This is a genomic window from Dyadobacter sp. CY327, assembly GCF_021390415.1.
In the GTDB taxonomy this organism is placed as follows: domain Bacteria; phylum Bacteroidota; class Bacteroidia; order Cytophagales; family Spirosomataceae; genus Dyadobacter; species Dyadobacter chenhuakuii.
This window is the reverse complement of the sequence record NZ_JAJUXJ010000001.1, coordinates 807400-922742: the sequence shown is the minus strand read 5'-3', so window position 1 is coordinate 922742 and position 115343 is coordinate 807400. Positions and strand designations below refer to the sequence as shown.

Sequence of the window (115343 nt, the reverse complement as noted above, 5' to 3'; positions counted from 1 at the left end):
CCAGCCTTCCGCGATGATTTGGGAGAGAGCTAGTCAAGGCATGGCTTCTACCATTTCTTAGTCTGTGTTACTAGAAGGAATTATCCATTATCATAAAAATGTTGAATCAAGTCGACGTTTTTATGATAATGGATTTTTTTTTGATAATTGGTTTGTTGCGGAAAAGGGCTTAAAGTCTCGCACTGATAGTTACTATTCCTTTTTTATGGGTTACCAGGATGAAGTCAAGTCGGATTTTGTCACAAACTCAGCTGCACCTTCTGCAAACTCTTACAACGATAACATCCGCAGTCTTTCTGACTCTCAGGTTGCAATTGCAGCATGGTTTGATGAATCCACCAAAAGCTTTTCATTGTTTAGGGAGCTATTTGGAAAAATCCCCCTGTTCTACATTCACATCCCGGATACGTTTTTTGCATTTTCAACCAGCCTTACGCGCTTAATTGCGTTAAAAGACGTTCAACCACATCTCGTGGTTGATCAAAGCAGAATCCCTGCTTACATCTCTTTAAACGGTCATGATTACACATCCAACGCATCTTCAACATTTTTCGCCAAGATTAAAAGTGTACTGCCTGGTCACTTATTAACGGTGAACAGCCAAAATGTGAGCACGAGGCCACATGTACAGCTCAACCCCGGTAAATGGGCGCACCTTACGTCAACGGAGTATAACGAAGAACTGGCTCGACTGTTCAAGGGTTCGGTTTCCTATGCTTCGAAAGATTGCTCCATTTTAGGTTCTCACCTGAGTGGCGGACTGGATTCTTCCTCTGTTAGCTCGGCGCTGAGATATCTATATCCGGATAAGGCAATTCACACTTTTCACATTCCCTCAACGAGCAAAGAGGCTGACGAACGGGAGTATGCCGAGGCCGTCGCAAATCATATCAGTTCAAAGCAACATTTTATCGATCCGGCCAATGACAATTTAGCATCATTACAACTTGCTACTGAGCTATATGGCCAGCCAGAGAATGGATTTCTTTCGCCGGCAACGAATCACAAAACGCTTAAAACGGCGCAAAGCTTAGGCTGCGACGTTCTGCTTAATGGCTTTGGAGGGGATTCGGTCATTGGGGATGGATCAGAGTTGGTTATTCAGTCATTCCATCAAAAAGATTACGAACTATTCCAGGAACTACTTAAAAAGAGAGTCAATTATTTTTCACGGCAGCGCTTGCATCCGTCCTGGGATGAATATGATTTTGACAAAAAGTATCATCTGGTTCTACAGAACGCCCTATACAGAAGGTTTTCTGCTTCGTCCGGCTCGGTTTCGAAACTGCTGCAATTATATCGGGAAGTGTCCCCTCATTTAAATATTTCATTAAGTTACTTCTTCGGCAGGGCGCTGAAAAGTCTGCTGCTTCGCACGGCTGACATGAATACAAAGCGCCCGGGCTCTATTATCCGAAGCGATCTCCGCGCTGATCCTGGTTCAGTGGAACCAAACTTTCCGCAATCCCTGCGAGGCGATCTTCCAGCGAATTTTCAGGAATTGCTGAATGATGTATTCCATCCACAAGTCATCAGGACGCAAGAACAAGACTTCGTTTTGAGTTGCCACTATGGCGTAAGCAACAGGGCGCCTTTCATGGACAAAGAGCTTTTTGAGCTCAATATGGCCATCCCCAATATTCTCAAATTCGGAGATGGCATCGGCCGTGCTCATTTCAGGGAATCAATGAAAGGAATCCTGATCGATAAGGTCAGGACCCGGGGCAGTAAAGCCACTGTCAGTTCGAGTGAGGGAGAAAAAATGGCGCTGGACCTGTACCGTGAATCACAAGATTACCTTGATGATTCGCAGGAAGTATGGATGTATGTAGACAAAGCTAAGTTTCAGGAGCAAGTTAAAATTGCACAAAACAGCAAAATCCCGTTCGCACAAAAAACCACTACATACGCTCTCATTACGCGCACCATATCGCTGTCTATCTGGCTAAATTGGCTAAAAAGCAAAGGATACAATAGCTAGTGCCTCATTTGATGATCACAACCTTCCCCGTTACAGTCTTATCTTCCTCTGAGTTAAGATATTTAAATATGACCTGGTAAATGTAAAGTCCATCGGAAACGTAATTTGGCCTCCAGTACCATTCGTTTGTACCGGATAACGGCGCTGTGCGTTCCCCTTCATCCATAAGCTTGCCCGCAAGGTTAAAGACTTTCCAATGAATACTCGCTGCTGGTTGCTTGGAATTCAATTGTGTTTCAAACCGAATGTAATCAACGGCTGGATTAGGACTTGCAATCACCTTCACATTTTCATTATTGTCGCCTATTAAAAACTGAATTGTGAAAGGCGATGCAATGCTATTTCCAGCATCATCACTTGAAATCACGAGCATTTCGTAATTTCCGTCTTCGGCAAGCAGATCCGGGTCTAAGTTTAATTGTATAACGCGATCTGAAATATTTTTCAGATCCATCTTCCACTTGTCCGAAAAATTAACCCGCTCAAATTCACAGCTATTGTCTTCACAGGTTTTTAAGAAAATACTGATCCGGGCGGTATCAGCTGTCAAAACCCGGTCATCCTGTAAAGTCAGTGTTACTTGTGGTTTAGGGCTGATCTGCTCACCATTTTTGATCGTCCGATCATTGAATGTAACATCCAGCAACGGCGCGATAATGTCTTTACCACTCGTTAGTGGGTAATAACTTTCATTTTTAGCAATTTCCCAATCAACCAGCAGTTCAGCCGTGTTGTTCTGCTTGTTCAATTCCTTTAATGTATTCTGGGGATCAATTTTGACAACGATGCTTTGCAATTCCTTTTGATTCTGTACATCCAGGATCAATGTGTCGCTGTAAGCAAACCCTTGCAAAGTTTGCGCAGACTTGGTTTGTGAATCCTTATAAATGTAGGTAATCTCCACAGGGACTTTTTCAGTCTTGACAAATCGGCCCAGATTGCGAATGAGCAGGTTGACCTTTAATTTGGAAGAACTGGCTATCGTCTTGTCCGGACTTTCAGAAAATATCTTTATTCCATTATCCGCATTAATGGCATAGTCGGAACTTGCCACAGAAACCAGCTTTAACGCAGGGTCACCTTGTAAAATAGACTGATGTATATTAGCCACGCTGTACATTCCTGAATCTTCCGCAAGAATTTTCCTGGCAACAATCCGCTGAATGTCACCAATGGGAAGATTATAGCTGGTTGAATCCGTGAACATGGATGTGTACAACTGACTTAAATATTTCGAGGAAGGTCCGACGAAGCTTTCAAAAGAATTGGCAATGACGGCAATGGCCCCACCATTCGGAGCAAGTAACCAGTCCATTGATAAGGTGTATCTGTCCGTAGCTGCTGGATTTGGATTAAATCGTCCAGCGAAGATATTTCCAACCCCACATCCATTAAAATACATCATCGGATACATTCCCTTGTTGTTATAACCGCGGTTTGCATCTGTAATGTAACCCATATTGAGGTCGGTTACGGTTGTTGACCCGTGTCCGAAATAGGTTATTAGCCCAACTCCGTTATTAACCTCAGGCGTAATGTTCACATATTCAACCTCGCCGATTGCCTGCTGCTTCACAAATGGGATTACTTTCCCACCAACCACACCATTCACAACTTTCGGCTCCAATGCCGCTAACAGATTTTTCAATTGAGTTATTTCCCCAACTGTTTTGCCACCATTCAAATGCAAAACATCCTTCTTCCAGCCAAAATCGCTGGTTGCACCTTGCTCGTAGTCTTTCACCTTTTGCAGGTAATCCAGAACATTCTGATTCGTCACCGCGCTTAACCGGCCTATGGAAACAGCGGGCACGTCTTTCGGTACTCCGCCCAGGCCTTCTACCAAAAGTATATCTGAACCAGGATAACCCACAGAAGGCACCTCGTTGGGAAGTTCCCGTATCATCCTTTCGTTGAACGTAATACTCCTTCCGATCAGATGTAAATATTTCCCACTGGTGCCGCTCGATACCATGTAATCCACAAATCTGCGAATTGCAACCGGGCTTGGCTCGCCATAGTTGAACTGATTGTAAACATCCTTAATGCTCACTACGATAGGAACAAACCCACCGCCCGCAGCCGAAGCACGGTATGCCGCATATTTATTGGCTCCATCCAGTAAATTTTCACTGGTCAGGATAATATAGTTTGGATTGGTAGGATATTTAGCTGAGAATTTAACTTCCGTAACCTTCGCCTTTTCAATAGTTTTAGCCTCACTCGTCACAAGCAGGTTAAGCGTCCGCGCAGAAGAATGCGGAACCATTAAGTTGCCAGGCTGTCCGTTGATTACTTTTGGCTTGTTAACATTAGATATATCAAGAATAGTAGCACCGCCAGGTGCATTCGCTATATTCAGCCTGTTTATTGGTTGAGCTGATTTCGCAAGAGAAAATTCAAAACTCTTCTTGTCCTTCATATCCGTGAGCTGCGGATAAGAAAGTAAATAGTAAGTCAGCGAATAACCGTCTGCTGAGTTGCTGCCTACTGCCTTTAAATTCAGTATTATTTTATTATCAGCCGTCAGATCTTCCGGTTCCAGGTCAAAGGAAAATTCTGATCCTGTAAAGCCGTTGTTATTCAGTGCACGCACAAGCCGCAGTGACTGAGCCGTTTTCCCTACCCGAATTTCAATATTCTTATTGCCGGGTGTCCGGCCATGCAAGAGCAGCTTTAATCTGGGTTTGATGCCGCTTTCTTTATAGTAATTTGTTAGCTGTAGTGTATAGTCTGTTGCTTTGCCTTCCATGGAAGACTTTCCAGTCTTGCTGGCTCCTATCTCAAAATAACTGTTAAAAAAGGCTGGTCTGTAAAAGGGAATAGTTCCTAGTGAGTATTCATCTTTATACAAGCTTAAATTGGTGCCCGTATGAAATGTTGTAACCGGAACATTGGTGTCAACATTCCTGGTAATCTGCTCAGCCCTGATTCCCGCCTTATCGCCAACTGTAAGAAAGTAGGCGCTTTCATCGGAATACAAGCTGTAATAAGGATTGATCCGCGAACTCATCGGGCGATACAATAAGGAGTCGCTTGCCCCGTCATTAGGCACCGCGTAAAAGACAATTTCTTTATTGTCGGTACTGATGATTGCGACCTCTTCTCCTCTATGCCATAGTTGCAGTTTTCCGGCGTCGCCCACCGGGAAACTAGTCGGTAAAAGTGAAAACGGCAATTTGTGAATCCCTTTTTGGGTTACCCCGATCTTTACATAGGGCTTGCCATACACAATCCAATTGTTAGTATATGGTGCACCCCATTGAGCGTGGACGGTTTGTAACATTCCGGATGTTACAAATAAGAATGTGTATAGAAAAATTTTCCCTAATCTCATATGGATATAAGCGAAACGGCTAAGAAAGTACCTGATAAGCACTTCCTTAGCCGCGAATTTAATTGATTATTTCTTAACTACTTTTTTGTGATACAAGTCGCCGTTCTCAGTCAGTATTTCAACAATATATTCTCCCGAAGCAATATTCGAAACATCGATTTTCAGGCCGGTTTGGTTGGACTTGATTGCTCTTCCCTTCACATCTATCAGGTTCCAGCTTTTGATTGCTACCGGTGCATCCAATGCTATCTCGGCTACATCTGAAACAGGATTTGGAGAAATGACCAGGAATTTGCTGACTTCCCTTGAAACAGACACCAATCTTGATTGTGTCACTTTTCCTTTCACCAACTTACCGTTGATCGTTACATCACCATCAACTTGTTTAAGTCTGTAATAACTTGTTCCGCTCAAAGGTTTCAGGTCATCGAAAGTGTAGTCAGACACAGCTTCTGTGGTTCCTTTACCCTCAACCATTCCAATGTTTTCGAAGTTTTTCCCATTGTAGCTTCTTTCCACCAGGAAATGGCTGTTATTACTTTCTGATGCAGTTTTCCAGGTTACCTTAACCTGATCCTGCTCAGCATGCGCGTTGAAAGAAATAAGGTTAACCGGCAGCGCGCCCTCAGTGATTAGCACGCGTAATGATGGGTCTCCTTGCAGGATCACCTGATGCACGTTGGCGCGATCGGCATCGTAATAAGACATTGTCCGCCCATTCTGAGCTGGATTATATGAATAGTTTTTCTCTAGCTTCGTCTGCAGCGCTACATTTTTAAGAATATTTCCAATGGCTGGTCTCGTTCCGTCTGCTGTTGAAAATATCTGCTCGTAAAGTTTATCAAGATATTGGTTGGATGTAGACGCATAGGCATCCCAGGTATTTCCAAAAACAATTACCGCGCCTTTGTTAGGCGCCAGCAGCCAGTCCAGGGACATAGGACGGACAAGAATCGTAGGAAGTGAGCCAAATTCGCCATTACGCCCACTGAACAGGTTATTTACTCCACACCCATTGTAGAAAAGGATTGGAAACTTGTTTGTGTCCTTGTAGCCCTTGCTCGGATTTGAAACATAGCCAGCATTGTAATCTGTTTTATCTACACCGCCGTGTCCGAAATAAGTGATCATTCCCACTCCTTCTACACCCGGAACCTCACCATTCAGCTCGGGGGCCAATGTCATTTCGATAACATTATTGGAAGCAACCGTCTTTAATCTGGGAAGAACCGCTCCTGAAAAAGGTGCAGACGATACTACATTTGAAATACCATTTAAATAATTAGAAAACTGAGTGATTTCATTGTTAGTCTTCCCGCCATTCATATGAACCACGTTTTTCCGCCAAGCCACATCCAGTTGGCTTTCGTAGGTCACAACCTTTTCCAAATAATCATAAACCTGTTGATTTACCGTAGCCGATATTCTACCTACCGGAATAGCGGGAACATCATCCTGCACGCCGCCCAGGCCGTCTACAAGCAAAAGGTCTGATCCCGGATAACCAACAGTCGGCACCTCGTCAGGAATTTCTCTTATGGAACGCTCGAAGTAAGTGATTGATCGGCCTATCAGCAACAGATATTTGTCCAATTGTCCGTCAGAGACCATAAAATCAACAAATCTTCTTATAGCAACCGGGCTTGGCTCTCCATAATTGAATTGGTTATAAACGTCGTCAATGTTAATGACCAAAGGTTTGAACTTCCTGCCTGGCGTCGTTGTGCTACGATACTTTGCATAATCGGTTGCGGATGTGTTCAGAGAATTGCTGCAAATAATCAGGTAATCATTGGCAGCGGGAGATAAGCTTGTAAACTTAACCGTTGAAATTTTTGAGGTGGGAACTGTTGTTACAGTACTGGCCGCCAACAATTTCAAGGCCTTATCGTCACGATTAATGACCAGCGCCGAAGGTGTTCCCGACACGATCTGCGGTGCACTCGGATTCGAAATGTTATAAACTTTGGTTCCTGCTGGTGCATTTGCTATGGAAAGTGTTGACTGGGATCCTGCTACAACGGCTGGGAAGGTAAGCTCATAAGAGGTTAAGCCTTGCATGTTAATCGCTTGCTCGTATTCAACTGTAAAATATGAGATCGAAAAACCACTGCCATCGCTTCCGATTTTGGTAGACTTGAAACCCAATGTTCCGTTCCCGCTCGCATCAAAGTCTGTCGGTTCGAGATTAAATGTGTAATCGTAATCATTCAACTCATTGACGTTCAATGTCCCGACAGATCTCAAAGTGCCGGGCGTTTTACCGACGTAGATACCTGCGATCGTAGTTCCGGTCCTGGATTTGATATGGATCGTAATTTTTTTGGCCAAAGCGCCAACAGGCGATTTTAATTGAAAAGAGAACGGAACCGGCACATAAGAGTTGGTATATGCTACTGGCTTTGGATTAGAAGTTTGAATCGCAGTTCCCACAAACTCGTCCATGATGGATGACCCGGTGGTTTGCTTACCTTCTTCAAAATAGCTGTTCAGTGCACTTGGTCTGTAAAAAGGTATCGTTGAGTGCGTGTGCTCATTCTGATATAGTTTCAAATCTGTCTGAACCTGAGCTGTTAATGCAACAGCGCCAGGATTTGATGCCACGGCCGGTGCAGCCGCCCGAAGGCCGTTATCACCAGAGCTAACTGTCAAAAAGTAAGTACTTTGGTCAGAATAAATGCTGTAATAGGGATTTTTTCTGGTTGTGCTGAATCGATAAAGAAGCGCATCGGAAGCCCCGTCGTTCGGAACACCGTAAAACAAAATCTCCGATGCATCTGCTTTGATGATCGCAATCTGCTGACCGCGATACCACATCTGAATTTTGTCCTTATTTGCATTTTTAAAAGCGTCCGGCAAGTCGCTCACATTGATTTTGTGTATGCCTTTCGCAGTGACACCAATTTTAACCCAGGGCTGGCTATACTTTCCTGCCAACCACTCATTCCCGTTCACCCCGCTCCACTTCTGAGCATTGGCCCCACCGATAGTAAGAAAGAGGAAAAAGACTATTTTGGAGAAATTCAACAAGCGAAGTGTGTAAAAAGTAAAGTTTGCTTTCATACCAATTGTTAGATGAATTAATTGTTACAACCAATTTGTGTTCAAATAGTGACTCAAAATGCGTTTCAAGGACTTGATAACAACACTCTTACGACCGACTTGTAACACCAATGCGACATAAATTTACGACAAGTTTTGAGGTTGACAAATATTGGCGGTTACAAGTTTGGGTTGATTATGCTCTTTGCCAGCGAGATACTCTCCCACGTTGTATTTTGAATGGAACGGTTGTTTTAGCCACACGGCCATCATTATAGCATCTCGTGTACGTTCAAGGCACACTGTGTCGAGTTTTAAACGATTGCAATCAATAAAGTTTTAATTGCCCTCATCCAAGAACTTGTAACCCGTCATAACTTTTATTTTTTTAATTAAACTATTTTCGGGGCAGGATGTGTTAATTACATTGTAGCAGATTATTTTTTGTACTATTCCGGGCTTTACCGCCCTGTAACATACCATTTTTTCTCCGATGATTACCAAAAAATCTTCAAAGACGATCGCCCCCGACGTCGTTTTGATAGGGGCCGGTATCATGAGTGCAACTCTTGGAGTTTTACTTAAAAAATTAAATCCAGCGATCACCATTGCGATCTTTGAAAGACTGGATCGGGTTACCGCCGAAAGTTCTGACCCATGGAATAACGCAGGAACGGGACACTCCGCCTTCTGCGAGCTCAATTACACACCGCAGCTGGAAGATGGCACGGTAGACACCAAAAAAGCGATTAAGATCGCTGAATCCTTCGAAGTCTCTAAGGAATTCTGGGCCTATCTGGTTGAGAATGACATTATTGATTCGCCTGACGCATTTATTCACAACATTCCACACCTCAGCTTCGTGTGGGGCCATGATAATGTAGAATATCTTAAAAAGCGTTACGACGGTCTCACAAAACACCACTTGTTCCACGGAATGGAATATACGGAGGACAAAAGCGAGATCAATTCGTGGATTCCTCTGGTCATGGAAGGAAGGGATCCTGACATAAAAGTGGCAGCAACTAAAATGGATCTGGGCACGGACGTCAACTTTGGAACGCTCACCAAATTCATGTTTGAATATCTGGAAAAGCAAGAGGGCGTTGCGCTCTATCTGAATCATGAAGTGGATGATTTTGATAAGAAAAAAGATGGTTCCTGGGTCATTGAAGTGAAAGACCGCGCAACCAGAAAAACTTCAAAAGTCCAGACAAAATTCGTTTTCATTGGCGCAGGCGGCGGCTCTTTGCCGCTTCTTGAAAAATCCAACATTCCGGAAGGAAAAGGCTTTGGCGGTTTCCCTGTGAGCGGCCAGTGGCTGGTTTGCAACAATCAGGAAATCATTGAAAAGCATCAGGCCAAAGTTTATGGAAAGGCGTCTGTGGGCTCTCCTCCTATGTCGGTTCCGCATTTGGACACACGAATGATTGATGGCAAGAAAGCGCTCCTGTTTGGCCCATATGCCGGTTTTTCAACCAAATTCCTGAAAAACGGATCATTTCTGGATTTGCCATTGTCCATTAAGCTTGACAACATCCGCCCTATGCTCGCCGCGGGGATCCATAACATTCCGTTGACCAAATATTTGATTGATCAGGTTAGACAGTCGCCGCAAGACAGGTTGGAAGCATTGAAAGATTACCTGCCCGAGGCGAAACTGGAAGACTGGGATCTTGAAATGGCCGGACAGCGTGTACAAGTCATTAAGAAAGACAAGAAAGTAGGCGGTGTCCTGGAATTCGGAACGGAAATGGTAACCGCTGCCGACGGTTCGCTTGCAGCATTATTGGGAGCATCCCCGGGTGCATCAACGGCTGTCTCGATCATGCTGGAACTCATTCAGAAGTGTTTCAAAGAAGCCAAGTCGGACGAATGGCAGGCTGAATTTAAAAAGATCATCCCATCATTCGGAGAATCCCTTTCCAAAAACGCCGAACTGGCAGCCAAAACACGCGCCAGAACAACTGAAATCCTGGAACTGGGCGCTTCACATTATTCTGAGGAGTTTACTGCCTAAAATTTCGGTTCATATTATACTAATGTAAAGTCCCGGCATCGCGTCGGGACTTTTTCATTTCCGTTTAATCACCCTACTTCACCGCCGGCTCATCGCTTTCGCTATTCCTCGCTGCTCCTGACAATATTGGCTTTTATAAATTTCACATATCCGCCAATAACATGAGAACATTCGATTTACAACTATTTAGCAACCAAAAGCTCAAACTGACTTTCGGCAAACTTGCATTATCAGCAATGCTACTTTCATGCGGTCCCAGCATCTTCGCACAGAACGTCGGCATCAACACCCAGCAACCCGATCCCAGCTCCGCTCTGGATATTGTAGGAACAGACAAAGGCCTACTAATCCCAAGAGTTTCCCTTCAATCCCTGACGGACAATGTTACAATCCCAAATCCGGCGACAGCGCTATTGGTGTATAATACGAATGCAGGATTGGGGAAAGTAGGATTTTACTATAATTCCGGAACGGCGGCGAGTCCGGTATGGAGCGCAGTTGGTGGAGACGCAAGTTTGACGCTCCCGTTTTCACAACTTGGCACAAATAATGGTCCGCTGTTTCTGATTAATAATAACGACGGGAATGGCACATCAGTTGGTATTAGTGGGATTGCCGCAAACGCAATTGGAGTGAGAGGAGCTACATTATCAGGCAAAGGAGTTGTCGGCCATGCAGCCTCAACAGGCACGGGAGTTTTTGCATCCGTTGCTGATACGGATGGCAAGGCGCTGGAAGTAAGCGGACCAATGCGGATTGCGGGACCGGGTCAGTCTCCGGGAAAGGGCAAGGTGCTTACTTCTGATGGGAATGGGAACGCTAGTTGGCAAGAGACAGTAGCCTTCAAGGCCGCCGGAATCCCACCAAATGGAAGCCAAAGCATTCCCCCTGGTGCAAAAGTCAAGATTGCCTTTGCGAATCAGGAGTATGATTTGAATTCTAATTATAATGATGTCAATGGATCACCGCATAGCACATTTATAGCACCATTCGATGGAATTTATCATTTTGATTTAAAGCTGGCCTGGAATCCATATGGTGTAGCCGAATACAAAACTTATACAAAACTAATAAGAACGAGAGCGGGAAACCCCGTTGATGTGTCATTTGAATCTTTTGAGAGTACGTTCAGTGGATCGTCCAAGACTTCTGGTGGATTTGCAATTACTCCAGGGAGATTTGGTACATGTTGAGGTAGAAAACGCAGGTTCTGAGAATGTACAAATTTTTATCGGCAATGAATCAAGCAATTTCAGTGGGCGCCTCTTATTTAAACAGTAAGCGATCCATTTTCGGTTACTATACTTTGTTGATTTAGAATAAAAATTTTATCAACAGTAAGTACTGAACTTAGTTAATCGCCGTCCCCGCGCAAAAACTGTTATCCATCAACCCCAATCGCCTCCTTCGAAGGCCCGACCTGCGTCCATATTGAAGCCGCTTTGGCGATGATTTTTACGTACGAGGTGAAGGATTCTGAACAATGTCGCCCTGGTAGTTGATGTTGTTCCCATGCGGCGAAAGATGCAGTCCCAATTGATTTGGTCGCTGCCGGATGCGTGGAGAAGAGCGAATTTTGTTGCCAGCCATAGTCATTGCCAGGGCCGCAAGACAGGTTGGAAGCATTGAAAGATTACCTGCCCGAGACGAAACTGGAAGACTGGGATCTTGAAATGGCCGGACAGCGTGTACAAGTCATTATGAAAGACAAGAAAGTAGGCGGCGTTCTGGAATTCGGAACGAAAATGGTAACCACTGCCGACGGCTCGCTTGCAGCATCTCATTCGGAGAATCCCTTTCTAGGAACGCTGAACTGGCAGCTCAGAACACACGCCAGAACAACTGAAATTCTGGAACTAGGCGCTTCACATTGTTCCGAGGAGTTTACTGCTTACCCTAGCAACTACATTAATTAGCTGCTGACATTATATTTATTTTTGCCAAAGCGCGGGATTTAAATCCAGCGCTTTGCTTGTTTTTGACCGTACACTCATCCTACTGCACCGCAGGCTCATCGGTTTCATTGTTCTTATTCTTTCTTGTGAATATTGGACTTTCAAATGTTTCATACTATTCACTCAAAAAAACGATGAGAAAACTAATTACTCCTCTCGCGATCTCAGCTGCACTCTTTTTTGCCAGCCAAAGCTCATTCGCACAAGGTGTCGGCATCAACACCACCCAACCCGACGCAAGTGCCGCGCTCGACATTACAGGAACGGACAAAGGCTTGCTTATTCCCCGTGTTTCGCTGCAATCGTTGACAGACAATACAACAGTCTCTAATCCCGCCACCGCATTGCTGGTCTATAATACAAATGCAGGATTGGGAAAGGTTGGGTTTTATTATAATTCCGGAACGCCTGCAAATCCTGCTTGGAGTCTGATAAACGGAGGAGGAAGTTTGACACTTCCATTTTCGCAGCTCGGAACAAATAATGGACCATTGTTTCTGATCAATAATAATGATGCGAATGGCACGTCAGTTGGTATTAGTGGGATTGCCGCAAACGCAATCGGAGTAAGAGGTGCTACATTATCTGGCAAAGGTGTTGTTGGACATTCAGCCTCCGGAGGCACAGGGGTTTTCGCTTCCGCTGCAAACGTTAATGGAAAAGCACTGGAGGTAAGTGGCCCAATTACAATCGCCGGTCCCGGGCAGTCACCCGGCAGTGGCAAAGTGCTTACTTCTGATGATAATGGGAATGCAACCTGGCAGACTATTTCGGGAGACGTTGCTTTCAGGGCTAATGGTGTATTGGGTGGTGGAAACCAAAACATAGCACTTGGGGCTACCGCAAAAGTCGTTTTTGAAAATGAAGTCTATGACCTTAATCAAAATTACAATAACGCTAATAGCGCTCCTAACAGCACTTTCATTGCACCAGTTAATGGTGTATATCATTTTGATTTAAACGTTGCTTGGAAAAAGCCACTAGATGTCCCCTCCTTTTACGCGGAGACTCATTTGGTCCGAACACGAGGTGGAGTAAAGGTTGTAATAGCCAGTGACTTTGTGCATAGCGAAGTGGACAATTCATCCAAGTTGTCCACCGAGGTTAATCTTTTGGCAGGAGACATGATGCACGTCGAAGTTAAAAATCCCATCACCGAGGGCGGCATTCAACTCTTTACAACAGCAGAGCATAGCTTCTTCAACGGGCGACTGGTTATTAAACAATAGAGACTGGCTAAGATTTTCAAATTCAATCCCTGATTGGTTTTGTCTCAATGCAGTTTTCATTTCAAAGTCCCGGAGCGATGCCGGGACTTTTTTATTTTCCGATCAATCATCCAAGCCTACCGTCTGCTCAACGCTTTTGCTCTGCTTGTCTATTCTGGCGAATCTTGGGCTTTTATAAATTTCACACATCCGCCAATAACATGAGCACATTCCATCTACCATCATTCAGCAACCAAAAGCTAAAACTGACTTTTGGCAAACTTGCACTATCAGCGATCCTATTTTCATACGGGCCAGGCATCTTCGCACAAAACGTCGGTATCAACACCCAACAACCCGATCCCAGTTCAGCCCTGGACATTGTAGGAACAGACAAAGGACTACTAATCCCAAGAGTTTCCCTCCAATCCCTAACAGACAATGCCACCATTCCAAATCCTGCAACAGCGCTATTGGTGTATAATACGAATGCGGGACTTGGCAAAGTGGGATTTTACTATAATTCCGGAACGGCGGCCAGTCCGGTTTGGAGCCTGGTCGGTGGAGGCGCAAGTTTGGCGCTCCCGTTTTCGCAACTTGGCACAAATAATGGCCCGCTGTTTCTGATTAATAATAACGACGGGAATGGCACGTCAGTTGGTATTAGTGGGATTGCTGCAAACGCAATCGGAGTAAGGGGTGCAACATTATCCGGGAAAGGTGTTGTTGGACATTCAGCATCCGAGGGCACGGGGGTTTTAGCATCCGCTGCAGACGAGACTGGAAAAGCCCTGGAAGTAAGCGGCCCAATGAAAATCGCAGGCCCCGGGCAGTCGCCTGGAAATGGGAAGGTGCTCATGTCGGATGCGGTTGGGAATGCTACTTGGGAGAATGTTTCAAGGGATGTGGCTTTTCGGGCGAGTGGGATACTTGGAAACGGCAATCAAAACGTACTGCCTAATGACAACATTAAAATACCCTTTGCCAATGAAAATTATGATTTAGGAAATAATTATAATGATATTAGTGGCTCACCTCACAGCACGTTTATTGTACCGATAAATGGAATTTATCAATTCGACGTTTCTGTAGGATGGACATGTAGTGACTGTTCCTTCGCAACAGGTTTACAACTGGGTTTGATTCGTAATGGACAAACGTCGTTTATTGACTTTGACAATGATTCTGGAGAAGGACAAGGACATTGCTCCATTTCCACTACTATCCAGTTGGAGCAGAATGATCAAATATTTGCTCAAATAACCTCAGATTCCTACTATACGTCGGAAACTTTGGTTATGACCGTAGGCTGTTTTACTGGGAGATTTCTCTTTAAACAATAACTCAAAAATAAGTCATATCGCCAACCCTCGCAAAAACCGCAACCCATCCACAGCAATCGCCTCCTTCGAAGGCTCGACCTGCCTCCATATCGAAGCGGCCTTGGCAATCACTTTAACATCCGGCGTAAAAGATTCAATAACAATGTCGCCCTGGTAGTTGATGTTGTCCAGGGCGGCGAAGATTCGGTCCCAGTTGATCTGGTCGCCGCCGGGGGTGCCGCGGTCGCTGCCGGATGCGTGGAGAAGGGCTAGTTTGGATCCGGCCATTTTTATGGCTAGGGCTGGATCCTTTTCTTCCAGGTTCATGTGGAAGGAATCGAGGTGCACCATTAGCGCGTCGCTTCCTACGTCGGCGATTAATTTAAGCACCTGTTCGCAGGTGTTAATGAAATCGGTTTCGTAGCGGTTCAAAGGCTCTAACGCCAGCTTAACATTTCGCTCACCAGCATAATCAGCGAGGATTCTGAGATTTTTTACAACTGTTTTCCATTGCTTTTCCTTTTTATCGTCAGGAACAAGATCCGCCCTGCCGACAGAAGAATAAACAGGCCCGGCAACCAGCTGACTTCCCAGGATCGGGGCAATGTCAATCAATGTTTGAACATATTCCAATGAGGTAACCTGCTCTTTTCGGGTGCCGCGCAGGTCGCGCCCCGGGCCGGTTGCTGCGCATACGGAACGGCATTCCAGTTCATTGTCATCCAGCACCGTTCTGACATATTTGGCATCAATGTTCGATGGCTCCTCAACGGCGATTTCTACGAAATCGAAACCCCATTCCTTGAACTTTGGAAAGAAGGAAACGCTTTCATTCGTGAACGGCGAAGAGAACAAATAGGTGTTGATACCGAATTTCATGTTACTGGCTTTGAGTAAAAATGCGGACGCCCTTTTTGTTTCCTGTTACAATGTCCAGCAGTCCATCCTTATTCAGATCTTCCACGGTGACATGCAGACCCGCACCTGAGTCATTGTCAATTTCGTGCCTGGTCCAGCTTGGGACTTTTCCCGGTTTATATTCAAACCAATAAATAACAGCAGGCTCAAATTCACCCGGATCGTTTCCGTGGTGGGCGAAGTATCTTTTTCCCGTTACAAAATCAATATTGCCATCGCCATTGATGTCTGCCAAAGCGAGGCCGTGTGTCTGAGAGAATGTATTGTCGATGGTATGATGGCGCCATGTGGCGTTTCCTTGTTCGTCTTTGCCTTGCTCATGCCACCAAATGCCATAATCATGCGCGGATGCACTTAAAACATCGTTCAAGCCGTCGCCGTTGAGGTCCATAACGTACATTTGAGAGCAATCCTTTCCTAAATCAGCGGGATGAAATTTCCAGTCTGCATCTTTTTCAACCTTAGCCGGCCCTTCTGCGGGACCTTCCCACCAGCCGTTTTTGACTATAACATCCTTACGGCCATCGCCATTGACGTCCCCGTAACCGATGCCATGCGTGTACATATGTGTGGCAATGTTCGGATCATTGCTGATCGTGAATTTTTCCCATTCTGTTTTGCCTTTTTCAGCAGGACAACGCAGCCAGATCACTTTCTTTGCCGTCGGATCATTACATAGCAAGTCCAGACGACCGTCTCCGTCCATATCCACCAGCATGGGCGACTCGTTTCCTACCGAAGAATGGATCACATGGGTGGGCCAGTGGCCGGGCTTGCCCTTCGGATTTTCATGCCAGACGGCAGCCTTGCCCGGCCAGTCAATTCTGATCAGATCGATCCAGCTGTCCTGGTTCACGTCCATGGCGAAATCCAGAAAAGAATTGCTATAACCCCCATTGACGATAAATGAATCCGGCTTGGCCAATTCGTGCGCTTTCCAGCTGGGCGCTTCGAACCAATATGCACCGGCGAGTATATCTTTCTTGCCGTCCTTGTTCACATCCCCCATCGCTGCTCCTTCGGCAATGAATTTGTTGACTAAAACCTGTTTTTTAAATGAGACAGTCTTGCCGAGTTTCGCTTTGGTTTGCGCTTGCGACGCATAGCCCGATAGCATTAAAACCGGGATCAGGAAAAGCCATTTTAGCTGTTTTGCAATTGTTCTCATTTATCAAGGATTTAGATTTCTTATTATAAAAAAGAAAAGCAAGTCAATTTTACTGCCATTTACTGAAATGCCGTCGAAACTACTCCCTCAAATAATTACCATATCCAACTATCAAAACAGACAACACAATCACCAAAATGCCCGAAATGATCATTGTAAGCGTCTTTTTGCTAATTCCTTTCCATTCTTTCAGGATTAACCCCCAGGAATTGGCAACCAGGATGATGAATGCCATGTGCAGGATCCACGAGCTTGGACCGTTGCCCAGCTTGCTTTCGCCCATGCCGTAAAAGAAGAATTGCAGGAACCAGGTCGTGCCGGCTAGGGCGGAGAAAATGTAGTTGGATAGCAATGGCGTGCGGGAATCGGTGTAATTGCCGAATGTTTTGTTGCGCGCATTGAGCAGCATGCACCAGATAAAATTGGTGGTAAGCCCGCCCAAAAGGATTACGACATAAGTCACATTGTTTTGAAATAAAAACTCGCCCTGATCCGGGTTCAGCGCTTTCCAGGCTGCGTTGGCTTCCTCAGCCATTACTTTTCCTGCATCTATCCCGAATGCGAAACAAGCGCTTAATACGCCGGAAATGATGGAAACGGTAAGCCCTAGGCCGATTTTAAATTCCGTTTTATCATCGGCTACATATCCTGATTTTTTGAGGTCGCTGTCCTTCATCGCGCCTGCTTTGCCACAAATGACAATGCCAATCACACACACCAGCAAACCCAGCAAGACCATTTGCCCCCAGCTGTTTGTCAGCAAGTCGGAAATCGTATCTTTTCCCGGTCTGGGTGAAAATTGGTAGTAAACGGAAGGGATTAAGGCACCGAAAACGGAGCAAAGCCCGAGAATGATGGAACTTCCGAGCGAAACACCGAGATAGCGGACGCCCAACCCGTAAGTCAGCCCACCTATTCCCCACAAAACACCAAAAATGTAGGTGATTAGTAAAATTCCTCCATCGGTTGCGGCAATGATATCTGTGAAGCCCGGAATGGTCAGATAAGCGGCGAGCGGAGGAACAATGAGCCAGGAAAAAAGTCCGCCTACGATCCAATAGGATTCCCAGGCCCAGCCTTTGACTTGTTTGTATGGAATGTAAAAACTGCCGGAAGCAAAACCGCCAATAAAATGGAAAATTACGCCGAGAAGAGCTTGCATGAAATTGAATTTTATCTTGTAAGAGCTTTCCTGCGGCTATCTACTTGCTAATTTGCCACCATCACCTTCCTCACTACACGGCTGTTTCCCGATTTTATTTCAATCAAATACAACCCCGCAGACCAGTGTTGCGTGACGATTTCCTGTTCGACATTTGCATTCAGCTTTTGATCCTGGACGACTTTCCTGCCGCTTACACTGACAATGTCAAACGTGGCGGGCTTTGAGGATTTAATCTTCAAATAGTTGGCTGCCGGATTTGGAAAAACGTTCACCAATGGCCCTGCGCCCGGTTCGTTGCCCGTAATGGTCACAGGAACAATGTTGGTTAACAGCCGGAGCCCGCCTGCGTTGCTGCCAATAGCGATATCGGGCTTTTTATCACCATTATAGTCCCCAATGGCCACTGACAGATAAGTGCCGAATGCTGGTGCGGCAACTTTTCCGTTTTGCTCAACGAGCAATGTTTCGCGCGCTGTCCATTTACCCCATTCAGCGCCGTGAAAAAGGCGAATGTTGCCGGTATGATCCGCAGTAATCAGGTCTGCACGGCCGTCGAGGTCGAAATCTGCTACGGCCAGTTGCGGTGAGCGGCCTTCGAAACTGATGCTAACACCCGCAAAAGCATCACTTTCCAGCTTGAAAGTGAACTGCTTGCTGGTTCCCGTGTTGGCATAATAATATAAATTTCCCTGCGTCTTGCCTACCAGCAAATCCAGGTCGCCGTCGCCGTCCACATCGTAAAAATGTGGCGAATCGCCCGTTTGCGATTCGGTCGGCAAGGCAATAGTTACGGCATCGGCCAGGTTCAATTGCGCTGGCGCGCCAGCTGGCGCTTTGTTAGGAATGTAGCGGTATTCGGGTTTTAATGTTGTAGTCGATGTGGCTGCAAAACCGAGGTCTATCATCCCATCTCCATTGAAATCAGCCCATTGCGGCTTAATGTTGTAAACTGCAAATACCGAAGCCAGATTCAGATAATTTTCCGACTCGACTTCGTAAGCAGGCGTTGTGTTATTCCCGGTGTTTTTCAAAAGCCAGAAACTGCCCTTAAAACCGCTTTGACCCGGAACGCCGCCGGTGCCGACCAGCAAATCCAGATCGCCGTCCCCATCGATATCAAAAAACGAGGGCGCTGCATTTTCACCGACATCCAACATTTGATCTTGCAGGAAATTCTTTTTCGAAAGCTTGAAATCCGGCTTGCTATCCGTTCCGGCATTGTGATAAAGCCAGCCGGAAGATTTGAAATCAGTAAGATTACCATCATTGGAAGCCACATTGGGCGCAATAAGCAGGTCTTTTTTTCCATCAAAATCTACATCCTCCATATACGCAGCCGGAAAAATATGCAATTGCACAGGATTGACGGCCGGAAATGTGTTGGTATAAGCAGTGAAATTTCCGATCAATCCGCTTGCTGCATTGGTAAGGAAAGAGACGTGCGTGTTGCTGACGTGCCCTACCAAAAGGTCCTTTTTGCCATCCCCATTCAAGTCCTGCAACAGAATAGAATTTCCGGCATGCATTTCGCGGTTACCCGATTTGATAGTGACGCCACAATCTAATCCAAAATCAAAGCCCTCATTTGTGCCTTTATGGAAATTGCCCCAGCAATCACCATTACGCTGAAAAACGGGATTTTGAGCATTACCCAGACTGTCCGGCTTGCCAAATTTTTCCATGCTCAGATTCTGGTGCAGCTCAATGTAATTTCCCGAAAAATCAAAAAGCAACAAGTCAAGATCACCGTCGTCGTCCACATCCACAATGCCCGGAATGTCCGTTCCGGAAACCTGTAAATTGATATTTCCTGAAAAACCTTTGGTATAAAGCACTTCCTGCATTTGCCTGAATGTCCAGGATTGCGCGGTTTTTACCTGTCTGTACACGCTGATTCCCAGCGAAGTGCTGGTAAACAGATCTTTATGACCGTCGCCGTCATAATCGGCCAGGATCATCCAGTTATCTGCTTTTGGAAAAAGCGATTCGTAATAAGGTGCATGAATGAATGTCTTTTTGCCCGGGTTCAGCGGGTCGGCAGCGGTCAGGAATGTGGTGATCTTGCTGTTTGTACGATCATAGACGACCAGATCCTCGTCTGCATCATTGTTCAAATGCATTTTCAAAAACTGCGAGGCATTAAGACCACCGGCCCAGGGATTGGTCAGTTTCACGCCTTTGGATGTTACGCTGGTCAGGGTGTCAATTTTAAACCATGACTTTTGTGAAAAAGCATTCGTAAGCGTTATAATGTAAAAAAGGAAGAGAAAAAAGGAGGTAAATTTCGTTCGCATCGTTGAGGAATAATCTGTTAGTTTTGCAGGTTAAAGGGCTTACTGATCGGGCTTTTAAACCTAACGAAATAAGCGCTTATTACTTTATATTGATTCCAGATTTCATGTATACTTCAACCGAAACGCTCTATAACCACTTCCAAAACGGCGCTGTGATCTCAACCGACACCCGCAAAATCAGCGAGGGATGTCTGTTTTTCGCATTAAAAGGTGACAATTTCGACGGCAATCAATATTCGGCCGAGGCATTGGGCAAAGGCGCCGCTTATGCCGTGGTGGACGATCCGGAAGTTGTGATTAACGAGCAATTTTTGTTGGTTGAAAACGTGCTGGAAGCATTACAGGACCTGGCAAGACATCATCGGAAAACATTCACTTTCCCGGTGATCGCATTAACCGGCTCGAACGGAAAAACTACAACGAAAGAGCTGATTGCGAAGGTGTTATCCATGAAATACAACACGTACGCAACCAAGGGAAACCTGAACAACCACATTGGCGTGCCGCTGACCATCCTATCGATTGATCCGCAGAAACACGAGATGGCGGTTGTGGAAATGGGCGCAAACCATCAGCAGGAAATTGCCTTGTTAAGCACCATTGCCATTCCCACGCACGGCCTGATCACCAACATTGGCAAGGCGCACCTGGAAGGTTTTGGCGGAATAGCGGGCATTATGAAAGGAAAAGGAGAGCTTTTCGATTTTCTTTCCAAAAAGAAGGGCGCCGTTTTCGTCAACACCAAGGACGACGTAATCATGGAAATGGCGAGCAAGCGCCGGGCTTTTGGAGAAATTGTGTTTTACTGCTCGGAGAATGCTGCGGTTAATCCTGTTTTGGTGCAGGAAAGTCCTTTTGTAATTTATCAAAACAATGGAAAAACTGTTTCTACGCAGCTGACGGGCGAGTATAACTTCGACAATATGTGCGCCGCGCTGGCCATTGGAAAATATTTTGGTGTGGAAGATAGCGATGCCAATGAAGCCGTGGCAACGTATAAACCCGACAATAACCGTTCGCAAATTGTAAAAAAAGGAAGTAACACGGTGATAATGGACGCCTATAATGCCAACCCATCCTCCATGTCGGCTGCTGTTGCCAACTTTGCCACGATTGATGCGCCAAGGAAAATGCTAATCCTGGGCGACATGTTTGAGCTTGGCGAGGCTGCTCCGGCAGAACATTTGGCACTGGGCGAACAGATCGCGAAGCACAAATTTGACATTGTGATTCTGGCCGGCTCCTTAATGCAGCATGCATTGCCTGCACTGCCGAAAGCCTATTATTTTCCCGACAAATTTTCCCTGCATAATTGGGTTATGGACAACCCGCAAGAAAATACATACATGCTCATAAAAGGCTCGCGCGGGATGGCGCTGGAAACGGTACTGAACCTGATGCCTGAATGAGTTTTATAATTTAAGTAATTATTAGTTAAATTATATTGGCTGAATCTATCCTATTATTGACAAAATTGATAAATATTAGTTTCTAATCAATAAAATCAAATTCATTTGATTCTAACAACTCTTTCCTGATATAGTACCAGGCGAAAAGTTGCCTTCTGAGAGCGGCGGTTGTAGTTTTGTAACACTAAAAAGTACAAATTATATAATCAACGCATATCATGTCAAATAGGATTTTATCCGTGGGATCTACCTTCCCTGCATTTAAAAAAACATCTGTTGTTTCTCTTGAGAAAGGAAACGAATTCTACGATATTACCTCAGAGGATCACAAAAACGCTGAAAAGTGGATGGTAATGTTCTGGTGGCCAAAGGATTTCACATTTGTATGCCCTACTGAAATTGCTGAGTTTGGCAAACACGTTGAAGACTTCGCGGATCGCGATACAATGCTGATCGGTGCTTCTACGGACAGCGAATTTGTTCACCTGGCCTGGAGAAAAAACCACGATGATCTTCGCGACCTGCAATTCCCGATGCTGGCTGATACTTCCAAGTCATTGGCAGAAGAACTGGGCATTCTTGAAGCAAACGAAAAAATCGCTTACCGTGTAACTTACATCGTTGATCCACAAGGAATTATTCGTTGGGTGAGTGTAAACGACCTTTCTGTTGGCCGTAATGTTGGTGAAGTAATCCGCGTTCTGGATGCTTTGCAAACAGACGAACTTTGCCCTTGCAACTGGGTTAAAGGAGAAGCAACATTAGCTTAATCAAAAACCAAATGTATCCATTCGCAACAACAGGAAATACGAAAGATTCCCTGTATAAAGAAGTGAATTTGCCAGCTGAATTCGAAAGCGTGCTGATCAACAAGCTGGCGGCATTGGACCATCGTTATCTTAAAGATTTGAAGATTAATGTTGGTAATGTGTTGAAATCTCAGACATTGAACCGTAAAGAAGCATTGCTGATTGCGCTTTCAGTGGCTGTGAATGAGAAAAATGCAGCGTTGATCACAGCTCTTGAAGAATTGGCGAAAGCAGAAGGCGCAGACGAGAAGGAGATTGCAGAAGTTACAGCCTGCGTTTCTTTAATGAATGCCAACAACGTTTTCTATCGTTTCAGGCACTTCATGCACAAGGAATTTTACGACAATGCTCCTGCCGGAATTAAAATGAGCATTATGGTAAACCCGGTTCTGGGTAAAGAATTCTTTGAACTGCTGAGCCTTGTGGTTTCTGCATTGAACGGCTGCGAAATGTGCGTGACTTCACATGAACAGTCGGTGCTGAACCATGGCGGAACACCTGCGCGTATTTTCGACGCGGTTAGGGTTGGCGCTATTTTTAAAAGCTTTTCAGTATTGGTGTAAAATAAAACTTCCCGTCCCATAAAAGGGTCGGGAAGTCTGCACTACTACTCTTTACTCCGTAACTTTTACAATCCCAAGTCCTGGCGATCCTGTCTCCACGACTTGGGATTTTTTCTTCTATTCTGAATAGCTGATGAAAGCAATGTTATTCCCCCACATTGTCGAAGGCTCAAGATCAATGGTGATCTCGCTCTCATATGCATCCTCAGAAAAGTGCTTTCTAAGTTTCAATGGCATTTTGCCAGCCTCGCCGTTGTAATAGGCGGTCATCGTGTATCGCCCAAGCGGGATGTCAACCAGTTTCCCGTATTCATCAGTGAACGGCTTACCATGCTTTAATTTTAAGGTTTTACCTTTCGAACCGTCAATCAGGTTGCCGACCGGAATGAGCGTGAACTCAATGTTTTCTGAGTCATAAATGCTGCTCATCACGTCTTTATTGACCTCGATCGTGACACCATAATAACCTTGTGCTTCTACCGGCCGCCTGCCCGTAAGTTTCCATTGAAAATTCCTGACCGCGCCGTCAATGCTAAATTCCTCATACACATCGGGGTGCAGGTCCATTTCATATTCCTTGCCGTTGTACTTTTTCACAATATGAGCGGACGCCATAAATGTGCCCACTTTCGGCAACTGGATTTTATAATTCCCATTCTCATCCGACGAGCCGATTGAGTAGGAAGCATAGAACATTGTGTTATCGACCACCACTTTCACCCCTGGCATGGGCGAACCGTCCGTACTCGTGATTTTTCCGGTGGTATACCCTTCTTCCGGGCTCGATCCATCCGGCGAGGGGCTTCCGGAATCTTTGCAGGCCACCGCAATGAGCACCAAAAGCGCCCATTGAAATAGGAATGAAATCTGTTTCATTACTTGGTGATTTTCTGCAATTCTGTGGTAGAAACGTCGTCATCGGATGTTTCGACGGTTTTCACAATGCCGATGCCGGGCGCTGTCCACAGCTCAACGTTGTACACAAATTCCTTCTCTTCAACCGGGATGAAAAGGCTCGATAATTTCAGATACATCTCATATTTATACTCCCATTTCGTACAATTGAATGTTCCTGCGGGGGTTGTGATCGTTTCTTGCTTGGTCGCCTTTCCATCCAGATAGGTGATTTTGGTTTCCAAATCTGCTTCTATGGAGTCGTTTTCGTCAATCGGGATCAACAATTCCAGACCGATTTCCATGGGTTCCTTGCTGAAAGTAATGTTGCTGCCCACAGTGCCCTTGTTTTCCATAACCTGCTTCTGCGGAAAACCTTTCATCGTAACTTTCTCAATCGTAGCGAATTCCTCCGTGTTAGCATAAAGAGAATTGATTGCATCTTCGTAAAACAACTCATAAGTCGTCACACCATCTTTGCTGAATGCGCGGTTTCTGGTGGTAACATAAACATTTCCTTCTTTGATTTCATTTTCAATGTTATAAACCGAAATGCCCGAGGAATCTTTTACACTGACCACTTTCATTGTGGAGCTGCTTTTTGAGCCGTCACTGTCGGAGATCCTGTATGTGTAAACCTCGTCTTTGTTTGGCAGAAATGCTTTGTCTTCCGTCGCCGGGTTGCCGTCGTCTGGCTTAATGTTGCCTTTGTCGTCCTTGCAGGATGCGAATGAGAGCGCCGAGATGGCCAGTGCGAAAAATGCCTGCCTTGCCTGACGGGCGTTTCTAATAGAAGGTTGAATTTTATTTAACATGGCTTTTTTGTAAAAAAATGAAACATGGAAACGGATAATGTTATACGTATTAAAATTGCATTACCTGACTTTGAAAACGAGATGGATCAGGAGCAAGAAAAACCCTGCAATGGACAAATAGCCCCTGATCATGATGAATTTCAGCCATTCAGATCTTACAGTTGAAAATTCTGCTGTGCTTAGCGTATCGCTGTTAATCGATGCATTAACTGGTTCGCTAACTTTGACGATCAGCGCCATATCAGCCACTAACAGCAGGAAGGCCAGCAAAACGGGCGCATAGGAAAGGAATCCCGCACTTTTATCACTCATCAGAAACCAGATGAACATGATCGCCAATGCCGAGAGATAAAGCACTTTGAATCTGCCCCTTACGATCGGATCGACGGCTTTACGCAGCACGATAAAGTCCTCGGACGGAATGTTATACAATGCTTTGCCAAAACCAAAATGGTAAAATGCGCCTTGTGCAGCAATGAAAAAGTAAAGCACAATGCCAACGATCCGCACCACGGAAATTAACTCAATTGGTTTCATACAGTTTGTGAATTGAGGCTTTTGTCGTATCTCTTGACAGCTCTCCGGCAAGTTTTTTGTTCAAATATCTCCTAACCGAAAGTTTGGTAATATCCAGGTTTGCAGGTTCCGCGACTGTCGAAACAAGGTGATTGCTGTTTGCATAATACCGCACGATCGTGCCGGTTTTCCCGGGCTTGCTTTCGGTCACCCAAAAACCGGTTGCGGGATAAGGTTGCCGCAATGGTCTTTTTGGAGACTTCATCGTGTATTGCATGCCCGCGACCATGAGCGTGGCCGCGAGCATTACATTGAGCTTCATCATTATTATTCTTTCAGGACTTTGCCTTCAACATTGTCCGCAAATGTGTTCGCGGTCTCAATATCTTCATTCACGTTAGCCTGATAATTCACATAAACACCATATCCGCCGCTGCCCGAGATTTTCGAGTTTTTGATCTGGAAACTGGCCTGACTTCCGTAAACGGCAATGTTCACTTTCTTACCCGAAACCAGCGCTGTGCTGCCGCCGCCGGATATTTCCACATATTCGAATACATTCATTGCACTGGTCGAGAAGCAGATCAGCCCTCTCCAGTAAGCAGGCTTATTCTCGGCGCCTCTGATAATGATCTTCGAAGCCTGGGTTCCTTTTGCGTTGATATAACCGTTGTCAACGGACATTCTGGCGCCTGCTGACATTTCAATGATTACACCTGGCAATAATTTCCAGTTTGCATCCACCGTAAGGCTTTCCAGGACGCGGTAAGGTGTTTTGTCTTTGAAACCCTGCCAAACAATTTCCCCGGCAGAACTCTTGGGAAGCTGCGATGCAGATATTTCCACCACATTCCGTCCGTTTCCACCCGTAAAAACGGAGTTAGGATCCAGTTTCGCAACGTTTCTGGCAGTCAGCAAAATGCCCGCTTCCGTGTTGTCCTTGAACACATTGAAAGCAAATGCGGACAAAATAACAGCATCTTCAACCCACAAACCATAACCGTCATTCTTTTCAAAAAGGCAGTCTTTGATTGACAATTCTGCCTTGGAACTGCCCGTAACGGCCATACCAGCTTTTATTCCGCTGTAAAGCACCTTACTGCCCGCATGCAGCACATGCACATTTTCCAATGTATTGGCACTGCTTGCAGAACGGAAAATCACGCCAGCCCAAAAGCCCTTCTTCGCTTCCTGGCCTATCAGGCGGATCGGTTTGTTAGGCTCGCCGGATGCAAGCAATATCCCACCTTTATCATTCACTTCGAAACGCGCGTCCCTTGCAAATGCAATGACCACGCCGGGTTTCACTGTCAGTTCGGCATTCACTGCTACATTGCCGTTAGCAATGTAGTCGGGAAGGTCAGGATTATCAATGCGGTCTTCCAATGTGGTTTTTGCATTAATGTTCGCATCCAGCACAATCGGCTGAATAGCAGCTGCTGTGATCAGGACTTTGTCTTTGCTTTCGCCGTTCGCATTGCTGGTCGTCAGCTCAACTTCGTATTCACCGGGGAGGTCCGTTTTGAATGTTGGCTTATTAACCGTTGCTGAACTCAGCGCTACCGTGCTCCCGGCAGGTTTTTTGGTAAACGTCCACCGGAAATCGAATGGTTTGTTCTCGCTGTCTGTCGAAGCACTTCCGTCGAGGGTTACGATGTCACCGACCTTCACATTCTGGTCCGCACCGGCGCGGGCGGCAAGCGTGTTGCCTGGTTTTACGTCTTCATCTTCCTTACAGCTTGCTACGAAAAGGGCAAGCGAAAAGAGGGCAAGCAGAATTCTTTTACTTTTTAACATGGCTATTTTGAATTAACTGGACACTGATTTTCGCCATCGGCTCAATGGCGGTGCAATGGTAAGTCGAAATAGCGACGTGAGAAATTACTGTCGATTAACAGCAGGTTTTATCGACAAAAGGCGTCAGTAGACGCTAATTTTTACCGTTTGCTAAAAAGTCAGCTTGAAGCGTCGCTGACAATCATTCCTGAAATTACGGCCGATGGGAAGTTCTTTCCCGGCAATTTCGATTTTGTGAGCATGGTAACTTTCCACTTTATCCACCGCCACAATAAACGACCGGTGCACGCGGATGAAGCTGTCTTCGGGAAGCAACTCTTCCAGCAGGCTGATTTTTTGTTTTGTAATCAAAACTTTGTCCTTCAAAACCACCTTAATGTAATCACGAAGGCTTTCTACCCAAAAGATATCATTCACATTGACCTTCACCATTTTCCTATCCACTTTGAGATACAAAAATACGTCCTGGTTACTTACAGTGGCTTTTTGCGCGATGGAAACGGACTGATTGGTGACATTCAAGCTTGTGAAAACTTTGTCCATAGCCCTCAAAAATCGCTCGAACGGGATAGGTTTCAGCAAATAATCGACTGCATTCAAATCGAAACCTTCCACAGCATAATCCTGGTAAGCCGTTGTAAAAACCACTTTTGGGGGCGTTTTGAGGCTTCTTAACAGTTCAGTCCCGGTTAACCCAGGCATTTTCACATCCAAAAACATCAGATCCACTTCCCGCTGCCGCAGCACCTGAAAAGCCTGAATGGCATCCTGGCATCGCGCAACGATCTCAATTTCACTGAAATTCCGGAGATAGTTGTCCAGCACTTCAATGGCATGCGGCTCATCGTCGACCAAAATTGCTTTGATTTTAATCATCAGGCTATCTCCATTTTCTTATCCAATTCCAATTCCAGAATCACTGCGAAAACCTCATCTTCTTCCAGGATTTTGAGCTGATATGCAGACGGATACAAGATATCCAGGCGCTTCCGGACATTGGCTAAGCCGATGCTTGCATGATGGCTTCGGTTGTCTTTCAAATCTGATCGTTCGGGTTTGCTGTTTGATATTTTAAATTTAAGAAAATTGTTTTTGACCCGCAGATCCATATTAATCCACGCCTGCCCTACCTGCTCGCTGGCGCCATGTTTGAATGCATTTTCAACTAATGGAAGGATCAGGAGCGGCGCAATTTTGTATTCGCCGGAAAGACCATTGATGCTGAAATTAATATCCAAGCGTTCTTCATAACGGATTTTTTCCAGCTCGATATAGCGCTCGACAATGCTTATATCACGCTCTAAATCAACCACATCCGTATTGGCCTCATAAAGCATATAACGCAATATTTCTGCCAGCCCAATCACTACCGAAGGGGATTGCGGTGATTGGTTCAATGTTAATGCGTAGAGATTATTGAGTGTGTTAAACAGGAAATGCGGGTGTAACTGACCTTTCAAAAAGTTCAGCTCAGCCTCTATCGCCGCCTGTCTTCTTTCAAACCACATTTTAAAAAATTTAACCGATAAGGCGATCCACACAAAAATATTGGTCTGCTCGAATGCGCTGATCAGATACACCGGTTTCGAAAGCTGCCGCCATAAATCCCCTTCCAGTTTTTTCCAGACAAATGTCGGGTCCGTTTTTCTAACTGCGCCGTAAATGATGGGATCAGCAACAAAAATTTCCATTAACCGGAACGCCAGCGTGGATAGCAGCACGGCGGCAATGAGCAGGACAAAAAATTCGATCCGCTTTCTCCTGTTGAAAAATTTCGGAATGATAACATACCCGATCGAATAAAAATAGGCAATGTGTATAGGCAAAAACAAGGCAACAACCCCAATCGCAATCCAATAATCCGGCATTCCCGCTCCGTAAATCAGTGTCAGGATAACCAGGACTGCGATCCAGAATGCGGCATGCTGCAAAACCCTAAGTCGGGTCTGATGAGTAGGGTAAACGTTTGGGCGCATAGGCAAATATAAATAATTCAGCGCCTATTTTTCGAGCCGGAAAACATTGTCGACAAAGATCACCGTAAGATCGACAAACAGCATAAAAGCCATAGTTTCAGCCCTGTTAAGACAAAATATCTGCCAGGCATGTGGATTGAGCCGATACTCACTTACAAATTGAGCAATAGGGCACGATAGGAAGATAAAACATCCAAATTCACGCACAAAATCACAATTTGTATCTAAAATTCTTCCCGTCCGTGGTTTTTCTACTTAGTTTTGTATTAAAATAAAGATATTAACTAAACTGTCAAATAATGGCAACGTCAACAGAAACGTACATTCCTTATAAGGTAAAAGACATCACTTTGGCCGAATGGGGCCGTAAAGAAATTACACTTGCAGAAGCTGAAATGCCAGGTTTAATGGCAATCCGCGCTGAATACGGTCCATCACAGCCCCTTGCAGGTGCACGTGTTGCCGGTTGCTTGCACATGACGATCCAGACTGCGGTCTTGATCGAAACATTGACAGCATTAGGAGCTGAGGTTACCTGGTCTTCATGTAACATTTTCTCAACGCAGGATCACGCAGCAGCGGCAATCGCAGCAGCGGGCATCCCGGTTTACGCTTGGAAAGGCATGAACGAAGAGGAATTCAACTGGTGTATCGAGCAAACATTGTTCTTCGGTGAAGACCGCAAGCCATTGAATATGATCCTGGACGACGGCGGTGACCTTACGAACATGGTTTTCGACGAATATCCTGAATTGATCGAAGACATCAAAGGACTTTCAGAAGAAACAACAACCGGCGTTCTTCGTCTGTACGACCGTTTGAAAAACGGAACGCTTCATTTGCCTGCAATCAATGTAAATGACTCGGTTACAAAATCTAAATTCGACAACAAATACGGCTGCCGCGAATCGCTTGTAGATTCGATCCGTCGCGCAACTGACTTGATGCTTGCTGGTAAAGTGGCAGTTGTAGCAGGTTACGGTGACGTTGGTAAAGGTTCAGCAGAATCGCTTCGTGGCGCAGGATGCCGCGTATTGGTTACTGAAATCGACCCAATTTGCGCGCTTCAAGCTGCAATGGACGGTTTTGAAGTGGTTACAATGGACGAAGCTGCAACGCGTGCGAACATTTTTGTAACAGCAACAGGAAACTATAAGATCATTACAGATCGTCACTTCCTGGCAATGCGTGACAAAGCGGTAGTATGTAACATCGGTCACTTCGACAACGAAATCGACATGGCTTGGTTGAACTCCACTTATGGCGATTCAAAAGTACAGATCAAACCACAGGTTGACATTTATTCTGTTGCCGGCAAAGACATTATCATTCTTGCAGAAGGCCGTTTGGTAAACCTTGGCTGCGCAATGGGCCACCCATCATTCGTAATGTCCTGCTCGTTCTCGAACCAGACATTGGCTCAAATCGAACTTTGGACCAACACTGCAGCTTACGAGAAAAAAGTATACGTACTTCCAAAAGCATTGGACGAAAAAGTAGCAGCCTTCCACTTAGCGCACGTAGGTGCGAAACTGGAAACGCTTTCAGACGAGCAGGCGGCTTACATTGGTGTTAGCACCGAGGGGCCGTTCAAGTCGGAGACTTATCGGTATTGATATTGGATTTGGCCTTATGGTCAGACACTGTTAAAAGGACTTCCCAGGTTATCTTGGGAAGTCCTTTTTTGTGAAGATTACTAATTATTCAATTGCATTTCTCTTCCGACCGCCAGCTTTTGCGAATAATGCTCTTTGCCTTTCGTAAATTTCACAATGTAGATTCCAGCTTGCAGTCTGGATACATCAAGTTTCTCGCCTGTCCATCGCTCCTTCTTTACACAACTTATTCCACTTTTATCAAACACTTCGACATTAAATCCCGCGAGAGGCCTTACTGATTTGAAGGACACAAAAGATGCCACTGGATTTGGATAAACGGTTATCAGGTTTGATGTTGTTTTTACGGGATAAACTGTTAAACCGTATTTGCTTCTGATAATTTTGTCCTGGGCATGCGTCTCAACTGCACTGAAAACCAGTAATAATAAAGTATATAATATGATCCTTTTCATGTTCAAGGTTTTTTAGTGGTGTAAATATATTCATAGTCAAAGTTGATGCTAGACCCAACCCATCGGCCACCAAATGCACCAGAAAGCGGTATCTTTTCAATAAGGGGCATTTTAAGGCCCTGAGTAGCCGGCAGCCCATCATATAAGTACAGCCAAAATTGATACGATGGCGTTGCAGCATAATCATCGTCAAAGCCGTTGAGGTCAGTAATTTCAATATCAAAATTATACATAGCCGTTTCCTCTGACAAATCACCGTTAGCGCTTGATCCCGTCAAGTCTTCTGGAACAAATGGGATTCCTACACCATTTACATAGCCAGTCCACTGCCTGTGATAACCTTTGTTACTCGTAACGGTCAAAGTATAGCTGTAACTGTTAGGTGTGGCGGCTGTTTCACTGTCTGTAACGTCAACAGTGAAGCCCAGTACCGGTAAAAAGTTTTTGTCAGAATCCTGATTTGGATCATTCGGTTCTGGTTCTGCCTGAACCTCATTAGGATCATACTCCTTGATGTTTTCTCCATCCTCCTTTTCTTCTTCTGCATTTGCAGTTCTAAAATGTCCAAAAGTGTAGGTTTCGGGAAAGTGGGTTGCCGTTGGGGTTTGGGTCATAGCCGGGGCATCCCAGGTGTAATCAGTGTTTACGTTTAGGTTTGAAAGTGTAATACTTGTGCCAAAAACGACTTGCTCAAATATCTTCTGGTTGCCTTTATACAATCGGAATAAATGCCCTGCCGGGGCCCATTGTTCATACCAGGAGAATTCAGCTTTATCGTTGTCTACAGTTTGAGCACCTTCGGATGGATATTTAAGATTTGTCGTTGGCGGCCTCAACCAGTAAAATGACATTGGTGAATATGGCCCTACGATCCAATCACCATTCTCATCTTTCGCTTTTGCCCTTACACGCCATTTGTGCCCGCCCTTTGTGCCGGTAGGATCACCACCTACTTCCTTGGGCATACTTGTCTCAGACGTAGAATTATAATTATCATGGACTTCATCTTCAACAAAATCAGAATAAACATCATATTCCTCTGCGCCTGCAACGGGCGACCATGAAAAGACTTCCGTTGCTTTATCATATTTGAAAACTGCGTCGTTAAAAGGCAGCAGCAACTTTGGTGCCGGAATCAGCGCATAGTCAACCACAAAAGTCGAAAAGTACTTTTTGCCGAACTCTTTTTCAGTAATAAATGGAGACGTGACATCCCTATATGGCTCAAATGCCCAAGTATATACTTTACCATCCGAGACATCAGGAAGCCTTAGATTTTCGTGATCATAAAGCACCTGCGGCAGGTTCCTGTCATCCGTTTTGTCCTGGATATGGTAACGGTAACCGGTGGCACCGGGTGCTTGCTTGGCCGAAAGCAGAATATCTTCTCCGAAGGGGGCAACGTGCTCCTGGTCAGCAGGACCGGGTGGAACCAGCAACGGCGATTCCGGCAGGTCGGTTTGGAAGGACATTGGATCAGTCCAGGTGCCGAAAATGTCCGTATCAGTCAGCCCAGTTTGTACGAATTTTTTCAACCCCTTATCCCAGGTAACACCCTCTTCTGAACCGAGTTTGTGTGTGGCTGTGATTTGCCAGCTATAATCACGTTCCTTAGCCAACGCAAGCTCCTTGGCTTCTGCCTCATCACCGGTTGCTTCCAACGGAACATCCTGCACAGGCACTTTGCCTGTCAAATCGGTCACTCTCAGAATATAACCGGCAGCACCAGGTGTCGCCTGCCACTCAAAGACGCTTTTCCAGGCTGTGAGCTTATCTAGTTCCAATGGGCTGATTGGTTTTGTAATAATCGGAGCAGCTGTTACTTGTAACACCGGGCTCCAATTGTTCACCATCTTTTCAAGGGCACGACATTCCAGATTTCCACCCAACGAGCTCGCACAACCCGGCCCGCCAGCGGCATAAAGCCTGGTTCTGACGTAGTATGTCCCTTCTTCTAAGAAAAACTTGGCAGTATTTGTACGCTTACCCGGGTCTTTTTCATCAATGTAAGGAAGCAACACCTCGGTTGTATGCTGAAAGGCGCGGTAAACCGGTGATACCAAATCGTTGAATGCTACATCTTTGGAAACTTCGAACAGGCGATATTCGATCTTGTCCGGGAAATATTCGTCTGAGCGAAATTGTGCATTAAATGGATCCACCACTTTAACTTCGTTACCATCCGCATCAACCGCCCATAATTTAGGTTGAGGAACAAATTCTTTGCCAATTACGCAGGTGAGTGCATCATTGCATTTCTTCCAGGTTCCTGATGTTTCCTTGTAGCCATGGAACAAAATTGAAGATTGAATAGCGGTGACTACATCGTCAAAAGTTGGGTTTGAGGGAAGAAAATATAGGAAAGCAGCAAACATGATCTTTTCCGGAACACCTTCTTCAAGCCCGGTAAAAACGCGGGTCTGACCCTTTTCATTAGCAAAGCCGCCCAACGGGGTCCCCTTGGAGATTAAATAATAAAATTGTGTCCAAACTCCCGCCATCTGATCAGGGTTTGCAACGTCCCAGTTTTTTCCGTTGTAAAAATTTAATTGCCCTTTTGCTTTTGGGTCGGAAAAACTGCGCAAGTAATTGCCGTCCGCAAATAGCTCTGACCCGATCGTCCACAACGCTTCGTCACCTTTCGATAATCGATATTCATTGCTGATTTCTAAGCCAAAAATGTCTATCAACGCCTTGCGAATGGCAATTGACTCTTTGGATTCGGGAAGCTGTATACTTTTTACCGTGTTATAAATTCCCGCGAAGTAATTTCCTGCAATTTGATCCAAGGTCATTTTTGCAGGATCTGAATCAGATTTGATTTGAGCAAGATATGCTCCTGGGATAAAGTCAGGACTCGGAGAGCCAATAAGGTGTTCAATAAATTTACTTGTGCCCTTAAGCCCTATAAAATTGAACTTTTTAGCAAAATGGTCCACACTTGCTCTTATACCATGATTGAGACTAACAATCGATTTAGACAGAGATACATTATTATCAATAGTATAAATGCCATCGTTATCCAGATCAATTGGATAATAGGGAGCGTTGGGACTTATTGGGTTAAAAATTTCCGTAAGTATTAAAACATCAACATCCTGACAATCTCCAATCCATTGGGCTTTTTTACCTTGGGGGTCATTGTCCAGACCTGTAACCTGTACGTTAATTGGGACTGATCCATTCCAACCTTGCGCAAGCGTCTTTGGACCTGAAACACAATTTGGATTAGCGAAACCCCATCCGTCGCCAATTCCAGCTGCCTTGAAAGCATTTTTAATTTGTTGGTAAACATGCGAGCCATCCCCATATCCCATTTCCTCTGCCACTTCCAGCATTTTGACGCGGACATCAGGGAATGTCGATGACCATGAGAGTTTCTCCGTAAATGTCTTAAAAAAGAGTTTTAATGACAGTTCATAAGTTGCCGCTGGATTGTTTGGAATAAGCGGCAATACAATGAAAGTTCCGTTTGCGGGGTTCTGATCAATATAACCTGTCTCCCCAACGTTCATCCGAAATAAGATCTTGCTGAGAACCATACCATTGCCATGTGAATCGAATCCAGGTTCATCTGGGTTTTTCCAAAACAATCCTTTGTAACACTCAGGCAATGACCAAAAATGAGGTGAAATTGAAAAATTTCTCTTGCTATCCAGCCCCATTTCTTGTATCAGAAATCCCCAGTCAGGATTTGCAAAACCTGCTCCTGGTGTGTTCTGAACGGCAAAATAGTTTTTCAGGGCACTACCAATTACGTCTGCAAAACCTTCCCCTAGCGAACTGCTTTCCTTGTTATACTGACCTGGTCCCCAAGCTGACAGCCAAATAAGGTGTGTAAGCTCGTGACCTATCACATCCCTGGTCAAACATGGATTGGATAATCCCTGCCCTACATTATAAGCAACTATGGCTGGGTCAAACTGAGTTACAGCTGTCGGCTGAGAGTTTGTAATGACGCTTGTAACCGTTTTTAAGCCACCAATATCGACTCCTTTCCAACCAAAAAGATCATATGTCATACGATGGAATTCCTGAGTATGAGCCAAAGCACTGATTCCATGTACCGTAGGATACGGATGTGTAAAGTCGGCTGATAAGGAATTTAAAAATTCCATTGTGTTGAATGGCCCATTTTGCCCCTTTGCACTTAAGGGCGATGCAAAAAGTAAGGCAACTTTATCCACGCCGTTAACCGGATCGATACCCTCACCGATAACTTCTGTATTACTATACAACCCTTTTAATTCATCCTTAAACGAGCATAGTGCAACCGAGGTTGATGTTGGATCATTTGGATCTCGCAGATATTTGGTCGCATACAAAGGGACCTTGTCATGATAGTAAGTTTTTCCAGCTGGAATTTTATAGTGCTGCGGAGCATACATTGTTCCAAACGGACCCGGCTTTTCATTAGGTAAATAATAGAGCTGCGAATAGCATAAGAAAGATAAAATGGACAAGGCCAGCGTTAACAAGGATTTTCGAAACAGGGCATGTCTCACTTTTTCCTTCCAAGTCATTGGATAGAATTCTTGCATAAAAAGTCGGGTTAAAATGTGCTAAATAAAAGATAGCTTGTGCTATCCTTTGTACTGAAATGCAAAGGATAGCACAAGCCATTTAAGAGCACGAATGCAATTAGCCTCCGGTGAATGTGAGCTATCCAGAGGGTGTAAGAAAATTACGGTTAACGCTAATCCTTCGTCAGCGAAGGCAACAGCTCCACCGGCCGCGCCGGCGTCGGGAACGCAATGTTATTTTCATCAAAAACCTTTTTAATGCCCTTCATAGCGACACTTTTTGCAGGACCAGGGCCGATTTTTGATTGGTCGATCCAAAACAGGATTTCAAAGTCGATGCTTTTTTCGCTGAACCGGATGAAGTTGAGTTCGACTGGCTTTTTTTTGTCTAAAAAAGGGAGGAGTTTGATGGCTGAGAGCGCGACATCTTCTACAACAAACAGGTCGTCTTTGTAGCTGATGCTGCATTCGAGCTGCACTCTGCGATCGCCTGAATTGGTAAAGTTTACAATGGGTTTTTGAAAAATATCCTTGCTTGGAAGTTCAACAAGCTGGCCGGCGAAATTATCCAGCTTAACAGACCGCAAACCTATGGAAAGCACTTTGCCCGTAAATCCATTGGTTTCAATAACGTCACCAACTTTGATAGGACGCTGAATGGCGATGAATGCGCCGGAAATAAAATTGGTGGTAAGATCCTGAAAAGCAAACCCAAGTGCCAGAGCAAGCACCCCCGCTCCTGCCAGCAACGACGTCACTGTTTTATCCAACCCCAAAACACCAAGTGCGAAAAACAAGCCAGTCATCACAATGGCAATACGCGTTATTGCAGAAATAAGACTTACCAGCGCGATATTTTGAGAAGCCCTGGCAAGGCCTTTTTCCATGAACCGACTTCCGTAACGCGCCAGGAAACGGAAAACGACTAGGATGAGGATCGCAATGACAAGGTTAGGAACAAACCGAATGCTCTCGTCAAACCATTTGTCCAGCTTCACGACAATGGGGTCCGTTATTTTTGAAATCTGCGCGAATAACATGGGTGCAATTTTCACGCAAATAACGCGAATAACAATCATCACGCAAAAGGGCCAGGAAATTGACTTTCCCGGCCCTTCAATATTATCTTAACGAAGCGAACTTACAACCTCGAAAGCAGCTCTTGCTTTTTGGCTTTAAACTCCTCCTCTGTAATCTGTCCTTTCTCAAACAAAACATTTATCTTTTCAATAGTAGCAATGATAATGTCCTGCGGGCTGCGATCAGCCGCCTTTCGGTCAGCAGCACTCAGATCAACCGTTTCAGCGTTCAAATCGGCATTAGACGTAACGTCATACGCAATTTCCGGTGTAGGCTGTATCTGTTCGCCCGGTTCGGATATCAGGGCCAAGCTTCGCAAGTCGACCGAACCATCCTGGCTCGTAAATGTATACGAATTCCCACCTCCCTGCTGCTGCGCAATGCCGGTAATGTGGTGATGTTTCGTGTCATAAATAGTCCGTTTACCATTATCTTCAATAACCAGCCTTCTCACTGGCGCAAAATAGGCGTAACGAAAATTATTCTGGGAACCGCTCGCAGTAGGAGTTCCGAAAACTGAAGGCCAGGAACCATCCCTGCTAGACGATGCGCCGATTTCCTGGCGCTGCACATTCGAGCAATCTTCAATTTGTTCATCAGCCGACTCCTCGTATAAAACCCTCGTCGAGATCTGCTCCGACAGCTCGCTGCAAAGCTTATCAACTGTGCTCTTGAGGGAATTGTTAAACATATCCCCTATCATGGTCATCCCTCCCTTCATCCACTGTCCCGAACCACCCAATTCGGCAATGTTAAATTGGGCCATTGTCCCGTTCCTACTGATCACAGCACGCAAAAGTGCCTCAACACTCTCGGTCTTAAGATTATATTTCGCAGCAATGTCTTCAACATATTGCCTGCCTGAACCTGTAAGTGCTTTCATAATTTTTTCTTTCTTTTCCTATATGTATTAAAAAATGGTGCCATTGAGCGATTGTAAGCAACTCATCCTATAAATACCAGCGTCTGTTTTCAATCCGTAGCCCACTAATTACTACTACTAATAACCTGTCAAATTACTATTTGGGCAATCTAATTTGGATGATCCATTCTGCCGCAGGCTCATCCAACCGTACCATTCAACCAACGCATTTCTTTCCATAGCAAGCTTGCGATAAGTTTGATGCAGTAAAATTTTTTAACAAAACACAAACATTATGAAATTACTTCACAATGCCCCAGCAATCACAAAAGCGATCGTTCTAGCCGCCATGATGAGCGCTTGCCAAAATGAGAAAGATGCTGTTGTATCTCCTGCAACATCGGTCGAGCAGGAAAAGGATGCAAATGCAAAAACAGCTATTACATATCTAATTAAAGACGGCGGAACCAAGCTTACTTATTCCGGAATCAGAAACCAATTGGTGAAAGAACTGGATGGCGCCGGATGGCTCAAAGAGTACACTTACAGCGGCAACAATATTACTTGTGCCCTCAAAACGAATGGGATTACGGTATACAAAAACTTCATTACTTATACTTTGAATGCGAAAGGGCAATGTGTTGAAAGTGTACATACTGCCACTGACAAAGTTATTGGAGGAACTTACATTTATGTATACAATGAACTGAACCAACTTACCTTGGTGTATCACAAATCCCTTCCTAAGCTGCGCCAGGTATTTGAATACGAACAAGATGCCGACAATAGCCTGCAGGGAAAATCTCTAAGCAAGATCACTTTCTATGATCAATATGACAAAAAAGAGAAGGAAATTATTTTTAAACACGCCAACGGCAAGTTCGTAGCGCAAAGCAATAGTAGTGGTAACGTATACGAAACTTCGCTTGAAGCTAATCCTTTAAATCCAGTAGGACTTGCGGAAGCAAATAGCGCATACCTACCAATATTTGGCAAATTCAGCAGATATGTCTTAAAACAAACGGTTCATAAAGCATTTGTTGGGCAGATCATTTATCCATACCCAGTTTTCAATTACAATTTATCAGCAAAAAGCTTGGGAGGAGAAATTACAACATATGATTTTATAACAAAAGATGATTTTGGGAAGATATTGTCAAAAGTTGAGCGAAAATACTCAACTACACCACAGGCTGTAATGATAGGCCAGTAGTTTGATTTTTTAAATAAAGTGGTCTGTCAGCAAACGTTTACAGACCACTTCACTTTTCGCCGAAGATTAAATGAAGCTAACCACTCAGCCATTTATTCTTGCTTAGGCATAATCAAGCGATAACTTGTCCCGGTTAAAATAAATTTCCAAAACACAACTATGAACAGTATGAAACTACTTCAAAATCTATCCGCAATTACAAAGGCAATTGTTGTTGCTGGTATGCTTGGCGCTTGCCAGAATGAGAAAGAAGCAAATGTAAGCCCAGTTACTAAACAAGCGAATGAATTAAATAATGAAAAGGCGAACTTCGCACTCTTTTATAAACGGTTACTCGTTGACGGAGCGACAAATCTCAGTTATTCAGGGCTTAATAAATTAATCAGCTATGAATCCGTCACAGGCTCAGGCGTACACACCGATTATGACTACAATAATATTAGTATAATATACGCAAGAACTCGCAAATCTTCTAATTATGAACTAATCGAGACATCGGCCTACAAGTTGAATTCAGATGGAAAGTGCGCTGAAAGTCATCACGTTAAGAATGGATCGACAGAAATATATACATATAAATATAATCCAGAAGGGCGCCTAGAAAAAGTCTACAAGGAAAGTAACCCCCAATATTCGTCAGGAATTTTCTTACATGAATAATGGCAGTGGAAAATATAATCTGAGCACGATCAAATTTTTCGACTCAAAAGGCCAATTGACTAAACATACGACTTACACGTACTATAACAATGAAGAAGATCCTTCAAAATTAAATCCAACGATTATAGTATTTGGGCGGGCGAAGTATCTCCCTATTTTTGGTAACTTTAACTTCAATTCTATTAAATCGGTAAATGAAACCAATTACCTAAACCAAGCTGTTTCATCGAATAGCAGCCGTGAATTTAGTTACACTTGGAATGAAGATACATGGATACAGAATGTAGTAGAAAAGAGCAGCATCGGAATAAACTCGTTTAAAAGAAAATACGGTAAACTAGGAATGCTGTAGCAGTAGACAAAATTGTAAGACAATAAGTTAAAAACAGAAGAACCCCAGACACAATCCGGGGTTCTTCTTAATACACAACCTAAACACAACCAGTTGATCATTATTAACGCTGAGTAAATATTATAGCTGATCCTTTACATTCCCTGTAATGCGATCGAGTTCGATTTTTGAGGATAGATAATCGTAGACCGCTTCCAGATAATTGGATTTGGCTGATGTTAATGCGAATTCGGAATCGATTAGTTCGAGCCTGGATGCGACGCCTTTTTCGTATCTGTATTTTGTGATGGAATAGCTGAGCTCGGCAGTTTCCGAGACATTCTGCTGGGTTTTGATCCTTTCGGAGGTTTCGATTAAACTAGCCAGAACCTGTTTTACTTCGGATTTAAGTTGCTCCTGCGCATTGCTGTAAATGACATCGGCTTGCTGTCTTTCAATTTTGCCTAATGCAATTTTGTTAATATTCTGGTTTCCGCTGAAAATAGGAATAGCAAACTGCACCCCGGCATAAAAAACAGGTGGATAAGCAGCGTTTCCTAAGCGAAACTGATTGGTTTGCGTCTGGATCTGATACTGGCTGATAAAGCTCACAACCGGCAATCGCGCAGTTTTGTATAACTCAATTTCTTTGTCACTGATTTCCTTGTTCAATGTCAGAATTTGTAAATCAGGGCGCTGCTGGATGGACAGCTTGTAGGTTTCGTCTTCCGCCGGGACTGATTCACTGGCATTAAGTTCCAGCGAGTCTGAGAGAATGTAGTTTGTTTCCGAAACGTCCCCTAACAAATTTCTCAATTGCTGCTGGCTTATTTGCAATGCATACGTCAGCCTGAGCACGTCCGGTTCCAGATTCTTTACGGATGTATATGCGCGTAATGTGTCCACACGCAATGCGCGGCCTTGCGCGAGCAGCGAGCGTGAATCATTCAAGGCTTTCTGGTTTCTGACAATGCTTTCCTTTTGCAACTTTAATCTTTCATTCAGAACAAGCAGCTGAACGTAATTTTGCTTCACCTGCGCCACCACATCCACTTCTCTCTGGCGAAATGAAAGCTGACTTTGTTTTTCAAGCAGCCTGCGGCGCTCGATCTCGTGCTTAGCACCGGAATTATAAATGGGCTGAACCAGCGAAATTTGTGCTGCACCAATGTCTTCACCACCAAAACGTGCATAACCGATTTTTTCAGAATTCCCGGTATTCCCATTCAAACCAAAGAAAACCGGCTTTTGAAAATAATGCTGGAACTGACCTGTAAGACTGATGTTTGGCATCAACAAACCGCGCGTAATGGCGGTCTGTTGTTTGGCTTTGTGAATGTTGATCGAATCGATCCGGAGATCGCGGTTCCGGCTTTGCGCTAACTCAATGGCTTTTTGCAAAGACAATGTTTGGCTCTGCCCCAAAGACAGTAAGGGACTCAGCAGCAATGCAATAACAAATGCGTGTGCCGATATTTTATATGGATTTAAAACTGACTTTTTCATGATTTCATGTGGTATTATATTCCTGAAAGGATTAATGCGTGTGTAGTAAGGCCTCTTCTGCCACCGACTCGTTTCCGTCTTCCGTTCGCTTTTTGTGTGGTCGGGACAGGTAAGAATAGATGGAAGGAATGACATAAAGAGTGAGCACGCCGGCGAAGATCAAGCCTCCTACAACCACGATACCGAGCGATTGGCGACTTCCCGATGCTGTTCCGAGCGACAATGCGATGGGTAATGTTCCGAAAATCATGGCGAGCGTGGTCATCAGGATCGGGCGGAACCTGGATATCGCTGCTATTTTTGCGGCTTCAAATGTGGAAGCACCTCCTTCTTTGCTCTGATTGGCAAATTCCACGATCAGGATTCCATTCTTGGTGATCAAACCAATGAGCATAATGATCCCGATTTGACTGAAAATATTGACAGTTTGTGCTGTAAACCAAAGACTTAGCAATGACCCGGTTAATGCCATAGGAACTGTCAACAAAATGATAAACGGATCCACAAGGCTTTCAAACTGTGCTGCCAGAACCAGATATATCAACACGATAGCAAAAATGAATGCAAAAATCAGGCTTGAACTACTTTCGGAGTAATCCCGGCTTTGTCCTGCTAATGCGGTGCTGAAACCCTTAGGAAGTTCTTTGGACGTAATTTTATCCAATTCTTGAATGGCTTCCCCCAAACTTACGCCGGCCGCCGGGGTTGCAGAAATGGTTGCGCTGTAAGATTGGTTGTAACGGTAAATGGCGGGAGGGCTGATGCCTTCATTTTGCTTCGTAAGGTTATCCAGGGACACCATTTGACCACTTCCTGACTTTAAATACAACGATTTCAAGTCATAAGGCGCGGATCTGTCTTCCCGATCGAGCTGGCCGATCACTTCGTACTGGCGATCATTGTGAATAAAATAGCCATATCTCCTGCTGCTCAGCGCAAGTTGTAACGTCTGCCCGATGGCTTGAGTGGAAATACCCAGTTGCGCAGCCCGCTGACGGTCAATGCTGATGCTGATTTCGGGGCGGTTTATTTTAAAATCTGCGTCGGCGAAAACGAGTTTTTTATTTGCACTTACCTCTCCCATTAACTTGGGCATAATGTCGATAAGCGCTTTTAAATCAGGGGCCTGAACCACATATTGAACGGGCTGCGTATTTCCGTAACCTCCAATTGTTGGTGTTTGGACTGGAATAATGAGGACATTTCTGAACCGCTGAGAAGCAACAACCAATTTATTGAAAATCTCTCCCTGCGTAAGTCCGCTTTTACGGTCTTTTGGTTCTTCCAGGAAAATCCATTGAAATCCACCATTCACCGGCTGTGTTAATGTTCCACCCGCTGCTGCAACGGCTGTATAAGTGCGCTGCTGGTTCAAATCCGGAATAGAATCGCTGATAAAATTCCCTATCTCCTTCATACTCTGCTCCATACTCTCATAGGAAGTTCCCTCGGGAGCCATTACGGCCAGCCCGATCATGGACCTGTCTTCCAGAGGCGCCAGCTCGGAAGGCAACTTCGGCGCAAGCCAGAAAGCGACTCCAAACGACACCAAAAGCAGCACAATTCCAAGCCATCGCACTTTCATAAATGCGGAAAGCGATCTTCCGTAAGCGTCGTTCATGGCTATAAACCACGGCTCCGTTTTCTTGTAAAGCCAGTTTTGCGAAGTGCCCGATTTGAGCAGATAGGCGCTCATCATGGGGGTTAAAGTAAGTGCTACAAAAGCTGAAACAGTCACCGAACCCGCCACAACAATCGCGAATTCTTTGAACAAACGACCTGTAAGGCCACCCAAAAAGAGGATGGGCAGGAACACGGCAACCAGTGTAATAGTGGTTGAAATTACCGCAAAATAGATCTCATTGGAGCCCTCCCGCGCCGCTTGAATGGGCGACATCCCCTCTTCCACCTTGCTGTATATATTTTCCAAAACAATGATGGCATCATCTACCACCAGCCCGATCGCCAGAACCAGTCCTAAGAGTGTTAAAACATTGATCGAGAAATCGGCCATGTACATGATAAAGAATGCCGAAACGATTGAAACGGGGATGGCCAGCAGCGGGATCAATGTGCTTCGCCAGTCTCTCAAAAAAACGAATATAATGAGTGAAACCAATGCAAATGCAAGCAGCAATGTTTCTTCAACTTCTGATAATGAGTTTCTTACGGGAACTGTAAAGTCTTTACCAAGGGCGATTTCGTATTCTTTTGGAGCTGTTTTTTTAATTTCTTCAAACCGTTTCTTAAACTCATCCACAATAGCCAGCGAGTTGGCGCCACGTTGCGGGCTTACACCCGTTCCAACGCCGTATTCAGCTATTTTACCATTATAAATAATCATCGCCGTGCGCTCATTCTGCGATGACATTACGGCTTGGCCCACATCTTTGAAGCGAACAATAGCGCCGTCACTTTCCCGCAGGATCATGTTGTTAAAATCATCCTCAGTAACGAGCCTTCCCTGCGTCCGCAAGGTGACTTCTGTGTTCTGGCCCTCAATGCGACCGCTTGGTAAATCCACATTTTCACGTTGCAATGCAGTCTGAATATCTGTTGGCGTCAGACCATAAGAGGCCAGTTTCACGGGATCCATTCTCAATCGCATCGCGCGCTTTCTGCCTGCATACGAATCCACCAGCCTTACCCCGGGAATGGATTGGAGCCTTTCCTTAATGTTGATATTAACAAAATCGGTAACGTCTTCCAGTGTTTTGGTCTTACTCTGAACGGTTAGAAAAACCAGGAAATCCGCAGGCCCGGCTTTCTCTACAATGGTTGGTTCAATGTCTGTCGGCAGTTGCTGGCGGGATTTTGAAACCTTATCCCGAACATCATTCGCAGCTGCTTCCAGGTCTGCATTCAATTCAAATTCAACGGTGATAATGCTCACCTGTTCGCGGGAAGTGGATGAAACAGAACGGATTCCGTTCGCTTCGGCAATGGCTTCCTCTAATGGTTTTGTAACCTGCGAAGCGATGATATCGGCGCTCGCACCAGGATAAACCGTTGTTACCATCACAATCGGCGAATCTGTAACGGGATATTCGCGTGTCCCAAGGAAGGTGTAACCCACAATCCCGAAAAGTATAAGCAGTACGGACATCACCCCGGCCAGAACCGGCCGGGAAATACTTACTTGTGAAATAGCACTCATGATTAATAGATTTTTTATTTAACAGAGACCAATTGAATGGCGGAACCGGGTGTCAGACGCAGCATATTGCTTGTAATAATCGTGTCGCCGGGCGCGAGTCCCTTTGTAACGTGCACAGCATAAGCGTTTCGCTCGCCTACTTCAATGGCTTTAAAACCTGCCTTGCCTGCATTGGCCACATACACGCTATAACCTTTTGAAGAAGGGATCAGAGCCTGGTTCGGGACCATTAATGCATTACCGGTGTTGCTTAAACGTAACGTCAGGCGCGCACTTTGCCCGGGTAAAAGTTCACTCCCCTTGTTATCCGTCACCGCACGCATCAGCAATGTTTTGGTTTTTTGATCCAATCCGGCTTCATGCGCTACAATCCTTCCTTTGTAAATTTTGTCGTTGGATTCAACATTATACTGCACTTCATCGCCTGTTTTCAGCGTATTTGCATGTTTTTCGGGAACGGCGAAGTCAATTTTCAGGCGGCTGTTGTCTGTTAGCAAGGCAAGCGGGCTTCCCGGCGTGACGAAAGCACCGGTGTAAACATTCACAATGCCCAGGTAACCGCTGAACGGAGCACGTATGCTCGTTTTCGCGATCATTACTTTCAGCTGTTCAATTTTTGCTTGTAAAACTTTAAGATTTGTAAATGCCTGGTCGTAGTCCTGTTGAATCGCTGCTTCTTTGTCAATCAGGTCTTTAAGTCTTCTTTCGTTAAGCAGAACCAGTTTTTCCTGCTGTTTCAATTGTTCCAATTCGGCCAAAAGGTCCGCATCATCCAATTTGAACAACAATGTTCCTGCGTTTACGAATTTTCCTTCTCTGGCATGCACCGCAACCACTTTGCGGTTGAGTTCGCTTGAAATATTCACCTCCTGATACGCCATCAGCGTTCCTGAAACGGTCATTTCCTCATTTAACGATTCCGCTTTAAGCACCTGCCCGTCGACCGGAGTTCCGGTTGACTGCGTGGCAGCTGCCGGCGTAGCTGGCTTTGGCTTTTCGGATGTGTATCCTTTGAAGAATACGGATAGCAATATCACGCCCGTAATAATGAGGCCTGATATGATTTTGGCTGATTGAATGGTCTTTTCCATATATAGATTAATTTAAATATTTCGATTGATTAGATAATGGTTTATTATTTTTCATGGCTAATAGTGATTTACTTTTCATGGCTAATATTGCTTCGCAGAATTTACTTCATTCCAGAGACAGACGGATCAAGTAAACTTCGGTTACTTATTAATATATCGAAATGTATCGATATATCAGGGTAAAAAAACTCAGATTTTTAATTTGTTCAAAAACTCAACGTATTCATTGAGAACCTCTTTGTTCAATTTGTATTTCACGTTTCTTCCTTCTTTTTCAACCAGGATCAGATCAGCGTCTGCCAGTTGCTTAACATGATGGGAAATCGAGGGTTGGGTTAAGTCGATAAAATCGGAAATCTCGTGACAATACAAACAATCTTCTTTCTGGCGCAACTCCTGTAATATGAGAATACGGCTGGGGTCGCTCAACGCTTTCGATATCCGCTCCACTCTCCTGACCTCCATGATTAACGATATATAGATAAATTTGAATGTATTAATAAACTGCACAGTGCGTACATTACAAAGCAACCTCACAAAAAATTCCCATAAGGCGGAAAACTTTGAAAAATTTTGAAAGAGCACTAAACAAGCTTAAATCAATCTGCATCAGAAAGCATTGACAATCCGGAATGTGCATCTTGCCTCGGCACAGTTATTGTATCCTTGCCTTTTACATTTCTACCAAGCAACAAACGTTTGAAACCATGGATATTTATCAAATAGCTTCTGAATACTGGGACGGGGCTGGCATTGCGAATGACCCTTCTGATCCGCGCGAAACACCGCCTTTTGATCCGCGCCCGGAAGTGCCGTCGCCTGAATCACCGGAAGAAACTCCACCATTTGAGCGGGAACCTGAAACGCCGCCGATTGCCCCGGAACCTGAACTTCCGCCTGTCGAGCCGGTTATTCCCGAGGTTGAACCACTGCGTGAACCAGGCACAGAACCCGGTATCCCTGCTTTTAATTAAGCCGCGGCACCGCCTGAATAAGTCTCATCTACTCCTATTACAGTTCTGTCGATTAAATATCAGTTCGGAGTGAAGTGGCTTAATTTTTAGAATCATGGACAACAATCAGATCGTAACGGCACTTTTTGACGCCGTACAAAACAATAATCTTGACATTGCCGACGCAGATAAGAAATTTTATACGAAGCTTGTTTTGCATGCGGCAGAAATTCGAGACTTATACACACAACTTTATAATGACCATCCGGAATCCAGCGCCAACTTCACAAAGCTGATCGAAGTGCTGATATCCGCTCATCTGAGCAGGCCCCAGGATTTAAAGGAACGTGATAATAGAAAGTCGGAAAATTGGTATCTGAGCAACGAGCTTGCCGGAATGCATATTCAGACGGACCGTTTGAATGATACGCTGAACAATTTAGCAGAAAGGCTTCCCTATTTGCAGGATTTGGGTATCAATGTCCTGCATCTGACACAGGTTAAAGAAAATCTTAACGAAGTAACGAGAGTAATTCACGAGCATAGCATGTATCTGATGCTAGACCTTGCATTGAAAGACAAGGACAGATCGGATCATTCTCAATCTGCGTCGATTGTAAACCTATTGCAAGAAATTTTTCTCTGCGCCAATCATGGTGCAGATATATTGCGGATTAATGCTCCGGATTTCCATGACGCCCAATCGCAAATTCATACCACGCTGCAATTAATCAAACAATGCTTGCAGGTTACGGCGCCTGGCCTGGCTCTGGCTGTAAAAGCAACGACTTCATCAGAAGATGCTTTGAAGTTCTTTGGTGAGGGAAGATATAGTGCCAAAGAATGTGATTTTGTATATAACGATACGCAAATGTCACTGCAATGGGACGCGTTGGCTTCGGGTCAGGTTACCGCCATGATCGAAGCAGAAACTAATTTAACTGAGAAACCTTTTGGCACAACCTGGATTAACTTTGTAACACCAGATGATGACGAAAACAGCGCCACATTAGCTTCGCTATGCGGTCTGGACAAGGCAATTCAGGAGAAAAGTGAAATGCAGATCAGCATGGCTATTCAACGCATTTTGCTGGTGCAGGCAAACAGCTTCTTTCTCGGCGGGCTTCCTTTTCTGTCTTATGGAAATGAGGTCGAAGGCAACATTCAAAACGAAATTTTTTCAGGGATCAAAAGATTGCTGCAGATCAGAAAAAGCCTTGACGTCGTTTCTGATACAAAAAATACCAGATGGCTGCCCAGGCATAATATTCACATTGCCGGTTTTGTACGAAATGGGCGGGAGAAAGTACTTTACTGCATTTTTAATTATAGTAATGAAAGTGCCTACCTTACCTGGCAGGCGTTCAGGCACAACGGCATTGCGCCTGAAAAGCTTTACGACCATTGGCGGGAAATTTGTGTTGAGCCCGGGAATGATGCTGAATTTCTGGTACTGGAACCATACGAATTCTATTTAATGGAAGTAGTGGCAGACAAAGCCTAGAAAAGTTTCTACATATTTTATAAAATACTTTAAACAAATTGTATCTTCCGACGAAAATTATACCCGTCACGAATGAAAAAAATTTTACTCTCCTATTTTCTATTTGCTTCTTTTCTAATTCAGGCACAGTCCTATAAAGCACTTCCCGGAAGAGTAGAAGCAGAAGACTATGCAGCCATGAACTCAGTAGGCACTGAGGCGACCTCAGATGCCGATGGCGGTCAAAATGTGGGATGGATCCAGGATGGCAGCTGGATGGATTATAGCGTTACTGCCACAGTTGCAGGCTACTACACGTTTCGTTTCAGAGTTGCCAACGGATACAGTCCGGAAGCTGCCCTTTCCCTGAAATCTGCTAATGGCGATAAGCTAGGTCAACGTGTTCTGCCACAGACGGGCGGAATGCAAAATTATCACACCGTAAACTTTGTAGTATTCCTTCCGCAAGGCAATCAAACATTAAGAGTATATGCCGAGAAAGGCGGTTTCAACCTAAACTGGTTCGAAGCTGCGGCGTCCCGTAATGTTTCGGGAAGGATTGAAGCGGAAGATTTTGATGCGGTAAGCGATGTCAGAACCGAAACAACGTCCGATACAGACGGAAACCTGAATGTCGGTTATATTGACGACGGCGATTTTTTGGATTACAACATTAATCTTGCAGGCGGCACTTACACGGCCAATTTCCGGATTGCCAATAGTTATGGATCAGGTATAATTGAGATTAAAAACGCAGCCGGAACATTACTAGGGCAACTGAATGTACCTCAAACAGGCGGCTGGCAAAATTGGGCCACCATATCTACACAATTAACTTTACCATCCGGAAGCCAGGTTATTCACCTCGCAACTCCTCAGGGCGCGTTCAACTTTAATTGGTTTGAGCTTGTTCCCCAAGCGGCGGCAGCCAGCGGCACGGCGTTACCAGCAAAAATTGAGGCTGAAAGTTTCGATGCTTCCAATAATGTAGGAACTGAAACAACTGCTGACGATGGCGGCGGTGAAAATGTGGGCTGGATCCAGGAAGACAGCTGGATGGAATACCAGATAAACACTGCTGAATCAGGTATTTACACAATGAGTTACCGCGTATCGAATGGTTACAGCCCCGAAGCTTCCTTTGCCCTTAAAAAAAGTGATGGAACGGAATTGGGCAGAACCACGGTGCCACAAACCGGGGGAATGCAGGTTTACAAAACAGTAAATATGCTGGTTTCACTTCCGGCTGGAAACGAGACATTGAGGGTGCAGGCGCTGAAAACCGGCTGGAATTTCAACTGGTTCGAAGCCAAGGCATCGCGCCCGCTGGCAGGCAAAATGGAAGCAGAAACTTTCGACCTATCCAGCGACGTGCGTCTGGAATCAACAACCGACACGGATGGCGGTACGACCGTTGGCTACATTGACGATGGCGACTGGCTTGATTACAATGTGAAAATCGCAGCAGCCGGTGCTTATACGATCGGGTTTCGGGTTTCCAACAGTTATGGCAATGGCAACATTGAAATCAAAAATGGCGCAGGCACTGTCTTGGGCAGCATTAATGTCCCTCAAACAGGTGGCTGGAACAACTATAACACGATCCGCACAACTGTGAATCTTCCGGCAGGAAGTCAGATCTTGCGCATTCATGCAAATCGCGGCGCGTTCAATCTGAACTGGTTTGAGATTTCGGCTGGCTCGGTTCAGGAACAATCGACGATTACATTCAACGAAATAGGCGATAAAGGCTTGGAGATAGGAACATTTGATCTGGCAGCCAGCAGCAATAATAATGAGTCGCCAATCACGTTCACGTCTTCCAACACTGCAGTAGCAACCGTTTCCAATGCAACGGGTTCCTGGAAAGCAACACTTGTTGGTGCTGGTCAGACTACGATAACAGCTTCGCAATCGGGCAGTGAGCATTTCCTGGCCGCAGAAAATGTAAGCAGGAACTTAACAGTAACCGGACAATCCAATCCAACGAATCCGACTGCCGGGGCGAAAATTACATTAGATCCGAAACGCTGGTACCAGGTAACCAATGCAACGACTGGCCTGGACAAACTGTTTGACGGCGACACGCAAACGGAAGTTTTGACGGGCTGGGGAAAAGTTGTCAACTATTACGATGCATATTATCCGCTTCTGGATGGCGAGCAAATAACACTCGAAGGTGTCAAATTCTTTGACTATGTGGGTTCGACAGTTGATCGCCCAATGATTTTGTCGGTCATAAATGATCAATGGCAGCGGATTCCTGTTGCTACGTTTACCGGAACCGTATATAATGGATGGGTAGGCCCCTATCCTGACCGGGCTTCGAACAACCAATTCAACCTGGATGCACCCGTTTCTAACATTCGTTATCTCGTTTTGACTCTTCCTGACGTCCTTCCTACCGAAATAGAATTTTACGGAAGTCATACGCCCGCAGCACCTTCCAATGGCCCTACCCGCGCCAAGAATATCAGATTGAAAGACATGATGGGTGTTAACGGTTACGAGTGGAACTTTCAGGACGGCGCGCATATTGAATCGCTCGTAGAACCAAAAGTGACGGCAGCGAAAAGTTTTTCAGGATTCCGTCACTATATGGACTGGGAAAAACTGGAAGCCGATGAGGGCGTATTTTCTTTTAACCCTACGCGCAGCGGAAGCTGGAATTATGACCTTATTTATCAAAGGCTGAAACAGGAAAATATCGAAGTGCTCGCTTGCTTGAAAACATTGCCGCCATGGATGCTGCAATCGTATCCGGAAAATGAGAGAGATTCTGAAAATGTGCCTGTACGCTATGGAAAAGACTTTAAAGATCCGCTTTCTTATATTGAGCAGGCCAAAGTTGCATTCCAGTATGTAGCCCGTTATGGCAGCAATTTGAATGTTGATCCAAGCTTGCTGAGTGTATCGACGATTCCACGCTGGACCAATGATCCGCCTAATGAGGTGAAAATCGGCATGAATCTGATCAAATACATTGAATGTGATAACGAACGGGATAAATGGTGGAAAGGCCGCAAAGGTTATCAGACAGCCCGCGAATATGCGGCTAATATGTCCGCATTTTATGATGGCCACAAGAATACGATGGGAACCGCTGTTGGCGTGAAAAATGCTGACCCGAATATGAAAGTGGTCATTGCCGGAATGGTAACGGGGCCTGATTATCTCAGGGGAATGGTGGATTGGTGCAAAGAATTTAGAGGTTACCGTGCGGATGGAAGTGTGAATCTGTGCTGGGATGTTGTGAACTTCCACCTTTATACGGATGATGCCTCATCCAGCCAGGGTGGAAATTCGACCCGCGGAGCTGCGCCGGAGGTGACCAATGCCAATGTTATCCTTGACAATTTTGTAAAGGCATCAAGAGAAGTTTCTCAGGATATGCCCGTCTGGATTACAGAAGCCGGTTATGACCTGCATCAGAGCAGCCCGCTCAAAGCCATCCCGATCGGCAATAAATCAGCGCAGCAAACTCAGGCCGACTGGATTTTGAGGACTTCGCTTTTCTCCGCCAGACACGGAATTGAAAAAGTTTTCTTTTATCAAATGTATGATGACAATCCTGCTTACGACTGGATGTTTGGAACATCGGGCATGATCAACGACGATTTCTCACGCAGACCTGTCACAGATTATTTTATCCAGACCAAAAACCTTTTCGGTGATTATGTTTACAAAGAGACCATTCACGCCGACCCGGTTGTAGACCGTTATGAATTGAATGGCAAGTCACTGTTTATCCTTGCTGTGCCTGATGAAGTGGGCCGCACAGCCGAATACACGCTTAATCTGGGAGAATCCGGGATTGCAAAAGTCTACACGCCGACCGCAGGAAGCGACTATATGGCTGTGCAGGAAAAAGGCATCGTGGATGGAAAAGTGACAGTTACTGTTACCGAAACTCCGATTTTCGTAATCGCTTCAAACGCCCCTAATGCGCGGACCGCCGCAGCGCCTGCTCCTGAATTAACCCCGGAACCGCCCTTGCACGAAGATGTAAATGTTTTCCCAAATCCTGCAACAGACTTTGTAAACGTTGAGTTGGCGAATGAAAGCAGTGCAAATGTTGAAGTGAAGGTTTTTGATGCAAAAACAGGGAGACTATACAAAAATGACGTTGTAAACAAGTCTGCAAACAAGCTATCTCACAAACTGAACCTGACGCATATGCCCATCGGCGCTTATATTATTGAAGTGAAGCAGGGAAACCAAAGCACATTTCGAAAAGTAGCAAAAGTGCATTGAGGAACCATTAGTACATGGAGGCATTCTTGTAACGCGCCTGGGATTCAACATTGAAGTTAATCCCAGGCATTTTTGGTTTAATTCAAATAATGCGCTGTGCCGCGATTTGCCATGCGGCTGCCATCGAGTTTTGAAATGTTGAATTTGTCCCGGTATTCCTTTGGCGTAACGCCCGTGCTTTTTTTAAACAGCTGCCGAAACGATTTCAGGTCATTATAACCTGAGTTCAACATTACTTCCAGGACACTCTGATCCGTTTGCGCCAGCAGTTTTTTGGCAGCTTCTATGCGCGTTCGCTGCAAATATTCGATGGGCGTAACGCCAACCGCCTGCTTGAAACGGCGAACTACATTGCGCCTGCTGGCCGGAATGTCCTGGATAAGGGTTTCAATCGTGCTTCCTTCCTGGTATTCCTTTTCAATTTTTTGCTGCGCCATATTCACCAAACCATCACCATGATCCAATGATGGGGAAAATGTCCCAAAATAGGTCTGCTGCTCACGGTCCATATCAATTGCAAACATTTTTGCCGTACGCAATGTCAGTTCCTTTCCGCAAAACCGCTGGATGAGATACAGCATTAAATGAAAGCTGCTTGTTGCGCCGCCACTTGTGTAAATGCCCTTATCGTCGGTCACAACCGCATCACTTTTCATGATCACGTCCGGGAAGTTAGACGCTAGCGCCATGGCGGAATCAATGTGCGTCGTAGCCTCTTTCCCATTGAGTAACCCCGCAGCGGCCAGTAAAAATGCGCCTGTACAAAAGCTCGCTATCTCGGCCCCGTTTTGATACTGTTCCCAAAGCCATGGGATACAGATTTGATTCTTTGCAATGGACGATTTCAGGTCGCCAGCACCGAATGCAGGCACCAAAATCAGATTTTGCTGCGTGGCGGAAGTGACTGAACTGATCTCATAAGCCCCATAAAACTGAGACGGGGAAGCTTCGGGAGAATAAAGATTAATATTGAAAAACGGAGCTCCGTGCTCGCGTTCATAAAACATGTTTGCCGATTCGAAAACATCCAGAATAGCCGCTACACTTAGCAAACGATGCTTATTGGTAATCAAAAGACCTAACTGTATCATTGTTATAGCGATTTAAAGCAAAATGCCCGACAATATAATATTATTTTGTCTCAAATGCCCCTATTTGCTGATTTTAAAAGTCATAAATTATGAATGATACCCATATTTTTGTCATAAATAATAGCATTAAATTGACATATGATGAAGTGTAATTCGGGATCCAGCGCACATTTGTCGGGTTTAAATGCTATTCGTGTTAATCCGTGCATCCGTGGCTAAAAACAAAAAACAATGAGCAAATCAAAATTTGAAACTTCCCTGGAATCAGGCGTCCATAATCAATTGCAATCCCTGATCGGAACCTGGAAAGGGACCACCAAAACCTGGTTCGAGCCAGGCGTAGTAGCAGATGAGTCGCCCATGGAAGGAACGATCCGCCCTATACTGGGAGGCAGATTTGTCATGCACGAATACAAAGGCTCCTTAACCGACAAGCCCTTCGAAGGCATCGCTATTTACGGTTTCGACATTCAGAACAACAAATTGCAATCGGCCTGGATCGACAGCTTCCATATGGGCACAGGCATCATGTTATCCAGCGGCGCTCCCCAGGCCTCCGACTTTTCAGTCCTCGGCAGTTACGGCGGCCCGGAAATCCCCGAACCATGGGGCTGGCGCACCGTAATCGAGCTCCTCGACAACGATAATCTTATCATCACAGCCTACAACATTTCCCCCGAAGGCCAGGAAGACAAAGCAACAGAGACCGTTTATAAGCGGGTTGGGTAGCTGAATCGAATTGTTGCATGGGTAGAAAAGTTTGTTGAATGAATGATACTGCCGGATAATATAGGGAGGCTGATTTACAACTGGTCAATCCACTTTTCCAATGGCACGAATTTGTTAACTATCGGGAAATAGGTCAATGCCGTTATCCCCATAAGCATGTTTGTTCGCTTTATACTATTTCTGGCTATCATAGCCTTCGCCGTTTCCTGTAAGCCGGTGCCGGTTTCGCATTGGTTTCCTGTAACGCCGCGGGAACATTATGAGAAGGAGCTATATAAGGCCAAAATGGAGAAGACTGCGGCTGGCCAAACGTGGTTCAGCGTTGGTGAAGCTGTGCTGAATGATTCGGTGTTTTCTAATGTGCCCTATCAGGAGCGCTTTTATCTGGGCGATTCTGTCCCGGCGCAGGCAATCCGTTTGAACATTCCGGAGGGAAGGAAATTAGTCATCACGCCTTCGCGGGAGCCTAGCGACACGTCTGCACATTTCTTCATGGAACTTTATAAAATCAAGCGCAACGGCAAACCGCAGCGACTCGACTACATTAGAGACAAGACACAATCATTGACCTATATCAACAACGACTCCGACACTTTACTTCTGCGCTTGCAAACCGGCCTGAACGAGCAAACGGCCGTTTCGCTCTCACTAACCACTGAACCTGCATTAGGCTTCCCGGTTTCCGGGCATAGCATGTCGTCTGTAATCAGTTTCTGGGGAGCCGATCGCGACGGGGGTGTGCGCTCTCATGAGGGGATTGACATCCGGGCCAAACGCGGAACGCCGGTCGTTGCGGCGCAAAATGGCTTCGTAACGCAAACAGGAACCAATAATCTCGGTGGAAAAGTCGTGTTTCTCTCTTCTATGAGCAGCCCATACTCCCTATATTATGCGCATTTGGACAGTCAGCTGGTTTCGGTTGGTGAGCGCGTTGTGGTTGGAGATACACTTGGATTGGTTGGAAACACGGGAAATGCGATTACCACTGCGCCACATTTGCACTTCGGTATTTATGCACGTGGTGCAGGGGCCGTTAATCCGTTACCATTCATAGACAATCGAAAAGAAAAAATTGCCGGTCTGCCCCAGCGCTCGCGCTGGCTTGGCGATACGGTCCGCATTCGGCGTAAAGCCAATTTGTACGCTTCACCGCAGTTTGAAAAGTCCGGTCAGATTGCTTCCCTGTCCGCTAATACATTGGTTAGGATATTGGGTGAAATGGCAAAAGGTTTCAGAGTCGAAACAGAAGACGGAACAAAAGGATATATCCCTAACGTGCCACTGGAAGCCTATCCGAAAGAGATCTCTTCAATTAAATAACAAAATCCGGCACAGATAACTGGTATATCTGTGCCGGATTTTTATTTCATGGCTATACTAAATGAGGGGGGCACTATTGCTTGTCAGCGATCATTTCAATTTCCTGGTTTTCAAAAACTACAAAAATGTTCAGCTTATTGGATTTTACACTGCCCACTTTTTCGGTGCCCTCGTAAATGTCAATTCCCGTGCTTCCCGAATTTTTAAGATTTAATGTTCCCAGATCCTCATCAGGTTCAGAAACGCCGTCAATCTTCGCTTTCATTTTTGCAGTTACCACTTCGGCAGAGAACTTGTCGAGCTGAACCGTTATTACTGCTCCATTCAATGGCGTTTTAACGCCGTCCACATTCAGCTCGGTAACCTTATAAGTGCCCGCAACCTGCGCAGCCAGTTCGGGTGCAGGATCTTTGTCTTTGTCCTTTTCGCAGGCAAAAAACAATGTACTCAGGAATAAAATCAGGAAAATCTTTTTCATGGCTGTTTTAATTAATGTTTGAATAAATAAATGTCATAAAATGTCCTTTTTGACCCGACAAAGGTAGATCGGTTCAAGCCCGCCAATCAATCCTCTGAAAGTAGGATTTTCGAAAAATCATGCTTTTAGAGGATATTATTGAAAGGTTTTATTTAGGAATTTTACACCCGTAATTTTCAAGTCAAAACTCCTCCACGATCGATGAAATTAGTTTTTACGACGGCTTTATTCATTCTTATTTATGCTCATGTAAGCGCGCAAAGCGGCGATGCAAATGCGATTTTAAAGAAGATCAGGGAGAGTAAGGAGGATACAAACCGCGTGCTGGCTTACATTGAATATGGTAATCTGCTCGAAAACCAGAACATCGACAGCGCCGGCAAATATTATCTCAAAGCAGAAGCATTAAGTCAAAAGCTGGATTATAACATTGGAAAATTCAAATTCCGCTCCAACTACACTTATATACTGAACCTGCAAGGCAAGTTTGAGCAAGGACTTAAATTGAATAAGGAGAGCCTGAAAATTGCAACAGACATGAAACACCAGGTGAACATTGGTAAAAGTCTGGCCAATATTGCCACCAGTTACGTCTATATGGGCAATTTTACCGAAGCTATTAAATATTACCAACGCTCAGCGGATCAGTTTGAAAAGCTGGGAATGAAGGAATTTTTGCCCAGACTTTACATCAGCATAGGCTCCGCATTTGAGCACGCCAATCTTTTCAATAAATCATTGGTATACAAACAAAAAGCATTGCAGCTCGCCCGCCCAATGAAGGACAGCCTGCAACTGGCCGACATCCTGACCAACCTTGGCGGCAACTATTTCAATTTGAAGCGCTATAAAGAAGGTTTGGCAGTTTATACTGAGGGACTTGCGGTGGCTCAAAAAATCAAATCGGACATTTTCATTGTACAAGCTTACGGCGGGCTTTGCCGGGTGAACCGGGGGCTGAAAAAGTTGGACATTGCCCGGGAATATGGAGAAAAAGGATTGGCCCTGGCCAGAAAAACTGGCAATGTATTTCTGGAAATGGAGTGCCTGCGAGCGCTAATGTTCGTTGCAGAGGATTATAATGACACTGCCCTATCCGCCAAATACACCCAGGAGGCGCTCAAAATTGCAGAAGCTAATAAAATGACAGATCATTTGGTGGAATTATACGAGGACTACGCAACCGATCTGGCGCGGGAAAACGACTATAAAGGCGCCTATGATTATCTGATGAAATACAACATTATGAATGATTCAATCCAGGGTCTTGACGTGCAAAAACAATTACAGGAACTGGACACAAAGTATCTGACGGCTCAAAAAGAAAAGCAGATCGTAACATTAGAAAAGGAAAAACAAACCCGCAACACACTAATTTACAGCCTTATAGGAGGATTTATCGCATTCATCATTATAGCAGTTTTGATTTACAGGAACATTGCGATCCGCAAGCGGATTGCTGAGCAGGAGGTCTTACAATTACAACAGGAAAAACAGCTGGTAGCCACAAACTCGATTTTGAAGGGCCAGGAAGAGGAACGCACCCGCGTAGCCAGGGACTTGCACGACGGTCTCGGCGGATTATTATCTGGTATTAAATTAACTTTAAATTCCGTGAAAGGAAATGTAATTCTTCCCGAGGAAAGCGCTATGACCTTTACCCGGGCAATCACACAACTGGATGGCGCCATCAGCGAAATGCGCCGCGTAGCACACAGCATGATGCCCGAAACGCTGGTCAGGTTTGGCCTGATCGAAGCCCTCAGCGATTTCTGCGAAGGGATCAGCGCGTCCGGACAGTTAAAAGTAACAATGCAGGACTTCGGCTTCGAAGAGCGTCTCGATTCATCCATCGAAATCGTGCTCTACCGCGTCGTACAGGAGCTTTTGAACAATGTCCTTAAATATGCCGAGGCGACCGAAGCGCAGGTGCAGCTTACCAGGATAGGCAGCAATGTAAACCTTACCGTGGAAGATAATGGTAAAGGTTTTGATGTCAAGAGCCTGGAAACCAGCAAAGGCGCTGGATTCAGGAATGTTCAGGCACGGGTGGATTATCTCAATGGTAAGCTTGACATTCAATCAAAGCCCGAAGAAGGCACGTCGGTGCTGGTAGAAATTGAAGTATAAAGTGCTTTTAGCAAAAAGAACGTAACCCAAATTTGCCTCAACTTATGAGCACCAAAATCCTGATTGTAGATGACCACCCAATGGTGTTGGAAGGCCTGAAATCCCTTTTGTCTGAAAGTGAAGGCATATCAGTCGTAGGCACTGCCTCTAATGCCATCGATGCCATTGCATTTCTAAAATCCAACGAAGTGGATATCGCTTTTCTGGACATTAACCTGCCCGATATCAGCGGTATTGAGCTTTGTAAGAAGGTTAAGGATCAATTCCCGGAAGTGAAGACGCTTGCATTGAGCACATTTAGTGAACGCGCTTACGTGTCGCGCATGATCCAGAATGGGGCTTCGGGATATCTCATTAAAAGTTCCAGCAAAGAAGAGATCCTGGAAGCGATTCAGCAAGTGCAAGCCGGTGGCTATTTTATGAATGTCAATTTCGATCAGGCCGCAGCAACGCCAACACCCAAAACAATCCCATTCCTGACCCGCCGCGAAAAAGAGGTCCTTCTCCTCATCGCCGAAGGTCTCACCAACCCCCAAATCGCCGACAAACTCTTCATCAGCGTAACCACCGTAAACAGCCACCGCCAAAACCTGTTAATGAAATTCGAAGTCTCCAACACAGCCTCGCTTATTAAACTTGCGGCTGGGCTGGGGTTGATTTAAGGAAAAGTCATTTTAGACGTATACTGGCAAGGATTTTTTATTCCTGTTAAGAATATTTATCCTTCCATATGATCAAAACGATTTACTACTTCTTATGTGCATTAACTTTTTCAGCGACGAGTTCTTTTGCGCAGCTTACTATTTTTAATGTTTCCTCGTCTGAGATTACGGAAAAGAATAAGCTTAGTTTTCAGCAGCAATTTGAAATCCAAGACGTTATTAATTCCACAACCACTGCAACTTACGGGCTTGGTAAATTTTGGGAAGTGGGGGTCAATGTGTTTAATGTAAATTATGAACGGGCTTCACATCACTTTGTCCGCAACGATTCCAGTGTAGTTGAACCTTATGCGCCTTTGCTTCTCGTCAATACGCAGAAGTTATTTAAGATCAACAAAGTGCTGGGAATCGGAATTGGGGGATTGATCGGGACAAATCTTGCCCATAAGAAGCATTTGGTTTATTTTACATATACCAATCTTGCGGCATCGCTTGCAGGTGATCATTATAAATTAGCAGCCGGCGGCTATCTGGCAAACAATGGCTACCTGGGTGAAGGCCCGATCGAGGGTGTGCAGCTGGGACTGGACGCCGGCATTTGGTATGAAAAAATACATTTACTCGCCGACTGGCTTTCCGGCACGCATTCCAAGGGCCAGCTTTCCACAGGCGTCGGCATCTATTTTCTGAAACATTTACCCGTATCCGTTGGCTGGCAACGCTCCAACGCCGACGGCTCCCAAGGCTGGGTCCTGCAAGTGACTTACGTTCCCTGAATTTATTTAACGTAATGAAAACGGCATTGAATAATGCTCAGCTTGTCACTCATTCGTCACCAGGCTCCCAAACGGAAACAACGCAGACGAAACGTGTGCTTTGTTCATGATCTGGCCTAGCTCTTTTGCTTTTTCGGGGAATTGAGGGGTTAGGTTTGTGGTTTCACCTGGATCTTTGGAGAGGTCGTAGAGTTCCACCAATGCATCCGGGTTCCCGGCAGCTTTTAACCTGATGGCTTTCCAGTTTCCTTGCCGCACAGCCTGCCTGCCGCCTTGTTCGTGGAATTCCCAATATAAATAATCGTGCTTTTTCTGGGTAGGCTTGCCTTTTAGTGCATCTGTGAAGGAAATGCCGTCAATGTTTCGCGGCGTTTGTGCCTGGGCGAGTTCGGTGAAGGTGGGCAGAATGTCCCAGAATGCGCCTATAAAATCACTTTTCGAACCCGGTTTGATTACGCCCGGCCAGCGTGCGGCGAACGGCTCCCTAACCCCACCCTCGTACAAATCACGCTTTACACCCCGGAAACCGCCACTGCTTCTGAAAAATTTGGGATCAGCACCGCCTTCAACATGCGGACCATTGTCGCTCGTGAATATGACAAGCGTATTCTTATCGAGTCCTTTTTCTTTTAATTTATCCAAAACCTGCCCCACATAAAGATCCAGACGCGTCACCATGGCAGCGAATGTGGCGCGGGGAAATTCCTGAGACGTATACCCGCCACTTTTTGCATTGGAGCCATAATCTGCGCCACGGTGAAATTTCTCTTCAAACTTGCCTTTATATGATTGAAAAATACTGTCGTCAGGCACAATCAGCTCTGCGTGAGGCAGAATATATGGCAGGAACAGGAAAAACGGGTGTTTACCATCCCTGGTATCCATAAAATCCAATGCCTTTTTCTGGATCAGGTCGGGTGCGTATTCCTTGTTATATAGCAGATCTTTGTTTGCCTCAAGAACAACTTTTTTAGCATTGTCCCAAAGATGGTCCGGGTAGTAGCGATGCGCCAGGCTTTGGCAATTGTAGCCGTAGAACTGATTAAAACCCTGTTTGTTAGGATCTCCCTCGGAGCCGACTGGCCCAAGCCCCCATTTACCAAATGCACCGGTGACGTAACCGGCTTTTTGCAAAATTTCGGCAACGGTCAACACGGAATCTGCGATGGGCTGCTGTCCTTCGGGTAAAACGGATTTATTTCCTCTGATATAGGTATGCCCGGTATGCTGACCGGTCAACAAGGAAGATCGGGAAGGTGCGCAGACGGAAGTTCCTGCATAAAATTGATTGAAAATCATCCCTTCTCGGGCCAGCCGGTCAATGTTGGGGGTTCTGATGAGTTTTTGTCCGTTAAACCCGACGTCGCCATAACCTAGGTCATCGGCGAGGATGAAAATGATATTTGGACGAACTGTTTTTGTAGCTGGTGTCTGGGCTTGTAAATGCGCTCCCGGGAATAAAACTAGCAAGCAGTAAAACAGTGCAATAACGTTTTTCATTATTTACTCCTATATTTGATATACTCCAAAAGACATTGCAACCGCTGGAATACTTGAAAATCGGCGGCTATCTTTGCCCTGATACCCTACGACAGCACAGACGACCGGCATGAATTGACAACCACCGAAAATCCCGGCAAGTCGGACCTGAGCTGTCTCATAGGGTATCAGGGTTCAATAACATCTATCCTGAATGCGACCTTGAAAGTATAATCTACTTACTTGATAGACAAAATAAAGATATTAAAATCAAACAAACAACAGGCGAAAGCAATAATACTTAATCAGCAGGTAGATTTTTTGAAATAAAACTTCTTTGCACATCTACCAATAGTTAACTTCCCGGATGGAGAAAGACAATACTTATTTCGGCGTGAAGGAAATCGCGCGGCGGGCCAATGTTTCGATTGCAACAGTAGACAGGGTCATTCACAACCGCACCGGCGTTTCTGAAAAAACCAAAAAGAAGATAAATGAGATCATTAAAGAACTTGATTATCAACCTAATATATTAGCAAGCCGGCTGGCTTCACGGAAAATCATTTCCCTGGCTGTGCTGCTTCCGAAGGTTTCTGCCGAGACAGACTTCTGGGAGGCGCCGCTTAAAGGGATCGTCCGGGCGCAGCAGGAGATCAAGAAATATGGCGTTCAGGTGAGCACATTTCTTTTTGATTTAAATGACCATAATTCTTTCAACGAACAGACGAAATTAATTCTGGCGGGCACTTTTCACGGCGTTTTGCTTGCTCCTTCCTTCGTAGAGGAAGCGCGGGAGTTTGCCGCTGAATGTACCAAACTGAAAATCCCGTTTGCCTTCATCGATTCCGACATTCCGGACCAGGATAACCTGACCTATATCGGCCCTCATTTATTCCAAAGTGGTTATGTAGGGGCCAAATTGCTGACTTACCGCTTAAAAAAAAATCACAAAGTGCTGGTTGTCAATATTTCGAAAGACACGGATACTTACAATTATTTGCAGATCGAAGAGGGTTTCAGGTCTTATTTCAAAGATCATAACTTGCCCGGTGAGATCATTCGGATGGACATTAAGGATACGGATAACCTTTCCGTGACAAGAGACCTGAAACGCATGCTGCACACGCACGAGCATATTGAGGCTATTTTTGTAACCAATTCACGCGTTTCCGCCGTGGCTTCCTTTCTCGAAAAAGACAATCGAAAAGACATTTCTTTAATTGGCTATGATTTCCTTAAAGAGAATATTCGCTTTTTGAATGAAGGGTTGATTGATTTTCTGATCTGCCACAAACCTGAGGAGCAGGGTTACCGGGGGTTAATGGCCTTATATCAAACTTTGGTGCTCGGCGCGCCTGTTGAAAAAATGCATTTTATGCCGATTGACATCATTACAAAAGAGAACCAGGCATTTTATCAGAATTGATCGCTATTCAGCCAAACACAGTATAAAACCTTTTGTTTTCTAACTTGTTCAAAATAATTTATAATCAAATTGCACAGTAAGTTGTTAATAAAAATATGTTTGTATATTTACGGGTACGTGCCCGAAATGACTTTTTCGGACTGACTATTCCTAAACACTTTATAGTAAGTATATGCATTTGAGCAGAAGAAACTTCATTCTCAAATCCGTCGCGACCGGCGTGGGACTCGGATTACTGGAATATTTACCTGCCATTGCCAGGCCTGCTGATGGAAAACGGGTGGGCATTATCGGCCTGGACACCTCTCACAGCATTGCATTTACAAAGGCACTAAATGCTGCCACGCCGGATCCGGTTTATGACGGCTACAAGGTCACAGCAGCCTATCCGCAAGGAAGTAAGGACATTGAATCCAGCACCAAACGCATCCCGGGTTACATTGAAGAAGTGAAAAAGCTCGGTGTCAAAATCACTGGCTCGATCCAGGAATTACTAGCAGAAACGGATGTGATCCTCCTGGAAACCAATGATGGCCGGTTGCACCTGGAACAAGCATTGGAAGTTTTCAAAGCTGGCAAAAGAATGTTCATCGACAAACCAGTAGCAGGCTCATTATCAGACACTATTGCGATTTATAATGCTGCTGAAAAATACAAGACCCCTGTTTTCTCGGCTTCTTCCCTACGTTATATCAAAGGACTTGAAAATATAGACAAAGCCAAGGTTTTGGGCGCTGACACTTACAGCCCTGCGGTTTTGGAAAAAACACACCCTGACTTTTTCTGGTATGGCGTTCATGGTGTCGAAACGCTTTACACCGTCATGGGAACAGGCTGCAAAAGCGTAACCCGCGTAAGCACACCTAACACCGACATTGTGGTAGGCATATGGGGCGATGGCCGCACCGGCACATTCCGGGGAACGCGGACTGGCAAACACGACTACGGCGGGACGGTTTTTACAGAAGACGGCAATAAAGTTTTAGGCCCATATGCAGGTTATGAGCCACTTTTGGTGGACATTATTAAGTATTTCAAAACGGGTGAAATGCCTGTGACACCTCAGGAAACCATTGAAATTTTCGCATTTATGGAAGCTGCGGATGAAAGCAAGCGCCAGGGTGGAAAAAGCATTATGTTGGAAAGTGTGTTGAATAAAGCGCGGAAGTCTGCTAAGTAACTCAGCCAAATCCCTTAATCATCAATACGATATGAAAAATATTCCGAACGAAAGAAGAGATTTCTTGAAGAAAACACTCGCAGGAAGCGCATTACTGACCGTAGGTGGCATTCTGCCGGGTTTCAGCCCAAAAAGTTATGCAAAGATTATCGGCGCTAACGAAAAAGTGCGCGTGGGTGTCATGGGCGTAAATAGTCGTGGATTGGCGCTTGCTTCCAACTATGCATTGCAGCCAAACTGTGAGGTTGTTTCAATTTCGGATGTCGATTCGAGAGCCGCAGAAAAGTGCATTAATACGGTCAACAACATTCAAAAATCAAAGCCTGCGAACACGCCTGATTTTCGGAAAGCACTGGAAAATAAGGATATGGACGCATTGGTGATTGCCGCTCCCGACCATTGGCATGCGCCTGCGGCCATCCTGGCTTCCAAAGCCGGAAAGCATGTTTACCTCGAAAAACCATGCAGCCACAATCCGAATGAAGGCGAAATGCTGATTGCGGCAGCAAAAAAATATAAGAATGTGATTCAAATGGGCAACCAGCGCCGTTCTTGGCCGAATGTGATGGCTGCGATTAAGGAAGTGCATAGCGGTGCGATTGGCCGTCCGTATTTTGTAAAGGGTTGGTATACCAATAACAGAGCGTCCATCGGCGTAGGAAAAGAAACTGCCGTTCCTGCCTGGCTGGACTATGAATTATGGCAAGGTCCCGCACCCCGTCGTGCTTATAAGGACAACTTGATCCATTATAACTGGCACTGGCTTTGGAACTGGGGAACCGGCGAAGCACTCAACAACGGCACGCATATGCTGGACCTGATGCGCTGGGGATTGCAAGTGGAATATCCTAACCGTGTTACTTCCTCAGGCGGACGTTTTCGCTATAAAGATGATTGGGAAACGCCTGATACGCAGGTTATTAATCTGGAATTTGATAACAATACGGCCATGACCTGGGAAGGGCGAAGCTGTAACGGCCGCACGATCGAAGGCAGCAGCGTTGGTGTTGTTTTTTATGGTGAAAATGGCTCATTACAAATCGGTGAAGGCAACACTTACACCATTTACGGGCTGGATAACAAAGTAATTAAGGAAGTTAAAAATGACTTTGTAATTGATCCGAGAAATAAAATGAACCCTTCGCAGGGATTGGATGCATTACATATTCAAAACTTCTTTGACGCGATCAAAAAAGGAACGCCGCTGGCTTCTGAGATTGTAGGCGGGCACCAAAGCACACTGCTGGCGCAACTCGGCAACATCGCCTTCCGCAGCGGCGGGACGTTGAATGTGGATTCTTCTAACGGCCATATTAAGAACAACAAAGAGGCTGAAAAGCTTTGGAAAAGAGAATACCAAAAAGGCTGGGAACCGACTATTTAAGATCCTAGATTGAAATCTGAGATGATTAAGATCCCAGAATAAAATGGGATTATTAAGCCCCCAGATTAAGATGAGATTATTAAGCCCCCAAATTAAATCTGAGATTATTAAGCCCCCAGATTAAAATCTGGGGCAATCAAATAAAATCCCCTGACGGCGATAATGGCAATAATCCCCGTCAGGGGAGAAGCATAACTAGCCCCAGATTTCAATCTGGGGTTTAAAAGATCAAAATCCAGGGAATAAATCAAGGAGAATAGAAAGGGTTCCCATCAGAAGATCAAGATTTTATTACCCCGGACTTCAGTCCAGGGCCTAACGCCAACGAACACATGAGCAGCGCCTCCGTAGCAATAAAGGTAGAGAACCTGACGAAGCGGGAAACGATGATCTCGATCTTTCTGATCGGGCTCATGTTTTTCATCTTTGGGTTTGTTTCCTGGGTGAATTCCATCCTTATTCCGTATTTCAAAATCGCTTGCGAACTGACTAGTTTCCAGGCTTACCTCGTCGCTTTTGCTTTTTACATTGCCTATTTCGTGATGTCAGTCCCTTCTTCCTATCTGCTGAGGGCGGTGGGTTTTAAGAAGGGAATGATGTTTGGATTTTGGGCGATGGCTTTGGGCGCATTCATTTTTGTGCCTGCGGCTATGTCGCGGACTTACGAAATATTTCTGCTGGGATTATTTACGATTGGCATTGGGCTAGCTATTTTGCAAACTGCTGCTAATCCCTACATTACCATTCTCGGAGCAAAAGACCGGGCTGCGCAGCGGATCAGCATCATGGGGATTTGTAACAAAGCGGCCGGGATTTTGTCTCCCATTGTTTTTGCAGCCGTCATCCTCCGTCCTACCGACACGGCGATGTTCCAGCAGCTGAGCTCGATGACCAACATTGAACGAAGTGCCGCATTGGACGAGTTGATCCGGCGCGTGATTAATCCATACATTGGCCTTGGAAGCTTTTTGTTGATTCTTGGTTTTTTAGTTTACAAATCACCTTTGCCGGAAATTGACACCGAGCATGAAAGCGAACATCTGGCCACAGCGAATGCGGGCAAAACGAGTATTTTTCAGTTTCCACACCTCATTCTAGGCGCATTAGCGATCTTTTTGCACGTGGGAACGCAGGTTATCGCCATTGACACCATTATTGGTTATGCCAATTCAATGGGCATTGATCTACTGGAAGCAAAGGTTTTCCCTTCTTACACGCTTTTTTGCACCATTTGCGGATATCTGATCGGGATCACCGTCATTCCGAAATACATTAGTCAGGTTACGGCGCTTCGGATTTGCACATTGCTGGGGACCATTTTTACGCTGCTGATCATTTTTGCCAAAGGTGAATTGGTATTCCTGGGGCATACGGCGGACATTTCCATCTGGTTTGTGGTGCTGCTGGGATTGGCAAATTCACTCGTTTGGGCAGGAATATGGCCGCTGGCGCTGGATGATCTGGGAAGATTTACCAAGCTGGGCGCTTCCATCATGATCATGGGATTGTGCGGAAACGCCATTATGCCCCTTTTCTACGGCTATTTTGCAGATGTGCTGGATGTGCGTCAGGCTTACTGGGTGCTGCTGCCCTGCTATTTGTATCTCGTTTTTTATGCAGTGAAAGGGCATAAATTGAGAACATGGGGGTTTTAAGATCCCTAATTAAGAAGTTAAAACAGAGTATATGAGATTAAAGATAACTAACGGCCACATTATCACGCCATTCCGCTACATCCGGAACGGAACATTGCTGGTTGAAGATGGTGTGATACTAGGCATACACGAAGGAAATGTCGATTTTCCGGATGCGGAGATCGTTGATGCGGGAGGAAATTACATTGCGCCGGGCTTCATTGACCTGCACATTCACGGCGGCGGCGGTTATGATTTTATGGATGGGACCGTGCATGCCTTTTTGCGCATTGCCGAAACTCATGCCAAATACGGAACCACAGCGCTGGTTCCCACTACATTAACCAGTGAAAAAGAAGATCTGCTGCAAACGCTGGACAATTACGAAGAGGCCAATGCGACGAACTTGAAAGGCGCGCAATTTCTCGGAATGCATCTGGAAGGGCCATATTTCGCATTAAGTCAGCGCGGTGCGCAGGACCCGCGTTACATCCGCAATCCCGACCCCAAGGAATATGAAGAAGTGCTGGCTTACTCCTCGTCGATCACGCGTTGGAGCGCTGCGCCGGAGCTTCCCGGAGCCATTGATTTTGGCAAAAGATTAAAACAAAAAGGCATTCTGGCAGCCGTGGCGCATACAGATGCTATTTATGAAGAAGTGCTGGAGGCTTATGAAAACGGTTACACGTTAGCAACCCACTTATATTCAGCCATGTCCGGCGTGACACGCAAGAATGCATTTCGCTATGCCGGCACCATTGAAAGCGCTTTTTTGCTCGATATGGACGTGGAGATCATTGCCGACGGCGTGCATTTGCCGGCACCGCTTTTGAAATTGGTATACAAAATAAAAGGCCCTGACCGCATCGCACTGATCACCGACGCCATGCGCGCAGCCGGAATGCCTGAGGGCGAAAGCACGTTAGGCTCCCTGAAAAACGGCCTGAAAGTGATTGTAGAAGACGGCGTCGCCAAATTACCCGACCGCACCTCGTTCGCAGGAAGCGTATCTACGACGGACCGACTGGTTAGAAATATGGTGCAAATGGCCGATGTTTCGCTCCTCGATTCGGTGCGGATGATGACGGCCACGCCTGCACGAATCATGGGCGTGGATCACAAAAAAGGCACATTGGTGGCTGGCAAAGATGCGGATATCGTGATTTTCGACAGTGATATCAACATCCAAAAGACAATAGTAAGAGGCAGGGTTATATACGACAAGCATTTTAACGAACACAGATTATGAAGGTTGACGATTTGGAAATAAAAATTTTCGACACCAGACAGGAAATGGGACTCAATGCGGCCAAAATGGTGGCTGATAAAATCCGTGAATTGCAAAAAACCAAAGATTCGGTCAATATCATATTTGCTTCTGCACCATCCCAAAATGAGTTTCTGGCAGCATTGAAAGAAGAAAAGGGCATTACTTGGGAGAAAATTAATGCTTTTCACATGGACGAATATGTGGGCCTTCCGGACGATGCTCCTCAGAATTTCGGAAATTTCCTGAAAGTCAAATTATTTGATTTTGTGCCGTTGAAATCGGTTAACTATCTGAATGGCAATGCTGAAAATATAGAAGCCGAGTGCGACCGCTATGCGCAGTTGTTGAAAGAGAATCCAATCGACATTGTTTGCCTGGGCATTGGAGAGAATGGACATTTGGCATTTAATGATCCGCATGTGGCGTTTTTTGATGATCCGCTGATTGTAAAACAGGTGGATCTGGACCAGGCTTGTCGTCAGCAGCAAGTGAATGATGCGTGTTTTGATACATTTGACGAAGTGCCGCAAATGGCATTAACATTAACGATCCCTACATTGATGAACGCCAAATGGGCTTTTGCGATGGTTCCGGGTGAGAAAAAAGCGCAGGCCATTTACCACACGGTTGCCGAAGAAATTCAGGAAGAATATCCATCCACAATTCTCCGCAAGCATCCCAATGCGATTTTGTTTATTGATAAAGCCAGTTCAGGGAAGCTGAAAGAAATTTCGTCTTACAGTCAGGCGTAACATCATTTTTGGGCCTATCTTGCATTATTACCTCAATCCACCAACATGAGAAACAAACTCTTGACAATCGCTTTCATGAGCGCAATGGCATTAAATCAGGGATGTGATACGAAAAAAGAAGAAGCCAAAGACGAAGCAACCAAAAAACCATTAAGCCTGATCGTGGTTGAACCCGGGCACTTTCATGCGGCACTTGTTCAGAAATCCATGTATCCGGATGTCGATTCGGTTGTGCATGTGTATGCGTCCGAAGGCCCGGATGTGAAGGCGTATCTGGATAAAGTGGAGAAATACAATGCAAGCCCCAAGGACCCGACGCACTGGAAAGAGGAAGTGTACACAGGTTCTGATTTTCTTGAAAAAATGCTTTCGGAAAAGAAGGGAAATGTGGTCATACTGGCCGGAAACAACCAAAAAAAGACCGATTACATTAAGCAGTCTGTTGACGCAGGCCTGAATGTGCTTGCCGACAAACCCATGGCCATCGACGCGGCTGGTTTTGAAAAACTAAAAGAAGCATTTGCAAGCGCCGAGAAAAACAAAGTGCTCCTTTACGACATCATGACCGAGCGTTATGAGATCACCAACGCATTACAGCGCGAACTGGCCAATATGCCCGACATTTTCGGAGAATTACAAAAAGGAACTGCAGAAAACCCAGCCGTTGCCAAGGAAAGTGTACACCATTTTTTCAAATACATTTCCGGCGAACCGCTCGTGCGCCCGACCTGGTTTTTCGATGTAAAACAACAGGGCGAAGGAATGGTTGACGTCACCACGCACTTGGTAGATCTCGTACAATGGAGCTGTTTTCCGAACACGGAATTGGATTACAAAAAAGACATTAAACTCCTCTCCGCAAAACGCACCGCGACGAAACTCACCAAATCCCAATTCAAGCTCGTAACCAAAAGCGATAACTTCCCCGACTTCCTGAGCAAAGACGTAAAAGACACAACACTAAGCGTTTACGCCAATGGCGCAATGAATTACACATTGAAAGGTGTGCACGCAAAAGTATCAGTACTCTGGAATTTCCAAGCCCCCGAAGGCACCGGCGACACGCACTACTCAATCATGAAAGGCTCCAAGGCTAACCTCATCGTCCGCCAGGGCAAAGACCAGAAATACAAACCAGTCCTTTACATTGAAACCATCGATAAATCCAAAGCCTACGAAGACGCCGTAGCCGAAAGCTTCAAAAAAGTGCAGGGCAAATATCCCGGTATCGAGCTGAAAAAGAACGCCGCCGGCTGGGAATTGTCCATCCCTGCAAAATATGATAATGGCCACGAAGCGCATTTCGCGCAGGTTGCTAACAAGTATATGGAGTATTTGAAAGCCGGGCAGCTTCCAAGGTGGGAAGTTCCGAACATGATTGCGAAGTATTATTTGACGACGCTTGCTTTGAAGGAGGCTAAGTGATAAATGCTATTAAACACTGTCAAATGCATTCTAGCTGCAATGTTATCTAACCCTGTCAGCCTGATTTCTATGATAAAACCAAGTGATCTTGATAGGTTGCTTGGTTTTTTATTAGGGCAAAGATGATGTGGACGATTTTGTTTCTGACTGCATTGAGAACGGACATTTTATTTTTGCCTTCTGCTACTTTTCTTTGGTAGTAGTCCCTTAGTTTGTTGTCGAACCTGATGGCGCTCATTGCGGCCATATGCAGGATACTCTTTACACTTTTGTCTGCATAAGGCGAGACCCTGGGCTGTCGCCTAACCGATGTTCCAGACTGGTGGTCGAAGGGTACGATTCCACAATAACATGCCATTTTCCTGGGCTCGGTAATAGTTTTAAACCCTTCGGTTTTAGCTATCATTGTCCAGCAAGTTATCAGGCCAACGCCTGGCACAGACTGTATTTGTTTAGCCTGCTCTTTTAACGATTCGTCAGACTTGATAATCTTTTCGATCTCGCATTCCAACGCTTCGATCTGTTGCTGGATAGACTTGACCAAACCCTGGTTCATCTTAGCCAGCTGCTTTTCAAGACCAATCGTATTCATCAGTTTATAGTCAGATTGCTGGGCGAGCAGCTGTCTTTTCATTTTGATCCGGCTGGCCCGTTCAGTGAGCAACACCTTCATTCTCTGAATGTTGGTTGCCACCGGCTTCCAGACCGCACATTCATCCTGGTTCTTTTGGATGAACTTGCAGATCCTCTCAGCATCTATCTTATCATTTTTTCCTCTGATCAGGCCCATGCTTTTTTTCAAATGCAGGGCTGAGATCACATACACCTCAAAATTGAATTTGGGCAAAGCTTCGTACAATTGCCAGTTGTAACGCCCAGTGTTTTCCATGGCTATGACCACTTCTTCCTTTGCCAGCTTTTTGAAAAAGCTATTGATCGCTTTTACATCATTAGCAATCGTAACAAAACTGGATTTACCGTCTTTTTGCAGGCAGATATCAAGAGTTTTACTACTGATATCGATGCCAATAATGATCTTTTTCATAAATTGGTCTTGGAAAAGTGAAATGAGAAATTCATCAATTGACTCAACTCCTTGATAATGGGCTCTTGTCCCTAATTTCTATATGAGTTATTGATGAAGGGGGAAGCCAAGTCTAAATCAGGCTGCGAGTTCGTAGCTCAGAGCGGATGTCATAGTTTACTTAGCTTCCCTTTCTCATTTTAAATTTAACTGCACTCAGCAAGAATTTCCAGATACCTCAAAACTAAAGGAGCGGAGTCGAAGGCACGCTACTCCTTGGTAACGTGCCTTCGACTCCGCTCAGGCTGACAGGGTTAGTTACGATTTGCTAGTTTTCTTTCGGAAGTAGGTAGCTACTAATTACCCGCCCGAAACAACACAAAAGCCACCTTTCCAACAACGCCCCTACCCATTATCCCCGTCCCGGTCCTTGCTCGTTTCGCGGCAGCCACGTCCTGCCGATATTCGGCGGAAACACTCAGCCTTTGCCATTTCGTTCCTATTGAACCGGATGCAACAGGAGAGATTCGATCGTAACCGAAAGCGTCGTGGTTTACAATGTTTCCAAGACTTGCTTCTCGCTGCACCGCGGCGATGAACATATTGGCTCCTACTTTTCCCTCTACAAAAAGCCTTATTTTTGATTTTGGATTAACATACCATCGAATCCCGGCGTCAATTGCTCCTCGGTAATGCATTTCTTTTGTTATCCAACTTGCAGCTGTCCGACTCGCTTCACCATACATATCGACGTACATTTTCTTTTGTTGATAGCTAATTTGCCCCAAAGCAGAAAGTCTTGGATTAATAACACGTTCTGCATAAATACCCGCACTACGTGAGTAATAAGTCGGAAAGTTTTCGATGTAGCCGCTAGGACGTTCTACCCGGTTGTAATATTCTCGATCGTACCAATCTCTTCCGTGTTCTAATTGAATGCCGAATTCCCAACGAGCTTGTGCCCAAGCGTGTAGTGAAGTGCAAATGGTTAAAAGGGAAACAAAGGTTATCGATTTCATAACATTCGAGGGATTGGATTGATTAGGATCGAACAGCTTATGCTATGTAATCCTATTTCCCGAATAAAGGCATCCAGACTTCCCTTCCGGCGTAAGTGAATGAACGAATGGTTTATCACTACATCCCATCCCTAAACAACGCCAAACCAACCTTCCCAAAAACGCCCTTCCCCGAAACCTCACTCATTCCACCAATCCGGTTTGACACCGTCAAATCATCCCGATATTCTGCGGAGACGGTTAGTCGTGACCATTTGATTCCCAATGAAGCCGATGCGACCGGAGCGATCCGTTGGAAGCCGAAGACATTGCCGCGAACGATTCTGCCGAGAGAGCGTTCATGCTGGACAACAGACATAAAAACATTTGCACCCAGCTTTCCATCCACAAACAAGCGGATCTTGGAATGGGGATTTGGATACAGTCGTAAACCAGCGTCAACGGCGCTCCTGTGATGCACTTCGCGTAACAAATATTGCGATGCAGTTTGATTATACATATGAAAAAGCTGCGGATGCACCTTCTTTTGCGCATAACCCACTTGGCCCAGCACAGACCACCGTGGATTCAACAATCGCTCAAAATAGAACCCCGCACCCCAAGAGCGGCTTGAAGAAAAATCAATGTTCGAACCCTCATAAGAGCCCATAGGTGCAGCTTCTTTATGATAATAATCCCGTCCATACTCGGTTTGAATACCAAATTCCCAGCTTGGAGCGTGTGTTTGGGCAAGTGCCGGAAAATAAGTCAGAATCGACCCTAGAAGTAAAATTGCAATTCTCATAACATGTGTTTGGTGTAGTGATAGCAATACGTTACGCATTACTAACCAACAAGTTACTTAAATTTCATTTTTTACAAAGAAAAATTATTCACCCCGCCCCAATCCTCTCCACCTTATCAAAAAATTCCAGCAATTCCTTAAACGAAAAGAATGTATTACTCAAATTCTCCGCACGGCCCATTTCATTTTGGGCGAGCATGAAGCCGCTGAACATGGTCCAGAGTTCGCGGTTCCAGCTTTCGGCGGTGCTGCTGCTGAGGAGGTCGCTTACTAGTTTTCCATAGGCGATCCATTTTGCGTCGGGCGACTCGCTAGCGTGCGTTTTTGTTTCCATTTTTTTGTTTTTAATGTGTGATGAGCGCCGCGCTTTGCGGCTTCCCGTTTGTGTTGTGGCAAATCACGGAATTCCGGCTAACTTAATGCCGTGCATCCAGCCCGTATCGTACGCCGAAATGCTTGTAAAATACTCGGAAACTTCCCGATAGATTTATCTAAATTGCCTTTTTAACCAACCACCTTCCAGCATGACACATACTACACCCAACCCCAAGATCCACGAAGGCCGCAACCTGAAACGCTTCCGCGAAATGCTCGGAATGAAGCAAGACGTCCTCGCCATGGAGCTTGGCACCGATTGGAACCAGCAGAAGGTTTCCTTACTCGAACAAAAAGAAAGGATCGATTCCGACATTTTGGAGCAGGTTTCAGCAATATTAAAAATGCCCGTCGAGGCGATCAGGAATTTTGATGAGGATCAGGCTGTGAATATTATTGCGAATACGTTTAATGTTGAGAACGACGCTTACATTGGCAATCCGAATGGCACCTTCAACATTAATCCGATGGAAAAGCTCATTCAGCTTCATGAGGAGAAGATTGCTTTGTATGAGCGGATGTTGAAGGAGAAGGATGAGATGATGGTGCGGTTGGAGCGGTTGATTGTAGCGAAGTAAACTTATCTCAATAATTGTGCATGCTTCAATAAGATGTTAGAAAAGAATCTATATATCATTGCGGGTTGTAATGGTGCTGGAAAGACAGCAGCCTCATTTGCAATATTACCCGAGATTTTAGACTGTAGTGAATTTGTAAATGCGGATGAAATTGCCAAGGAGCTGTCTCCATTTCAACCTGAAAAAGCTGCATTGGAAGCCGGAAGGATCATGTTGAGCAGGGTTAATGAACTACTGGACGGAAATGACAGTTTTGCATTTGAGACGACATTATCAACACGAAGCTATAAGGTCAAAATTGAAGAAGCGAAGAAAAAAGGCTTCATTGTGACATTGATTTTTTACTGGCTCAATGATGTCAAGTTAGCAAAAGAGCGTGTACAGATGAGGGTTTCGGAAGGAGGGCACAATATTGAGCCAGACGTGATTGAAAGAAGGTATGTAAAAGGAATTAAAAATTTATTTGACATCTACTTACCAATAGTTAATCTTGCCTTCATAATTGACAACTCCTTTGAAAACGAAGAGTTAATTGCAAAAAGATCAAGAGATTACAGTTTAAATATATTTCAAGAAGAGAAATTTAATCAACTTAGGAATTTTTATGAGCGAAATTGAAAAGGAGCTGGTATTACAAGAAAAAATTCTCTTGGGAATTAAAAAAACTCATGAAAAAGTGGTTGAGTTCAAGAAACAAAAAGGAACTCCGCTTGTTGTGATGAGGGGGAATGAAATTGTGAAGATTAGGCCTTGGGAGAAGTAATAGCACCGTTAAATCAATAGATAACCTATTTGCTTAGAAATTAGTTGCGTAGATGGAACAACTTAGAAGACACAAAGCTGAAATAATTAAACTCTGTGAAACGCACAAGGTAAAGAGCTTATATGCATTTGGTTCTGTCCTCACTAAGCAGTTCGACGGAGATAGCGATATTGACCTGATCGTTGACTTCACGTCAATGGAAGTCGAAGATTACGGGGACAATTATTTCGATTTCAAATTTTCTTTACAAGATATCTTTAATCGTCAATTAGATTTGCTTGAAGCGAAAGCGATCAAGAACCCCTATTTTCTGCAAAATGTAAATCAACAGAAGCAGCTTGTCTATGGACAATGAGATTAAAGCGTAGTTATGTGACGGCCTCAATGTAATCGCATTGAAAGAATGTCTTATTACTTAAATGTAGAAGATGAAGTCCCAATCACTTTTTAATATTCTTGATGGCTTTGATTTTGAGCTACTAAGAAACAGTGAATTTCGCGAAGACTCTGTTCGAGAGGAAATCGTTTTGCCAATTATCAAAGGTCTGGGATACAACTCCTCCAAGCCAAATCAAATCATTAGAAGTAGAAAACTTCTTCACCCGTTTGTGTCGATAGGATCAAGGCGAAAGGAGATTTTTTTAATTCCTGACTATCTTTTCGAAGTTAATGAAAAAGCCGCTTGGATACTTGATGCAAAATCGCCTTCTGAGGATATACTTAAATCAAAACACGTTGAACAAGCCTACTCTTACGCGATTCATAGCGAAGTAAGAGCCAATTTTTTCGCACTTTGCAACGGAAAAGAATTTGCATTGTATGATGTACAAAAAGTTAACCCCATTGTCTATTTTGATACAAAAGCAATACCCTTATATTGGGAAAGTTTAAAAAAATACTTAGCTCCTGATAGGGTATTTTCGGCTAGCCATTACAAATTAGCCAAAGACCTAGGATTACATCTCAAAAGGCTTGGTTTCAATAAGATGGAAAGCCTAATTTTCCCCCATGTTCCCCTTACCCATATAGGACAATTAAGCCCATATATGTATTCATATTCCGGTGGAATTGAAACCGATGAGGGAAGTTATGTTATTACTTTTGATTTCGATGAGGGTGTATTTAAGCAGCTTGCTCGAAAAATTCCTGCAGAGGCAATTAGAAAACTGTCAGTACGACAACCCGGTGTGAACCAAGTCGTTCATTTTCCAGGCAAGGTCTATCTTGTCTCCATTGACTGTCGAATTGGAGAAACTCTTGAAGAAAATCAAGATGAGATTTTTCTCCCAATGATAATAAACAAAATCATAGACGACTAGCGAATTCTAACGTTGATAATTCTCACCACCCCAACTCGTCGCCCCCTCCCGAACAACTGGCGGCGCGACGCCCTTCTTCCCACAAACTTCACCAACAACCTCCGCGATGCTCCACGCTACCGGATGTAAACATGACAACTATTAGAAGGCGAGTAGTGCCGATGTTCTTGTTAGCAGGCAGCAGGTTTTCATGCGCACGGCAGCAGTGCGCCTAGCGTAATCTCGCATGGCAGTGAGGCGAAATCGATGTAGTCGTCGCTTCGTTGCTTGGGTGCAGGTCGATGTGGTAGTTGCCTACACTGTCGTGGAACTGGTTGGCGCCTGCTGCTTAGAAAAAGAAAAGAAACCTTCAAAGCCTAAATCTTCATCAAGCTTTTCCCAATGAATTCCGAAAGGAGACAATTCGTAACTTTCCCTTTCATGGCTGGACGCATTTAATAATCTGGGGAACCACTTCAAAGGATGGCTGCGCTCTTCACCAGATGCGGTTTGGATAAAAATATTATCATCCTTGAACCAAACTTTTTTTACTTCAATTTCCATGATACTCCTTCCATTTAGCAATAATGATTTCCTTGTTCTCTTCGATTAGGGATTCTGCTAAACCAATGTCTTTCCTCACCTCCACTCCAACTCAACCCCCTGCCCCTTCAAAAACCCCTGAAACCCACTCAACAACTCCTCCCGCTCCCGCACCACCCGCGGTGCAACACTCTTCTCCCCAGCAAACTTCACCAACAACCCAACAGCCTCCCCGATGCTCCACTCCACCGGATGCAGCCGATAGCAACCATTAGTAATGTGCGTGGTTCCAATGTTCTTGTTAGCCGGAAGCAGGTTTTCCATGCGCACGGGCAGCAGTGCGCCTAGCGGGATTTGGAATGGCAGTGAGGCGAAATCGATGTAGTTGTCACCTTCGTTGCTTGGGTGCAGGTCGATGTGGTAGTAGCCTATTCCGACGCTGTCGGGGAAGTGGGCGGCTTTTTCTTTGGGGCCTGGGGCTCCGTTTTTGATGGCGCCGGTTGCGCCACGTTCCGCGGATAGAGCGCGGTTTTCGGCTCCTACGTGTTCTTCTTTGATGGTGAATAGCGCTTTGATGCGGCGGGATTCGCGGACGTAGGGATATTTGGCGAGGCCATCTTCGGTTCCCATAATGTCTTTGCGGAGGCGTATTTCGGGCCAGCCTTTGCCGCCGTCGGGCCTTGGAGCTTCGGTTTGGAGCCAGTATAGCAGGGATAGGCTGAGCTGTTTGGCTCTGTTGACGTGCTTTTGGAAATCCTTTTCGCTTGCTCCGATGAGATTGCCCAGGAAATAGTCGTTTTGGGGCCAGTTGACAATGGTAATGTCGCCTGCGTAGGTCCCTGGTTTGAAATTGTCTTTGCTGATTATCCGGCGGTAATTCCAGAGATTCAGCATATCGCCCGTTTTGATGCCTGCGGGATGGAATCCCAGCTGTTTCGGTTCCAATGTTTTAGGATTGGAATAAGACAGATCCAGCAGCTTTCCGGACCAGGGTTTTGCCATTTTTGGAATAAAATCCTTCCAGAATGCATAGTCGACAGGTTTCTCGATCACGTGATTTTCTCCCGGCCGGTAATCAATGGCGAAGCAGACTGTGAATGCCTGGTTATTGTCGGGATTGCCTTTTTCGGGTGCGTGGAGCTCGTTGGTTTCGGCTTTGGATTCGGTGCCTGTTACGAATTCGGTTCCGGTTATGGGCAGAAGGTCGCCCAGTTCGGTTGCATCGACAAAGTAGGGTGCCAAGAGTTGGGAGCGGGTTTTTGTTTTGACATTCACCACTTCCAGGGATTGGACTTTATTTCCTTTCACCGCTGCGGTAACGGCCTTATGCTCCATCAACAGCGTCAATTTGCCGGAGCTGATGTAGGGCATGAACATATCGTTCAGAACGGCTACCGCTACACGCGGCTCGTGGCAAAGGCGTGAGACCGCGCCGTCGCCGGGATTCAGATGTTTGCGGTTTTTGGCTTCGTCGGTAAGCGGGTAATGTTTGATATAATATTGGCGGATCGCCGTCCGGAAATCACGGTAGAGCTGTGTGGCGCCGTGCGTTTCGATCCATTGATGCTCATCCGGCGGGACGCCTTGCTGTGAAAGCTGGCCGCCGAGCCAGTCGGTTTCTTCGGTCAGGATTACGGACAAGCCATTTCGCAACGCTGCTAATGCTGCCGCACAACCGCCCAGCCCACCTCCGGCAACGACCATATCGGCCTCAAAAAAAAGATTCTTTGCTGTGTCTTTCGACTGCAAAGAATCCGTGTGTTGTATTTCTGATTTGTTCGTCAGCAAGCTGCCTGTCAGGGCAATGCTTCCGAGGAAGTTTCTACGCTTCATACCATTTAAACGACTTTCCCCATCACATACATTTCCTCCATGGTTGGGGTAGGATTACCGCCTTCTTTTTCCAATGTAATGGCAAAAGCGACTGCACCTGGTTTTGTATTTTTCATTTTAAGCACTCTTCCGGAGAATTCCTGATCGATCATACCATTGTCAACGGGCTTTCCATCCACAATGCTCCAAAGCTGATATTGCTTTCCTGATGGCGGCTTTGGCAAGTTCTGCACGTCCAGCAAAACCTGATTGGTTGCCGTGTGCCAGAATGCTGCTACCGAGCTCTGAGGAGATTTTTCCAGTCCGGCCAGATGCACCGTTTTATACTCCGGATTGCGGTAGAGGCTTGCCAATGATTGTGCATAGCTGAAACCTTTCTCCAACGTTCCCATTTTGGAAGCCATTTCCTCATTGTCCTTTTTGACTTTGGACATTTCGGTTGCCGACCAGCCTGCGAAAATCGCCAGCAAAACAGAAGCTGCAACAGCAAGCCGCGCCCAGAATGGCGTAACCACTTTCGTTTCAACGCTGTTAAAGACATTATCGATCACCCTAGGCTCTTCCTGCGTAACCGGGCGCATGTTGCCGGTTACCGGACCCGCTTCGAAATGTGTACTCTCGGTTTGCTCGTCGGTGTTTGTATCGTCTATCTCCTGTACGGAATCAAAATTCATTTTGGCAAAAAGCGATTCTTTCAAAGAAGCGGGCGGAGGCGTCTGATGTTTCAGTGCATATTCTTCCAATGCGCTTTCAGTCCTCAGCAGCTCTTCTTTTATCTCAGGGTAAATATGAGACATGCACTCCACTTCCTGTTTTTCCTGAGGAGAAACAGTGCCCAATACATATTCCTCTAATATACCGGACTCTATGTAGGCTTGGATATTCATACTGCAAAGTATTGTTTTAACTCTTGTAATGCTGTTCGGATCCTTGATTTAACAGTTCCCAGCGGGATACTCAGCTCCTCCGATATTTCTTCATGCGTGTATCCCTGAAAATAGGCCATGTCAATGAGGATCTTCCTTTCGGGTCTCAGCATATTCACAATGGCTTTCATCTCCGAACTTGATGTCAGCGAATCTTCATATACGTCCCTTTCATTCTGGACTGCCTTGTTGTCGATATCATCCATCGCTGGTTTTCTTCCCTCAACCCTTGCCGCATCGATCGCACCGTTCCGTGCAATGTTCATGATCCATGTAAACAGCCTTCCTTTTTCCGGATTATAAGAAGCTATATTCTTCCAGATTTTTAAAAAAGACTCTTGCAATACATCTGCGGCGCGCTCCTCATCCCTCAACGTTTTTGAAATGATATTAAACAAAGCTCCCGAGTAATGGTCGTACAGGAATTCAAAAGCTGTTCGCTCATTTCTTTTCAGAGCCAACACCAATTCCTCTTCCGAGTATTTTAACTTACTAGTCGCCAAGAGTTGCTTAACATTTAATTGTATGTTACTAAATGGCAATCTAACGAATTTTCGGAAGAACCGGTCACGGCTATTATAAATTATTGTGTCCTGGCTCCAGCCATCAAAAACTGTGGTTAGCTGCGGTAATGAGGGTATCCCGATAGGGGCATAAGTTACATTCATGATAGTGTGTTTTTTCTTGATATACGAACAACACACCGGAAAAGATCAATGAAGGACTAACTCTTGCCGAAACCGCTTTAAAATCGTCTATTTCCTTATCTTTTCGATCCTTATATAGGCAAGAGACAGGAACAAAGCCATGAGGCTGAGGAGATAAATAATGTTTCGCGAATCGACAAGGCCTTTTCCCAACGCAAGATACTGCTGATCCAGTGCTCCCCAATTAAGTAACTCGGAGGCAATTCCTACTCCTGCAAGTTGTGCCAATGCAGTAAAACCTACATACCAGACGAATGCGATAAAGACACATGCAATGAATGCGACGATCTGGTTATCGGTGAGAGAGGATGTCCAGATCCCCATGGAAACCAGCACGCCGCAGAACAGCAGAAGGCCGATATAGGAACCGAAAACGGCAGCAGAATCCACGTTGCCCTCGGGGTTGCCCAGTTTGTAAACGCTGTAATAGTAAATGAGGGTAGGCAAAAGGGTGATGGCCACGAGGACCCAGTTTGCAAAAAACTTGCCCAGTACAAGCTCAATGTTGCGCAATGGCTTGGTTAGCAGCAGTTCCAATGTCCCGTTCCTGGCTTCTTCCGAAATCGAGCGCATCGTAATAGCGGGAATCAGAAAAAGCAGCACATACGGAGCCAGCTGGAAAAATGAGCCCAGATCGGCATAACCGTAATCAAGAATATTGGAATCAGGAAAAACCCAGACAATGAGACCAACCGCGGTCAGGAAAGCGGCCATCACAATGTAGGCGATCAGGGAATTGAAAAAGCTCCCTATTTCCTTTTGAAAAATTGCAAACACATTGAAAAAATTTAAACCGAAACTGCTGCGAATTATTCAAAAACCGGCTTTTCCCTGCGGATAATGGCTGCCACGACCAATGAAATGATCAGTCCCATTACAATATAACCAAACACACCTATCGCAAAAACCACTCCGGGCGACATTACTTTCTGGGAAAGCTCCATAGCCTGGTCAATCTGCGAATCGTCCAGCCCTCTTCGCTCCATATCCTCACGTACCTGGTCCATTCCCTGCGTAAGCAGTGTATTATCAATAAACTGCATGTAAAACATCGAAAAAGCTGAACTCAACAAGCCCATTACGGCTGAGACCAACGTCCCCAGGCCCAACCCCTCGCCGTACGTCATGTAACCACGGTTTTTTTCCCTGAAGTTTTTCATCGCCAGCACAATGGCTACCACCATGAACACGAACGACAAAGAAGACAACATCTTGTTCTGGGACAACCCCGCAATATTGATGATTGTCGAGTAGATCATAATCACCACGGACGCCAGCACGCCATATTTCAGGGCCACACGAGCGGTTGACGCTTGTTCTTCCATTTTTTAAGATTGTTTAGGTAAGGCAAATACTTGGTGATCAAATTTAAGCTTTATTATGAAACACACCGTAATCCTGCTTTCTGAAAATAAGCGAAATAACGAGGATCGGGATGATCGCCATCACGGTTTTCTTGCTTACCTCATCCATAATGATCTCCGAACGCTCCATGCTCCCCACGCCATTGTACATTTTGGTAAATTCAGCTTCGCCAATGTTCTTGACCAACTCCGCTTTGCCTTCGAGCATTAAAGTCTTCATTTCGGCCAGATAATTGGTAAAAACAGATGGATCTGCATAAGTCACAAAAAAGTAGATCAGCCAGCCGGCTATCAGCGCGCCCAGGGTGTTCACTACATAACCGATTGTTAATGCTTCCCACAAATGCAGGAACCCTTTGCCGACATATTTCCGGTAATACCAGCAAGCGCCGGCTATCAGGATAATGTGTATACCAAAATCGAGGATCTTGTTGTTTCCCAATGGCACAATGTCCATGAAGTAAAGTCCCAGAAAGAAAAGGAAAACGAGCACGCCGGTGATCAGCCCAAAGATCAGGGAGACTTTTAAAAGGGGTTTGTTAAAATATTCGATTATTGATTTCATAGATACCATTCCTGTTTTCCGTTATTGACAACGCCTCTCACTTTTCCACGCAGCTCTTGTCCCAGAAATGGTGTATTTTTTGATTTCGAAAAGCTTTTATTAAATGTCCAGTTCGTGTCCTTTTCAAAGAAAGTAAGGTTCGCCAGCGCGCCTTCTTCCAGCAAAGGGTCCTGTAATCTCAAAACCCGGCGCGGTCCCGAAGTGAATTTTTCAATGATGTCCTCCACACCTAATCCGCTGTACATTAATGCAAGCGAAAATGCCGTTTCCAGGCCGGTCATACCGAAATCCGCATGGTCAAATTCAAGATTCTTACTCTCCTCATCATGTGGGTTATGATCCGAAACAATGGCGTCGATGGTCCCGTCAGCAAGCGCTTCCTTAATTGCCTCCACATCTGCCGCGGAACGGAATGGAGGGTTCACTTTCAGGTTTGTATCAAAATTAATCAGATCACCGTCCGTAAAAGCGACCTGGTGCGCGGCGATGTCGCAGGAAACGGGCAAACCATTCTTTTTCGCTTCCCGGATCAGTTCTACGGCTCTTTTTGAAGAGATTAATGAGATGTGTAATGCGGGGGAATCAGATTTATACATGCTTTTTTCAAGCGCGTATTCCAGCAATTTCAGGTCCCGGTTCAGCATCATTTCTTCTGCCAGGGAAGGAATGCCTTTCATGCCGATCAATGTGCTTGTCAGGCCCTCATGCATCTGCCCGTAAAGCGTCAGTTGCCTGTCTTCCGGCCGGTTCATCAGCAACGCATTGAGCGGTTGAAGATATAATATGGTTTTCAAAAACAAATCTGCATTCTGCACCGGATGTTCGCCATCGGTAAACGCTATGGCGCCCGCCTCATGCAGATCGATCATTTCAGTGAAGTCAACGCCCTCGGCCTTCCGTGTTACCGACGCGGCCACATGCAGCTTCACCAGCCCGCCCGAGCCCGATTGGCGAATGTAATTCAATGTATCCTTGCTATGAACGACAGGTTCAGTATTGGGCAGCAGCACAATTTCCGTAAAACCGCCATGCGAAGCCGCAGCGCGTACGGATACGAGATCTTCTTTATGCTCAAACCCCGGATCACGCGAAGCCACGCGCATATCTACCCATCCTGCGGACACATATAGTCCATTACCTTCAACCACCTCCGCACCATCTGCGTCCAGGTGGTCTCCTATCGATTTAATGTTTTTGCCTTCAATCAGAATGTCCTTAATCTGGCCGTTGAACGGAGATTTTTTATCAATGATCTGAACTGAACGGATTAATAATTTCATATATAAGTATTCAAAACAAAAAAAAAGCTCCAAAACGGAGCTTCAACCTTAATATCAGGCACCTATAAACTTTTCGTATTCTTCGGCGGACATTAAACCTTCCTGATCGTCGGGATTGGTCAAACTGATTTTCACCATCCAGCCACGACCGTAAGGGTCCGTATTTACAAGTTCAGGCTCTCCGTCCAATTCTTCATTCACTTCCAGCACTGTTCCTGCAACCGGGATAAACAGGTCAGAAACCGTCTTAACCGCTTCCACTGACCCAAAAACCTCTCCTTTTCCCACTGCATCTCCCACCGTGTTGATGTCGACGTACACAATGTCACCCAATTCATTCTGCGCATGGTCCGTAATGCCAATGGTCGCTGTATCGCCATCGATGCGAATCCATTCGTGATCCTCTGTATACTTAAGTTCTGCCGGGAAATTCATGGTTTAATCAGGTAAGTTGTAAACATCTTTAGTAACGCAAATTACAGGATGTCGGTCGTATTTTCCAAATCAAAAAGTTATTCAGCCAAATTGAATTTCAACTGTACACCGCCGGACGTGCTTGCCCGGTAAAAGGAATTGGAAACCAATGGATCGTTAAATGTCCTGTCGAAATAAAACTGCACGCTTAAACGATTGTTAACCATGTAATTAACCGTGGGGCGGAGCTGGAAGTTGATGTTACCTGCAATGGGGATGTTCTCACCGTCAAACTTCCGTTGTATGGACCTCGTATCGCGGAAAGTAAGTCCCAGCTGCATCGTCATATCATTCTTCAGTTTCTTCTTGACCCCATTGATCTTGAACGGGATGGCCACATTGTTTTTGGTAAAACCAATATTCACCGTTACATCCTGGTTGAACAGTTCCGCCATCTGCGAATTGGACAGGTTCAACGCAATGGTGCGGTCCCGGTTGTATTCGATCCTGGCGGTAACCCTGCTCTGCGTCCTGAATTCAACCCCGACAAGCGGCTGGAACTTCTCCGACAATGTGATTGTGCTCATGGAAAACACCGGAATGTATTGTCCGAGCTCATTCAATCTTTGTGAAAGAGGATAACCCGTTACCGACAGGTTCACATAAAGTGCCTCATAATCCAGCGAAGATGTAAAGTTTCCAACGCTGTACTGCGACATGTATTTATGCCGCAAAGTGAACGAGCTGAAAAGTCGCTTAAAGCCCGCAAGCTGCGAAAGGCCATTGTAACTCAGATCCCAGTTCGGCATCGGGAATTTCAGGAACGGGTTTGTCCGCACGGTCTGCGGATCCTTGCCTGTATAAGCTGCAAAGAATGACGAAATCAAAACGTCCTGTGAAGTTTCATTATACTCTCCGCCACTCTGGTTTTCCGCATTCAGACGATCCCTCAAAATAGCACGGTAAGCTCTGAATTTATCAAAAACAGGAGAAGAATTATCGCGTTTCATTTTGGCAAAAGCCGTTCTGAATGACAAGAACGACATACTGAACTGTCCATTACGCAGCGGGCTTTGGGACACAAAGTTACCTGATGCATCGGGCCGGTAAAATTCCTGGTAAGCATCCTGCCGTGTAAGCCGCGCTTCAACGATCAGCCTGAAATCCTTGAACGGTTCCAATGTGGTGTTGGCGGAGAAGTTCTTTGCAATGGTCTGCTGGAAAGGCATATTCTGCTGCTCACTTTTCGTGATCCAGCCTTTTTCAGCGGCCTTGATCTGGAAATTCCGGTCTTGCTGCCCGAGGACAAATGGCAGTCCGGGTGCATTGGTGTTATCTATTCCAAAATAGCTCGGTGCGCGCAGGTAACCCGGAAGCGCCGTTGTTTCCTGAATCGAATAACTCACATTAATCCCCCGAACGGTCATTAAGGCACGCGTCACGCTTTTCAGAATGTCCGTTGTGCGCATATCGATTTCCTCAATATCACCCGGGCTTCTTGCAAAATTTTTGCGTCCCGCCGAAGGTGTGTTGGCAAATTTCAAATAGCGCAGTTTGTTATAAAGCAGTACAAAATCCACCTTACCGGTAACCCCACGGTCTTTGCTGTTACGGATAATGTCCCCGAATGGCAAGCCTAATGTGTCTTTTAACCCAAATGCATTGGCTTGATATTGATAGGCAACCGAATGTTTGTAATCGGCTGTCATCCAGTCCAGAAGCGGAATTTTATCCAGAGGCAAGCGATAAGTCAGATCAATCTTTTGGTCAAAATTCTTCATCCTGCCCAGTTTCTTGAAATTGGTCCAGAGCGAGTCTTTTTTCTCAGCAGAGTTAATATCGCCCATTGGCTCGTCGATGATCGAGTTGGCCGTTGAGTTGTAGCTCAATGTCATATTCCGGGTCAGGTTCCAGCTCAGGTCATAATAGCGATTGAACCAGAAATATTTTTCATACAAAGGCTGAATGCCGTCCGTCGTCAGATCCGCATTCCGAAGCTGTGTTTTAAGGAACCGGCGGTCAACATCTGTACGGATAGAGACCATGTTAGGCAGTAATGTCAGGTTTACATCCTTGATAATATCCGCCCATCTGCTGGTTGCTTTCCAGTTTTTGAATGGCTCCATAGGCTTCGGCTGACTGCTGTACACGTAAGAAATGCCGCCCCGGTAATTGCGCTGCGCATATTCCTGGGTAAGAATGTTCCTCCGCTTGTCATCACTGAATGCATATGTAAACGAGAAGTTCTCAAAATCATAGAAGTGATTCCGTGCTCCGGGCTTGGTCTTGATTTTCCTGACATTGGAAAAATTAATCCCGCGTTTGATGGCATTTTCCTCCACCATACGCCGGTAACCATCCCGTTCTTCATCCGATTGCAAATTTCCGAGCGAAGTTTCGAGCGGTGTATCCGGGTCGAGCGGATTGAAATGCGGCTTTACATTGCGCCGGTCATAGCTCAGGAAAAGCGGAATGCTGAAACCCCAGCTTGCGGGCAGCAGTTTATCCAATGCCACATTCGTTGAGACACCATATTCGGTCGTAAAATTACGGGAACGCTCGCCTATCCGCTGTTGCACGCTTCCAAAACCGAATGTTTCCAGCCTTCCGGAAGCAGTTAATGTTGCAAAATCTGCGAGTTTCGCATTCAATTGCGCAATGGCCGCAACGCCGCCTGTGTCGTCAAAGCCCTCTACGTGCATTTCATCCACCCAAATACAGAAGCTTTTCGGGCGTTCGTCCTGGGATTTGGGGTTGCGCATCCCGATCATCATGACGCGCACCGAACTTAGATCCGGGTTACCGACCACGGTTAATTTGTATCTGCCGTCGGCTGTCGTGATCGTGTAAGGCACGCTCAGGTTTCTGTCCAACTGGCGGTTACGTTGTGCTTTGGCTTCGATCAGATCGGCCAGGGCAATGTTCAATTCGTTCTCTTCCGGCCAAACTTCCCGATCAGCTGACTGGCCCGGCAATGTTGCTTTCAGGCCGGAAAGGTCTATTTCGTAGTAATTTTGTGTAAGGTCTGTACCAATCCGCATAAATGCGCCCACCATACGGTCTTCACTCAGCTCATTCTGCATGTGCACATACATGCGCAGCCTTTTGCGGAACAATAAATCCAGGTTCACATTTTTGAAAACCGCTCTGGAATCGCCATCGCGCAAATCTGTCACGCATAAGCTCATCGATTGTTCATTCAACAAGAGCGGGGGACGCTGCGTGTTATCCTGATCGCGCTTCCAGTCTGGCGGAATGGCGTAAACGTATTTATTTGTAGCGTCTGTCTGCTCCTGGCCATTCTCTTCAATGCTAACCGTTCCGACAGTGAATTTCGCATCATAAGGCTCGGGAACTTCCTGTAAGCCAGGCGCGTCCAGGTTAGCTGTATATTTTCTGTATTGCTGACCAACCATTTGCAACTGCGCAAAACGCAATACGACAGGCTGCTGGAAATCAGTCAGATACATGCGCATAAAACGGATCGACTTAAAGCCGTTCATATTGCCAATCACTCCTGAAAACTCCTTGATAGGAACCCGGAAGAGATACCAGGTTTGCTGATCGGCTGTATTTACTGTTTTATCAACAATGTATCCGTTTCCAACCGCCAGCTGGTTTGGTTTCAGGTCAATTTCATATTCATAATAAGACTCGTTGTCATTGATCGTGTTATCCACGTTCATATCCTCGCCATCCGGCACATTGGTTGAAGCAGGCGTCACATCGGCGTTTCTGCCAAGGCTTTCGGGAGAGTTGTTCTCCATACCAATGTAATTCTTGTAACGCTGCAGAACTTTTAGATTGGCACTATCCAGACTTGCTCCCAGGAAGAACTGGAAATCGTCCCCGGAAGGGTCACCCAAAATCTGCTCGCGTGCTTGGGCGGTCAGGTTAGCGGGCAAACGATCAATGAATGGTTTGAAAAAACGACGCTCCTCTTCATTATTCAATCCATCCAAACCCACATCCTGCCGCTCACGCGCACCGGATTCGTTACTGAATGCATTAATCAGATATTGCGACTTCGTTACGTAACCCCAGGCCGTAGAATCAACATTCACGCCAACTTGTTTGGGCACAATAGGAAGCCCGTTTTCAAAATTGTAACGCTCGTCAGGAATAACATCTTCTGAAATATCACCCAAGTTGAAAACCAGTTTCCCACCGGTTGTGTTGGGTTTTTCATCTCCGCTCCCATCCCGAACTTTCCCCAGTTCATTGTTAATAAAAGGGTCCAGCATCCAGAATTCGATGCTTTCAATGTTCGCATTATCAAAGTCATTATCCGAAGTGATCGCTCTGCTGATCGCACCAAAATTTTGCCTTGGGTTTTTCAAACGACCATTAGGCAGCAGGTCAACATTGTAGTTGTACATGCCGCGCTCGCTTGGGTAATAAGCAATGTCGAGGACATTTTGCGGATAAGATACCAGTCCGGCAATCGCACGACGCGGGAAAATTTCATTGGGTAAATAAAGTCTCTCGTAGTAGTAGCTGCGATCCTGGTCGTCCAGGTTGCCCGGAGGATCATAGCCGCCGCCCAGCCCTTGCGCACCGCCGAATATGTTATCCACTGTATAAGCAGAGATTTTCGCGCGCCTGTAGGCATAATCCAATGTCTTACCATCCGTTCCCTGCCTGAACTTTGGCGGAACACCTGCCAGCCGCCATTTCTGTGGTTGCCTTGAAAGGTCATAAATGGTTCTGGTCGCTTCAAAATCGTCCACCAGCGAACGGTTATTGACATCTTTAGAAACACCCGGTAGAATCTTGGCAAATTCACCCTTGAACTGAATGCTCGACATTTCTTTAGTCTGGATCAACGGCAATGCATCCAACCATTTGGTCAAGAAAGGCACGTCTTTTCTGAAATTGATATCAAAACCGAGCATTGTATTGTTAACCGGTTCATTTCCGATGGACACCCTCGTTAAGAAACCAGCAGGACGTTCCCTGTATTTCATAATCGTGGCGCCAATGCTCATATCCCGGCTTACGACGTAATCCAGGCGCGTTCCCAGCAAGGACCGGATCTGGTTCTGGAACATATCGGGCCGTTCGTATTCAATAACGATCTCCCTGCCCGAGTTCATCACGCTGCCATTAAGGATACGGACCCGGCCGATTTGCGCTTCAACAATATAATCTGAGCCCGGTGAAAGAGGGACGCCGCCGGAAGTGACGGTAACCGAAGTTTCCAGAACACCGAACGGAAGCTGGACTTCTGCTCCACCGCTGGATTGATACGAACCTTTAATGAAAAATTTATTGCGCTCAGAAACCTGCTGCGCATCGATCATAGTTGTGGAATACAGCTCACCGAACACATATTTGTTTCTGAACTGCTCTTCGCCGGCACCAAATTTCTTGGACAGATTGCTTCCAAACGGCTCCAAAACCGGGAAGATAATGCGGCCCGATTTACTATCCACCGTAATCCCGTCCACAAAATCGAAGTTTCCGTCGGGTTGCAGATCATTAACCGGGTTCAGCCTGTCGAGGCCCATTAAGCGGATCAATGGGATGTTGGCAATGCTGCTTTCCTGCAAGTTTGGGTTATCAATTCCGGTTTGGTCATCCTTATAAATGATCCGTAACTGAAAACCCTGCTTATCCATCTGGCTGGTTCCCAGTGCATAAATGTTTTTCATCATCAGGTTCCACATAGGAAGCTTTGTGTTGTTCCTGATCGTGGATGATTTCAGCAATTTTAATGCAATAACCTCATTATCCCGGCGCGCCTGATAATCCTCGGTAAGCTCACCCACTTTAAATGCTCTTCCATTCAATGTATATTCGTAAGAAACGGCCAGCACTTCGTCGTTTCTCAATGCATTGGTTAAGGAGATGTAACCAAGCTGTGGGTGAAATGTATAGTCACGATCAGCGATCAGCCTTTTGGCTCCTCTCAGCAACTCATAATCGACCGCTTTTTCCAGTCCCAGGCTTGTAATCGCACTATTTGTGTTATCAACTTGCCGGAACGATTCATTAGTTGTCAATGATTTATAAAGCCCATTGGCAGCATTGTCAGCAGGCGAAGTAGAACGGATAGGCTGTAAACTTGGATTAGCCGACTTATAGGGAGCAGGTTCTCCTAAATCCGCGAAACCGACAACGTTTCTGAGCGATTCCGTGGTGGTGGTGCGGTTAGTAACATACACCTCCATACGCGTAACCGTCACGCCCGATGTAATGGTTGGCGTGTTCTTCAACGAGCTCTCATAAATGTTCCGGAAATATTGCGACAGGAAGAAATTTCGGTTTTCGTCGTAAGTATCGGCACGCAACTCAAAATCCCTGCTTTGCGCCCCTCCTCTTAAAACAATTCTCTCTTTACTGGATTTCTGCTGCGAGGCGACAACGGTTGCGCTTAACCGACCGAATTGAAGGTCTGTTTTCAAACCAAAAAGGTTCTGAACACCGGGGATCAGCTGGCTGTTAATGGCCCAGTTGATGTTACCCGCTTCAATTTTCCGGATAAAGCTTTCTTCCGGGTTCTTATAATTCAGCTTAATGGCATTTTCAAAGTTGAAATTAGCCTTCGTATCAAAGTTGGTTTGGAAGCCAAGCTGATCACCCAGCCTTGCATCAAAATTAATGCTGATCTGCTCATTAAAAATGAACTGCGTATTCCTGCGTTGCCGTATCGGGATGGCCGGGTTATCCAGGAACTGGTGCATTAAGCCCAGATCCAGCGACACAAAACCGGTGGGTTTGAAATTGATAAAATCATCTCCCAGCAACTTGGAAAGTCCAGGCGGAATGTCCAGTTTTGGCAATAGCCCCCGCGAACCCATGGCACTTTTTCCATCCTGCCTGCCAGCATATTCACGCAGCAGACTTTTGAATGCACGATCTTCCTGAATCTTGTCATAAGTGGAAAGATCCATCCGTTCCGGCGCCCGGTAATTGAAGTTACCAGTCGGGGTTTGGATGCTTTCAGAAACGGCTACTTTACCAGCGCTGTCCAGTTGAATGGATACATTGGCCGGATCACGGAGATAAAATGGGGAGCGTGGCCTTGGTTCAGCAATGCGGTTGGAATAAAAATCTTTCCAACGCATAATAAGCTGACTACCAGACCTATCTATTTTCTTTTTGGAAGAATCTTCTCTTACAGTATCGGCAATAATTGCCCAGTCCTGCGCCTGCCCGGAATAAGGTTCGTCCATATCAACGGATACATTCGCTAACAGAACAGCGCCTGTTGATATGGTTAATGCCTTAAAAAGAAAGGAGTAAATCGTTGATGACAAGGTATTATACTTATTTAGAGAAGGTTGCAGCTACAATCAAATCCATCAAAACGACTTTACTATCGTAAATTTTTTTACCAAATATCATTACAGTTCGGTTATCGAAGTGCCAACTTAATAAGATTCTCAACGGTGACCGCCTGACCTTCACGCTTGATGATAGCGTCAAGACTTTTTTCTGCGGTGGCTTTGGGAATTCCCAATGTAACCAGTGCAGCAAGCGCCTCACTTTTCACAGTGCCGGAAGGATTGTCTATGGTCCTCGGACCGGTAGACACCAGATCTTCCTTGCGAATTTTATCCCTTAATTCAAGTATTACGCGCTGAGCAGTTTTGGACCCGATGCCTTTAATTGACTGGATCAATCGCAGGTCTTCATCTATTATTCCTTGTCGTATTTCCGATGAAGAAAGCGACGATAACATAACCAGGGCCGTTGATGGCCCTACACCCGAAATGCCTATCAGGTCTAGGAAAAGCTTTTTCTCATCACTTCCCCAAAACCCGTATAGTATGTGGGCGTCTTCCCGTATATTCAGGTACGTTACAAGTTTGCAACGCTCGCCCAGTTCAGGCAGTGAAGTATAGGTTTGTAATGAAATCCGAACTTCATAGCCTAATCCGTTTACATCAATAATGGCATAAGCCGGATCTTTGTAGACTACAGTTCCGTTAACGTAGGCAATCATATAAATAGTATGTGTAATTGACTCTTGTTCACTAGCTGGAAACGATCAGTTTTTGGCCTGGTTTAATCGCATTTCCTCGGATTCTGTTTTTCTTTTTCAATTGTCCTATTTCCAGTCCGTAACGTTGTGAAATAATCCAGAGTGTATCCCCTTTCTGAACTGTATGGTAACGCTTTTTAGTATGCCTGTCATTTCTTACAATTTCCTTTTTAACCGCAGGAGTCGAATTTGCTGCAACTCTCGCAGCGCGAACGGGCTCTTTCACTTCTTTCAGAATCACCAGACGCTGACCCCTGGCAATGTTGGTGCGGCGTAAATGATTCCATTTTTTAAGCTCGGAAACCGACACCCTGTATTTCTTTGAGATTGAGTTTAAACTCTCTCCTCTTCTAACGGTGTGTGTAGCTCTTTTTGTACGTGTCTTTTGTAAAACTATTTCGTCATGCTCTTCATCCAGATCTTCGTCGTACTCCGAAGTTGATTGCTGGCTGACCATTGTGGCATAAGGAAAAGCAGGATTTTTACCCATCGAGTCCAATGCAGTGCTATCCAGCTTTGCAACCATTACATTCGGTTGCAGAAGCAATCTGCGGGTGCAGGAATCCATGATGGAGTTCCGGTTGCTAACCAGGTAAGTATATTGCATACTCGGCACTTTGAGTACGAAATCCCGGGTCTGGTCCGGCAGGGACGTTTTGGTGATTTGCGGGTTTAATTTCTTAATGTCATCAAAATTGATGTTGCTATTCTTGCAGAATGCCAGCAAATCAATATAGCCGTTGATATGAATGGTGTCGTTAGGGATCTGGAACTCGGTTTGGGCCGGGTAAATACCGTGGTCGTTACCATAGTTCATCATATAGTTCATCGCAACGTATTGCGGAACATATGAGCGGGTTTCACGGGGAAGGACATTATAGATGGTCCAGAATGTGGTTCCGCGTGAGCGGCGCATGGCGCGTTTCACATTGCCCGGGCCCGTGTTATAGGAAGCCAATGCAAGCTCCCAGTCACCAAAAATATTGTAAAGTTGTTTCAGATAACGGCAGGCCGCCTCCGTTGCTTTTACAGGCTCGAAGCGTTCGTCAATGTATTTGTCCTGATAAAGACCAAATTCACGGCCGGTCGCCGGCATGAACTGCCACAAACCGCCTGCTCTTGCATGAGAGATCACGGTTGGGTTAAGCCCCGACTCGATCATTGACAGATATTTAAGTTCTGTCGGCAAACCGTGCTTGGCCAGCGTTTTTTCAAAAATGGGGAAGTAGAGCGGCATCTTCTCCATCATTGTCTGAGTGAATTCTGCCTTTTTATAAATAAAATACTCTACAAACTCGTGGGAAGTTTTGTGGTAAGTAAGGGGAATTGATTTTTCCAGTTTGGCAAACCGCTCTTTCAACAGTTCTTCCGGAATTGCCGGTGTATTCCCAAATTCTTCAACAGCGGGCAGGGCGGGGATCGCCATTTCTTCTGCTGCAACTATTTTCTCCAGTGTATCCTGCTCGAATGCTAACTTCTCTTGTGGAATTATTGCCATAGCCGGCACGTATCCAAATCCTACACACATGGCTCCGAGCCACAATACTTTTTTCGAAATCCTCATCAATAAATGTTTTTTGAAGGTTAATCAATTCCCGGTTTTCAATGGCTACTATTTGTAAATCAACTGTTACAAATAAAATTTCCTTGTTAAGATTTTCAACGTTCTGAAAATCTGCCTGATGAACTAGAATAATCTCTAATACATTTTACGCTTTACTCACAAAATTTCGCTTCGGAACAACAAATCTCAAATCGCCTGTTATCCCGGCACGATTATTTACTACTTAACATGGAGGCAGATACAAACACTGCTTAACAAATGTGAGAATAAAAAAAATGCAAAAGCATTTACTTGATTCTCAATGGTTTGTATCTGATATCAATGCCGAATTTTTATTCAAATCGGTTAAATAATTGGCAAAAGCCAGCATTTTCAACTCACCAAAATAAGGAGCCATTATCTGAATTCCAATAGGCATCCCGTTTTCGTCCAGCCCGTTAGGGATTGCAACAGCCGGATTCCCAACCACATTTGCCTGCACTGTAAAAATATCGGCGAGATACATTTGTAACGGATCTTCGGTTTTTTCACCAATAGTAAAAGCGGTGGTTGGCGTTACCGGTGTAATCAGAAAATCAAACTGATCGAAGAACCGGTTCGTTTCCTCCTGCACCAATCTTCTAACGCGTTGCGCTTTGGTATAGTATGCGTCATAATAATTTGCGCTCAGAACAAAAGTACCCAATAGTATCCTTCTCCTCACCTCTTCACCAAAAGCTTCCGTGCGTGTCTTTTTATACAAGCTTTCCAGATCCGTCGCTTCTGCACTTCTGTGACCATAACGGACACCGTCGAAGCGGGATAAATTGGAACTGGCTTCGGCCGTTGTCAATATATAATAAGTAGGCAGCAGGGAATCGAGCAATGGAATTTCTACCGGCGTTACTTCGTGCCCTTCGGCGCGCAGACGGTTCAGCACTTCCAGCGTTTGCTGACGGATTTCCAAGGAAATCGCCTCGCTCTCAACACTCTCCCGGATATAACCGACCCTGGCTTTGCCGGACCATTCCAGATTTTTCGAATATGCAGGCACTTCTTTGTTAGAAACCGTGCTGTCAAAATTATCCGGACCAGCCATGATTTCGATCAGCAACGCGGCGTCTTCAACACTTTTGGTAATGGGGCCAATGCAGTCGAAAGACGATGCATAGGCGATAAGACCATACCTGGAAATCCGGCCGTAAGATGGCTTTACGCCCACAACACCGCAGAAAGCTGCAGGTTGCCTTACAGAACCGCCCGTATCACTTCCGAGAGACGCGTGGCAAAGGCCAGCTTGCACCGCCACCGCAGAACCGCCGGAAGAACCGCCCGGAACTTTGGTGTTATCCGCAGCATTTAAAACCGGCCCGAATGATGAATTTTCATTGGACGAACCCATTGCGAATTCATCGCAGTTTTGCCGGCCGATCACAATAGCGTCTTCATCCAGCAATCGCTGAACCGCCGTTGCAGTATAAGGAGCAATATATGTTTTGAGGATTTGACTGGCGGCTTGTAAACCGTGTCCTTTGTGCGAAAGCACATCTTTGAGTCCGATTACCATTCCGGCTAGCTTTCCGGCAGTTCCGCTGGCCAGTTTTTCATCAACGGCAATGGCTGCTTCCCGGGCTTCATCCGCATAAACTTCAACGAATGCATTCAGGTGTTGATTAGCCTCTATATTCTGCAAATAATGACTCACTAACTCGACGCACGTCAAATTGCCTCCACGCAAATCTTCCTGAATCTCGGCCAGCGTCAGATACTCTTTCAATGTAATTTCTTTGTGGGGTTGTAAATAAAGAATCAGAGCCAATAAGTATACCTTAGAGGCTCTGTGTTATAACTTTCAATAAGATGGAAGCGTTATTTGGGGTCTTCCATGCTTTTTTCAATATTTTCCTTAACGTCTTTAGTAGCGTTCTTGAATTCATTGATACCCTGCCCCAAACCGCGCATCAACTCAGGAATTTTCTTCGCACCGAAGAATAGTAAAACGAACAAGGCAACCAAAAAGATCTCTTGTCCACCTAATCCCATAAATGCCAAAACGGTTACTGATTCCATGTCTGTTTCTTTTTTAATGTTTACAAAAATAAAAATTCTTTTCTACAGAAACTACTAAACGGTTCTGTTTTATCCTATGTTAATCGTTTTTTCACTCTTTTCCCACTGGCTGAATTTTGCAATATCACTGCCCAGTGTCTTGATCAGCCAAGCGATCAATGCGACGTCGTCTGCGATGCCAATTACGGGCAGAAAGTCAGGAATCAGGTCAATAGGTGATACAAAATAGATCAGCACCGCAACCACCGAAATTAGACTTTTCCATGGCAAGCCCTTATATTCTCCGGAAGCATAAGCTCTTACCATCCGGATCAAAACCTGGACACTGCCGGCCACTTCGGCCAGGCCGCCTTTGAACCCAACCTGATTCATTTTGCCCATTACATCCTTCGCCAGTTCAAACAGCCGCGCAGAATTGTGCACATAACGGCCGGCCTTTCCGGTTGCCTTCTTGAAAAAAATTGACTTTAATATCCTAGATATCATTGACTCGTTGCTCATCGTATACAGCAAGAAAAAGTGGTTAATAATGCCGATATAACTATTAAGATACGTAAAAAATTGCATTTCGGATCGAGCCCCGGACTTTTCCGGCAAAAAATTACATTCCGCTTGGTTTAAACAAATTATGTGTCCTACTTTTAGGAGAAAATTTAAAAAGCATTAATTTCTATACAATTAACCATATTTCTTTATGAAGATTACTGTTGTGGGAGCAGGCGCCGTTGGTGCAACTACTGCCGATAATATTATTCGTCGTGAGTTGGCTGAGGAGGTCGTTCTACTGGATATAAAAGAAGGCGTAAGCGAAGGAAAATCACTGGATATGTACCAGACAGCAGCTTTGCTGGGCTTCAATACCAAACCCGTAGGATCAACCAACGACTATGAAAAAACCAAGGGTTCTGATGTCGTTGTAATCACTTCCGGCCTGCCGCGCAAGCCTGGTATGACACGTGAAGAGCTGATCGGAATCAACGCAGGAATCGTAAAAGGAGTTACTGAAAATATTCTTAAATATTCGCCTGATGCCATCATTATCGTTGTTTCCAACCCTATGGATACAATGACTTACCTGGCACTGAAAGAATCGGGCATAGCAAAAGAAAAACTGATCGGAATGGGCGGTGCTCTGGATAGCGCACGTTTCAAAACGTATCTGGCATTAGCCATGAACGTTTCTCCGCTGGATATCCACGGAATGGTGATCGGTGGTCACGGCGATACCACAATGATCCCGTTGACAAGGCTGGCGACTTACAATGGTCTTCCGGTAAGCAATTTCCTTTCTACTGACGAACTGGAAAAAGTGGCAGCTGACACGATGGTAGGCGGCGCAACATTGACCAAACTGATCGGAACTTCGGCGTGGTACGCGCCGGGTGCGGCAACATTGCTTTTGGTTGAAAGCATCGTGCGCGATCAGAAACGCATTGTTCCATGCAGCGTTTATCTGGAAGGCGAATATGGCCAGAATGATATCTGTATGGGCGTGCCTGTTGTTCTAGGTAGAAAAGGCTGGGAAAAGATCATCCCGCTCGAACTAACCGATTCAGAAAAAGCTGCTTTTGAAAAATCAGCAGAGGCAGTTAGATCCATGAACGGAGCATTAAATTTATAATGCCAAAAAATAAATAATATTTTTTGGCATTTCCGTCATCTTAAGATGACGGGTAATTTTTTGGGGATGTCATCGATGCAGAATTTCTTTTTCTGCATCGATGACATTTTTTTATTGGGGACACATTAGATGGAAATCTGATATTGCAGCACGAATGTTCCTCTGCGCGTGTACGCAGCGAGCTCGTTGGCAACCGTGCTGGCTTGGTACACCGGCCGGTTTTCGTAGTTGAGTGAGATTTTGCCGGTATGTCCTTTGATAAGCCAGTTTACACCAACATTATAAACGTTCAAAGCATCCTGCAAACGTTCATAATCAGAACTTTGTAGGGAAGCATATGGCATTAATGTGCCCTGACTTCCCAGTAATCCATCCCTAAATTTATATCCTGCCTGCGCATACACGACGCTCCCTGTCCCAAACATCGGGTAAGCATTGCCATGCGTAGCGCCTACGCCCGGAATGGCCTGTGTTGTGCCCGTTGCAGGGTTCATAATCCCATTGTAACGCAGGTAACCTTTGCCATAATTCGTATTAAAATAGCCCAGATATGCCGAAACCGCCGTTCCTTTATCTTTATTCAAAGGCATATCCATAAATGCGGCCACAGACCACAGCGTCATGTTATTGTAAACTGTATCTGCGTTTTCCCTGCGCCATGTCGCATTCTTTTGAGAAATAATACCCGCTTCAATGTTCAGAACTTTGCGCTTGCCTAGGTATGTCCCGGTCATATATCCCGGTGTAGTGTTGTCCTCTGTATCAAATATGTTATAAATCAATAAACCCTGAAGCTGCTTGTGGTTTTTACGTTGTGCAAAAACGGAATTCAAGCCCGGAGCTGGCGGAACGGCACCATTGGTTTCTATAGGAAACGGATCCGCCACATCTACGCGGTAATTCAACCTGCCGATCTGCCCTCGGCTGTAAACGCTAAGTTTCCTCGCAAACTGATCCGTTTGATCCACTGTTGCCTGCGCGAAAACAGGAACATCCATGGTCAAGATGGTCCCGATGCTTGGCTGGGAAAAACGGGAAAGACCATTCACAACGGTTAGTCCGCCACCGAAACGGATGAAGTTGGCGCCCTTTCGCTGCACTTCATATTCTCCCAAAGCATCGTGGAAGAAAGCGGCAATTTTCCGGTTGCTGGGTGTTCCTGCATTATTATAGGCCGGGAATGCGCTCACTTTATTAAAATTGTTCATTCCAAACTGCGTGTAGAAAAATATCCGGTCGGTGACCTGGCCGAAAAGCTGCACACGCGTCCGGCGCAGGCCGATGTCGAATGTGTTGGATTTGGGATCGCCTAAAACGGTGGTTCCGGGGTTGCTTTCGTCGAACCGGAGCCAGGTTTGGTTGGTGAAAGTGAATTTGACGTAATGTGAGCCGGAATCATTAAGATTGTAGCGGATATCGTTCCTTGTATTGTCGTCGGTTGGCTTTACTTGCGCCATGGTTAAGGACGCGCTGAGCAAGATGAGAGAGAGTACTTTTTTCATTAATTGACGTTATAGTTTCCAATAGCGAATAGCATGTTAAAAAGATGACACACTACCCTTTTTTATATTTAACTAAAAATCATAAGGCTGCATTGTGGACGGCTTTACTCCTTTTTTTTGCAATCATATTCGCCGCAAAGGCCCAGGAAACCCCGCCTCTGATCAACTATTCGTCGGCAATTTACAAGGCGCACAATCAGAATTGGGCCATTGACCAGACTTCCGATCAGATCATTTATGCGGCCAATTCGGATGGCCTTATGGAATACGATGGCGCTGCATGGAAGCTCTATCCGTTGCCCGACAGACAGATAGTGCGGACTGTGCTCTGCGATGAAACCGTTCCGAACATGCTTATGGGCAAAGTTTTCAAACAAAATAGTCCAAATGAACAGCGGATCTATGTCGGTGGCTTTTCAGAGTTTGGTTATTGGAAAAAAGAATTCGATGGCCAGCTGAAATATCACTCCCTCAGCAAGCGCGCCGACTTCGCCAGCCTCAAAACAGAGGAAATCTGGCACATTACCAAAACGCCTACACATATTTACTTCCAATCCTTTTCAAGGATTTACCGGTACGATGGTCAGAACATTACGGAGTTGAGCACGCCGGGAAATTTCATGTTTTTAAGATTTGTACAAAACCGGCTGTTCCTGCCAACAATAGGTAAAGGGATTTATGAGTTGAAAGGCAAGAAATTTGAAAAGCTGGCTGGTACGGAACCACTTTCGGCTGTGATCGTTTCAGCCATATTACCATTCTCGAATGGCCAGATCCTGATCACAACATTCAAACACGGCTTGTTTTTTTGGAAAGATGGCTTGCTTAGTCCCTGGAAAATTCCGCTTTCAGAAGAACTTAAAACGAACATTATCAACAGGGCAGTAATGCTCAGGCAGGACAGCAGCCTGGTTTTCGGCACGATTCAGTCGGGCGTTTATGTGATTGAGAAAAATGGCAAGCTGAAATATCATTTCAACAAAGAGACCGGCCTTCAAAACAACACCGTTCTGGCATTGACGGAGGACCGCCGCAATCAACTTTGGATCGGTCTGGATCAGGGAATTGATATGCTCAAAATGTCGTCACCCGTCATTTCCTACCAGACCAATGATAATCCGCTCGGTTCAACGTATGCTGCTGCCATCTGGCGGGGTAAATTATATGTGGGCTCCAATAAGGGTGTTTTTGTAAAAAAATGGCTTTCTACCGAGCCTTTCCAGCCGGTTCCCGGCCTGGAAGGCCAGACCTGGAACCTGCAAGTTTTTGATGACCAGCTCCTTTGCGGGCATAACGATGCAACTTACCGCATTAATGAACAAGGCATTACGAAGCTTTCCAACATTACAGGAGGTTGGGTGATGCTGCCCATTCAATCCGGTCAGGAAACGCTTTTATTGCAAGGTTCTTACAATGGATTGCATGTTTACAAAAAGAATAGTAGCCAGCAATGGACCTATGCATATCCCGTCAAAGGCATCTCCCCGATTCCCGTCAGGCAGATCGTCCGGGACGAAAAAGGCGCTTTCTGGCTCGGACATGCATACAGAGGTTTATTTATGGCTAAACTCACGCCCGCGCTGGATTCCGCTTACCAGTGGAAAGAATTCAAGGCGCCTGCCGATTTGCCCGGTGAATTCGCAGTGGAGATCATGAAATGGAGAAAGCGCTTATATGTTCGTTCAGGCTCCGTTTTCCTGCAACCTGATGCGAACGACAAATTGCAGGTCTCCACTGATTTCGCGCAGCATAGTGAAGACGAAGCATTCAAGATCCGCACAGGCGTGAATGGTGATTGGTTCAAAGTGTTCATTAACCGGATCACATATTACGCTTCGGATAACCAGGTCCACAACCTGCCGCTGGCGCTGATCCGCAACAGTGAAACCATTATTCCAGTCTCTAAGGACTATTATTTCTTCTGTCTGGATAATGGCTATGCGCTTTATAACAGAACTTCCGGCGCAAAAAACGTTGAACCGCCAGCTTCGCCCATCGTCAGAAAGGTTGCTAACCTCAGGAATTTGTCGCAATCATTCAGCATTCTGGGAAAGCCCGCGCTCCCTTCTAATGTGCGCTCGTTACGGATCAATTTTGCATTGCCGGTGTATGGGCAGAGCACACAATATAAATATCGCCTTCGCGGACTGTCGGATCAATGGTCGGAATGGACAGACCAGAATTTTGTGGAGTTTACAAATCTCGAATCCACGAGATACACATTTGAAGTAAAAAGCAACCTGAATGATCGTGTTACAGCATATCAGTTCAGTGTTCAGCCTTACTGGCGCGAGACATTAATCGCTAAGATCGTTTTCATAGCATTGATAGGGCTCGTATTTGTAGGGCTGATCCTTTACCAGGAAGAACGCTTGCGCCGGCATCGGAACAGGCTTATGCGGGAGCAGGAAGAGAAACTCCGCCAGCAACAGCTTGCCAACGAAAGGCAAATCATGCAGATCCAGAATGAGAAATTGCAGAGCGACATTCAAGGTAAAAGCCAGCAGCTCAGCAACATTGCCATTAATGTTGTACGGAAAAATGAAATTCTGGAAGAAATACGGGATGAATTAAAGCAAGTTAAAGCCGAAATGGGCCAGCAGCTCCCGAACATTCATTATCAGAAACTATTGAATAGCATTGAGCGAAATGTAGCCGGAAAGGACGACTGGATGCTTTTCGAACAAAATTTCGACGAAGTCCATGAACAATTCTTTAAGCGCCTCCGTCACATCGCTCCAACAATTTCCCCCTCTGAGCTCCGCCTGGCGGCGTGCCTTCGCATGAATCTTTCGACCAAGGAGATGGCGCCTGTTCTGGGAATTTCAATCCGGGGTGTGGAAATAAAGCGCTACCGGCTACGCAAAAAACTGGGATTAGGTACGGATGGCAATCTCGTTCAGTTCATGATGGATATTTAGCCACATTGTACTAATCCTTTACAAACCCAATTTAATGCCACGAATGCTTGCATTATTCTCATTGATGTAGTGGTGATGTAGTGCTTTATTTGATTACTGGTTGTCTTGGAACTTAAATTTGAAGACAATTAAATCTTATAATAATTCAATCAACCAAATTATAACCTAAATGAAAACTATTGTACGATTACTGTACATGATGGTTTTCCTGTCCGTCAGCCTCATCAGCTATGGTCAGGAAATTAGTGTGTCAGGAAAAGTCACGTCAAGTTCTGACGGCTCCATTCTTCCCGGAGCCAGTGTTCTCATCAAAGGGACAACCACAGGAGTACCGACCGATGCCGAGGGGAATTACGCTATTTCAGTTCCGTCTGCTCAATCGGTACTGGTCTTTTCAATGATCGGTATGACGGCGCAGGAAGTTACGGTTGGCACACAAACGACCATTAATGTGGCATTGGTAGAAGATGCAAAAGCACTGGGTGAAGTTGTTGTGATCGGATATGGTACAGCCAGTAAAAGGGACCTGACCGGATCCATTGTAACGATCAAAGGCGCTGAGATCGCCGATAAGCCTTCTGCTAACCCAATCACTTCACTGCAAGGAAAAGTGGCCGGTTTGTCCGTTGTGAATTCAGGCCGCCCTGGTGAAGAACCGGATGTGCGGATCAGGGGAACGAACTCTATTAATGGTGTAAAGCCTGTTTACATTGTGGACGGGATCTTGAATGATAACATTAACTTTATTAACCCTGCTGATATCGAGTCCATTGAGGTTTTGAAAGACCCGTCTTCACTGGCAATTTTCGGGGTAAGGGGCGCTAACGGTGCCATTGCTGTAACCACGAAAAAAGCGAAGGCGGGGCAATTGAATGTTAATTTCAACTCATCCGTAGGCTTCAAGCAAGTTGCCGACCGCATTAGCATGACCAATGCGGCCCAATTCAAAGAGCTTTATAATGAACAGCTTGCAAATCAGGGTAGCGCGCCATACAACTACACAAACTGGACGGGCGACACCGATTGGCAGGATCAGATCTTCCAGAGCGGCTTTTTGAACTACAATAACATCAGCATATCAGGCGCGACAGAAAAGAACCGCTTCTATATGGGCATCGGAACGGTGCAGGAAGAAGGAAATATCAAGCACGAAAAATACGGAAAATTGACTCTGAACATCAACGACGAACTTCAAGTCAACAAAAACCTGAAATTCGGGCTAACGTTCAGCGGCTACCGCGCTACGCCATTTGGTGATAAAAAGAAGAATGTAGGCGGCGCGATCCTGGCTGCACCAATCGCACCGGTGTTCAACGACCAATACGGACTCTATCACACATTGCCTGATTTTCAGCGTGCACAGGTGAATAACCCGCTTGTAGATGTTGAATTGCAGAAACGCACGGAGATTTTAAGAGAATATCGCGCAGTTGGAAGCATTTATGGAGAACTTACTTTCCTGAAAGATTTCACATTCAGAGCTTCTTTATATGCGGATTATGGCTTCAACACCATTCGCAACTACCAGCCGCTGGTAAACACATATAATCCCGAGATCGTAGGTGAGGACAAAACGGATGCCGTTGTCAGACAGACCGTTGTGAACCAAAAGCAAAATATTTTCCCAAAACTGCAACAAGACTATCTGCTAACCTACAAAAAAGCATTCGGCGCCCACGACCTGACTGTTTTGGGTGGTATAACGACTTATTACAGAAGCTTTGAAGAAACTGCCTCCACTGTAAGACAAGGAAGCAGCTTTGCCATTCCAAATGATCCGCGTTTCTGGTATACAGATAATGTGGGTGATGCAGCAACCAGGACTGGTTCCGGTTCTGCCTGGGAATCAGCTACATTATCCTATTTGGGACGTATCCTTTATAACTACAAATCAAAATATCTGGTTAACGCATCTTACCGGAGGGACGGCAGTTCCGCTTTTCTTGGCAAAGGCAGATGGCAGGATTTCGGCGCAGTTGGTTTAGGATGGGCTGTTAGTGAGGAGGATTTTTTCAAAAATCAAAGTGTTTTCGACTACTTGAAAGTGAAAGGCTCTTACGGGATTTTGGGTAATCAAAATATCGATGACAAGTATCGCTATCCCGCCTACCCTACGCTTACCGCGGCCAATTCGGGTGTTTTTGGAGAAAATATCGTTGCCGGGCTTCAAAACGAATACATTGCCGATCCGAACCTGCACTGGGAAAAAGTGCTTGCCTACGAAGGCGGCGTCGAGTTTAATATGCTGAAAAATCGCTTGACGGTTGAAGCAAATTATTACAACAAACTTACAAAAGACATTCTGGTTCTTGTGCCCGGAATCGCAGGCACAATTCCCGGTTTGAGCAACCTCGGCGAGGTTAGAAACCATGGATTTGAATTCGCTGCAACCTGGAACCAGGATGTAACAGACGACTTCTCCTACTCTATCAGTGGTAACCTAACTACCATTAACAACAAGGTACAGAAGCTTTCGACCAAAGGCTATGACATCATCAACGGTGCTTCACGGACGACGGAAGGTTTCCCGATCGGTTATTTCTGGGGTTACGTGCATGACGGAATTTACCAGTCAGAAGCTGAGTTCATCAAATCTCCTGTCAGTACAATCGGAGAAGTTTCACCGGGCGACATTAAATACAAGGATGTTAACGGCGACGGATCTATTACAGAAGCGGACCGGACATTAATCGGGAACCCAACGCCTGATTTCACCTATGGCGCTTCCATTTCTGCTAAATACAAAGGTTTTGATGTGGGTATTGATTTGAATGGTGTTTATGGAAATGAAATTTTCCGTCAGTGGAACCGTGGCACATTCGCACAATTCAATTACCAAACCGAACGAATGGACCGCTGGAACGGGCCGGGCACTTCAAACTGGGAGCCTGTTTTGAACACGTCACGTGCCAATAACTATCTTCCTTCGTCATACTGGATCGAAGACGGCAGTTTCTTCCGCATCAGAAATGTGCAGCTTGGTTACAATTTCACCTCTCAGACATTGAAAAGTCTCCGTCTGAAATCCCTGCGCTTGTATGTGAATGCGCAAAATTTAAAAACATTCACCAACAGCACTGGATTTACGCCCGAAATCGGCGGTAACACTACTGCTTTTGGTGTGGACAACGGAACCTATCCTGTGCCTGTCATTTATACATTCGGCATCAACCTGAATTTCTAAAAATCTTATCTCATTGAAATATGAAAAGTGAATTCATAAATAAAATCTCTATCCTGACGGTCTTCAGCCTGCTAGTTCTGTCCGGTTGCAGCGACTTCCTGGATCGCGAGCCGTTGGGACGATATGTCGAAAAAGACATTCCCGCAGGATCATTTGACAGCCAGGTTTTTGGTGTGTATGCCAAAATGCGTGCCTTCGGCGTTTCCTCTATGCCTTATCTTGCCATCCATAATTTCCGGTCAGATGACGCCGACAAAGGCAGCTCGACAACGGATGGCGTTGCACAGGAAAGCTTCTATGACAATTTCCAATATACACAAGACGAATGGCTTCTAAACAGCTATTGGTCAGACCACTATGCGTTGATCATTGCAGCAAACGCAGTTATTTCCGACATCGATTCAGTGGGTGCGCAAGATGCGGGAACCATGGTTAATAAGGCGGAAGCGAAATTCATGCGCGCATATGCCTACTTCAATCTGGCCAGAACCTATGGTGATGTTCCAAAAATCGATTTCAAAGTGCGTGAATCTTCTGAGGCTAACATTCCTAAATCGCCGGTAAATGAAATTTTCGCGCTCATTGACGCTGATTTGACAGAAGCCTCTGCAATGCTGCCGGTAACGTGGGAATCTAAATACATTGGAAGGCTTACCAGCGGTGCGGCTCACGCATTGCACGCGAAAACGCACTTGTGGCGGAAAAACTGGCCTGCTGCCCTGGCAGCTGCCAAACAGGTCATTTCTTCCAGCAAATATTCCCTGGTAAGCGACTATGCAGGCATTTTCAGAGAAACGGGTGAAAACAATTCCGAATCCGTATTTGAACTGCAAGCATTTTATTCCATCACACAGACTTCACTGGGCATAGAAAATGCCATGCACCAGGGCGTGAGAGGTTCGGGAGCTTGGGATTTGGGATGGGGCTGGAATACGCCGAACAAGTCACTAGCCGATGCATTCGAAAAAGGTGACCCAAGAAAAGATGCTACCCTGCTTTATTCAGGTCAGGTGAATACCCCTTATAATGAGAGTGTGCCACCTGCTACAACAAGCATTCCGAGAGCCTACTGGAACAAGAAAGCATACACCAATCCAGCAACGAGAGAAGCAACCGCAAGCCGCTTTGGACAATGGATGAATGTACGCGTTATCCGTTATGCTGACGTGTTACTGATGGCTGCCGAAGCTGCAAACGAAGTGGGTGGCGAGCAAAACATCACGGATGCACTGGCTTGGCTGGAAATGGTTCGCGGCCGGGCTCGTGGAACGAATGCAGCGATTTTACCAAAAGTTGTTACCAGAAATCAGGCGCAGCTTAGAACAGCGATCCGCCAGGAAAGACGCGTGGAGCTGGGGATGGAAAATGAGCGGTTCTTTGACATTGTTCGCTGGGGAATTGCGGAAGACGTTTTGCATGCTGCCGGAAAAAATCTTTATCAAAACCGCCATCGCTACCTGCCGATCCCGCGCCCTGAAATTGACAAATCGGGCGGCGTGCTTGTGCAAAATCCTGAGTATTGATAGTCGAGCCATTATTTTTTGATCAACATTAAACGCATTGAAATGAAAAATATAACATCCCGGCTATGGATACTTGGTTTAGCCGTTTCAATTTTTTCCTGCCAAAATTTTGAAAGGCCGGAGCTGGTCCTGATTTCCGATGACGATCCGTCATTGAACGGTCCTTTGCAGCGTCTGTGGGCTTTTGAAGACGTTGCTACGGATAGCATCTGGGGCAGCCGGGGCGTTGCCAACGGGGTTTCCTATGTAGAGGGAATCAGCGGAAAAGCTTATCAGGGTTCTCCCACCGGGCAAATTGAATATTCATCTGCCGGCAAGCTGGCAACCATGGAAAGCTTTACCATTGCTTTTTGGATGAACACGGCCAAACATGACGGTGGCGCGCAAAGCGTTTTTATGCTGCCCAATACGGAAGACTTCTGGGGTAACACCTTCATGCTTATTGAAGGGAATACTTCCAAAAGCGACTCCATGCTGGTAAAATTCAACTTTGCAGGAAACTGGATCACGTTTGATCAAACGAAAAATGCAAACGGCCTGAACAAATGGCCAAATGCATATGGCAAATGGAAGCACGTTGCGTACACTTATGATGGAACGACCTCGAAATTCGCTGCTTATGTGGATGGGAAGAAATTACCGCTCGCTGAGTCTGTTACCAACATTATGAAGGACAAAGCGCCTTTAGGGCCATTGAAAATGACCAATGCCTCGAAATTTGTTATCGGCGGATTTCAGCAGCACATTGGCATAAAAGCACCTGCGGATGCATGGATGCTGCATTATACCGGAAAGCTTGATCAGTTCAGGGTTTACACCAAAGCCCTGAACGACGCTGAGATCACGGAAATCTACAATAAGAAAATGTAATGTCGCCGGGAGTGAAGTCGTCGATTTCACTCCCTTTTGTTTTCTCAACCGATGCTATTATGACCAAAGGCTTTTTGAAGCACGGATTTCTATTGCTTATACTTTTTGTATCCGGTTGCGATAAAAAGAATTCGTCCGGATCGGTAACCGCACCCGAATCAGTAGATTCGACGGATAAATTTCCAGTAATATCTGATGATGAGCTCCTTACCCTTGTTCAGAAGCAAACATTCAAGTATTTCTGGGATTTTGGACATCCGGTCAGCGGACTTGCCCGCGAGCGGAATTCTTCGGGTGATGTGGTCACTTCGGGCGGAAGCGGCTTTGGCATAATGACCATTCCAATCGCAGTTGAGCGGGAGTTTATCACGCGGGAGCAAGGACTGGAAAGAATGCAGAAAATAGTAACATTCCTGAAAGACAAGTCACAGAAATTCCATGGCGCGTTTCCACATTGGCTCAATGGCGCAACGGGCGTTGCTGTGCCTTTCAGTCAAAAAGACAATGGAGCTGATCTGGTTGAAACTTCTTTCCTGATTCAGGGCTTGCTAATGGCGCGACAGTATTTTTCCGCGTCAACGCCTGCTGAAACGTCTTTGAGGAAAGACATTAACACAATTTGGGAAGGCGTGGAATGGGATTGGTTCAGGAAAGGCAACGAAAATGTGCTTTACTGGCATTGGAGCCCGGATTATCAGTGGGAAATGAACCACCAGATCAAAGGATGGAATGAATGCCTGATCACATATGCGCTGGCCGCCTCTTCGCCGACACATGCAATCCCTAAAATAGTTTATGACAAAGGCTGGACCAATGACGGCAGTTTTGTGAATGGAAGCTCCTACTACGGACTCACACTTCCCCTTGGCGAGCCGTCCGGCGGGCCGCTTTTCTTCTCGCATTATTCTTTTCTAGGCCTGAACCCAACGGAGCTCACAGATCAATACACCAACTATTTTACCCAAAATAAGGCACACGCCTTGATCAATTATAATTACTGTAAAGCAGATCCAAATGATCACGGATACAGTGACCGATGCTGGGGGTTAACCGCCTGCGACATTCCAAACGGCTATAATGCCAATTCCCCAACCAATGACAAAAGTGTTATCGCGCCCACAGCCGCACTTTCCTCCTTCCCCTACACGCCCGACGAGTCTATGCAGGCTTTGAAATACTTTTATTACAAACTGGGCGATCAGCTTTGGGGTGACTATGGATTTTATGATTCATTTTCAATAAAAAAGCAATGGGTAGCCGATTCCTATCTTGCTATCGATCAGGGGCCGATCATTATCATGATTGAAAACCATCGGAGTGGTCTTCCGTGGAAGCTTTTTATGAGCGCGCCGGAAATTAAATCCGGGATGAAAAAATTGGGGTTTAGCAGTCCAAACCTCAATTAGTAAATTATTTAATCAACGAAATCATGAAGATATCCTATTATTACCTTACCTGCGTGTGCCTTCTCCTCTTGCTTACAATAGACGGTTTTGGCCAAAAGAAAAAAAGTAATGTTACCAAGCCTGCGGTTTTCAATCCCGCAGACAGACCTAAAAACTTGTCCGACACCGCATTACTTGAATTAGTACAAAAACAAACATTTCGCTATTTCTGGGAATTCGGGCACCCGGTCAGCGGCATGTCACGCGAACGGAGCAACATTGCCTTCGATTATGGTGATGAAGTGGTAACGACCGGTGGAACCGGATTTGGCATTATGGCCATGATCGTTGCAGCGGAAAGAGGATGGCAGCCACGAGATTCCGTTTCGGCCAGACTTTTAAAAATGATGAAATTTTTAGCCAAAGCCGATCATTACCATGGCATTTTCCCGCACTGGCTGAATGGAGCAACGGGCAAAATAGTGCCGTTTGGCCGTAAGGATGACGGTGGCGATTTGGTGGAAAGTTCTTTCCTTTTCCAGGGAATGTTAGCCGCCAGGCAATATTTTGACCGGGATAATGATGTGGAAAGAGATCTCCGGAACCGCATTCAGTGGATATGGAATGAGGCAGAATGGGATTGGTATACAAGAGGAAATCCGAACCAGCTTTACTGGCATTGGAGCCCAAACAATGGTTGGGCCATGAATTTCGAGCTTAGGGGTTATAACGAAACATTGATCACATATGTGATGGCTGCCTCTTCGCCCCGTTACCCTGTTACGGCTCAGGTTTACAATAAATGCTGGGCGCAAAGCGATCATTTCAAAAATGGAAAGGAATACTATGGCGTGAAACTTCCGCTGGGTTTTGATTACGGTGGGCCGCTTTTCTTTGCACATTATTCATTCCTGGGCCTGGACCCAAGGAAATTAAAAGACCAGTATGCCGATTACTGGGAGCAGAATGTAAACCACTCGCTGATTAATTACAAACATTGCGTTGCCAATCCAGGCAAGTTCAAAGGTTACGGAGAAAATAGCTGGGGGCTGACCGCGAGTGACACTTACAACGGCTACAATGCACATTCTCCGACCAACGATTTTGGCACCATCACACCGACGGCAGCGCTTTCTTCATTTCCTTACACGCCGGAGCAATCAATGAAAGCATTGCGTCATTTCTATGACGATTTGGGTGATAAAATTTGGAGTGAGTATGGGTTTACTGATGCATTCAATGAGAGCCAGAACTGGTATGCCAAATCCCATCTTGCCATAGATCAGGGACCGATCATTGTGATGATCGAAAATTACAGGACAGGCTTGCTTTGGAAATTGTTTATGAAAGATCCCGATGTTCAAAACGGGCTCAAAAAACTGGGTTTTGAAAGTCCTGCATTAGAAATAAGCAGCAAAAATTAACCCCTTATTTACTAAAATTGACAGAAAGACCGGCCCTATGCTGGTCTTTCTGTTTTATAAAATATGTTTGTACCTTGATGCATATTTCCGACCAGGCATTTGTTCAGAAAATATCCCTTACCCACATCAAAAGCGAATAAAATGAGCTCAAAATTAAGAACCCCGATATTTCTGATTGCCTTAACCCTCCTTATCCTCCCTGCATATGCACAGATATGGAAGGTTTCCGAGCCCGAGAATCTCCCCGAAAAGAGACACGAAAATGCAATGGCAACGGCGAATGGGAAACTCTATCTTTTAGGTGGCCGCGGCGTTAAGCCCGTTGACGAATATGACTTCAAAAAAGATTCCTGGTCACATTTGAAAGAGACACCGCTGGAAATGAGCCATTTTCAAGCTGTTACTTATAAGAATGAAATTTACGTTTTGGGCGCATTTACAGGCGGTTATCCACACGAAACGCCAATTCCAAACATTTACATCTTTAATCCCATCAAAAATGAATGGCGAAAAGGCGCTGCCATTCCGCAAAATCGTTTGCGCGGCGCCGCGGGGGCCTTTGTTTTAAATGATAAAATCTATCTCGTTTGCGGCATTCAGGATGGACATTGGGACGGACAGGTTACCTGGTTTGATGAATTCGACCCGGCGACAAACACCTGGAAAACACTCCCCGATGCGCCCCGACCAAGAGATCATGTACAAGTGGCTGTTTATGAAAATAAATTATATGTTGCCGGCGGGCGCTTATCAACCGCTCGTATCAACCAGGTTTTGAACACGGTGATCAAGGAAGTGGATGTATATGATTTCAAAACGGGCAAATGGTCGACATTGGATGAATCTAATAATTTGCCAACATTAAGAGCAGGCAACACGACGGTGGTTTACGGAAACAAAATCCTGATTATCGGCGGTGAAAGTGACGCGCATGTGGAGGCGCATAAGGAAGTTGAAGCTTTCAATACACAAACCCAAAAATGGGAAAAATTGCCCTCCTTGCACCAGGGGCGTCATGGAACGCAGGCTGTTTCGTTGAATAAAAAAATATTTATTGCCGCAGGATCTGCCAACCGGGGCGGCGGCCCGGAACTGAACGACATGGAAGTTCTGGACAAATAAAACTGCAATTAACCTCGATAAGAAAACTTTTTTTAGATGCGAAAAATATTGGCTTGCTTCTTCCTGCTGGCTGCTAACATCAGCTGGGCCCAGAACACAAAATTCACCCACGCCGACACATTAAGAGGCTCGATAACACCTGAAAGGGTTTGGTGGGATTTAACTTATTACCATTTAAGTGTGCGCCCCAACGCCCAGGACAGCACATTAACAGGCTCAACGAAAGTAGTCTACAAGGTTATCAAACCGTATCAAACCCTGCAAATCGATTTGCAGGAACCGCTACAAATTACCAAGGTTACGCAGGATGGCGAGTCGCTCACTTACAAGCGGGATGGAGACGCTTTCTTTATTGCATTAACTAAAAAGCAGGAAGCAGGAGAAACGGAATCGATTGAAGTGTTTTATTCAGGTAAGCCAAGATTAGCAAAACGCCCTCCGTGGGACGGAGGCGTGCAATGGGTGCCGGACGGAAAAGGAAACACCATCATTTCGACTTCTTGCCAGGGTCTGGGATCCAGCGTCTGGTGGCCTTGCAAGGACCACATGTATGACGAGCCCGACAGTATGCTCATCAGCATCACGGTCCCCAAAAACATGATGGACGTTTCAAATGGAAACCTGAGGTCGGTTATAGAGAACAATGATGATTCGCATACATTCAATTGGGCGGTTCAAAATCCGATCAACAATTATGGTGTAAATATGAATGTGGCCAATTATGTGAGTTGGAAAGAAACATTCAAAGGTGAAAAAGGAGATTTGGCACTGAGTTATTATGTGCTGCCCCAAAATCTGGAAAAAGCGAAGGAGCAATTTAAGCAAGCGCCTAAAATGCTGAAGGCTTTTGAACATTGGTTTGGGCCCTATCCATTTTATGAGGATGGTTATAAACTGGTTGAAGTTCCGTATCTCGGTATGGAACACCAGAGTTCCGTAACCTATGGTAATGCTTACAAAATGGGTTACCTCGGCAAAGACCTGTCCAACACAGGCTGGGGCTTGAAATGGGATTTTATTATTATTCATGAAAGCGGTCATGAATGGTTTGCCAACAACATTACTTATAAGGATGTTGCCGATATGTGGGTCCATGAAAGTTTCACAAACTATTCTGAAAACCTTTACACGGAATTCTATTTCGGGAAAGAAGCCGGTGCCGATTATGTTATTGGAACCCGAGCTCTGATTGCTAATGACAGTCCCATTATTGGCACCTATGGAGTGAATAAGGAAGGGTCAAGGGATATGTATTACAAAGGTGGCAACATGTTGCACACGATCCGGCAGGTTGTGAATGATGATGAAAAATGGCGTCAGATTCTCCGGGGTTTGAATAAAACATTTTATCACCAGACTGTCGACGGGTCGCAAATTGAGGCTTATGTAAGTGATCATGCGGGTAGGAACATTAGCAAAGTTTTCGATCAGTATCTGCGTGATGTCCGGATCCCTGTTTTTGAATATTCATTTAGTAACAAAGGGCTTCAATATCGCTGGGCCAATGTTGTAGAAGGTTTTGACATGCCCGTTAAAGTAAAAATAGGCGGAAAAGAAGAGTTGCTTTATCCGACCGGCAGCTGGCAAAGCCTTAAAACGAAGGGCATCAAGACGCTGATCGTCGACAAGAATTTTTATGTAGAGTCAAAAGAAACGAAGCCGGCATCAATGTAGGTCCCAGCATTCCATAATCAAAAGGTCTCCCTTTTTGGCCGAAACCCTGACCATTCCATCCACCTCAGCCTCGTTGCTGTTTCCGGTGCGGTGGCCCAAAGTCAGGGTTTCGTTATGTAAATTGTATTTCAACCCGCTAGTTTCAATGCCTTCGACTGCACCGACCGGAATCAACGAAATGGGTGTTCCGGCAACATACCATTTTTCAAATGTGCCGGACAGCGGGAAAATCTTCGAATAATCATCAAACATTACTAACCTGATCTGGTCTTTGTAGCGGACCATATTGGTAATGTTAGTGATGGCATGATCTGCCCGGCGACCAGTTGCCCAAACAATGTTAGCAGCCGGGAAACCTCTGCCTATTAAGAAATCAATCGCTTTTTCAAGATCTGTCTTCTCCTGATCGGGGGTGCTGATGATCTCAATCGGGTGCTGTCTTTCGGAAATTGCATCAAAATCATGCTGCTGGTCGAAGTCACCCATCCACACATCCACTTTAATTCCCAAATCCAAAACCCTGTAAATCGCGTGGTCCAAAACAACAATGAAGGGACTCCATTCAAGAAGTTGCCCTAAAAGTTCTTCACTGCATGCTTCTCCGTTAGCAATAATCAGCGCCGGTTCCTGTTTTTCTTTGACTATGTGGTGGGATGACATTAATTACAATTTATTCTTAACAAGGGTTACAAGCTCCGTAAGGACACCATGCAGTTGCACGAATTGCTCACCAATCTGTTCAAAACGTTTGTCAACCTGTTCAAAACGCTGATCAATGCGATCAAATCGTTCATCGTGTTCTGTAAGTTTTATTTCGATACGTCCTACTTTGCCCTCGAGTTGCGCGAAACGGCGGTCAACCTTTCCAAATTCTTCTCTTACTTCCTTGAAACCGAGATCAACGCGGTTTGTCAATGATGCTAATCCGTCTGCTACCATTTCGATTTGCTTTCCGTGCCCGCTAGTCACGTTTTCCAATTGTGCCAGTCTTTCTTCTACGTACATAAAAATCTCGTTATATGTTAAACAATGAATGCGACACTACAACTTATAGCGCGCCGTCTGTTTAGACGTCCATTAATTAAAAAAGTAACGAGAAACGTGAGTAAATTAAATCTTGATCGCCTTAGCTTCGTTCCAATATACATCCATTTCTTCCAATGTCATATCAGATAATGACTTGCCTTTTGCACGGGCTGCCTCTTCCAAATATTGAAAACGCCTGATAAACTTCTTATTCGTGCGTTCCAGGGCTGTTTCAGGGTTAATGTCGACGAATCTGGAATAGTTAACCAAAGAAAACAAAAGATCCCCAAACTCTCCTTCCGCTTCTTTCTGATCTATAACCTCGCCATTTTCAATGTTGAAACTTTCTTTGAATTCCTGCAACTCCTCCTGAACCTTATCCCAAACCTGCTGCTTTTCATCCCAGTCAAAACCAACACCTCTTGCTTTTTCCTGAATTCGCATGGCCTTAACCAATGCTGGCAAAGAAGCAGGCACACCTCCCAGAACAGACTTGCTGCCTTCTTTTAATTTCAACTTTTCCCAGTTTTGCTTCACAGCTTCCTCATCCTCCGCCACGAAATCTCCATAAATATGTGGATGCCGCGAGATCAGCTTGTCAGCAATGCCATCCAGGACATCCTTAATGTCGAACTGGATCCCCTCGTCTCTCTTTTCAGAACCGATTTTGGCATAAAAAACAATGTGCAGCAAAACATCCCCCAGCTCCTTTTTGATTTCCGGCAAATCATTTTCCAAAATCGCATCGGACAACTCGTAGGTTTCTTCGATAGTCAAATGGCGTAATGTGTCCATGGTTTGTTTCCGGTCCCATGGGCATTGTTCACGCAGCTCGTCCATAATGGTCAACAGCCTGTCGAAGGCCATTAATTGCTCCTGGCGGCGAACAGGCAGATCATTAAATTGCTTTTCCATAACACAAAGATATGTTGCCTGAACATTACCCGGCAGACGGGGACGGAATTTTAAAACCGGTCTGGATCATGTTGCTCGTGCATTTGGCGACGATCCGGCCATCTTCCTTGAAAATCTTGCCCTCTACATGGATAATATTTTTTCCCTTGCGCACCACCGTCGACTTTGCTGTAAGCACGTCACCCGGGAAAGCCGGATTCAGGAAATCGCAATTCAGATTCACGGAAGTAAAAGCAAATTCACCTCCCAGCGCATACACCATTGTGCCAACGATATCATCCAGAATAGTAGACGCGATTCCGCCATGCAAGGTGCGCATTGGGTTACACATATCCTCGCGGACTTCGTACTCGATTTCCAGGGCGCCCTCCGAAGCATCGATCACTTTTCCGTTCAGCCACTTTGCAACAGGCGAAAAGTTGCCGGCCATGTGTTTTCCTTTCCACTGAAGTAATAGATCAATCCGACTTTCAGGCAGTAAGTCGGAAGGATTAGCTTGTGAATCCATTTAAATTTGTAAGTTGACAGTTTGCAATGAAATATTTTAAAAATAGTAATTATCATAGAAAGATACATGGAAAAGACTCAATGATGTGGATTTTATTGCGACGTATCAAAGGTAATTGCTACCTTTGCCGAAGTTTTTGCCAGAGATAAAAGCATACCCATATATGAATTTTACGTTATCGCAAGTTCCTGCCCGTTCTGAAAAGCCCAGGAAAAAAGGGATCACCATGGTAATGGATAAAGGACTGAGTGTCAGGGAAACAGAAGATATGCTATCCATTGCATCCCCCTATATTGATATCGTAAAACTAGGTTGGGCGACCTCTTTCGTAAGCCCGAATCTCAACGAAAAACTGGCGGTCTATAAAAACGCAAACATTCCGGTCTACTTCGGCGGGACTCTTTTTGAGGCTTTTGTGGTAAGAAACCAGTTTGACGATTACCGGAAGCTGCTCGACAAGTATGACCTCAAATACGCCGAAGT

General features: G+C 45.3%; 92 protein-coding genes (2 of these 92 only partly in view). 43 read left to right on the top strand and 49 right to left on the bottom strand.

The window, feature by feature from the left end:
* Together LZG74_RS26480 and LZG74_RS03935 are read left to right on the top strand one after the other, a co-directional pair.
* A protein-coding gene (locus tag LZG74_RS26480; protein WP_157486698.1) for a lasso RiPP family leader peptide-containing protein crosses the window boundary here: on the top strand, nucleotides 1-33 show its 3' end. Its footprint begins 129 nt before the window's first position; 33 of the gene's 162 nt are visible here — the last part of the coding sequence; its start codon lies beyond the left edge, outside the window; the stop codon is at nucleotides 31-33.
* Nucleotides 34-205: 172 nt separating this feature from the next.
* Nucleotides 206-1981 (top strand): asparagine synthase-related protein, encoded by a 1776-nt coding sequence (locus LZG74_RS03935; RefSeq protein ID WP_233795300.1) that lies wholly within the window; start codon nucleotides 206-208, stop codon nucleotides 1979-1981.
* A 4-nt stretch (nucleotides 1982-1985) separates the two neighbouring features.
* Here the strand turns inward: LZG74_RS03935 and LZG74_RS03930 are convergent, their stop codons facing one another.
* The gene (locus tag LZG74_RS03930) at nucleotides 1986-5267 is read right to left on the bottom strand and encodes a C25 family cysteine peptidase (RefSeq protein ID WP_233795299.1); all 3282 of its coding nucleotides are present in this window, start codon (nucleotides 5265-5267) and stop codon (nucleotides 1986-1988) included.
* Between the two features lie 117 nt (nucleotides 5268-5384).
* On the bottom strand, nucleotides 5385-8381 hold the full coding sequence (locus LZG74_RS03925) for a C25 family cysteine peptidase (RefSeq protein ID WP_233795298.1): 2997 nt from the start codon (nucleotides 8379-8381) through the stop codon (nucleotides 5385-5387).
* Between the two features lie 472 nt (nucleotides 8382-8853).
* On the opposite strand from LZG74_RS03925, the gene LZG74_RS03920 reads away from it, so the two are divergent.
* Together LZG74_RS03920 and LZG74_RS03915 are read left to right on the top strand one after the other, a co-directional pair.
* A complete protein-coding gene (locus tag LZG74_RS03920; RefSeq protein ID WP_233795297.1) occupies nucleotides 8854-10380 on the top strand; it encodes a malate:quinone oxidoreductase in 1527 nt (508 codons plus the stop codon).
* A 161-nt stretch (nucleotides 10381-10541) separates the two neighbouring features.
* Complete coding sequence (locus LZG74_RS03915) at nucleotides 10542-11573, top strand: hypothetical protein (RefSeq protein WP_233795296.1); 1032 nt, start codon at nucleotides 10542-10544, stop codon at nucleotides 11571-11573.
* A 262-nt stretch (nucleotides 11574-11835) separates the two neighbouring features.
* Here the strand turns inward: LZG74_RS03915 and LZG74_RS26195 are convergent, their stop codons facing one another.
* A complete protein-coding gene (locus tag LZG74_RS26195; RefSeq protein ID WP_255698932.1) occupies nucleotides 11836-11970 on the bottom strand; it encodes a hypothetical protein in 135 nt (44 codons plus the stop codon).
* A 5-nt stretch (nucleotides 11971-11975) separates the two neighbouring features.
* On the opposite strand from LZG74_RS26195, the gene LZG74_RS03910 reads away from it, so the two are divergent.
* The 3 genes from LZG74_RS03910 to LZG74_RS03900 all read left to right on the top strand — a co-directional run bounded on the left by LZG74_RS03910 (nucleotide 11976) and on the right by LZG74_RS03900 (nucleotide 14886).
* A complete protein-coding gene (locus LZG74_RS03910; protein WP_409014426.1) occupies nucleotides 11976-12296 on the top strand; it encodes a malate:quinone oxidoreductase in 321 nt (106 codons plus the stop codon).
* A 173-nt stretch (nucleotides 12297-12469) separates the two neighbouring features.
* A complete protein-coding gene (locus tag LZG74_RS03905) occupies nucleotides 12470-13564 on the top strand; it encodes a hypothetical protein (protein WP_233795295.1) in 1095 nt (364 codons plus the stop codon).
* Between the two features lie 200 nt (nucleotides 13565-13764).
* The gene (locus LZG74_RS03900) at nucleotides 13765-14886 is read left to right on the top strand and encodes a C1q-like domain-containing protein (protein WP_233795294.1); all 1122 of its coding nucleotides are present in this window, start codon (nucleotides 13765-13767) and stop codon (nucleotides 14884-14886) included.
* 12 nt (nucleotides 14887-14898) lie between these two features.
* Here the strand turns inward: LZG74_RS03900 and LZG74_RS03895 are convergent, their stop codons facing one another.
* From LZG74_RS03895 to LZG74_RS03880, 4 genes are all read right to left on the bottom strand, one after another.
* Entirely contained in the window at nucleotides 14899-15744 is an 846-nt protein-coding gene (locus LZG74_RS03895; protein ID WP_233795293.1) for a sugar phosphate isomerase/epimerase, read from the bottom strand.
* A 1-nt stretch (nucleotide 15745) separates the two neighbouring features.
* On the bottom strand, nucleotides 15746-16951 hold the full coding sequence (locus LZG74_RS03890; protein WP_233795292.1) for a VCBS repeat-containing protein: 1206 nt from the start codon (nucleotides 16949-16951) through the stop codon (nucleotides 15746-15748).
* Between the two features lie 79 nt (nucleotides 16952-17030).
* Nucleotides 17031-18113 carry an L-rhamnose/proton symporter RhaT gene (gene rhaT / locus LZG74_RS03885; RefSeq protein WP_233795291.1) on the bottom strand — a complete coding sequence of 361 codons (1083 nt, stop codon included), beginning with the start codon at nucleotides 18111-18113 and terminating at the stop codon, nucleotides 17031-17033.
* 47 nt (nucleotides 18114-18160) lie between these two features.
* On the bottom strand, nucleotides 18161-20410 hold the full coding sequence (locus tag LZG74_RS03880) for a T9SS type A sorting domain-containing protein (RefSeq protein WP_233795290.1): 2250 nt from the start codon (nucleotides 20408-20410) through the stop codon (nucleotides 18161-18163).
* A gap of 104 nt (nucleotides 20411-20514) precedes the next feature.
* Here LZG74_RS03880 and murF point away from each other — a divergent pair, with 104 nt between their 5' ends.
* From murF to LZG74_RS03865, 3 genes are all read left to right on the top strand, one after another.
* A complete protein-coding gene (murF, locus tag LZG74_RS03875) occupies nucleotides 20515-21819 on the top strand; it encodes a UDP-N-acetylmuramoyl-tripeptide--D-alanyl-D-alanine ligase (protein ID WP_233795289.1) in 1305 nt (434 codons plus the stop codon).
* A 230-nt stretch (nucleotides 21820-22049) separates the two neighbouring features.
* Nucleotides 22050-22589: a peroxiredoxin gene (locus LZG74_RS03870; RefSeq protein ID WP_409013377.1), complete on the top strand. Its 540-nt coding sequence runs from the start codon at nucleotides 22050-22052 to the stop codon at nucleotides 22587-22589.
* Nucleotides 22590-22600: 11 nt separating this feature from the next.
* The gene (locus tag LZG74_RS03865; protein ID WP_233795288.1) at nucleotides 22601-23191 is read left to right on the top strand and encodes a carboxymuconolactone decarboxylase family protein; all 591 of its coding nucleotides are present in this window, start codon (nucleotides 22601-22603) and stop codon (nucleotides 23189-23191) included.
* Nucleotides 23192-23308: 117 nt separating this feature from the next.
* Here the strand turns inward: LZG74_RS03865 and LZG74_RS03860 are convergent, their stop codons facing one another.
* The 7 genes from LZG74_RS03860 to LZG74_RS03830 all read right to left on the bottom strand — a co-directional run bounded on the left by LZG74_RS03860 (nucleotide 23309) and on the right by LZG74_RS03830 (nucleotide 29189).
* Nucleotides 23309-24067, bottom strand: a complete 759-nt coding sequence (locus LZG74_RS03860) for a carboxypeptidase-like regulatory domain-containing protein (protein ID WP_233795287.1) — start codon at nucleotides 24065-24067, stop codon at nucleotides 23309-23311.
* A complete protein-coding gene (locus tag LZG74_RS03855) occupies nucleotides 24067-24900 on the bottom strand; it encodes a hypothetical protein (RefSeq protein ID WP_233795286.1) in 834 nt (277 codons plus the stop codon). Before LZG74_RS03855 ends, LZG74_RS03860 begins: the two co-directional genes overlap by 1 nt.
* Before the next feature lie 60 nt (nucleotides 24901-24960).
* Nucleotides 24961-25437 carry a hypothetical protein gene (locus LZG74_RS03850; protein WP_233795285.1) on the bottom strand — a complete coding sequence of 159 codons (477 nt, stop codon included), beginning with the start codon at nucleotides 25435-25437 and terminating at the stop codon, nucleotides 24961-24963.
* On the bottom strand, nucleotides 25424-25741 hold the full coding sequence (locus LZG74_RS03845; protein ID WP_233795284.1) for a hypothetical protein: 318 nt from the start codon (nucleotides 25739-25741) through the stop codon (nucleotides 25424-25426). The genes LZG74_RS03850 and LZG74_RS03845 overlap by 14 nt, the downstream gene beginning before the upstream one ends.
* Before the next feature lie 2 nt (nucleotides 25742-25743).
* Complete coding sequence (locus LZG74_RS03840; protein ID WP_233795283.1) at nucleotides 25744-27213, bottom strand: PKD domain-containing protein; 1470 nt, start codon at nucleotides 27211-27213, stop codon at nucleotides 25744-25746.
* A gap of 150 nt (nucleotides 27214-27363) precedes the next feature.
* A complete protein-coding gene (locus LZG74_RS03835; RefSeq protein ID WP_233795282.1) occupies nucleotides 27364-28089 on the bottom strand; it encodes a LytTR family DNA-binding domain-containing protein in 726 nt (241 codons plus the stop codon).
* A complete protein-coding gene (locus LZG74_RS03830; protein WP_233795281.1) occupies nucleotides 28089-29189 on the bottom strand; it encodes a sensor histidine kinase in 1101 nt (366 codons plus the stop codon). The genes LZG74_RS03835 and LZG74_RS03830 overlap by 1 nt, the downstream gene beginning before the upstream one ends.
* Nucleotides 29190-29488: 299 nt before the next feature.
* On the opposite strand from LZG74_RS03830, the gene ahcY reads away from it, so the two are divergent.
* Nucleotides 29489-30805: an adenosylhomocysteinase gene (gene ahcY / locus LZG74_RS03825; protein ID WP_233795280.1), complete on the top strand. Its 1317-nt coding sequence runs from the start codon at nucleotides 29489-29491 to the stop codon at nucleotides 30803-30805.
* 80 nt (nucleotides 30806-30885) lie between these two features.
* On the opposite strand, the gene LZG74_RS03820 is transcribed toward ahcY, so the two are convergent.
* From LZG74_RS03820 to LZG74_RS03805, 4 genes are all read right to left on the bottom strand, one after another.
* Nucleotides 30886-31260, bottom strand: a complete 375-nt coding sequence (locus tag LZG74_RS03820) for a T9SS type A sorting domain-containing protein (protein WP_233795279.1) — start codon at nucleotides 31258-31260, stop codon at nucleotides 30886-30888.
* Between the two features lie 2 nt (nucleotides 31261-31262).
* Nucleotides 31263-35801, bottom strand: a complete 4539-nt coding sequence (locus tag LZG74_RS03815; RefSeq protein ID WP_233795278.1) for a M4 family metallopeptidase — start codon at nucleotides 35799-35801, stop codon at nucleotides 31263-31265.
* Nucleotides 35802-35956: 155 nt separating this feature from the next.
* Nucleotides 35957-36823 carry a mechanosensitive ion channel family protein gene (locus tag LZG74_RS03810; protein WP_233795277.1) on the bottom strand — a complete coding sequence of 289 codons (867 nt, stop codon included), beginning with the start codon at nucleotides 36821-36823 and terminating at the stop codon, nucleotides 35957-35959.
* A 101-nt stretch (nucleotides 36824-36924) separates the two neighbouring features.
* Nucleotides 36925-37746, bottom strand: a complete 822-nt coding sequence (locus tag LZG74_RS03805) for an SHOCT domain-containing protein (protein WP_233795276.1) — start codon at nucleotides 37744-37746, stop codon at nucleotides 36925-36927.
* Nucleotides 37747-38020: 274 nt separating this feature from the next.
* Between LZG74_RS03805 and LZG74_RS03800 the strand changes: the two genes are divergently transcribed.
* Nucleotides 38021-38938, top strand: a complete 918-nt coding sequence (locus LZG74_RS03800) for a hypothetical protein (RefSeq protein ID WP_233795275.1) — start codon at nucleotides 38021-38023, stop codon at nucleotides 38936-38938.
* A gap of 168 nt (nucleotides 38939-39106) precedes the next feature.
* Complete coding sequence (locus tag LZG74_RS03795) at nucleotides 39107-39598, top strand: hypothetical protein (protein ID WP_233795274.1); 492 nt, start codon at nucleotides 39107-39109, stop codon at nucleotides 39596-39598.
* Between the two features lie 472 nt (nucleotides 39599-40070).
* Here LZG74_RS03795 and LZG74_RS03790 read toward each other — a convergent pair whose 3' ends face one another.
* The 4 genes from LZG74_RS03790 to LZG74_RS03775 form a co-directional block, all read right to left on the bottom strand.
* The gene (locus tag LZG74_RS03790) at nucleotides 40071-41435 is read right to left on the bottom strand and encodes a TolC family protein (protein ID WP_233795273.1); all 1365 of its coding nucleotides are present in this window, start codon (nucleotides 41433-41435) and stop codon (nucleotides 40071-40073) included.
* Between the two features lie 31 nt (nucleotides 41436-41466).
* Nucleotides 41467-44592 (bottom strand): efflux RND transporter permease subunit, encoded by a 3126-nt coding sequence (locus tag LZG74_RS03785; protein ID WP_233795272.1) that lies wholly within the window; start codon nucleotides 44590-44592, stop codon nucleotides 41467-41469.
* A gap of 14 nt (nucleotides 44593-44606) precedes the next feature.
* Nucleotides 44607-45683, bottom strand: a complete 1077-nt coding sequence (locus tag LZG74_RS03780) for an efflux RND transporter periplasmic adaptor subunit (protein ID WP_233795271.1) — start codon at nucleotides 45681-45683, stop codon at nucleotides 44607-44609.
* Between the two features lie 189 nt (nucleotides 45684-45872).
* Nucleotides 45873-46148: a helix-turn-helix transcriptional regulator gene (locus tag LZG74_RS03775; protein ID WP_233795270.1), complete on the bottom strand. Its 276-nt coding sequence runs from the start codon at nucleotides 46146-46148 to the stop codon at nucleotides 45873-45875.
* Nucleotides 46149-46390: 242 nt separating this feature from the next.
* On the opposite strand from LZG74_RS03775, the gene LZG74_RS03770 reads away from it, so the two are divergent.
* The 3 genes from LZG74_RS03770 (at nucleotide 46391) to LZG74_RS03760 (ending at nucleotide 52373) form a co-directional block, all read left to right on the top strand.
* The gene (locus LZG74_RS03770; RefSeq protein WP_233795269.1) at nucleotides 46391-46657 is read left to right on the top strand and encodes a filamentous hemagglutinin; all 267 of its coding nucleotides are present in this window, start codon (nucleotides 46391-46393) and stop codon (nucleotides 46655-46657) included.
* A 94-nt stretch (nucleotides 46658-46751) separates the two neighbouring features.
* Nucleotides 46752-48140, top strand: a complete 1389-nt coding sequence (locus tag LZG74_RS03765) for a hypothetical protein (protein WP_233795268.1) — start codon at nucleotides 46752-46754, stop codon at nucleotides 48138-48140.
* 72 nt (nucleotides 48141-48212) lie between these two features.
* On the top strand, nucleotides 48213-52373 hold the full coding sequence (locus LZG74_RS03760; RefSeq protein WP_233795267.1) for a carbohydrate-binding protein: 4161 nt from the start codon (nucleotides 48213-48215) through the stop codon (nucleotides 52371-52373).
* Nucleotides 52374-52450: 77 nt separating this feature from the next.
* Here LZG74_RS03760 and LZG74_RS03755 read toward each other — a convergent pair whose 3' ends face one another.
* Nucleotides 52451-53464 (bottom strand): GlxA family transcriptional regulator, encoded by a 1014-nt coding sequence (locus LZG74_RS03755; RefSeq protein WP_233795266.1) that lies wholly within the window; start codon nucleotides 53462-53464, stop codon nucleotides 52451-52453.
* Nucleotides 53465-53695: 231 nt separating this feature from the next.
* On the opposite strand from LZG74_RS03755, the gene LZG74_RS03750 reads away from it, so the two are divergent.
* A complete protein-coding gene (locus LZG74_RS03750; RefSeq protein WP_233795265.1) occupies nucleotides 53696-54193 on the top strand; it encodes a DUF1579 domain-containing protein in 498 nt (165 codons plus the stop codon).
* A 156-nt stretch (nucleotides 54194-54349) separates the two neighbouring features.
* Entirely contained in the window at nucleotides 54350-55513 is a 1164-nt protein-coding gene (locus LZG74_RS03745) for a M23 family metallopeptidase (RefSeq protein ID WP_233795264.1), read from the top strand.
* A 73-nt stretch (nucleotides 55514-55586) separates the two neighbouring features.
* On the opposite strand, the gene LZG74_RS03740 is transcribed toward LZG74_RS03745, so the two are convergent.
* Nucleotides 55587-55991, bottom strand: coding sequence for a hypothetical protein (locus LZG74_RS03740; RefSeq protein ID WP_233795263.1), 405 nt, complete (start codon nucleotides 55989-55991; stop codon nucleotides 55587-55589).
* A 201-nt stretch (nucleotides 55992-56192) separates the two neighbouring features.
* Between LZG74_RS03740 and LZG74_RS03735 the strand changes: the two genes are divergently transcribed.
* The 3 genes from LZG74_RS03735 (at nucleotide 56193) to LZG74_RS03725 (ending at nucleotide 59559) form a co-directional block, all read left to right on the top strand.
* Nucleotides 56193-58121, top strand: a complete 1929-nt coding sequence (locus LZG74_RS03735; protein WP_233795262.1) for a sensor histidine kinase — start codon at nucleotides 56193-56195, stop codon at nucleotides 58119-58121.
* Nucleotides 58122-58165: 44 nt separating this feature from the next.
* Complete coding sequence (locus tag LZG74_RS03730; protein WP_026630505.1) at nucleotides 58166-58783, top strand: response regulator transcription factor; 618 nt, start codon at nucleotides 58166-58168, stop codon at nucleotides 58781-58783.
* Between the two features lie 68 nt (nucleotides 58784-58851).
* Nucleotides 58852-59559 (top strand): hypothetical protein, encoded by a 708-nt coding sequence (locus LZG74_RS03725; protein ID WP_233795261.1) that lies wholly within the window; start codon nucleotides 58852-58854, stop codon nucleotides 59557-59559.
* A 45-nt stretch (nucleotides 59560-59604) separates the two neighbouring features.
* On the opposite strand, the gene LZG74_RS03720 is transcribed toward LZG74_RS03725, so the two are convergent.
* Nucleotides 59605-61059 (bottom strand): arylsulfatase, encoded by a 1455-nt coding sequence (locus tag LZG74_RS03720; protein WP_233795260.1) that lies wholly within the window; start codon nucleotides 61057-61059, stop codon nucleotides 59605-59607.
* A gap of 346 nt (nucleotides 61060-61405) precedes the next feature.
* On the opposite strand from LZG74_RS03720, the gene LZG74_RS03715 reads away from it, so the two are divergent.
* The 7 genes from LZG74_RS03715 (at nucleotide 61406) to LZG74_RS03685 (ending at nucleotide 70109) form a co-directional block, all read left to right on the top strand.
* Nucleotides 61406-62464, top strand: a complete 1059-nt coding sequence (locus tag LZG74_RS03715; protein WP_233795259.1) for a LacI family DNA-binding transcriptional regulator — start codon at nucleotides 61406-61408, stop codon at nucleotides 62462-62464.
* A gap of 172 nt (nucleotides 62465-62636) precedes the next feature.
* Complete coding sequence (locus tag LZG74_RS03710) at nucleotides 62637-63644, top strand: Gfo/Idh/MocA family protein (RefSeq protein ID WP_233795258.1); 1008 nt, start codon at nucleotides 62637-62639, stop codon at nucleotides 63642-63644.
* Nucleotides 63645-63675: 31 nt separating this feature from the next.
* Nucleotides 63676-65028, top strand: coding sequence for a Gfo/Idh/MocA family protein (locus tag LZG74_RS03705; protein ID WP_233795257.1), 1353 nt, complete (start codon nucleotides 63676-63678; stop codon nucleotides 65026-65028).
* 332 nt (nucleotides 65029-65360) lie between these two features.
* Nucleotides 65361-66683: a sugar MFS transporter gene (locus tag LZG74_RS03700; RefSeq protein ID WP_233795256.1), complete on the top strand. Its 1323-nt coding sequence runs from the start codon at nucleotides 65361-65363 to the stop codon at nucleotides 66681-66683.
* Between the two features lie 31 nt (nucleotides 66684-66714).
* Nucleotides 66715-67911, top strand: coding sequence for an N-acetylglucosamine-6-phosphate deacetylase (nagA, locus tag LZG74_RS03695; protein WP_233795255.1), 1197 nt, complete (start codon nucleotides 66715-66717; stop codon nucleotides 67909-67911).
* On the top strand, nucleotides 67908-68684 hold the full coding sequence (locus LZG74_RS03690) for a glucosamine-6-phosphate deaminase (RefSeq protein ID WP_233795254.1): 777 nt from the start codon (nucleotides 67908-67910) through the stop codon (nucleotides 68682-68684). The genes nagA and LZG74_RS03690 overlap by 4 nt, the downstream gene beginning before the upstream one ends.
* A 45-nt stretch (nucleotides 68685-68729) precedes the next feature.
* The gene (locus LZG74_RS03685) at nucleotides 68730-70109 is read left to right on the top strand and encodes a putative oxidoreductase C-terminal domain-containing protein (RefSeq protein ID WP_233795253.1); all 1380 of its coding nucleotides are present in this window, start codon (nucleotides 68730-68732) and stop codon (nucleotides 70107-70109) included.
* Between the two features lie 67 nt (nucleotides 70110-70176).
* Here LZG74_RS03685 and LZG74_RS03680 read toward each other — a convergent pair whose 3' ends face one another.
* The 4 genes from LZG74_RS03680 to LZG74_RS03665 form a co-directional block, all read right to left on the bottom strand.
* A complete protein-coding gene (locus LZG74_RS03680) occupies nucleotides 70177-71154 on the bottom strand; it encodes an IS110 family transposase (RefSeq protein ID WP_233795252.1) in 978 nt (325 codons plus the stop codon).
* A gap of 335 nt (nucleotides 71155-71489) precedes the next feature.
* A complete protein-coding gene (locus LZG74_RS03675; RefSeq protein WP_233795251.1) occupies nucleotides 71490-72152 on the bottom strand; it encodes a hypothetical protein in 663 nt (220 codons plus the stop codon).
* A 118-nt stretch (nucleotides 72153-72270) separates the two neighbouring features.
* Nucleotides 72271-72936, bottom strand: a complete 666-nt coding sequence (locus LZG74_RS03670) for a hypothetical protein (RefSeq protein WP_233795250.1) — start codon at nucleotides 72934-72936, stop codon at nucleotides 72271-72273.
* An 88-nt stretch (nucleotides 72937-73024) separates the two neighbouring features.
* Nucleotides 73025-73270 (bottom strand): hypothetical protein, encoded by a 246-nt coding sequence (locus tag LZG74_RS03665; protein WP_233795249.1) that lies wholly within the window; start codon nucleotides 73268-73270, stop codon nucleotides 73025-73027.
* Between the two features lie 190 nt (nucleotides 73271-73460).
* On the opposite strand from LZG74_RS03665, the gene LZG74_RS03660 reads away from it, so the two are divergent.
* From LZG74_RS03660 to LZG74_RS03640, 5 genes are all read left to right on the top strand, one after another.
* A complete protein-coding gene (locus tag LZG74_RS03660) occupies nucleotides 73461-73889 on the top strand; it encodes a helix-turn-helix transcriptional regulator (protein WP_233795248.1) in 429 nt (142 codons plus the stop codon).
* A gap of 33 nt (nucleotides 73890-73922) precedes the next feature.
* Nucleotides 73923-74507 carry a zeta toxin family protein gene (locus LZG74_RS03655; RefSeq protein WP_233795247.1) on the top strand — a complete coding sequence of 195 codons (585 nt, stop codon included), beginning with the start codon at nucleotides 73923-73925 and terminating at the stop codon, nucleotides 74505-74507.
* Nucleotides 74494-74652 carry a hypothetical protein gene (locus LZG74_RS03650; RefSeq protein ID WP_233795246.1) on the top strand — a complete coding sequence of 53 codons (159 nt, stop codon included), beginning with the start codon at nucleotides 74494-74496 and terminating at the stop codon, nucleotides 74650-74652. Before LZG74_RS03655 ends, LZG74_RS03650 begins: the two co-directional genes overlap by 14 nt.
* 52 nt (nucleotides 74653-74704) lie before the next feature.
* Nucleotides 74705-75007, top strand: coding sequence for a nucleotidyltransferase family protein (locus LZG74_RS03645; RefSeq protein WP_233795245.1), 303 nt, complete (start codon nucleotides 74705-74707; stop codon nucleotides 75005-75007).
* Between the two features lie 73 nt (nucleotides 75008-75080).
* Entirely contained in the window at nucleotides 75081-75971 is an 891-nt protein-coding gene (locus LZG74_RS03640; protein ID WP_233795244.1) for a type I restriction enzyme HsdR N-terminal domain-containing protein, read from the top strand.
* Nucleotides 75972-76265: 294 nt separating this feature from the next.
* Here the strand turns inward: LZG74_RS03640 and LZG74_RS03635 are convergent, their stop codons facing one another.
* The 15 genes from LZG74_RS03635 to LZG74_RS03565 all read right to left on the bottom strand — a co-directional run bounded on the left by LZG74_RS03635 (nucleotide 76266) and on the right by LZG74_RS03565 (nucleotide 95671).
* Nucleotides 76266-76514, bottom strand: a complete 249-nt coding sequence (locus LZG74_RS03635; protein ID WP_233795243.1) for a DUF2442 domain-containing protein — start codon at nucleotides 76512-76514, stop codon at nucleotides 76266-76268.
* 75 nt (nucleotides 76515-76589) lie between these two features.
* Nucleotides 76590-78326: an FAD-dependent oxidoreductase gene (locus LZG74_RS03630; protein ID WP_233795242.1), complete on the bottom strand. Its 1737-nt coding sequence runs from the start codon at nucleotides 78324-78326 to the stop codon at nucleotides 76590-76592.
* Between the two features lie 5 nt (nucleotides 78327-78331).
* On the bottom strand, nucleotides 78332-79213 hold the full coding sequence (locus LZG74_RS03625; RefSeq protein ID WP_233795241.1) for an anti-sigma factor domain-containing protein: 882 nt from the start codon (nucleotides 79211-79213) through the stop codon (nucleotides 78332-78334).
* A complete protein-coding gene (locus LZG74_RS03620) occupies nucleotides 79210-79755 on the bottom strand; it encodes an RNA polymerase sigma factor (protein ID WP_026631344.1) in 546 nt (181 codons plus the stop codon). The genes LZG74_RS03625 and LZG74_RS03620 overlap by 4 nt, the downstream gene beginning before the upstream one ends.
* Before the next feature lie 252 nt (nucleotides 79756-80007).
* Nucleotides 80008-80736 carry a gliding motility-associated ABC transporter permease subunit GldF gene (gldF, locus tag LZG74_RS03615; protein WP_233795240.1) on the bottom strand — a complete coding sequence of 243 codons (729 nt, stop codon included), beginning with the start codon at nucleotides 80734-80736 and terminating at the stop codon, nucleotides 80008-80010.
* Between the two features lie 32 nt (nucleotides 80737-80768).
* Nucleotides 80769-81284 (bottom strand): DUF4199 domain-containing protein, encoded by a 516-nt coding sequence (locus LZG74_RS03610; protein ID WP_233795239.1) that lies wholly within the window; start codon nucleotides 81282-81284, stop codon nucleotides 80769-80771.
* Between the two features lie 43 nt (nucleotides 81285-81327).
* Nucleotides 81328-81888, bottom strand: a complete 561-nt coding sequence (locus LZG74_RS03605; RefSeq protein WP_026631341.1) for a DUF4199 domain-containing protein — start codon at nucleotides 81886-81888, stop codon at nucleotides 81328-81330.
* Nucleotides 81885-83168, bottom strand: a complete 1284-nt coding sequence (locus LZG74_RS03600; protein WP_233795238.1) for a dihydroorotase family protein — start codon at nucleotides 83166-83168, stop codon at nucleotides 81885-81887. Before LZG74_RS03600 ends, LZG74_RS03605 begins: the two co-directional genes overlap by 4 nt.
* 54 nt (nucleotides 83169-83222) lie before the next feature.
* Complete coding sequence (gene gcvH / locus LZG74_RS03595; protein ID WP_233795237.1) at nucleotides 83223-83603, bottom strand: glycine cleavage system protein GcvH; 381 nt, start codon at nucleotides 83601-83603, stop codon at nucleotides 83223-83225.
* A gap of 77 nt (nucleotides 83604-83680) precedes the next feature.
* Nucleotides 83681-90844: a cell surface protein SprA gene (gene sprA, locus LZG74_RS03590; protein ID WP_233795236.1), complete on the bottom strand. Its 7164-nt coding sequence runs from the start codon at nucleotides 90842-90844 to the stop codon at nucleotides 83681-83683.
* A 98-nt stretch (nucleotides 90845-90942) separates the two neighbouring features.
* Entirely contained in the window at nucleotides 90943-91533 is a 591-nt protein-coding gene (gene ruvA, locus LZG74_RS03585) for a Holliday junction branch migration protein RuvA (protein WP_026631337.1), read from the bottom strand.
* A 31-nt stretch (nucleotides 91534-91564) separates the two neighbouring features.
* Nucleotides 91565-93136, bottom strand: coding sequence for a lytic transglycosylase domain-containing protein (locus LZG74_RS03580; protein WP_233795235.1), 1572 nt, complete (start codon nucleotides 93134-93136; stop codon nucleotides 91565-91567).
* 298 nt (nucleotides 93137-93434) lie between these two features.
* Complete coding sequence (gatA, locus tag LZG74_RS03575; protein ID WP_233795234.1) at nucleotides 93435-94892, bottom strand: Asp-tRNA(Asn)/Glu-tRNA(Gln) amidotransferase subunit GatA; 1458 nt, start codon at nucleotides 94890-94892, stop codon at nucleotides 93435-93437.
* 92 nt (nucleotides 94893-94984) lie between these two features.
* The gene (locus tag LZG74_RS03570) at nucleotides 94985-95185 is read right to left on the bottom strand and encodes a twin-arginine translocase TatA/TatE family subunit (RefSeq protein ID WP_026631334.1); all 201 of its coding nucleotides are present in this window, start codon (nucleotides 95183-95185) and stop codon (nucleotides 94985-94987) included.
* A gap of 69 nt (nucleotides 95186-95254) precedes the next feature.
* Nucleotides 95255-95671, bottom strand: a complete 417-nt coding sequence (locus LZG74_RS03565) for a YkvA family protein (RefSeq protein WP_026631333.1) — start codon at nucleotides 95669-95671, stop codon at nucleotides 95255-95257.
* Nucleotides 95672-95879: 208 nt separating this feature from the next.
* On the opposite strand from LZG74_RS03565, the gene mdh reads away from it, so the two are divergent.
* Nucleotides 95880-96806 (top strand): malate dehydrogenase, encoded by a 927-nt coding sequence (gene mdh, locus LZG74_RS03560; protein ID WP_233795233.1) that lies wholly within the window; start codon nucleotides 95880-95882, stop codon nucleotides 96804-96806.
* A 125-nt stretch (nucleotides 96807-96931) separates the two neighbouring features.
* On the opposite strand, the gene LZG74_RS03555 is transcribed toward mdh, so the two are convergent.
* Nucleotides 96932-98308: a hypothetical protein gene (locus LZG74_RS03555; RefSeq protein ID WP_233795232.1), complete on the bottom strand. Its 1377-nt coding sequence runs from the start codon at nucleotides 98306-98308 to the stop codon at nucleotides 96932-96934.
* 44 nt (nucleotides 98309-98352) lie between these two features.
* Here LZG74_RS03555 and LZG74_RS03550 point away from each other — a divergent pair, with 44 nt between their 5' ends.
* From LZG74_RS03550 to LZG74_RS03515, 8 genes are all read left to right on the top strand, one after another.
* Nucleotides 98353-101229, top strand: a complete 2877-nt coding sequence (locus tag LZG74_RS03550) for a triple tyrosine motif-containing protein (RefSeq protein ID WP_233795231.1) — start codon at nucleotides 98353-98355, stop codon at nucleotides 101227-101229.
* Nucleotides 101230-101398: 169 nt separating this feature from the next.
* Nucleotides 101399-104413, top strand: coding sequence for a TonB-dependent receptor (locus LZG74_RS03545; protein ID WP_233795230.1), 3015 nt, complete (start codon nucleotides 101399-101401; stop codon nucleotides 104411-104413).
* 20 nt (nucleotides 104414-104433) lie between these two features.
* Nucleotides 104434-105936, top strand: coding sequence for a RagB/SusD family nutrient uptake outer membrane protein (locus tag LZG74_RS03540; protein WP_233795229.1), 1503 nt, complete (start codon nucleotides 104434-104436; stop codon nucleotides 105934-105936).
* Between the two features lie 42 nt (nucleotides 105937-105978).
* A complete protein-coding gene (locus tag LZG74_RS03535) occupies nucleotides 105979-106806 on the top strand; it encodes a LamG domain-containing protein (RefSeq protein ID WP_233795228.1) in 828 nt (275 codons plus the stop codon).
* 59 nt (nucleotides 106807-106865) lie between these two features.
* Nucleotides 106866-108212, top strand: a complete 1347-nt coding sequence (locus LZG74_RS03530) for a glucoamylase family protein (protein WP_310589276.1) — start codon at nucleotides 106866-106868, stop codon at nucleotides 108210-108212.
* Between the two features lie 23 nt (nucleotides 108213-108235).
* Entirely contained in the window at nucleotides 108236-109615 is a 1380-nt protein-coding gene (locus tag LZG74_RS03525; protein ID WP_233795227.1) for a glucoamylase family protein, read from the top strand.
* A gap of 141 nt (nucleotides 109616-109756) precedes the next feature.
* Complete coding sequence (locus LZG74_RS03520) at nucleotides 109757-110737, top strand: kelch repeat-containing protein (protein WP_233795226.1); 981 nt, start codon at nucleotides 109757-109759, stop codon at nucleotides 110735-110737.
* Between the two features lie 36 nt (nucleotides 110738-110773).
* Nucleotides 110774-112411 carry a M1 family metallopeptidase gene (locus LZG74_RS03515; RefSeq protein WP_233795225.1) on the top strand — a complete coding sequence of 546 codons (1638 nt, stop codon included), beginning with the start codon at nucleotides 110774-110776 and terminating at the stop codon, nucleotides 112409-112411.
* Here LZG74_RS03515 and LZG74_RS03510 read toward each other — a convergent pair.
* From LZG74_RS03510 to LZG74_RS03495, 4 genes are all read right to left on the bottom strand, one after another.
* Complete coding sequence (locus LZG74_RS03510) at nucleotides 112403-113071, bottom strand: thiamine diphosphokinase (protein ID WP_233795224.1); 669 nt, start codon at nucleotides 113069-113071, stop codon at nucleotides 112403-112405. The genes LZG74_RS03515 and LZG74_RS03510 overlap by 9 nt on opposite strands.
* A gap of 3 nt (nucleotides 113072-113074) precedes the next feature.
* A complete protein-coding gene (locus LZG74_RS03505; protein ID WP_233795223.1) occupies nucleotides 113075-113416 on the bottom strand; it encodes a hypothetical protein in 342 nt (113 codons plus the stop codon).
* A gap of 105 nt (nucleotides 113417-113521) precedes the next feature.
* Nucleotides 113522-114352 (bottom strand): nucleoside triphosphate pyrophosphohydrolase, encoded by an 831-nt coding sequence (mazG, locus tag LZG74_RS03500; protein ID WP_233795222.1) that lies wholly within the window; start codon nucleotides 114350-114352, stop codon nucleotides 113522-113524.
* A gap of 25 nt (nucleotides 114353-114377) precedes the next feature.
* A complete protein-coding gene (locus LZG74_RS03495) occupies nucleotides 114378-114860 on the bottom strand; it encodes a PaaI family thioesterase (RefSeq protein ID WP_233795221.1) in 483 nt (160 codons plus the stop codon).
* A 163-nt stretch (nucleotides 114861-115023) separates the two neighbouring features.
* Here LZG74_RS03495 and LZG74_RS03490 point away from each other — a divergent pair, with 163 nt between their 5' ends.
* Nucleotides 115024-115343, top strand: partial view of a phosphosulfolactate synthase gene (locus LZG74_RS03490; RefSeq protein WP_026631322.1) — the 5' portion only. Its footprint extends 475 nt past the window's final position; the window shows 320 of its 795 coding nt (coding positions 1-320); its start codon is at nucleotides 115024-115026; its stop codon lies beyond the right edge, outside the window.

What these genes read in the sequence shown, in the direction of transcription:
- LZG74_RS03935 (WP_233795300.1), top strand. Translation starts at nt 206, where the DNA reads ATGGGTTACCAGGATGAAGTCAAGTCGGATTTTGTCACAAACTCAGCT.
- LZG74_RS03930 (WP_233795299.1), bottom strand. Translation starts at nt 5,267, where the DNA reads ATGTTACAAACCGTCCACGCTCAATGGGGTGCACCATATACTAACAAT.
- LZG74_RS03925 (WP_233795298.1), bottom strand. Translation starts at nt 8,381, where the DNA reads ATGAAAGCAAACTTTACTTTTTACACACTTCGCTTGTTGAATTTCTCC.
- LZG74_RS03920 (WP_233795297.1), top strand. Translation starts at nt 8,854, where the DNA reads ATGATTACCAAAAAATCTTCAAAGACGATCGCCCCCGACGTCGTTTTG.
- LZG74_RS03915 (WP_233795296.1), top strand. Translation starts at nt 10,542, where the DNA reads ATGAGAACATTCGATTTACAACTATTTAGCAACCAAAAGCTCAAACTG.
- LZG74_RS26195 (WP_255698932.1), bottom strand. Translation starts at nt 11,970, where the DNA reads ATGGCTGGCAACAAAATTCGCTCTTCTCCACGCATCCGGCAGCGACCA.
- LZG74_RS03905 (WP_233795295.1), top strand. Translation starts at nt 12,470, where the DNA reads ATGAGAAAACTAATTACTCCTCTCGCGATCTCAGCTGCACTCTTTTTT.
- LZG74_RS03900 (WP_233795294.1), top strand. Translation starts at nt 13,765, where the DNA reads ATGAGCACATTCCATCTACCATCATTCAGCAACCAAAAGCTAAAACTG.
- LZG74_RS03895 (WP_233795293.1), bottom strand. Translation starts at nt 15,744, where the DNA reads ATGAAATTCGGTATCAACACCTATTTGTTCTCTTCGCCGTTCACGAAT.
- LZG74_RS03890 (WP_233795292.1), bottom strand. Translation starts at nt 16,951, where the DNA reads ATGAGAACAATTGCAAAACAGCTAAAATGGCTTTTCCTGATCCCGGTT.
- rhaT (WP_233795291.1), bottom strand. Translation starts at nt 18,113, where the DNA reads ATGCAAGCTCTTCTCGGCGTAATTTTCCATTTTATTGGCGGTTTTGCT.
- LZG74_RS03880 (WP_233795290.1), bottom strand. Translation starts at nt 20,410, where the DNA reads ATGCGAACGAAATTTACCTCCTTTTTTCTCTTCCTTTTTTACATTATA.
- murF (WP_233795289.1), top strand. Translation starts at nt 20,515, where the DNA reads ATGTATACTTCAACCGAAACGCTCTATAACCACTTCCAAAACGGCGCT.
- LZG74_RS03865 (WP_233795288.1), top strand. Translation starts at nt 22,601, where the DNA reads ATGTATCCATTCGCAACAACAGGAAATACGAAAGATTCCCTGTATAAA.
- LZG74_RS03860 (WP_233795287.1), bottom strand. Translation starts at nt 24,067, where the DNA reads ATGAAACAGATTTCATTCCTATTTCAATGGGCGCTTTTGGTGCTCATT.
- LZG74_RS03855 (WP_233795286.1), bottom strand. Translation starts at nt 24,900, where the DNA reads ATGTTAAATAAAATTCAACCTTCTATTAGAAACGCCCGTCAGGCAAGG.
- LZG74_RS03850 (WP_233795285.1), bottom strand. Translation starts at nt 25,437, where the DNA reads ATGAAACCAATTGAGTTAATTTCCGTGGTGCGGATCGTTGGCATTGTG.
- LZG74_RS03845 (WP_233795284.1), bottom strand. Translation starts at nt 25,741, where the DNA reads ATGATGAAGCTCAATGTAATGCTCGCGGCCACGCTCATGGTCGCGGGC.
- LZG74_RS03840 (WP_233795283.1), bottom strand. Translation starts at nt 27,213, where the DNA reads ATGTTAAAAAGTAAAAGAATTCTGCTTGCCCTCTTTTCGCTTGCCCTT.
- LZG74_RS03835 (WP_233795282.1), bottom strand. Translation starts at nt 28,089, where the DNA reads ATGATTAAAATCAAAGCAATTTTGGTCGACGATGAGCCGCATGCCATT.
- LZG74_RS03830 (WP_233795281.1), bottom strand. Translation starts at nt 29,189, where the DNA reads ATGCGCCCAAACGTTTACCCTACTCATCAGACCCGACTTAGGGTTTTG.
- ahcY (WP_233795280.1), top strand. Translation starts at nt 29,489, where the DNA reads ATGGCAACGTCAACAGAAACGTACATTCCTTATAAGGTAAAAGACATC.
- LZG74_RS03820 (WP_233795279.1), bottom strand. Translation starts at nt 31,260, where the DNA reads ATGAAAAGGATCATATTATATACTTTATTATTACTGGTTTTCAGTGCA.
- LZG74_RS03815 (WP_233795278.1), bottom strand. Translation starts at nt 35,801, where the DNA reads ATGCAAGAATTCTATCCAATGACTTGGAAGGAAAAAGTGAGACATGCC.
- LZG74_RS03810 (WP_233795277.1), bottom strand. Translation starts at nt 36,823, where the DNA reads ATGTTATTCGCGCAGATTTCAAAAATAACGGACCCCATTGTCGTGAAG.
- LZG74_RS03805 (WP_233795276.1), bottom strand. Translation starts at nt 37,746, where the DNA reads ATGAAAGCACTTACAGGTTCAGGCAGGCAATATGTTGAAGACATTGCT.
- LZG74_RS03800 (WP_233795275.1), top strand. Translation starts at nt 38,021, where the DNA reads ATGAAATTACTTCACAATGCCCCAGCAATCACAAAAGCGATCGTTCTA.
- LZG74_RS03795 (WP_233795274.1), top strand. Translation starts at nt 39,107, where the DNA reads ATGAAACTACTTCAAAATCTATCCGCAATTACAAAGGCAATTGTTGTT.
- LZG74_RS03790 (WP_233795273.1), bottom strand. Translation starts at nt 41,435, where the DNA reads ATGAAAAAGTCAGTTTTAAATCCATATAAAATATCGGCACACGCATTT.
- LZG74_RS03785 (WP_233795272.1), bottom strand. Translation starts at nt 44,592, where the DNA reads ATGAGTGCTATTTCACAAGTAAGTATTTCCCGGCCGGTTCTGGCCGGG.
- LZG74_RS03780 (WP_233795271.1), bottom strand. Translation starts at nt 45,683, where the DNA reads ATGGAAAAGACCATTCAATCAGCCAAAATCATATCAGGCCTCATTATT.
- LZG74_RS03775 (WP_233795270.1), bottom strand. Translation starts at nt 46,148, where the DNA reads ATGGAGGTCAGGAGAGTGGAGCGGATATCGAAAGCGTTGAGCGACCCC.
- LZG74_RS03770 (WP_233795269.1), top strand. Translation starts at nt 46,391, where the DNA reads ATGGATATTTATCAAATAGCTTCTGAATACTGGGACGGGGCTGGCATT.
- LZG74_RS03765 (WP_233795268.1), top strand. Translation starts at nt 46,752, where the DNA reads ATGGACAACAATCAGATCGTAACGGCACTTTTTGACGCCGTACAAAAC.
- LZG74_RS03760 (WP_233795267.1), top strand. Translation starts at nt 48,213, where the DNA reads ATGAAAAAAATTTTACTCTCCTATTTTCTATTTGCTTCTTTTCTAATT.
- LZG74_RS03755 (WP_233795266.1), bottom strand. Translation starts at nt 53,464, where the DNA reads ATGATACAGTTAGGTCTTTTGATTACCAATAAGCATCGTTTGCTAAGT.
- LZG74_RS03750 (WP_233795265.1), top strand. Translation starts at nt 53,696, where the DNA reads ATGAGCAAATCAAAATTTGAAACTTCCCTGGAATCAGGCGTCCATAAT.
- LZG74_RS03745 (WP_233795264.1), top strand. Translation starts at nt 54,350, where the DNA reads ATGTTTGTTCGCTTTATACTATTTCTGGCTATCATAGCCTTCGCCGTT.
- LZG74_RS03740 (WP_233795263.1), bottom strand. Translation starts at nt 55,991, where the DNA reads ATGAAAAAGATTTTCCTGATTTTATTCCTGAGTACATTGTTTTTTGCC.
- LZG74_RS03735 (WP_233795262.1), top strand. Translation starts at nt 56,193, where the DNA reads ATGAAATTAGTTTTTACGACGGCTTTATTCATTCTTATTTATGCTCAT.
- LZG74_RS03730 (WP_026630505.1), top strand. Translation starts at nt 58,166, where the DNA reads ATGAGCACCAAAATCCTGATTGTAGATGACCACCCAATGGTGTTGGAA.
- LZG74_RS03725 (WP_233795261.1), top strand. Translation starts at nt 58,852, where the DNA reads ATGATCAAAACGATTTACTACTTCTTATGTGCATTAACTTTTTCAGCG.
- LZG74_RS03720 (WP_233795260.1), bottom strand. Translation starts at nt 61,059, where the DNA reads ATGAAAAACGTTATTGCACTGTTTTACTGCTTGCTAGTTTTATTCCCG.
- LZG74_RS03715 (WP_233795259.1), top strand. Translation starts at nt 61,406, where the DNA reads ATGGAGAAAGACAATACTTATTTCGGCGTGAAGGAAATCGCGCGGCGG.
- LZG74_RS03710 (WP_233795258.1), top strand. Translation starts at nt 62,637, where the DNA reads ATGCATTTGAGCAGAAGAAACTTCATTCTCAAATCCGTCGCGACCGGC.
- LZG74_RS03705 (WP_233795257.1), top strand. Translation starts at nt 63,676, where the DNA reads ATGAAAAATATTCCGAACGAAAGAAGAGATTTCTTGAAGAAAACACTC.
- LZG74_RS03700 (WP_233795256.1), top strand. Translation starts at nt 65,361, where the DNA reads ATGAGCAGCGCCTCCGTAGCAATAAAGGTAGAGAACCTGACGAAGCGG.
- nagA (WP_233795255.1), top strand. Translation starts at nt 66,715, where the DNA reads ATGAGATTAAAGATAACTAACGGCCACATTATCACGCCATTCCGCTAC.
- LZG74_RS03690 (WP_233795254.1), top strand. Translation starts at nt 67,908, where the DNA reads ATGAAGGTTGACGATTTGGAAATAAAAATTTTCGACACCAGACAGGAA.
- LZG74_RS03685 (WP_233795253.1), top strand. Translation starts at nt 68,730, where the DNA reads ATGAGAAACAAACTCTTGACAATCGCTTTCATGAGCGCAATGGCATTA.
- LZG74_RS03680 (WP_233795252.1), bottom strand. Translation starts at nt 71,154, where the DNA reads ATGAAAAAGATCATTATTGGCATCGATATCAGTAGTAAAACTCTTGAT.
- LZG74_RS03675 (WP_233795251.1), bottom strand. Translation starts at nt 72,152, where the DNA reads ATGAAATCGATAACCTTTGTTTCCCTTTTAACCATTTGCACTTCACTA.
- LZG74_RS03670 (WP_233795250.1), bottom strand. Translation starts at nt 72,936, where the DNA reads ATGAGAATTGCAATTTTACTTCTAGGGTCGATTCTGACTTATTTTCCG.
- LZG74_RS03665 (WP_233795249.1), bottom strand. Translation starts at nt 73,270, where the DNA reads ATGGAAACAAAAACGCACGCTAGCGAGTCGCCCGACGCAAAATGGATC.
- LZG74_RS03660 (WP_233795248.1), top strand. Translation starts at nt 73,461, where the DNA reads ATGACACATACTACACCCAACCCCAAGATCCACGAAGGCCGCAACCTG.
- LZG74_RS03655 (WP_233795247.1), top strand. Translation starts at nt 73,923, where the DNA reads ATGTTAGAAAAGAATCTATATATCATTGCGGGTTGTAATGGTGCTGGA.
- LZG74_RS03650 (WP_233795246.1), top strand. Translation starts at nt 74,494, where the DNA reads ATGAGCGAAATTGAAAAGGAGCTGGTATTACAAGAAAAAATTCTCTTG.
- LZG74_RS03645 (WP_233795245.1), top strand. Translation starts at nt 74,705, where the DNA reads ATGGAACAACTTAGAAGACACAAAGCTGAAATAATTAAACTCTGTGAA.
- LZG74_RS03640 (WP_233795244.1), top strand. Translation starts at nt 75,081, where the DNA reads ATGAAGTCCCAATCACTTTTTAATATTCTTGATGGCTTTGATTTTGAG.
- LZG74_RS03635 (WP_233795243.1), bottom strand. Translation starts at nt 76,514, where the DNA reads ATGGAAATTGAAGTAAAAAAAGTTTGGTTCAAGGATGATAATATTTTT.
- LZG74_RS03630 (WP_233795242.1), bottom strand. Translation starts at nt 78,326, where the DNA reads ATGAAGCGTAGAAACTTCCTCGGAAGCATTGCCCTGACAGGCAGCTTG.
- LZG74_RS03625 (WP_233795241.1), bottom strand. Translation starts at nt 79,213, where the DNA reads ATGAATATCCAAGCCTACATAGAGTCCGGTATATTAGAGGAATATGTA.
- LZG74_RS03610 (WP_233795239.1), bottom strand. Translation starts at nt 81,284, where the DNA reads ATGGAAGAACAAGCGTCAACCGCTCGTGTGGCCCTGAAATATGGCGTG.
- LZG74_RS03605 (WP_026631341.1), bottom strand. Translation starts at nt 81,888, where the DNA reads ATGAAATCAATAATCGAATATTTTAACAAACCCCTTTTAAAAGTCTCC.
- LZG74_RS03600 (WP_233795238.1), bottom strand. Translation starts at nt 83,168, where the DNA reads ATGAAATTATTAATCCGTTCAGTTCAGATCATTGATAAAAAATCTCCG.
- gcvH (WP_233795237.1), bottom strand. Translation starts at nt 83,603, where the DNA reads ATGAATTTCCCGGCAGAACTTAAGTATACAGAGGATCACGAATGGATT.
- ruvA (WP_026631337.1), bottom strand. Translation starts at nt 91,533, where the DNA reads ATGATTGCCTACGTTAACGGAACTGTAGTCTACAAAGATCCGGCTTAT.
- LZG74_RS03580 (WP_233795235.1), bottom strand. Translation starts at nt 93,136, where the DNA reads ATGAGGATTTCGAAAAAAGTATTGTGGCTCGGAGCCATGTGTGTAGGA.
- LZG74_RS03570 (WP_026631334.1), bottom strand. Translation starts at nt 95,185, where the DNA reads ATGGAATCAGTAACCGTTTTGGCATTTATGGGATTAGGTGGACAAGAG.
- LZG74_RS03565 (WP_026631333.1), bottom strand. Translation starts at nt 95,671, where the DNA reads ATGATATCTAGGATATTAAAGTCAATTTTTTTCAAGAAGGCAACCGGA.
- mdh (WP_233795233.1), top strand. Translation starts at nt 95,880, where the DNA reads ATGAAGATTACTGTTGTGGGAGCAGGCGCCGTTGGTGCAACTACTGCC.
- LZG74_RS03555 (WP_233795232.1), bottom strand. Translation starts at nt 98,308, where the DNA reads ATGAAAAAAGTACTCTCTCTCATCTTGCTCAGCGCGTCCTTAACCATG.
- LZG74_RS03550 (WP_233795231.1), top strand. Translation starts at nt 98,353, where the DNA reads ATGACACACTACCCTTTTTTATATTTAACTAAAAATCATAAGGCTGCA.
- LZG74_RS03545 (WP_233795230.1), top strand. Translation starts at nt 101,399, where the DNA reads ATGAAAACTATTGTACGATTACTGTACATGATGGTTTTCCTGTCCGTC.
- LZG74_RS03540 (WP_233795229.1), top strand. Translation starts at nt 104,434, where the DNA reads ATGAAAAGTGAATTCATAAATAAAATCTCTATCCTGACGGTCTTCAGC.
- LZG74_RS03535 (WP_233795228.1), top strand. Translation starts at nt 105,979, where the DNA reads ATGAAAAATATAACATCCCGGCTATGGATACTTGGTTTAGCCGTTTCA.
- LZG74_RS03530 (WP_310589276.1), top strand. Translation starts at nt 106,866, where the DNA reads ATGACCAAAGGCTTTTTGAAGCACGGATTTCTATTGCTTATACTTTTT.
- LZG74_RS03525 (WP_233795227.1), top strand. Translation starts at nt 108,236, where the DNA reads ATGAAGATATCCTATTATTACCTTACCTGCGTGTGCCTTCTCCTCTTG.
- LZG74_RS03520 (WP_233795226.1), top strand. Translation starts at nt 109,757, where the DNA reads ATGAGCTCAAAATTAAGAACCCCGATATTTCTGATTGCCTTAACCCTC.
- LZG74_RS03515 (WP_233795225.1), top strand. Translation starts at nt 110,774, where the DNA reads ATGCGAAAAATATTGGCTTGCTTCTTCCTGCTGGCTGCTAACATCAGC.
- LZG74_RS03510 (WP_233795224.1), bottom strand. Translation starts at nt 113,071, where the DNA reads ATGTCATCCCACCACATAGTCAAAGAAAAACAGGAACCGGCGCTGATT.
- LZG74_RS03505 (WP_233795223.1), bottom strand. Translation starts at nt 113,416, where the DNA reads ATGTACGTAGAAGAAAGACTGGCACAATTGGAAAACGTGACTAGCGGG.
- mazG (WP_233795222.1), bottom strand. Translation starts at nt 114,352, where the DNA reads ATGGAAAAGCAATTTAATGATCTGCCTGTTCGCCGCCAGGAGCAATTA.
- LZG74_RS03495 (WP_233795221.1), bottom strand. Translation starts at nt 114,860, where the DNA reads ATGGATTCACAAGCTAATCCTTCCGACTTACTGCCTGAAAGTCGGATT.